The sequence below is a fragment of the Zobellia roscoffensis genome, assembly GCF_015330165.1.
Classification (GTDB): Bacteria; Bacteroidota; Bacteroidia; order Flavobacteriales; family Flavobacteriaceae; genus Zobellia; species Zobellia roscoffensis.
In genome coordinates this window covers 2,479,878-2,595,220 of sequence record NZ_JADDXT010000002.1, presented here as the reverse complement: position 1 = coordinate 2,595,220, position 115,343 = coordinate 2,479,878, and the positions used below count along the sequence as shown (strand labels likewise).

105 protein-coding genes, 1 tRNA gene and 1 riboswitch (2 of these 107 cut by a window edge) are annotated in these 115,343 nt (G+C 38.1%); of the genes, 48 read left to right on the top strand and 58 right to left on the bottom strand.

What is annotated here, in order from left to right:
• The 4 genes in view from IWC72_RS10900 to IWC72_RS10885 are tightly spaced (at most 2 nt apart) and all read right to left on the bottom strand, a layout consistent with a single transcriptional unit that may run on beyond the window.
• Window positions 1–38, bottom strand: partial view of an NADH:ubiquinone reductase (Na(+)-transporting) subunit D gene (locus tag IWC72_RS10900; RefSeq protein WP_194526230.1) — the 5' portion only. Its footprint begins 610 nt before the window's first position; 38 of the gene's 648 nt are visible here — the first part of the coding sequence; it begins with the start codon at window positions 36–38; its stop codon lies off the left edge, out of view.
• A 1-nt stretch (window position 39) separates the two neighbouring features.
• Complete coding sequence (locus IWC72_RS10895; RefSeq protein ID WP_194526229.1) at window positions 40–789, bottom strand: Na(+)-translocating NADH-quinone reductase subunit C; 750 nt, start codon at window positions 787–789, stop codon at window positions 40–42.
• Window positions 790–791: 2 nt separating this feature from the next.
• On the bottom strand, window positions 792–2,066 hold the full coding sequence (locus IWC72_RS10890) for an NADH:ubiquinone reductase (Na(+)-transporting) subunit B (protein ID WP_194526228.1): 1,275 nt from the start codon (window positions 2,064–2,066) through the stop codon (window positions 792–794).
• A gap of 2 nt (window positions 2,067–2,068) precedes the next feature.
• Complete coding sequence (locus IWC72_RS10885; RefSeq protein WP_194529789.1) at window positions 2,069–3,421, bottom strand: Na(+)-translocating NADH-quinone reductase subunit A; 1,353 nt, start codon at window positions 3,419–3,421, stop codon at window positions 2,069–2,071.
• Between the two features lie 152 nt (window positions 3,422–3,573).
• Between IWC72_RS10885 and IWC72_RS10880 the strand changes: the two genes are divergently transcribed.
• From IWC72_RS10880 to IWC72_RS10860, 5 genes are all read left to right on the top strand, one after another.
• Window positions 3,574–4,818, top strand: a complete 1,245-nt coding sequence (locus IWC72_RS10880) for a type IX secretion system plug protein (protein ID WP_194529788.1) — start codon at window positions 3,574–3,576, stop codon at window positions 4,816–4,818.
• 30 nt (window positions 4,819–4,848) lie between these two features.
• Complete coding sequence (locus IWC72_RS10875) at window positions 4,849–5,976, top strand: DUF3667 domain-containing protein (RefSeq protein ID WP_194529787.1); 1,128 nt, start codon at window positions 4,849–4,851, stop codon at window positions 5,974–5,976.
• An 11-nt stretch (window positions 5,977–5,987) separates the two neighbouring features.
• The gene (gene apaG, locus IWC72_RS10870; RefSeq protein WP_155597605.1) at window positions 5,988–6,374 is read left to right on the top strand and encodes a Co2+/Mg2+ efflux protein ApaG; all 387 of its coding nucleotides are present in this window, start codon (window positions 5,988–5,990) and stop codon (window positions 6,372–6,374) included.
• 211 nt (window positions 6,375–6,585) lie between these two features.
• Window positions 6,586–8,214, top strand: a complete 1,629-nt coding sequence (gene pruA, locus IWC72_RS10865) for an L-glutamate gamma-semialdehyde dehydrogenase (protein WP_194526224.1) — start codon at window positions 6,586–6,588, stop codon at window positions 8,212–8,214.
• A 116-nt stretch (window positions 8,215–8,330) separates the two neighbouring features.
• Window positions 8,331–8,843 (top strand): DinB family protein, encoded by a 513-nt coding sequence (locus IWC72_RS10860; RefSeq protein WP_194529786.1) that lies wholly within the window; start codon window positions 8,331–8,333, stop codon window positions 8,841–8,843.
• A gap of 540 nt (window positions 8,844–9,383) precedes the next feature.
• On the opposite strand, the gene rsmG is transcribed toward IWC72_RS10860, so the two are convergent.
• Entirely contained in the window at window positions 9,384–10,019 is a 636-nt protein-coding gene (gene rsmG, locus IWC72_RS10855; protein WP_194529785.1) for a 16S rRNA (guanine(527)-N(7))-methyltransferase RsmG, read from the bottom strand.
• A 106-nt stretch (window positions 10,020–10,125) separates the two neighbouring features.
• Here rsmG and IWC72_RS10850 point away from each other — a divergent pair, with 106 nt between their 5' ends.
• Together IWC72_RS10850 and IWC72_RS10845 are read left to right on the top strand one after the other, a co-directional pair.
• On the top strand, window positions 10,126–11,226 hold the full coding sequence (locus IWC72_RS10850; protein WP_194526221.1) for a fatty acid desaturase family protein: 1,101 nt from the start codon (window positions 10,126–10,128) through the stop codon (window positions 11,224–11,226).
• Window positions 11,227–11,297: 71 nt separating this feature from the next.
• Window positions 11,298–12,506 (top strand): pyridoxal phosphate-dependent aminotransferase, encoded by a 1,209-nt coding sequence (locus IWC72_RS10845; protein ID WP_194529784.1) that lies wholly within the window; start codon window positions 11,298–11,300, stop codon window positions 12,504–12,506.
• A gap of 169 nt (window positions 12,507–12,675) precedes the next feature.
• On the opposite strand, the gene IWC72_RS10840 is transcribed toward IWC72_RS10845, so the two are convergent.
• Both IWC72_RS10840 and trkA read right to left on the bottom strand, forming a co-directional pair.
• Entirely contained in the window at window positions 12,676–14,166 is a 1,491-nt protein-coding gene (locus tag IWC72_RS10840) for a TrkH family potassium uptake protein (protein WP_194526219.1), read from the bottom strand.
• On the bottom strand, window positions 14,166–15,515 hold the full coding sequence (trkA, locus tag IWC72_RS10835; protein WP_194526218.1) for a Trk system potassium transporter TrkA: 1,350 nt from the start codon (window positions 15,513–15,515) through the stop codon (window positions 14,166–14,168). The genes IWC72_RS10840 and trkA overlap by 1 nt, the downstream gene beginning before the upstream one ends.
• A gap of 213 nt (window positions 15,516–15,728) precedes the next feature.
• Here trkA and ubiE point away from each other — a divergent pair, with 213 nt between their 5' ends.
• Both ubiE and porT read left to right on the top strand, forming a co-directional pair.
• Window positions 15,729–16,457, top strand: coding sequence for a bifunctional demethylmenaquinone methyltransferase/2-methoxy-6-polyprenyl-1,4-benzoquinol methylase UbiE (ubiE, locus tag IWC72_RS10830; RefSeq protein WP_194526217.1), 729 nt, complete (start codon window positions 15,729–15,731; stop codon window positions 16,455–16,457).
• A gap of 78 nt (window positions 16,458–16,535) precedes the next feature.
• A complete protein-coding gene (gene porT, locus IWC72_RS10825) occupies window positions 16,536–17,255 on the top strand; it encodes a type IX secretion/gliding motility protein PorT/SprT (RefSeq protein WP_194529783.1) in 720 nt (239 codons plus the stop codon).
• Window positions 17,256–17,259: 4 nt separating this feature from the next.
• On the opposite strand, the gene IWC72_RS10820 is transcribed toward porT, so the two are convergent.
• Entirely contained in the window at window positions 17,260–17,982 is a 723-nt protein-coding gene (locus IWC72_RS10820; RefSeq protein WP_194529782.1) for a TrmH family RNA methyltransferase, read from the bottom strand.
• 185 nt (window positions 17,983–18,167) lie between these two features.
• Here IWC72_RS10820 and tamL point away from each other — a divergent pair, with 185 nt between their 5' ends.
• From tamL to IWC72_RS10800, 4 genes are all read left to right on the top strand, one after another.
• Window positions 18,168–20,780, top strand: coding sequence for a translocation and assembly module lipoprotein TamL (gene tamL / locus IWC72_RS10815; protein ID WP_317171405.1), 2,613 nt, complete (start codon window positions 18,168–18,170; stop codon window positions 20,778–20,780).
• A gap of 207 nt (window positions 20,781–20,987) precedes the next feature.
• On the top strand, window positions 20,988–22,055 hold the full coding sequence (gene fbaA / locus IWC72_RS10810) for a class II fructose-bisphosphate aldolase (protein WP_194526214.1): 1,068 nt from the start codon (window positions 20,988–20,990) through the stop codon (window positions 22,053–22,055).
• A gap of 33 nt (window positions 22,056–22,088) precedes the next feature.
• Window positions 22,089–22,964: an acetyl-CoA carboxylase, carboxyltransferase subunit beta gene (gene accD / locus IWC72_RS10805; protein ID WP_194528132.1), complete on the top strand. Its 876-nt coding sequence runs from the start codon at window positions 22,089–22,091 to the stop codon at window positions 22,962–22,964.
• A complete protein-coding gene (locus tag IWC72_RS10800; protein WP_194529781.1) occupies window positions 22,961–23,446 on the top strand; it encodes a hypothetical protein in 486 nt (161 codons plus the stop codon). The genes accD and IWC72_RS10800 overlap by 4 nt, the downstream gene beginning before the upstream one ends.
• 128 nt (window positions 23,447–23,574) lie before the next feature.
• On the opposite strand, the gene IWC72_RS10795 is transcribed toward IWC72_RS10800, so the two are convergent.
• Complete coding sequence (locus IWC72_RS10795; protein WP_194529780.1) at window positions 23,575–24,492, bottom strand: DUF302 domain-containing protein; 918 nt, start codon at window positions 24,490–24,492, stop codon at window positions 23,575–23,577.
• Window positions 24,493–24,742: 250 nt separating this feature from the next.
• Here IWC72_RS10795 and rpsO point away from each other — a divergent pair, with 250 nt between their 5' ends.
• The 11 genes from rpsO to IWC72_RS10740 all read left to right on the top strand — a co-directional run bounded on the left by rpsO (window position 24,743) and on the right by IWC72_RS10740 (window position 35,496).
• On the top strand, window positions 24,743–25,012 hold the full coding sequence (gene rpsO, locus IWC72_RS10790) for a 30S ribosomal protein S15 (RefSeq protein ID WP_194526211.1): 270 nt from the start codon (window positions 24,743–24,745) through the stop codon (window positions 25,010–25,012).
• 189 nt (window positions 25,013–25,201) lie between these two features.
• Window positions 25,202–27,430, top strand: a complete 2,229-nt coding sequence (locus tag IWC72_RS10785) for a polyribonucleotide nucleotidyltransferase (protein ID WP_194529779.1) — start codon at window positions 25,202–25,204, stop codon at window positions 27,428–27,430.
• A 164-nt stretch (window positions 27,431–27,594) separates the two neighbouring features.
• A complete protein-coding gene (locus IWC72_RS10780) occupies window positions 27,595–28,458 on the top strand; it encodes a sigma-70 family RNA polymerase sigma factor (RefSeq protein WP_194526209.1) in 864 nt (287 codons plus the stop codon).
• A 231-nt stretch (window positions 28,459–28,689) separates the two neighbouring features.
• Window positions 28,690–28,929: a VF530 family protein gene (locus tag IWC72_RS10775; RefSeq protein WP_194529778.1), complete on the top strand. Its 240-nt coding sequence runs from the start codon at window positions 28,690–28,692 to the stop codon at window positions 28,927–28,929.
• 8 nt (window positions 28,930–28,937) lie between these two features.
• Window positions 28,938–29,390, top strand: coding sequence for a tRNA (cytidine(34)-2'-O)-methyltransferase (locus tag IWC72_RS10770; RefSeq protein WP_194526207.1), 453 nt, complete (start codon window positions 28,938–28,940; stop codon window positions 29,388–29,390).
• Between the two features lie 129 nt (window positions 29,391–29,519).
• A complete protein-coding gene (locus IWC72_RS10765) occupies window positions 29,520–30,539 on the top strand; it encodes an adenosine deaminase (RefSeq protein WP_194529777.1) in 1,020 nt (339 codons plus the stop codon).
• Between the two features lie 91 nt (window positions 30,540–30,630).
• A complete protein-coding gene (gene rpe, locus IWC72_RS10760) occupies window positions 30,631–31,311 on the top strand; it encodes a ribulose-phosphate 3-epimerase (protein ID WP_194529776.1) in 681 nt (226 codons plus the stop codon).
• The gene (locus tag IWC72_RS10755; protein ID WP_194529775.1) at window positions 31,290–32,270 is read left to right on the top strand and encodes a YpdA family putative bacillithiol disulfide reductase; all 981 of its coding nucleotides are present in this window, start codon (window positions 31,290–31,292) and stop codon (window positions 32,268–32,270) included. The genes rpe and IWC72_RS10755 overlap by 22 nt, the downstream gene beginning before the upstream one ends.
• Before the next feature lie 98 nt (window positions 32,271–32,368).
• On the top strand, window positions 32,369–32,863 hold the full coding sequence (locus IWC72_RS10750; protein ID WP_194526203.1) for a hypothetical protein: 495 nt from the start codon (window positions 32,369–32,371) through the stop codon (window positions 32,861–32,863).
• An 82-nt stretch (window positions 32,864–32,945) separates the two neighbouring features.
• Complete coding sequence (locus tag IWC72_RS10745; RefSeq protein ID WP_194531136.1) at window positions 32,946–34,862, top strand: tetratricopeptide repeat-containing sensor histidine kinase; 1,917 nt, start codon at window positions 32,946–32,948, stop codon at window positions 34,860–34,862.
• The gene (locus tag IWC72_RS10740; RefSeq protein WP_194529774.1) at window positions 34,852–35,496 is read left to right on the top strand and encodes a response regulator; all 645 of its coding nucleotides are present in this window, start codon (window positions 34,852–34,854) and stop codon (window positions 35,494–35,496) included. The genes IWC72_RS10745 and IWC72_RS10740 overlap by 11 nt, the downstream gene beginning before the upstream one ends.
• Here the strand turns inward: IWC72_RS10740 and IWC72_RS10735 are convergent, their stop codons facing one another.
• The 6 genes from IWC72_RS10735 to IWC72_RS10710 all read right to left on the bottom strand — a co-directional run bounded on the left by IWC72_RS10735 (window position 35,497) and on the right by IWC72_RS10710 (window position 46,614).
• Window positions 35,497–36,006 carry a hypothetical protein gene (locus tag IWC72_RS10735; protein ID WP_194529773.1) on the bottom strand — a complete coding sequence of 170 codons (510 nt, stop codon included), beginning with the start codon at window positions 36,004–36,006 and terminating at the stop codon, window positions 35,497–35,499. It lies immediately after the preceding gene.
• Between the two features lie 21 nt (window positions 36,007–36,027).
• Window positions 36,028–38,406, bottom strand: coding sequence for an outer membrane beta-barrel family protein (locus IWC72_RS10730; RefSeq protein ID WP_226968008.1), 2,379 nt, complete (start codon window positions 38,404–38,406; stop codon window positions 36,028–36,030).
• 122 nt (window positions 38,407–38,528) lie between these two features.
• The gene (locus IWC72_RS10725; protein ID WP_226979696.1) at window positions 38,529–40,457 is read right to left on the bottom strand and encodes a heavy metal translocating P-type ATPase; all 1,929 of its coding nucleotides are present in this window, start codon (window positions 40,455–40,457) and stop codon (window positions 38,529–38,531) included.
• A 180-nt stretch (window positions 40,458–40,637) separates the two neighbouring features.
• Window positions 40,638–41,837 carry an efflux RND transporter periplasmic adaptor subunit gene (locus IWC72_RS10720; protein ID WP_194529771.1) on the bottom strand — a complete coding sequence of 400 codons (1,200 nt, stop codon included), beginning with the start codon at window positions 41,835–41,837 and terminating at the stop codon, window positions 40,638–40,640.
• 4 nt (window positions 41,838–41,841) lie between these two features.
• Complete coding sequence (locus IWC72_RS10715; protein WP_194529770.1) at window positions 41,842–46,179, bottom strand: CusA/CzcA family heavy metal efflux RND transporter; 4,338 nt, start codon at window positions 46,177–46,179, stop codon at window positions 41,842–41,844.
• A gap of 126 nt (window positions 46,180–46,305) precedes the next feature.
• Window positions 46,306–46,614: a DUF6660 family protein gene (locus tag IWC72_RS10710; RefSeq protein ID WP_194529769.1), complete on the bottom strand. Its 309-nt coding sequence runs from the start codon at window positions 46,612–46,614 to the stop codon at window positions 46,306–46,308.
• A 235-nt stretch (window positions 46,615–46,849) separates the two neighbouring features.
• Between IWC72_RS10710 and IWC72_RS10705 the strand changes: the two genes are divergently transcribed.
• The 13 genes from IWC72_RS10705 (at window position 46,850) to IWC72_RS10645 (ending at window position 58,980) form a co-directional block, all read left to right on the top strand.
• Window positions 46,850–47,647 (top strand): CPBP family intramembrane glutamic endopeptidase, encoded by a 798-nt coding sequence (locus tag IWC72_RS10705; RefSeq protein ID WP_194529768.1) that lies wholly within the window; start codon window positions 46,850–46,852, stop codon window positions 47,645–47,647.
• A gap of 194 nt (window positions 47,648–47,841) precedes the next feature.
• Entirely contained in the window at window positions 47,842–48,369 is a 528-nt protein-coding gene (locus tag IWC72_RS10700; protein ID WP_194529767.1) for a hypothetical protein, read from the top strand.
• Between the two features lie 650 nt (window positions 48,370–49,019).
• Window positions 49,020–49,583: a hypothetical protein gene (locus IWC72_RS10695; protein WP_194529766.1), complete on the top strand. Its 564-nt coding sequence runs from the start codon at window positions 49,020–49,022 to the stop codon at window positions 49,581–49,583.
• 301 nt (window positions 49,584–49,884) lie between these two features.
• On the top strand, window positions 49,885–50,295 hold the full coding sequence (locus IWC72_RS10690; RefSeq protein ID WP_226979542.1) for an SRPBCC family protein: 411 nt from the start codon (window positions 49,885–49,887) through the stop codon (window positions 50,293–50,295).
• A gap of 10 nt (window positions 50,296–50,305) precedes the next feature.
• Complete coding sequence (locus IWC72_RS10685; RefSeq protein WP_194529764.1) at window positions 50,306–50,677, top strand: iron chaperone; 372 nt, start codon at window positions 50,306–50,308, stop codon at window positions 50,675–50,677.
• Window positions 50,678–50,974: 297 nt separating this feature from the next.
• Entirely contained in the window at window positions 50,975–51,556 is a 582-nt protein-coding gene (locus IWC72_RS10680) for a DJ-1/PfpI family protein (protein ID WP_194529763.1), read from the top strand.
• Window positions 51,557–51,726: 170 nt separating this feature from the next.
• Window positions 51,727–53,058 carry a cytochrome ubiquinol oxidase subunit I gene (locus tag IWC72_RS10675; RefSeq protein WP_194529762.1) on the top strand — a complete coding sequence of 444 codons (1,332 nt, stop codon included), beginning with the start codon at window positions 51,727–51,729 and terminating at the stop codon, window positions 53,056–53,058.
• Window positions 53,059–53,061: 3 nt separating this feature from the next.
• Window positions 53,062–54,135 carry a cytochrome d ubiquinol oxidase subunit II gene (cydB, locus tag IWC72_RS10670; RefSeq protein WP_194529761.1) on the top strand — a complete coding sequence of 358 codons (1,074 nt, stop codon included), beginning with the start codon at window positions 53,062–53,064 and terminating at the stop codon, window positions 54,133–54,135.
• A gap of 11 nt (window positions 54,136–54,146) precedes the next feature.
• Window positions 54,147–54,446 carry a hypothetical protein gene (locus IWC72_RS10665; protein ID WP_194529760.1) on the top strand — a complete coding sequence of 100 codons (300 nt, stop codon included), beginning with the start codon at window positions 54,147–54,149 and terminating at the stop codon, window positions 54,444–54,446.
• 274 nt (window positions 54,447–54,720) lie between these two features.
• Window positions 54,721–55,695 carry an MBL fold metallo-hydrolase gene (locus IWC72_RS10660; protein ID WP_194529759.1) on the top strand — a complete coding sequence of 325 codons (975 nt, stop codon included), beginning with the start codon at window positions 54,721–54,723 and terminating at the stop codon, window positions 55,693–55,695.
• A gap of 52 nt (window positions 55,696–55,747) precedes the next feature.
• Window positions 55,748–57,202: a nuclear transport factor 2 family protein gene (locus tag IWC72_RS20285; RefSeq protein WP_226979541.1), complete on the top strand. Its 1,455-nt coding sequence runs from the start codon at window positions 55,748–55,750 to the stop codon at window positions 57,200–57,202.
• 74 nt (window positions 57,203–57,276) lie between these two features.
• Window positions 57,277–57,900, top strand: coding sequence for an O-methyltransferase (locus IWC72_RS10650; protein WP_194529758.1), 624 nt, complete (start codon window positions 57,277–57,279; stop codon window positions 57,898–57,900).
• Between the two features lie 117 nt (window positions 57,901–58,017).
• Window positions 58,018–58,980 carry a tRNA dihydrouridine synthase gene (locus tag IWC72_RS10645; RefSeq protein ID WP_194526186.1) on the top strand — a complete coding sequence of 321 codons (963 nt, stop codon included), beginning with the start codon at window positions 58,018–58,020 and terminating at the stop codon, window positions 58,978–58,980.
• A 112-nt stretch (window positions 58,981–59,092) separates the two neighbouring features.
• Here the strand turns inward: IWC72_RS10645 and IWC72_RS10640 are convergent.
• From IWC72_RS10640 to mraZ, 15 genes are all read right to left on the bottom strand, one after another.
• Window positions 59,093–59,166 (bottom strand) — tRNA-Arg (locus IWC72_RS10640).
• Between the two features lie 4 nt (window positions 59,167–59,170).
• Window positions 59,171–59,617 carry a GatB/YqeY domain-containing protein gene (locus IWC72_RS10635; RefSeq protein WP_194529757.1) on the bottom strand — a complete coding sequence of 149 codons (447 nt, stop codon included), beginning with the start codon at window positions 59,615–59,617 and terminating at the stop codon, window positions 59,171–59,173.
• Window positions 59,618–59,716: 99 nt separating this feature from the next.
• On the bottom strand, window positions 59,717–61,684 hold the full coding sequence (ftsZ, locus tag IWC72_RS10630; protein WP_194526184.1) for a cell division protein FtsZ: 1,968 nt from the start codon (window positions 61,682–61,684) through the stop codon (window positions 59,717–59,719).
• A gap of 35 nt (window positions 61,685–61,719) precedes the next feature.
• Window positions 61,720–63,060, bottom strand: coding sequence for a cell division protein FtsA (ftsA, locus tag IWC72_RS10625; protein ID WP_194529756.1), 1,341 nt, complete (start codon window positions 63,058–63,060; stop codon window positions 61,720–61,722).
• 3 nt (window positions 63,061–63,063) lie between these two features.
• Complete coding sequence (locus IWC72_RS10620) at window positions 63,064–63,783, bottom strand: cell division protein FtsQ/DivIB (RefSeq protein ID WP_194526182.1); 720 nt, start codon at window positions 63,781–63,783, stop codon at window positions 63,064–63,066.
• Window positions 63,773–65,125: a UDP-N-acetylmuramate--L-alanine ligase gene (gene murC, locus IWC72_RS10615; RefSeq protein ID WP_194529755.1), complete on the bottom strand. Its 1,353-nt coding sequence runs from the start codon at window positions 65,123–65,125 to the stop codon at window positions 63,773–63,775. Before murC ends, IWC72_RS10620 begins: the two co-directional genes overlap by 11 nt.
• Before the next feature lie 20 nt (window positions 65,126–65,145).
• On the bottom strand, window positions 65,146–66,249 hold the full coding sequence (gene murG / locus IWC72_RS10610) for an undecaprenyldiphospho-muramoylpentapeptide beta-N-acetylglucosaminyltransferase (RefSeq protein WP_194529754.1): 1,104 nt from the start codon (window positions 66,247–66,249) through the stop codon (window positions 65,146–65,148).
• On the bottom strand, window positions 66,236–67,435 hold the full coding sequence (locus IWC72_RS10605; RefSeq protein ID WP_194529753.1) for an FtsW/RodA/SpoVE family cell cycle protein: 1,200 nt from the start codon (window positions 67,433–67,435) through the stop codon (window positions 66,236–66,238). Before IWC72_RS10605 ends, murG begins: the two co-directional genes overlap by 14 nt.
• Window positions 67,436–67,447: 12 nt before the next feature.
• Complete coding sequence (gene murD, locus IWC72_RS10600; RefSeq protein WP_194529752.1) at window positions 67,448–68,782, bottom strand: UDP-N-acetylmuramoyl-L-alanine--D-glutamate ligase; 1,335 nt, start codon at window positions 68,780–68,782, stop codon at window positions 67,448–67,450.
• A 1-nt stretch (window position 68,783) separates the two neighbouring features.
• A complete protein-coding gene (gene mraY / locus IWC72_RS10595) occupies window positions 68,784–70,004 on the bottom strand; it encodes a phospho-N-acetylmuramoyl-pentapeptide-transferase (protein ID WP_194529751.1) in 1,221 nt (406 codons plus the stop codon).
• A 38-nt stretch (window positions 70,005–70,042) separates the two neighbouring features.
• Window positions 70,043–71,506, bottom strand: a complete 1,464-nt coding sequence (locus IWC72_RS10590; RefSeq protein WP_194526176.1) for a UDP-N-acetylmuramoyl-L-alanyl-D-glutamate--2,6-diaminopimelate ligase — start codon at window positions 71,504–71,506, stop codon at window positions 70,043–70,045.
• On the bottom strand, window positions 71,503–73,509 hold the full coding sequence (locus IWC72_RS10585; protein ID WP_194529750.1) for a penicillin-binding protein: 2,007 nt from the start codon (window positions 73,507–73,509) through the stop codon (window positions 71,503–71,505). Before IWC72_RS10585 ends, IWC72_RS10590 begins: the two co-directional genes overlap by 4 nt.
• Complete coding sequence (locus IWC72_RS10580) at window positions 73,509–73,835, bottom strand: FtsL-like putative cell division protein (protein ID WP_194526174.1); 327 nt, start codon at window positions 73,833–73,835, stop codon at window positions 73,509–73,511. The genes IWC72_RS10585 and IWC72_RS10580 overlap by 1 nt, the downstream gene beginning before the upstream one ends.
• A 36-nt stretch (window positions 73,836–73,871) precedes the next feature.
• Entirely contained in the window at window positions 73,872–74,765 is an 894-nt protein-coding gene (rsmH, locus tag IWC72_RS10575; protein ID WP_194529749.1) for a 16S rRNA (cytosine(1402)-N(4))-methyltransferase RsmH, read from the bottom strand.
• Window positions 74,755–75,228: a division/cell wall cluster transcriptional repressor MraZ gene (gene mraZ / locus IWC72_RS10570; protein ID WP_194526173.1), complete on the bottom strand. Its 474-nt coding sequence runs from the start codon at window positions 75,226–75,228 to the stop codon at window positions 74,755–74,757. Before mraZ ends, rsmH begins: the two co-directional genes overlap by 11 nt.
• Before the next feature lie 254 nt (window positions 75,229–75,482).
• Between mraZ and IWC72_RS10565 the strand changes: the two genes are divergently transcribed.
• Window positions 75,483–76,247, top strand: a complete 765-nt coding sequence (locus IWC72_RS10565) for an alpha/beta fold hydrolase (RefSeq protein WP_194526172.1) — start codon at window positions 75,483–75,485, stop codon at window positions 76,245–76,247.
• 35 nt (window positions 76,248–76,282) lie between these two features.
• A complete protein-coding gene (gene yihA, locus IWC72_RS10560) occupies window positions 76,283–76,900 on the top strand; it encodes a ribosome biogenesis GTP-binding protein YihA/YsxC (protein ID WP_194526171.1) in 618 nt (205 codons plus the stop codon).
• Here the strand turns inward: yihA and IWC72_RS10555 are convergent.
• A complete protein-coding gene (locus IWC72_RS10555; protein WP_194526170.1) occupies window positions 76,897–77,277 on the bottom strand; it encodes a GTPase in 381 nt (126 codons plus the stop codon). The genes yihA and IWC72_RS10555 overlap by 4 nt on opposite strands.
• Before the next feature lie 48 nt (window positions 77,278–77,325).
• Here IWC72_RS10555 and bla point away from each other — a divergent pair, with 48 nt between their 5' ends.
• Genes bla through IWC72_RS10540 form a run of 3 tightly spaced genes read left to right on the top strand, consistent with a single transcriptional unit; the run spans window position 77,326 to window position 80,432 of the window.
• Complete coding sequence (gene bla, locus IWC72_RS10550; RefSeq protein ID WP_194529748.1) at window positions 77,326–78,066, top strand: subclass B1 metallo-beta-lactamase; 741 nt, start codon at window positions 77,326–77,328, stop codon at window positions 78,064–78,066.
• A 26-nt stretch (window positions 78,067–78,092) separates the two neighbouring features.
• Complete coding sequence (locus IWC72_RS10545; RefSeq protein WP_194529747.1) at window positions 78,093–79,706, top strand: alkaline phosphatase D family protein; 1,614 nt, start codon at window positions 78,093–78,095, stop codon at window positions 79,704–79,706.
• A 12-nt stretch (window positions 79,707–79,718) separates the two neighbouring features.
• Window positions 79,719–80,432, top strand: a complete 714-nt coding sequence (locus tag IWC72_RS10540; protein ID WP_194529746.1) for a pirin family protein — start codon at window positions 79,719–79,721, stop codon at window positions 80,430–80,432.
• Between the two features lie 10 nt (window positions 80,433–80,442).
• Here IWC72_RS10540 and gldC read toward each other — a convergent pair whose 3' ends face one another.
• Together gldC and gldB are read right to left on the bottom strand one after the other, a co-directional pair.
• Window positions 80,443–80,775 carry a gliding motility protein GldC gene (gene gldC, locus IWC72_RS10535; RefSeq protein WP_194526166.1) on the bottom strand — a complete coding sequence of 111 codons (333 nt, stop codon included), beginning with the start codon at window positions 80,773–80,775 and terminating at the stop codon, window positions 80,443–80,445.
• Between the two features lies 1 nt (window position 80,776).
• Entirely contained in the window at window positions 80,777–81,760 is a 984-nt protein-coding gene (gene gldB, locus IWC72_RS10530) for a gliding motility lipoprotein GldB (RefSeq protein WP_455436026.1), read from the bottom strand.
• A 71-nt stretch (window positions 81,761–81,831) separates the two neighbouring features.
• Here gldB and nadE point away from each other — a divergent pair, with 71 nt between their 5' ends.
• Together nadE and IWC72_RS10520 are read left to right on the top strand one after the other, a co-directional pair.
• A complete protein-coding gene (gene nadE / locus IWC72_RS10525; RefSeq protein ID WP_194526165.1) occupies window positions 81,832–82,620 on the top strand; it encodes an NAD(+) synthase in 789 nt (262 codons plus the stop codon).
• A 169-nt stretch (window positions 82,621–82,789) separates the two neighbouring features.
• A complete protein-coding gene (locus tag IWC72_RS10520; RefSeq protein ID WP_194526164.1) occupies window positions 82,790–83,419 on the top strand; it encodes a response regulator in 630 nt (209 codons plus the stop codon).
• An 85-nt stretch (window positions 83,420–83,504) separates the two neighbouring features.
• Here IWC72_RS10520 and dnaG read toward each other — a convergent pair whose 3' ends face one another.
• Both dnaG and IWC72_RS10510 read right to left on the bottom strand, forming a co-directional pair.
• Entirely contained in the window at window positions 83,505–85,484 is a 1,980-nt protein-coding gene (gene dnaG / locus IWC72_RS10515) for a DNA primase (RefSeq protein WP_194529745.1), read from the bottom strand.
• Between the two features lie 68 nt (window positions 85,485–85,552).
• Window positions 85,553–86,824 (bottom strand): PQQ-dependent sugar dehydrogenase, encoded by a 1,272-nt coding sequence (locus IWC72_RS10510; protein WP_194526162.1) that lies wholly within the window; start codon window positions 86,822–86,824, stop codon window positions 85,553–85,555.
• A 232-nt stretch (window positions 86,825–87,056) separates the two neighbouring features.
• Between IWC72_RS10510 and IWC72_RS10505 the strand changes: the two genes are divergently transcribed.
• Together IWC72_RS10505 and IWC72_RS10500 are read left to right on the top strand one after the other, a co-directional pair.
• Entirely contained in the window at window positions 87,057–87,482 is a 426-nt protein-coding gene (locus tag IWC72_RS10505) for a hypothetical protein (protein WP_194529744.1), read from the top strand.
• 58 nt (window positions 87,483–87,540) lie between these two features.
• Complete coding sequence (locus tag IWC72_RS10500; protein ID WP_194529743.1) at window positions 87,541–88,149, top strand: SIMPL domain-containing protein; 609 nt, start codon at window positions 87,541–87,543, stop codon at window positions 88,147–88,149.
• Between the two features lie 85 nt (window positions 88,150–88,234).
• On the opposite strand, the gene IWC72_RS10495 is transcribed toward IWC72_RS10500, so the two are convergent.
• The 7 genes from IWC72_RS10495 to rsgA all read right to left on the bottom strand — a co-directional run bounded on the left by IWC72_RS10495 (window position 88,235) and on the right by rsgA (window position 94,836).
• On the bottom strand, window positions 88,235–89,212 hold the full coding sequence (locus IWC72_RS10495) for a polyprenyl synthetase family protein (RefSeq protein WP_194529742.1): 978 nt from the start codon (window positions 89,210–89,212) through the stop codon (window positions 88,235–88,237).
• Window positions 89,213–89,382: 170 nt separating this feature from the next.
• Window positions 89,383–90,423, bottom strand: a complete 1,041-nt coding sequence (rlmN, locus tag IWC72_RS10490) for a 23S rRNA (adenine(2503)-C(2))-methyltransferase RlmN (RefSeq protein WP_194526158.1) — start codon at window positions 90,421–90,423, stop codon at window positions 89,383–89,385.
• Window positions 90,424–90,509: 86 nt separating this feature from the next.
• The gene (gene queA / locus IWC72_RS10485; RefSeq protein ID WP_194526157.1) at window positions 90,510–91,559 is read right to left on the bottom strand and encodes a tRNA preQ1(34) S-adenosylmethionine ribosyltransferase-isomerase QueA; all 1,050 of its coding nucleotides are present in this window, start codon (window positions 91,557–91,559) and stop codon (window positions 90,510–90,512) included.
• 171 nt (window positions 91,560–91,730) lie between these two features.
• A complete protein-coding gene (locus IWC72_RS10480; RefSeq protein WP_194529741.1) occupies window positions 91,731–92,960 on the bottom strand; it encodes a 3-phosphoshikimate 1-carboxyvinyltransferase in 1,230 nt (409 codons plus the stop codon).
• Between the two features lie 101 nt (window positions 92,961–93,061).
• On the bottom strand, window positions 93,062–93,388 hold the full coding sequence (locus IWC72_RS10475) for a nucleotide pyrophosphohydrolase (protein ID WP_194529740.1): 327 nt from the start codon (window positions 93,386–93,388) through the stop codon (window positions 93,062–93,064).
• A complete protein-coding gene (gene dtd, locus IWC72_RS10470; RefSeq protein WP_194529739.1) occupies window positions 93,388–93,840 on the bottom strand; it encodes a D-aminoacyl-tRNA deacylase in 453 nt (150 codons plus the stop codon). Before dtd ends, IWC72_RS10475 begins: the two co-directional genes overlap by 1 nt.
• A gap of 42 nt (window positions 93,841–93,882) precedes the next feature.
• Window positions 93,883–94,836, bottom strand: coding sequence for a ribosome small subunit-dependent GTPase A (rsgA, locus tag IWC72_RS10465; protein ID WP_194526151.1), 954 nt, complete (start codon window positions 94,834–94,836; stop codon window positions 93,883–93,885).
• 175 nt (window positions 94,837–95,011) lie between these two features.
• Here rsgA and IWC72_RS10460 point away from each other — a divergent pair, with 175 nt between their 5' ends.
• Window positions 95,012–95,455, top strand: coding sequence for a hypothetical protein (locus IWC72_RS10460; protein ID WP_194528126.1), 444 nt, complete (start codon window positions 95,012–95,014; stop codon window positions 95,453–95,455).
• Between the two features lie 65 nt (window positions 95,456–95,520).
• On the opposite strand, the gene IWC72_RS10455 is transcribed toward IWC72_RS10460, so the two are convergent.
• From IWC72_RS10455 to IWC72_RS10440, 4 genes are read right to left on the bottom strand one after another with little or no spacing between them, the layout of a single operon-like run.
• Complete coding sequence (locus tag IWC72_RS10455) at window positions 95,521–96,603, bottom strand: bifunctional 3-deoxy-7-phosphoheptulonate synthase/chorismate mutase type II (protein WP_194529738.1); 1,083 nt, start codon at window positions 96,601–96,603, stop codon at window positions 95,521–95,523.
• Entirely contained in the window at window positions 96,603–97,463 is an 861-nt protein-coding gene (locus IWC72_RS10450; protein ID WP_194526149.1) for a prephenate dehydrogenase, read from the bottom strand. Before IWC72_RS10450 ends, IWC72_RS10455 begins: the two co-directional genes overlap by 1 nt.
• Before the next feature lie 22 nt (window positions 97,464–97,485).
• A complete protein-coding gene (locus tag IWC72_RS10445; RefSeq protein WP_194529737.1) occupies window positions 97,486–98,631 on the bottom strand; it encodes a pyridoxal phosphate-dependent aminotransferase in 1,146 nt (381 codons plus the stop codon).
• Window positions 98,628–99,455, bottom strand: coding sequence for a prephenate dehydratase (locus IWC72_RS10440; RefSeq protein ID WP_194529736.1), 828 nt, complete (start codon window positions 99,453–99,455; stop codon window positions 98,628–98,630). Before IWC72_RS10440 ends, IWC72_RS10445 begins: the two co-directional genes overlap by 4 nt.
• A 417-nt stretch (window positions 99,456–99,872) precedes the next feature.
• On the opposite strand from IWC72_RS10440, the gene gldA reads away from it, so the two are divergent.
• Window positions 99,873–100,769 carry a gliding motility-associated ABC transporter ATP-binding subunit GldA gene (gene gldA / locus IWC72_RS10435; RefSeq protein WP_194529735.1) on the top strand — a complete coding sequence of 299 codons (897 nt, stop codon included), beginning with the start codon at window positions 99,873–99,875 and terminating at the stop codon, window positions 100,767–100,769.
• 4 nt (window positions 100,770–100,773) lie between these two features.
• Here the strand turns inward: gldA and IWC72_RS10430 are convergent, their stop codons facing one another.
• The 12 genes from IWC72_RS10430 to cysD form a co-directional block, all read right to left on the bottom strand.
• Window positions 100,774–102,003 carry a serine hydrolase domain-containing protein gene (locus IWC72_RS10430; protein WP_194529734.1) on the bottom strand — a complete coding sequence of 410 codons (1,230 nt, stop codon included), beginning with the start codon at window positions 102,001–102,003 and terminating at the stop codon, window positions 100,774–100,776.
• A gap of 84 nt (window positions 102,004–102,087) precedes the next feature.
• Window positions 102,088–102,906 (bottom strand): head GIN domain-containing protein, encoded by an 819-nt coding sequence (locus IWC72_RS10425; protein ID WP_194526144.1) that lies wholly within the window; start codon window positions 102,904–102,906, stop codon window positions 102,088–102,090.
• Between the two features lie 13 nt (window positions 102,907–102,919).
• Window positions 102,920–103,984, bottom strand: a complete 1,065-nt coding sequence (locus IWC72_RS10420; protein ID WP_226968004.1) for an acyloxyacyl hydrolase — start codon at window positions 103,982–103,984, stop codon at window positions 102,920–102,922.
• A gap of 102 nt (window positions 103,985–104,086) precedes the next feature.
• The gene (gene metF, locus IWC72_RS10415; RefSeq protein WP_194526143.1) at window positions 104,087–105,040 is read right to left on the bottom strand and encodes a methylenetetrahydrofolate reductase [NAD(P)H]; all 954 of its coding nucleotides are present in this window, start codon (window positions 105,038–105,040) and stop codon (window positions 104,087–104,089) included.
• Window positions 105,041–105,183: 143 nt separating this feature from the next.
• Complete coding sequence (locus IWC72_RS10410) at window positions 105,184–105,426, bottom strand: hypothetical protein (RefSeq protein WP_194526142.1); 243 nt, start codon at window positions 105,424–105,426, stop codon at window positions 105,184–105,186.
• A gap of 1 nt (window position 105,427) precedes the next feature.
• Window positions 105,428–108,166 carry a methionine synthase gene (gene metH, locus IWC72_RS10405; protein WP_194529733.1) on the bottom strand — a complete coding sequence of 913 codons (2,739 nt, stop codon included), beginning with the start codon at window positions 108,164–108,166 and terminating at the stop codon, window positions 105,428–105,430.
• A gap of 64 nt (window positions 108,167–108,230) precedes the next feature.
• Window positions 108,231–109,232: a homocysteine S-methyltransferase family protein gene (locus IWC72_RS10400; protein WP_194529732.1), complete on the bottom strand. Its 1,002-nt coding sequence runs from the start codon at window positions 109,230–109,232 to the stop codon at window positions 108,231–108,233.
• Window positions 109,233–109,366: 134 nt separating this feature from the next.
• Window positions 109,367–109,473, bottom strand: a riboswitch (SAM riboswitch).
• A gap of 152 nt (window positions 109,474–109,625) precedes the next feature.
• Window positions 109,626–110,687, bottom strand: coding sequence for an NAD(P)/FAD-dependent oxidoreductase (locus tag IWC72_RS10395; protein ID WP_194529731.1), 1,062 nt, complete (start codon window positions 110,685–110,687; stop codon window positions 109,626–109,628).
• 2 nt (window positions 110,688–110,689) lie between these two features.
• Window positions 110,690–111,487: a uroporphyrinogen-III C-methyltransferase gene (cobA, locus tag IWC72_RS10390; protein WP_194529730.1), complete on the bottom strand. Its 798-nt coding sequence runs from the start codon at window positions 111,485–111,487 to the stop codon at window positions 110,690–110,692.
• A gap of 1 nt (window position 111,488) precedes the next feature.
• On the bottom strand, window positions 111,489–113,579 hold the full coding sequence (locus tag IWC72_RS10385) for a HEPN domain-containing protein (RefSeq protein WP_194529729.1): 2,091 nt from the start codon (window positions 113,577–113,579) through the stop codon (window positions 111,489–111,491).
• A gap of 120 nt (window positions 113,580–113,699) precedes the next feature.
• Window positions 113,700–114,947 (bottom strand): sulfate adenylyltransferase subunit 1, encoded by a 1,248-nt coding sequence (locus IWC72_RS10380; protein ID WP_194528124.1) that lies wholly within the window; start codon window positions 114,945–114,947, stop codon window positions 113,700–113,702.
• A gap of 55 nt (window positions 114,948–115,002) precedes the next feature.
• Window positions 115,003–115,343: the end of a sulfate adenylyltransferase subunit CysD gene (gene cysD, locus IWC72_RS10375; RefSeq protein WP_194526135.1), read on the bottom strand. It continues 562 nt past the right edge of the window; the window shows 341 of its 903 coding nt (coding positions 563–903); its start codon lies beyond the right edge, outside the window; the stop codon is at window positions 115,003–115,005.

Here is a 115,343-nt window from a genome sequence, read left to right as displayed (position 1 = left end):
GTTATTAAACTTGCATCTTTTTTTGTCAATAGTGCCATATTATTTTGCGCTAACGGTTTGTAAATAGTCTTTATAGAGATTCAAGCTCTCTTTAATCATAGCAGAAACACCGTTACCAGTAATAGTGGCCCCAGCTAAAGCATCTACTTCATTATCATCCTTAGTGTTGTTCAAAGGGTCATTGTTACCTTTGGCAACAGCGATACCAGCATATTCGGTACCTTTAAGAATGCTTTCTCCTGTAAAGTCATCCATAAAATAACGTTGCTTGATGTTTGCACCTAAACCTGGAGTTTCCCCCTTGTGATCAAAGTAAACACCTTGTACCACCATTTTGTCGTCTAGTGCAATAAAGCCCCAAATAGCATCCCAAAGTCCTTTTCCGTACATTGGAATGATGTAGTACTTCTTACCATCTTTCTCGCCTATCATTAACGGTAGCTTAGGCGTTTCACCTTTACCAGCGATAGCCATTTGCTTTTTCATATCTATCAAATAAGCTTCGTCATTTTCTGTGATTTTATCACCTTCAATAACCAATTGCTCTTTGATGTATGATTTAAACTCTCCTTCTACCTCATCGGTTGAAACAAAATTTACACTTCCCTCATCAACATTATCATTTACACCCATGGCGTAAAGAATGTTCTGTTGTTTTTCGAACCGTTCGTTTTCGGTTATTCTATCTTTTAAGCTCGAAGACATAAAAGCAAGAATAGACCCTACTATCACCACCATAACGGCAGCAAAAACAACGGTGTATGAATTTTTATCTGTATTGATTGCCATGATTATACGGTTTCTGCGTGAAGTTCATTTGCCTTGCCAGCTGAATCTTTTGGCAAGATGGTTGCATTTTTCAATCGTTTCATTCTACGTTTTACGTTTCCACGAACCACATAATGGTCAATTGTTGGTGCAAATACGTTCATTAAAAGAATCGCCAAGAAAACACCCTCTGGATACGCTGGGTTAAATACACGAATCATTACCGAAAGGAAACCGATAAAGAAACCATAGAACCACTTACCTCGGTTGGTCTGAGCGCCCGTAACAGGATCAGTTGCCATATAGACAATACCAAAAGCTAAACCACCAACAATAAGATGCTGCCAGAAATCAAAACTCATTAAACCGTAAAATTTACTGGTTTCTCCAATCCAACCTGCATCAACAACCCCGTTAAATATCAAGCCCATTACCAAAGAACCTATTACGGCACTTAGCATAATACGCCAGCTAGCTATTTTACTAAAGATTAAGAACAACCCTCCTAAAAGGATTAAGAATGTTGAAGTTTCACCTACTGAACCAGGAATAAAGCCAAAGAACATATCAGAAATAGAATAAGACATCTCCGCCCCTTTATTCTGCGCTAAATACCCTAAAATAGTCTCACCAGAAATAGCATCTGGACCACCAGCACGTTCAACAGCTTCGTACACCCATACTTTATCTCCACTCATCCAAGTAGGATAAGCAAAGAAAAGGAATGCCCTAATGGTCAAGGCCGGGTTAAGAATATTCATTCCCGTACCACCAAATACTTCTTTACCGATGACAACACCGAAAACAACTGCTACCGCCAACATCCAAAGTGGTGTATCTATTGGAACAATTAACGGAACCAACATACCGGTAACCAAGTAGCCTTCCTCCACTTCGTGCCCTTTGATAACCGCGAAGATGAACTCAACTACAAGCCCCACTCCGTATGATACCACTACCAACGGAAGCACCTTTATAATTCCGATCCAGAAATTATCCCAAGTAAGGAAATTCTCCATTAATGAAAAATTCTCCGGAAATCCGTTAATTGCGGAATAATGCTGATACCCTGCGTTGAACATTGAAAAAAGCAAAACCGGAACCAAGGCCATTATAACCGTGTTCATGGTACGCTTTAAATCATCTGCTGCCCTAACATGAGAACCCGAATGGGTAGTCTCATCTGGAGCAAACAAAAACGTATGCAGTGCATTAAATGCAGGTGCCATTTTTTTACCGCGATAATGGTGCTTTAAAATGTGCAGCCTTTTTTTGAAAGTCAGTCTTTTATCACTCATCTTTATCCTATTTCTTTATGCAATAGATCTAATCCTTCTCTAATAATCTGTTGATGCGGTTGTTTTGAAACACAAACAAACTCGGTCAACGAGAAATCCTCCGGCGCCACTTCATAAAGCCCCAGTTGCTCCATCTCATCTAAATCCTTTATCATACATGCTTTTAGCAACTGCATAGGAAATATATCTAATGGAAATACTTTTTCATACATACCTGTTACCACAAAAGCACGGTGCTCTCCGTTTGTATTTGTATCTAGATTGTATTTTTTATTGGGTTGCATCCAAGAGAATGTTAACGCTCTTGTAGCGGATATTTTATTAAAAACGGGCTTGTTCCAACCAAAGAGTTCATAATCATCTCCTTCCGGAATAGCAGTTACAGTATTATTGTAATACCCTAAATGACCATCAGGTGCGGACTTTGTACCCGTAAGCACATCGCCATTTATCACTCTAAAATTGTCTCCTTCAACACCACTACCATATAAGAAGGTAGAGATTTCGGTTCCTATTTTAGTTGTGTAATATTTTGGAGCTTTTACAGAAGAACCAGCTAAAGCAACAATACGTTCTGCATTGAATTTACCAGTTAACAACAACTCACCAATGATTACTAAATCTTGAGGCGTTACCGTCCAAACCGTTTCTCCTTTATTGATAGGGTCCACTTTATTGATCTGCGTACCAACTAAACCAGCCGGGTGCGGACCTGAAACCTTATGCAGTTCAACACCACTTAAACCAGCCAATGGTGAATTTTCAGATTTCCCTACGGAAACGTGAACTTTACCTGGTGTTAATTTACCCAAAGCGGTAATTGCAGCTTGTAATTCTTTTTCTTTTCCTTGCAGCACATAATTTAAATCTGCCGCCAATGGAGCCGTAACATAACCTGAAACAAATATCGATTTTGGATTTGCATCCGGATCTGCGATGATATCATACGGCCGCTGCTTAATAAAAGGCCAACAACCACCTTTTAAAAGATAGGCTTTCACCTCTTCTTTAGAAGCACTCTCCACGTTTAATAAATCATGCGCAATACCTGTCTGCTCTTTATCTGCCAAAATTTTAAGTGAGAGAATGCGTCTTCGCGCTCCTCTTACAATCTCAACAAGCTCACCACTTACCGGTGAAACGAAAAGCATGCTTTCCTTGTTCTTATTGAAAAAAAGTGGTTCTCCCGCTTTGACTTCAGCACCCTGTTTTACCAACATTTTGGGTGTGACTCCGTGAAAATCGTTTAAGCTTATAGCATAAACGTTACTTAAAACGGCTTTTGAGGTAGTTTGCTCTGCAGCTCCAACAAGTTTTATGTTCAAGCCCTTTTTAATCCTGATGTCTTTAGACATATTGTTCTAGACCTTAGGTTAACAAAATTTCGAGCAAAAATAATACTAAAAGGATTGTTTTCATAATAAATGCCTAGAAATTTGGGCAACACACCGATCTAAATTTTTTAGGTACGCTTTTTGTGTACCTTTACGGCAAAAAATAGCAGGTAATGCGCTTGAATCTTACACAGGTATTTTTCTTCATTTTAACATCTTCATTATGGGCCCAGGTTCAAGTAGAAGTAAATCCACCCGAGAACATTAAAACCGTAATTTTTGGCGGACCAACCGAAGATCAATTCCCTGTTGTTGAGCTTGGTGAAACTATAAAATTAGAATTTGACGACACCACTGCATCTGAAAGTGACTACTATTATAAGATCGTACATTGTGATTACGACTGGCAACCTTCTCAACTTTTAAAGTCGCAATATTTAAACGGTGTAGACAACCAACGTATTACCAATTATGAGAACAGCTACTCTACCCTACAATCTTATTCTAACTATAAATTAACCATACCCAACGAAAATGTAGGACTAAAAGTTAGCGGCAATTTTGTTTTGGAAATCTACAATGACAGTTATGAACTTCAATTTTCGCGACGTTTTGTAGTTTTCAAGGATGTTGTGACGGTAGGAGGCACCGTTAAACGTTCTCGAGATTTTAATTTCATAAACGAAAAACAAGTCGTTCAACTAAGCATCAATGCCGGAAACTTTCAACTTGTAAACCCAAAGAAAGAGGTCAAAATAGCCATTCTACAGAACTACCAATGGGAGACGGCTCTTTATGACATAGCGCCACAATACACTATAGGCACAGAACTCGTATACAAATACGATCAAGAGACCAGTTTTTTTGGAGGTAATGAATTTTTAAATTTTGACACTAGTGACCTGAGAGCCCCTACTTCCCAAATTTCAAGAATAGAGGTAAACGAACTTTACAATCATTACCTGTTTTCCAATACGTATAGAGCAAACAAACCGTATTCCTATTTTCCAGATATAAACGGTGATTTTGTTATCCGCACCTTACAAGGAGAGGATAATTCTAGAGAAGCCGAATATACTAAAGTCCATTTTTCCCTACCCTACGATGAGTTATTGGAATTAGACGAAGTATACGTCTTTGGCAAGTTCAATAACTACGCCCTATCCGAAGAAAACAAAATGACTTACAATGAAAATAACGGCATGATGGAAGCCGCAATAAAACTAAAGCAAGGTTTCTATAACTACAAATACGTTATAAAACGTGAAGATGGCACCATAGAAATCAATACTATTGATGGCAACTTTCACTTTACCGAGAACAGCTACCTAATTCTGGTATATTACAGAAACTTTGGAGACTTGTACGATAGCATTATTGGTGTGGGCTCCGCAAATTCTAGAAATATCAGTAATTAGATTATATTTATCCTTAATTCTATTGGATAAATGACCGACAAACCTGTTGTTCCTGAAAAAGGAAGATACAAACTAGACTACCGAGGCACAGAATGCCTTAACTGTGGGCACCCTTTAGACTTAAGCGACAAATACTGTCCAAATTGCTCACAAGAGAACAGTATTAAGAAAATTACGATCAAAGATTACTTGGATGAATTTTTTGGAACCTTAATTTCCTACGATTCAAGATTGTTCCGCACACTTTCTACCTTATTAATAAGACCCGGAAAAATCACAAAAAGTTACATAAAAGGAAAACGGGTCTCCTACACCAACCCTTTTCGTTTTTTACTGAGTCTTGCCATAATCTTTTTCTTGATCATTAATTTTAGCGGCAATTTCTCTAAGTACGACAAGTATGGAACTCAAGATTTTTCGGAAATAAGCAAATTGGCCTATGAATGGAGTATGGAGCAAAATGCCGATGATACCGCTGAACTCTCAGAACAACTAGACTCACTTAAAAACGTAGTAAATTACAATGGCTATATAAAACATGAACGGGAACGTGATTCGCTAATACTTTTTGACCCCATCGCATATTTTAAAAAAATTGATCAAGGCCCCTTTGGAGACCGTAATAATCAAAAACAGGCTTTCTTTAGTACTATTTTAGAGCATGACACCATATATAGCTATGAGGACATAGTAGACAAATACCAGATTCCAGAAACTTTTGAAAACAAACTCATATTTAATGGTGTAAATGGATTTTCAAAGTTCAGAAAGTCGCCCGGAAGCTTTTTAAGTACATTAATATCAAAATTACCGTTCGTCGTATTTTTCTTTTTACCGGTCTTTACAGTGTTCATTTGGTTGATATATATCAGGAAAAAATACAGTTATACCGATCATTTGATCTTTAGTTTTCACAACACAGCATTATTATTTATCTTGCTCATTATTAGCTATTTGATTGATTCAATTTTCAAGTTTGAGAGCAATTGGATCTTTTTCATGATTTTTTCGACATATCTCTTTGCGGCTATGCGAAATTTCTATGGTCAGAGTATATTTAAAACAATTGTTAAATATCTCTTTCTAAACGCTATTTTTTTTATATTGGCTTTATTATCAACGGTACTACTTTTTACCGGTAACCTTATTACCTTTTAGAAGGAATGCATATGATCACACAAGTAACCAAAGGCATTAAAATTTCCGTGAATACTAGTTTTGAAGGTACATTTTTCAAAAACTACAAGATGCACTTTGCTTTTGGCTATACGATTACCATAGAAAACCAAAGTAAAGATTCTGTTCAGCTTACCTCTCGCCATTGGAAAATCTATGATGCCCTTAACGAACTAGAGGTATTAGATGGTGAAGGTGTGATCGGCAAAAAACCGGTCATTAAACCAGGAGAATCCCACACCTATACTTCAGGCTGCCTTTTAACCTCTCCTATTGGCGCAATGAAAGGCCATTACAATATGGTAAACTTTAGCTCTACGGAAAAATTCAGGGTTTACATTCCTACTTTCAAATTTCATGCACCTTTTGCATTAAATTAGACCATTCAGTTATAATCTACAGTGCTTTAATTGCTTCTAGCTATCAATCTATTAGAATATAGCTTTGGACTCTAATTCATTTTGCTAAAATCTAATTTTCATTAAGATTTTTTTAGCACAATCCTTTTGTGCCATTACCACTTGGCGAGTTTTTTATTCGCACTAAGAAACCTACCTTTACGCTCTATTTTTTAAACTTAACAATAGTATTATGAGCAAAGGTTTTTTTCACGTACCGACAGCGATTAACGAGCCAATAAAAAGTTACGCACCAGGATCTCCTGAAAGAGAAGAAGTGCTAGAGCAATACCGTTCTTATTTTAACGGGAGTGTAGATGTACCTTTATATATAGGCAGCGAAGAAATTAAGACTGGCAACACTAAGCCAATGTCCCCTCCCCATGACCACAAACATATTGTTGGCCAATATCATGTTGCAGAAAAATCGCATGTAACAAAAGCCATTGAAAATTGCTTGGCTTCAAGGTCCGCTTGGGCAGATTTAACTTGGGAACAGCGCGCCGCTATTTTCCTGAAAGCTGCAGAATTGATTGCAGGACCATACCGTGCTAAGATTAATGCCGCAACTATGATTGCACAGTCAAAGAACATTCACCAAGCTGAAATTGATGCTGCGTGTGAATTGATTGATTTTCTTCGTTTCAATGTGGAATACATGTCTGAGATATATGAGGAACAACCAGATTCTGCAGAAGGAATCTGGAACCGTGTAGAATATAGACCGCTAGAAGGTTTTGTATATGCCATTACCCCTTTTAACTTTACCGCTATTGCCGGAAACCTTCCTGCAAGTGCAGCAATGATGGGTAACGTTGTGGTATGGAAACCAAGTGACAGTCAAGTTTTCTCTGCAAAGGTAATTGTTGACATTTTTAAAGAAGCCGGTCTTCCCGATGGCGTTATCAACGTAGTTTACGGAGATCCGGTGATGATTACCGAGACCGTTTTGGCAAGTCCGGATTTTGCCGGTATACACTTTACAGGTTCCACACATGTCTTCAAAGAATTATGGAAGCAGATTGGAAACAATATTCACACCTATAAAACCTACCCAAAGATAGTTGGGGAAACCGGAGGAAAAGACTTTATTATAGCGCATCCTTCCGCAAAACCTCAACAAGTAGCTACAGCAATTGTTCGTGGTGCCTTTGAATTCCAAGGTCAAAAATGTAGTGCGGCCTCAAGGGTTTACCTTCCAAAATCACTTTCGGAAGAAATTCTTGAATCGGTTAAAAAAGACATAGCCTCTTTTAACAAACCAGGGAGTCCGGAAGATATGTCTAACTTTATAACTGCGGTTATTCATGAAGGTTCATTTGACAAATTAGCGAAGTATATAGACCAAGCTAAGGAAGATGACAATGCTGAAATTATTGCAGGCGGAAACTATGACAAGTCCAAAGGCTACTTCATTGAGCCAACCGTTATTCTTACGACAGACCCAAAATACACTACAATGGAAACGGAATTATTCGGTCCTGTAGTTACCATATATGTTTATGAAGACAAGGATTGGTCAGAAACTTTAAAGTTGGTTGACAGTACTTCCGAATACGCTCTAACAGGAGCCGTTCTATCTACGGACAGGTATGCAATTGATGAAGCTACAAAAGCATTACAAAATTGCGCGGGTAACTTCTATATCAACGACAAACCTACTGGTGCCGTAGTGGGGCAACAGCCATTTGGAGGAGCTAGAGCTTCAGGAACGAATGACAAAGCCGGTTCTGCCCAGAATTTATTAAGATGGGTATCCCCTCGTCTTATTAAAGAGACTTTTGTAACTCCAACGAATTACAGATATCCATTTTTAGGATAAGAATAAATTAAATCACACTGATAATCAGTGTTTTATTATCAAATTTTATTAAATTCCCCAATCCTTTTTTTTATTAAACGGATTGGGGAATCTTTATAACCATTAAAACTAAGAAAATGAAAAACCTATTTGTAACCGCATTCTTCATGGTAGCCGCCATGACGTATGCGCAAGAAAAATTGACACAAAACACCATTCAAGGGGTTTTACAAGGAAATCAAGGACAAGTTGTTGCTTTGGCAGAAGCTTTTTCCGAGGAACAATATGATTGGCGCCCTATGGAAGGTGTTAATTCCGTAGCTGAAGCATTGTTACATGTTGCTGGAGGAAATTATTATTTAGCCTCTAAAATGGGCTTTGCACCACCGGAAGATGTAGACATGATGAACCTATCAAAAATTACTGGAAAAGAGAATATCATTGCAGCTCTTAAAAAATCCAATGAGTTTGTTCTTGAAAAAATAATTTTAGTAGAGGATGACCAATTTGGAGAAGAAGTAGATTTTGGTTTTGCTAAAATGAATAAGCTTGGTGGTCTATTAGCTATAATGGAACACAATGGAGAACATAAAGGACAGCTAATAGCCTACGCTCGTTCAAACGGTGTTACCCCTCCTTGGAGTAAATAAGTCCAGAACAACACTAAAAGCCCTTGTTTATGATTATAATCAGGGGCTTTTTTATGCCTTATTTTCAAATTTTACCGACAAACTGCACAATTTAGATTCTTGGTTAACGTTATATTTACATTAAACTAACAAATAAGCGACATTCGGCTTTTACAAAATTACCTCAACTAAGACCAAACACATCATAAGTAGTTGATTTTTAGATTTTTAGATTTTTAGATTTTTAGATTTTTAATATTTTACTTTTTTATTTAAAATCAAAATACAAAAATTGATTTACAAATCTGATTTTCAGTAAAATACTTAACTAAATATCAGTAAAACATAGTTTTAGTGTAAATTTAACGTTAAGTAATTGTAAATTAAACGTAATAATTACGTACTTTGTAGTAACTGTAAAAATGAAGATTATGGATATGCAGAAAACATACAGTAAATTTAGAATGCTAGCAGACTGCCTACATATACATATATGGGCTCATTTAAAAATTTTCGCAAGAAAATATAGAAAAGCGTATTACCACTTACTAAGCTTGTAGTTTAGCCTTTATATTTCATGGGTAAGTACACCACTTTTTTAGTTTCAAAAAAAGCTTCATCAAAATAATTGGTGAGGTCATAGATTTCTATGGCCTTATATCCATCAAGTTCCTCGGACAAATCACCACCTTTTAGATAAAGAATTCCATTGCGACGTTCGTGGAGTGAGTCTTTCTTTATTTTACCTTTTACCCAATGCACAAAAGTGGGCATTGCAGCAACTGCCCTACTTACAATAAAATCATGTTGGCCTTTAGTTTCTTCGACCCTAGAATTAACAGCAGTTACGTTATCCAAATCCAATCCTTGGATTACTTCCTGAACTACCTTTATTTTTTTACCAATTGAATCAACTAAAGTAAACTGCACCTCTGGAAACAGTATAGCCAGCGGAATACCTGGAAAACCTCCACCTGTACCCACATCTAGAACAGACGCTCCATCCTTAAATTGCTGAACCTTAGCTATTCCCGCAGAATGTAATACATGTCTTAAATAAAGCTCATCTATATCTTTCCTAGAAACAACATTGATCTTCTGATTCCAATCTTTATATAATTCTTCCAGTAATATGAACCGTTTTTGCTGAAGATCTGATAAATTGGGAAAATATTTAAAAACTAATTCGGCAGTCATGCGTATATTTGTATAGTTGCAAAACTACTATATTCGTTGATGAAATAACATTTTATCACCATATAAAGCTTAACATTTCTACGATATCTATCAATAATATTATTTTATGGACCAAAAAACAGTACGATTCTCCAGAAAAGATCCCGCACAGTTCTTCAGAACATTGAACAAACGTGTAAACGATTATTTTAAGGAGAACAAATTAAAGAAAACAGGCAACTGGCGCTTACACCTTAAAACGGTGATTATGTTCGCTATGTTCCTAACCCCCTACTTTTTAATTTTAACCTTAGGACTACCCATTTGGGCCAATCTTCTACTTACTATTGTCATGGGCGTGGGTATGGCCGGTGTAGGCATGAACGTTATGCATGATGGCAATCATGGTGCCTATTCCAATAAAAAGTGGGTCAACAAACTTATGGGGAGCAGTATCTATATTTTAGCAGGAAATGTATATAACTGGCAGGTTCAGCACAATGTACTGCACCATACCTACACCAACATTCATGAACATGATGAAGATATGGAAGCTGGCCGTATTCTGCGTTTTTCCAAGCATGCTGAATGGCAAAAACACCATAAATTTCAACATTTTTACTCTGTTTTCCTATATGGCCTTTTAACTTTCAACTGGGCTATTACAACAGATTTCCAACAGATGTACCGTTATATGAAACGCAAGCTTTCTTATGGCAAACTACCAAGTGCAGCCATGAACTGGAGTACACTTGTGATTACAAAAATTCTATACATCACCATATGGATTGTTCTACCCCTTATTTTCGTTGATATGGCTTGGTGGATGATATTAATTGGCTTCTTTATTATGCACTACGTAGCCGGTGTTATTCTAAGTGTAGTTTTTCAATTAGCACATATTGTTGACGAAGCGGACACGCCTCTTCCTGACGAAACGGGGACAATGAAAAACACATGGGCTATTCACCAGTTATTTACAACTGTAAATTTTGGCACTAAGAACAAGATTGTAAACTGGTTTACCGGGGGATTAAACCACCAAGTGGAACATCACATTTTCCCTAATATTAGCCATGTACATTACACAAAAATTGCAGAAATTGTGAAAGAAACGGCAAAAGAATTTAATTTGCCGTACCACGAGTACAAAACTACCCGAAAAGCTATAATTTCGCACTTTAGACATTTAAAGGAACTGGGCAAAAGACCTGCCTTGAACCTGTAATAGACACAATAAAAAAAACTTTATTAGCACTGGTAATTTAAGTTACACAGCGTACAAACCTTAGTTTTATTATGACATCATCAACTGCTACGAAAAATCAACTTTCTGACCGCATCAACAGTCTTACCCCTTCGGCTACACTAGAAATGGCTGCCAAGGCTAGAGAATTACGTGCTGCAGGTAAAGACATTATCGGTTTAAGTTTGGGTGAACCTGACTTTAACACACCAGATTACATTAAAGAAGCTGCTATAGAAGCGGTAAACCAAGATTACAATACATACACACCGGTAGATGGTTATGTTGATTTGAAAGAGGCTATTATTACCAAATTCAAGAGAGATAATGGCATTACGTATGAACCTTCTCAAATTGTTGTATCTACAGGTGCCAAACAAGCTTTGTACAACATTGCCCAAGTTGTTTTGAACGAAGGCGATGAAGTTATTTTACCTTGTCCTTACTGGGTAAGCTACAGTGATATTGTAAAATTAGCAGACGGTGTACCTGTAGAAGTTGCTACAAGCATTGAAAGTGATTTTAAAATGACACCTGAGCAATTGGCAGCTGCAATCACTCCCAAAACAAAAATGCTTTGGTACAGCTCTCCTTGTAACCCAAGTGGTTCTATCTATAGTAAGGCTGAATTACGGGCTTTAGCAGACGTTTTACAGAAACACCCACAGATTATAGTAGTTAGTGATGAGATTTACGAACACATCAACTATGGTGTTACCGAACATGCCTCCATGGCCGCGTTCGATGATATGTTTGACCGTACCGTTACCGTAAACGGAGTTGCCAAGGCATTTGCAATGACCGGATGGCGTATTGGATATATTGGAGGCCCAACTTACTTAGCTCGTGCTTGCAATAAATTGCAAGGTCAAGTTACAAGTGGAGCCAACTGTATAGCTCAGCGTGCAGTTATTACGGCCTTAACAGAATCGCCAGACCGTATAAACTATATGGTAGACGAGTTTAAAGAACGTAGAGCTATTATTCTTGAACTATTAAACGGCATCGACGGATTTAAATGTAATGAACCGGATGGTGCATTTTATGTATATCCTGATGTAACTGCTTATTTTGGAAAAACCTTAAATGGCGTTACAATAAATAATGCTTCTGATTTTGCCATGTACCTGTTAGAATACGCAAATGTAGCTACCGTTACAGGTGATGCTTTTGGTAACGGAAACTGCATCCGTATTTCTTACGCTGCAGCTGAAAAAGAAATTAGAGAAGCTATTTCTAGAATTGAGAAAGCCCTGAAATAGTAGGTTTAAACTTAATCGAAATCCCTCTAAAGGTTATTGACTTTTAGAGGGATTTTTTTATTGAGTAAGTTTCGAAAAATCAATCTTCCTGTATTCTTTGTCAATATTTTTAAAATAGAAAAGCAATCCTTTTTCACAGATCAACTCAATCGAATAGCTACTCACCACTTTAAGTCCGTTTCCAGAAATAAGGGGTAAGGAGTATTAGAACCGTAAAGAGCTCTAATCTACCTGCAAGCATAAGGAAACCACACCACCACTTACCAGCGTCTGGCAGACCATTAAAATTACTTAATGGATAGAGACCTCCAAATGCGGGCCCAACATTTCCTAAAGAAGAAGCAGAACCACCTATTGCGGTTACAAAATCGATACCCAAAGCACCAAGAACCAAAGCTCCAATTATAAATAGCAACATATAGAGCACAAAGAAGGCTATGATATTATATACAATTTGCTCTTTAACGGTCTTATTATTGTACCGTACCGGAATAATAGCATTAGGATGTAACGTACGCTTAAACTCTAGCAGCCCGTTTTTGATAATCAGAATATGACGCATTACTTTAATACCTCCTGATGTAGAGCCGGCAGACCCTCCCAAAAACATCAATCCGAAAAAGAAAACGGTAAGAAAAGGGGTCCAACTTGTAAAATCTGCAGAAACAAAACCTGTGGTAGTTATCACAGAAATTACTTGGAACAGCGTATGTCTAAAAGAGCTTTCCGCACTTCCTAATACCATAGGATGATATTCCGTAACAGGTACTTCTGCCTTAAGATAGACCACCAATGCAGCAATTATAGTAAACACTACCACAAAACCACCATAATACCTAAACTCCTCATCCATTAGTACCCGTTGCACCTTACCCTTAAAAGCAAAATAACTAAGTACAAAATTGCTCCCCGCAAGAAACATGAACAAAATTATGATGTATTGTATTAAAGGCTGATCGTTCCAATAAGCGACACTTAAATTTTTGGTTGAAAAACCACCGGTGGACAAGGTAGCCAAGGAATGATTGATAGCATCAAAAAAGCTCATTCCCGCCAATTTCAAAAGCACAGTTTCCGCTAAGGTATACCCCACATATATTAACCAAAGTCGCTTTGCGGTATCCGTAATACGAGGATGAAGTTTATCTGCACTAGGGCCAGGTGCCTCCGCAGCAAACAACTGCATACCTCCAATACCCAATAATGGCAAAATAGCTATGGCCAGAACAATAATACCCATACCGCCTATCCAATGGGTAAGGCTACGCCAAAAGAGTAATCCTTCCGGCAATACTTCTATATCATCTAAAATTGAAGCTCCAGTAGTAGTATAACCAGATACAGTCTCAAAAAAAGCATTGGTAACCGTAGGTATAGCCCCTGAAAACAGATAAGGTAACATTCCGGAAAAAGACATCACCAACCAGCCAAAAGTTACAATAATGTACCCTTCCCTTCGCTTTACTTCTTTTTTATGGCCCCTAGTATAGAACATGGCAAACGTACCCACAAACATGGTGGTTATTGCCGCTAGAGCAATACTCAACGTAGCTCCATCTTTATAGATACCACTAACCAAAGTTGCCAATAACATGAAGCCACCGTTGCATAGCAACAGTAGCCCCATGATATGAAATATTATTTTTGAGTTTAACTGCATTAAAGAAACAATCGTTCTATTTTTGGAATGGCTTCCGGAAGACAACAAACTACAACTCGGTCACCCGCCTGTATTTCAAATCCCCCTAAGGCAATGATTCCTTCCTCTCCACGAATAACACCGCCAATGGTAGCTGCTCTTGGAAATTTAAGTTCACGAATAACACTGCCTGTTACCCTTGAGTTTGGTTTAACCACAAACTCCAAGATCTCCGCATTAAGGTTGTTTAAGCGCATCAACGCCACTACTTCACCTTTACGTATATGTCTAAAGATATTGTTTGCTGCTAATAGCTTTTTATTTATCAACGTATCTATACCTATAGAATGGGATAGCTGAAAGTAATCCATATTCTCAACCATTGCTATGGTTTTCTTAATATGCTTGGATTTTGCTACCAAACAGGACATAATATTGGTTTCGGAATTTCCGGTAACCGCTATAAATGCGTCCATGGACTCCAGACTCTCCTCTTCTAACAATTCAACATTTCGTCCATCACCATTAATTACAAGAGCATTGGGTAGGTCGTCCGCAAGATCAAAGGCTTTTTCCTTATCTTTTTCAATCAGCTTTACGTTAAACTTACTTGCACAAAGGTCTCGAGCCGCTTTGAAGCCCACTTTACTACCGCCCAGAATCATTACATTTCTAATTGATTCTTTCTTCTTACCGGTAAGCTTATACAACTGCTCTACTCCTTCCTTAGTAGTAATAAAATAAACCTGATCACCGTGTTTGAAGACAGTATCACCACGGGGCACTACCGTATACTGGGTTCCCGTACGCTGTAAAGCGATAGGCATAAAGTTCAGCTCAGGAAATATTCTTGCTGCCTCTTTCACCATTTTACCCACAAAAGGTGCAGAAGCCGGCAAGGAAACCCCTATCATGATCAGCTTACCTTCTTCAAACTCGTAGGTATCATTAAATGCCGACTTGTTCAATAACAGTTGAATCTCTGTAGCGGCAAGCTCTTCAGGCGATATCAACTCATCTATACCCAAATTAGGAAAATTTATTTCTTCTTGGTTTTCGATAAATTCAGTATTGGATATTCTCGCAATAGTTCGCTTACACCCCAATTGTTTGGCCAACATACATAACGTAATGTTAGTGGTTTCAGAGGAAGTTACCCCAATAACCAGCCTAGAGTTCTGCACATCGGCATCTTTAAGCACGGATACAGAAGTAGCATCGCCTCTTAGTACACGAATATCCAAGTGAGTATCGGCATAGGCCAGACTCTCTTTTCTTGTATCGATGAGCGTAATATCCTGGGATTCGTAAGATAGCAGTTTAGCTAAGTGAAAACCTACTTCACCAGCACCTGCGATTATAATTTTCATTTATTAGCAACTTAATTCGGGCCTGCAGTTTATAAACCCTCTATGAATGAAAAACCACTTTGTAGTTTATATTTGCTGCGCAAAATTACACAATATTTTGGTTGGCTATTTAAAATGAGGTTAAAATGCACTTTATGCCCAAAATGCATTCCTTACTTTGCTTAAACGTTTACTTAAAACGATATTGTATCTTTGCCCAAAAAATTGCCCATTATGGCCAAAAAGGTTACGCCCTATAAAGATTCTGTGCTTGGCAAAAAAGACCAAGTCACCCAAATGTTCGATAATATATCGGAAAATTACGATGGCCTTAATCGGGTTATTTCTTTTGGTATTGATATTAAATGGCGTAAACGAGTCGTTGCTATTTTAAAGGCCAAACAACCAAAGACCGTATTGGATATTGCTACCGGAACGGGTGATTTAGCTATAAATTTAGTAGAAACCGGAGCTAATAAAATAGTAGGTCTAGACATCTCTCCTGGAATGCTGGAGGTTGGCAAAAACAAAGTAGCACAGAAAAAGCTAGACAAGACAATTGAGATGGTAGTTGGCGATAGTGAAAATCTACCTTTTGAAACCAATAGCTTTGATGCCATTACGGTTGCTTTTGGGGTACGTAATTTTGAAACTTTAGAAAAAGGTTTATCCGAAATATACCGGGTACTTGCCCCTAATGGCACTTTTGTAGTTCTTGAAACGTCCGTACCTACCAAAACACCTTTTAAACAAGGCTATAATCTCTACATTAAATATATGTTGCCTGCCATTGGGAAACTATTTTCTAAGGACAAATCTGCTTACACCTATTTGAGTGAGTCCGCTTCTGTTTTCCCTCATGGTAATGCGTTCAACAATATTTTACGGAAAATCGGGTTTATAGAGGTAGAGAACAAACCCCAAACATTTGGGGTTGCATCTATATACGTTGCTACAAAATAATTTCACAGCCGCAAAGGCCAGTAAAAATAGTGGTTCGTCATTTTTAAATTGAGAAGCGAACGGATAATATTTTTTTGAATGAAAAGATTTTTTTTGCTTTTGGGAGGTATTTTATTTCTGTCCCTACCGGCGAATGCCCAATTTAACTCTAACCCCGTTCTAAATATTGAGAACAAGGATAAAAAGTTCCTGAACTACGGATATTTTCTTGGGTTTAATAGATACGGATTTAAATTTGACTACAAACAAGACAGAGGGAATCAAGGCACCGACATTCAAGTTTTACAATCCACAGGTTTTAACGTAGGTCTTATTGGTGAAATGCGACTGAACGAATTTTTAGATGTACGTATAGAGCCAGGCTTATACTATAATGCCCGAACTTTAGGTTTCCCTGGCTTTACAGCTACAGAAGAAGGTGCTAGAGATGCGATAACCGAAGTAAAATCTACTTATATAAATTTTCCCGTTCTCTTAAAAATAGGAACAAGACGTTTTGGTAATTTCAAACCCTTTTTAGTTGCCGGACCATCTGCCTCTTTAAACTTAGGAAGTAACGAAGAAAGTATTGACGATAATAGTAGTGGTACTTTTAGAATGAAAAAATGGACCTACAACTACGAACTTGGTTTTGGAATTGATTTCTATTTGGAATATTTTAAGTTCACACCTTCTATTCGCGGTGTTTTTGGCCTAACGGATGAATTGGTTCGTGACAACGACCCTAATAGCCCATGGACAGGAAACATAGATAGTATGAAAACCAGAGGTCTTTTTGTCAATTTCACTTTTGAATAAAAACCTAATTCCTTCTAATTTCGTTTAGCAAAATAGCCGTAGCTGTTGCAACGTTTAGACTTTCTGTTGTACTTTTTCCAAACTGCGGAATACTAATTTTCTGCGTTACTAAAGCTTCTATTTCCTCAGAAACACCATTAGCCTCATTGCCCATTACCAATATTCCAGATTTGGGCATGTCCGTTCCATATACAACATCACCCTCCATAAAAGCACCGTACACATCTACTTTAGATTCTTTTAGGAAACCTCGTAAATCCGTATAACCAATATTCACCCTAGATATAGAACCCATTGTAGCTTGCAGAGTCTTAGGATTATAACAATCTACCGTATTGGAAGAGCAAACCAAATGCTCTACACCAAACCAATCGCACAACCTTATAATGGTTCCTAAATTCCCTGGATCCCGTATATCATCAAGTACAACTACCCATCCATCAAAATTTGGCTTTTGAGTTTGCGGTATTTCAAAAACCCCTATAATTTTATTTGGAGCTGTTAACGCACTCATTTTTTTTAATTCCCCCTCTGCAACAAGCTCTATAGCCTCTGTAGTTCCCAAACTAATTTCTGAATCCGAACTAAACAGGGAATTCACCTTAAAATCAGAGTTTACCAACTCCCTAACCACCTTTATTCCTTCGGCAACAAAAAGGTTATGAATATTTCGGTACTTTTTTTGATGTAGACTTTTTACAAGTTTGATTTGATTTTTTGAAACCATAACAATCTATACTTCTATCAATGTTTTTTATTCGTGCAAATAATGTTATTTTACCTATATCATTCAACCTATACCAGAAAAATAAGCTATCGGGATTACTCAAAATGACACATCCCTATAGAAAAACTTATATTTTCAGCTTCAAATAAAAAAGTTTAAATGAAATCAATGTATTTTTGATCTCTATGGGCAAAATGTTACGCTTTATTAAGACCGCTGCTAAAATAAGCCTATTATTTGTAGTTCTGGTTATCAACTCGTGTAACACGCTAAAACGGGTTAGCGAAGATGAGTTCTTGCTTAAAAAGAACACCATCTATGCAGACAGTGTAGAGGTTAAAGATGAGGATATTGAAAGTCTGATCCTCCAAGAACCTAACACCAACCTTCTAGGCTACCCATTACGGTTAAACCTATACAACTTAGCTAAGAAAAACCCTGATTCCTCGTATAACGCCTGGTTAGACCGAAACGAAAAGAGAGAACGCAGACTCATTAGCCTTCTTTCTAAAAAGCAAGTTGATCGTTTAGGCGAGTCATTTTTAGTAAGCGGATTGAGCGAATGGCTCAAAAAAGTTGGGGAAGCACCTTCTATTTTAGATACCGCAAGAACCAAGCGCACCTTAGAGAGGCTAAGTGCCTACTATGGCAGTAAGGGCTATTTTAACAACAATACAAGCTACCAAATAGACTCTCTTGTTGAAAAAAGACGGGCTTCCGTTTCATACCAAATAGACCTAGGCGAGCCTTTTATGATTGATTCCGTATCTAGAAAAATAGCATCAAAAGCTATAGATTCTATTTACCTGCTTCATAAGAATGAAGCGTTTGTTCAAGATGGGGACCAGTTTGACCTTTCTAAATTTGCTAGCGAAAGAGAGCGCTTAAGTGCTATTTTTAGAAATTCAGGTATTTATAACTTTCAAGAAAGCTCCGTTTCCTATAATATAGCTACCGATACTACCAAATTAGCCAATGATCAACAAATGAACATTGAGCTGAACATAGATAATTTTAAGAAACGAGGCGACAGCGCCGTAACAAGTTCAGAATACAAGGTGTATAAATTTGACAAAATCAATATTTACACAGATTTCCTTTACGATGAACATAATAGCGACCAGAAGTTTATTCGCTATGGAGATTACACTATATTCTACAGAAACAAGCTAAGGTTCAAACCTAAAACTTTAGCAAATGCCGTATTTTTTGAAAAAGACAGCATCTATAAAGATATAGACCGTACACGTACCTATAGACAGATCACCAACTTAGGCGTTTTTAAATACCCCACCATTACATCAACTCCTAATGACAGCTCTGCTACACTAGACGCTAACATATATTTGGCCGCTCGTCCAAAATATTCACTCGGAACCTCTTTTGAAGTCACCCGTTCCAACATTCAACAAATTGGTTTAGCCTTAAGCCCTTCTTTGCAGGCCAGAAACCTCTTTGGTGGGGCCGAGAATTTAAATTTAGCGGGTAGATTAAGTATTGGAGCATCTAATGACCCAAGTATTATTGATAGTCGATTTTTCAACATTCAAGAATTTGGTGCAGATTTAACCTTAGATATCCCTAGAATTTGGCTGCCATTTATAAGTACCAATACAATTATACCTAGCTATACCCTACCCAGAACACGTATTTCTATTGGTACCAGTTTCCAAAAGAATATAGGACTGGACAAACAAGCCTTCAACACTATTCTGGGCTATAATTGGGTTCCGTCAGATTTTATTAAGCATGATGTGGAATTATTGAATATCCAGTTTGTTAGAAACGTTAACCCTGATCGATTTTTTAACGTTTATGGAAACTCATACAACCAGCTTGATAATATTGCAGATAGTTTTGACAGCTACAACGATGCCATTGCCTATCCTGAGCTAACAAGAAATTTTGAAACTTCTGAAAGCTCGGATGACCCTAGTTTACGTATTCCTACAGGAACTACAGAGTTTACAAAAGCAATTCTTAACAATGATGTACCCAGTACAACTGAACAGTTCCAGACCGTAAGTAGAATTGAAGAAAGAAGGCAACGTCTTACCGAAAACAATCTTATTTTTGCCAGTAATTACACCTTTAATCTAAATAACCGTAAAGGCATTACAGATAACAATTTCTTTCAATTTAGATTTAAATTGGAAAGCGCTGGTAACGCTCTATCTTTACTTTCCAATATAATTCCGTTTAACGAAAATGATAATGAGGACCAATTGGTTTTTGGTGTTCCCTACAGTCAATATATAAAGACCGAATTTGATTATGTAAAATATTGGTCCATATCCCGAAGCAACGTTTTAGCCTTTAGGAGCTTTTTTGGCATTGCAATTCCATATGGTAATTCTGATAACATTCCGTTTGTGCGCAGTTATTTTGCCGGTGGCGCAAATGACATTAGAGCATGGTCTCCCTACTCTCTGGGACCGGGCCGTACGGATGCGATTAATGATTTTAACGAAGCCAACCTAAAAATAGGTCTCAATTTAGAATACCGTTTTCCAGTGATAGGTAATCTTAAAGGTGCGCTTTTTGCCGATGCAGGAAATATTTGGAATGTTTTTGATAATGTTGAAGACCCTGAAGCCACCTTCACAAGCTTAAAATCATTAGAAGATATTGCCTTAGGAACTGGTTTTGGCCTAAGATATGACTTCACTTATTTTGTACTACGTGCAGATTTGGGCTTTAAAACCTATAATCCAGCTGAAGAAACAGCAAAAAGATGGTTCAGAGATTATAATTTTGCCAATTCTGTGCTTCAGATTGGTATTAACTATCCGTTCTAAAGCATCCTCTGAATACTGCTGATTTTCATTGGATTTTGAGCACAAAACCCTTTCCGATCAATGAGTTGTAAGGCTAAAAAACATCTATTTTGTAACAATATTAAGCTTTAAACCTCATAAGTTTATAAACACCAATCTTTTTAGACCTATTTATTTTATTACATTTGTCCTATTCATTTTTCACATATAATATAGACCAGAAACATTATGGCTCACAGTATAAAACCAGGTGTCGCAACAGGTGACGAAGTACAAGCAATCTTTAACTATGCTAAAGAAAAAGGGTTTGCCCTTCCAGCAGTAAACGTTATTGGTTCTGACACAATTAATGGTGTCCTAGAAACAGCAGCAACTTTAAATGCTCCTGTAATTATTCAATTTTCTAATGGCGGTGCTCAGTTCAACGCTGGTAAAGGCTTGTCTAATGAGGGTCAAAAAGCAGCCGTTCTTGGTGCTGTAGCCGGAGCAAAACATGTACACCAATTAGCAGAAGCTTATGGTGCTACTGTTATTCTTCATACGGATCACTGTGCAAAGAAATTATTACCTTGGATAGACGGACTTTTAGATGCTAGTGAAAAGCATTTTGCTGAAACAGGAAAATCTCTTTTCAGTTCTCACATGATTGACCTTTCAGAAGAACCGCTTGAGGAGAATATTGAAATCTGTAAAGGGTACTTAGAGCGCATGAGCAAAATGAACATGACGTTAGAGATAGAACTTGGTATTACAGGTGGCGAAGAAGATGGTGTTGACAATTCTGATGTTGATGACTCTAAATTGTACACACAACCAGAAGAAGTAGCTTATGCATATGAAGAACTTTCTAAAGTAAGCCCAAGATTTACAATTGCAGCTGCTTTTGGTAACGTTCATGGTGTATACAAACCTGGTAACGTAAAATTGACTCCAAAAATTCTTAAAAATTCTCAAGAGTTCATCACTAAAAAATACGGCGTAGAAGAAAACCATATCGATTTTGTTTTCCATGGTGGGTCTGGCTCTACTGTTGAAGAAATTAGAGAAGGTATTAGCTACGGTGTTATTAAAATGAATATTGATACAGATTTACAGTATGCATTTTTAGCTGGTGTACGTGATTATGTTCAAGATAAGAAAGACTATCTTCAAGCTCAGATTGGAAATCCAAATGGATCTGATGAGCCTAACAAAAAGTTCTACGACCCAAGAGTTTGGTTACGCGAAGGAGAAAAGTCTTTCGTTGAGCGTTTGAAAAAGGCTTTTGAAGATTTAAATAATGTAAATACCTTATAGGTAAAATACATCCCTAAAACTAATATGGAAGATATGACGGCTTGGTTCAGAAGAAAGGAAAAGGGAATACAAACAGCTACCGAAGAGAAAAAAGACACCCCAAAAGGGTTGTGGTACAAGTCTCCAACAGGTAAAATTGTTGAATCAGAAGTACTTGCTAAAAACTTTTATGTAAGTCCTGAAGACGATTACCACGTTCGCATAGGTAGCAAAGAGTATTTTGAAATGCTTTTTGATGATAATAAATTCAGGGAACTGGATGCCAAACTGACCTCTAAAGACCCTTTAAAATTTGAGGATACCAAAAAATATTCTGAACGTTTAAAGGCTGCCCAGAAGAAAACAGGACTTAACGATGCCGTTAGAACCGGTTTTGGAAAGTCTTTGGGCAAAGACATAGTTATAGCATGTATGGACTTTAATTTTATTGGTGGATCTATGGGTAGCGTAGTTGGCGAAAAAATTGCGCGCGGTATAGATTATGCTATAAAGAGAAAAGTTCCTTTTGTAATGATTTCAAAATCTGGTGGTGCTCGTATGATGGAAGCCGCCCTGTCTCTAATGCAACTAGCCAAAACATCGGCCAAATTAGCACAATTGGCAGAAGCTAAACTTCCGTACATATCACTATGTACCGATCCTACTACTGGAGGTACTACCGCATCCTATGCAATGTTGGGAGATATAAACATATCTGAACCTGGGGCATTAATAGGTTTTGCAGGACCCAGAGTAGTAAAAGAAGCTACAGGAAAAGAACTTCCTGATGGTTTCCAAACTGCAGAATTCGTAAAAGAGCATGGGTTTCTTGATTTCATTTCTCATAGAAGAGACTTAAAAAAGAAAATCAACCTTTATATCGATTTAATTCAGAATAACCCTGTTAGAACTGAAAAGGCTTCAGCATGAAACCATTAGTTATTACACTAATTTCATTTTGGTTTTTATGTTGTTCAACTGATAAAGAAAAGATGCTTGCCGCTGAATCTGACGCGGCAGGCATTTTATCTGATATAACCAAAGTAATTAAAATTGAGGTTTCAGGAAATGAGAACGGGTATACCTTTAATGCCACCATTCAAAGCCCAGATACCGGTTGCGACCAATATGCAGACTGGTGGGAAATCATTGATTTAAAAGGAAACCTTATTTACCGAAGGATTCTAGCTCACAGCCATGTAGATGAGCAACCTTTCTCCCGTTCAGGTTCCAATATTCCATTAGCAGCAAATACTCAAGTATATATACGAGTACATATAAACTCGCTAGGATACGCCTCCAATGTTCAAAAAGGTTCGGTAGAAAATGGTTTTATGGCGGTACAATTAGATTCTGAATTTGCGAAGGAACTAGAAAAAGTAGAACCGTTACCTACAGGATGTGATTTTTAGATTTCAAAAACTGGCATAAAAGCCATGCTCTATATCACATAAAAAATCACCCTTCAACCTTTTTTTGAGAAACAAAAAAAAACTCCACTATTTCTAGTGAAGCTTAATTCATTTTTTTTTTAATTACTCTATTGGTTTATAGATGTAGCAATACCTTGTAATGCAGCTAAAATAGTTTCTAAAGTAGCGTCATTATCCGTAACACCATGTCTTGACATAAATAGCTCAGGACTGTTAAAAGCAATTTTTACCCCGCCCTCCGAATTTTGATACACCAATATCTTTTGCGGCAAATCTAGTGCTGAAGTTTGCTTGTCTTGCATTAACGGCGTTCCCAACTTTGGGTTACCAAAAATAATTACTTTAGTAGGTAACAATTCCAACTCAACATTGGCTGCGTTGGCTTGATGATCTAACTCCGCAACGATTTTAAGATTTGGATTCTCATCAATCACACTCATTATACCTTCGTAGGTAGCGTCAAATGTTTCTGGACTTGCAACTGTAAACACATTATAATCTGCAATTACTTCGCTGGGCTGTTCCGTTACTTCTTCAACGCCCGCATTTTCACTTAAATTCTTCAATGCACCCGCAATAGCCGATAATGTAGACACATCACCAAGCGTATGACGGTTAGCCAAATAAACTGTAGAATTATATCCTACATAAACTTCTTCACTATCATTTTGATAGACTAAAATACGTTGTGGCAAATCCAATCCGGCCTGTTGGTTTACCTGCATCAATGGCGTTCCTAAATTAGGATTGCCAAAGAAAATTATTTTTGTCGGGTTCAACTCCAATCCTACAGAAGCTGCGTTAGCTGCGTGATCAACCTCCGCTACGATTTTAATATTATCATTCGCCTCTAAACTAGCTTTGAGCACGGCATAGGTCTCATCAAAAGATTGCGTACTTTTTAAAAAGTTCATACCTATTACATTCGGAGCAGTATCCGTTGTTTCAGGTTCTTTTGTTTCATCTTCGTCGCAAGCAACAAAAGCTAATGCCAAGAAAATACCTGTAAAAAATTTCAAATTCATAATCATATCATTTTTTGGGGGGACTTAAGCCTATATGAGTGTTCTAATCAATAGGCCGCCATTATTACTATAATAATATACGCACGGTATTAGTAATCGGTTTTTCCTATATCACAAAGTTTTATTTTGTCTACCAAGGACACAATACATTTAATTGTACAAATCATTTGTTTTATGCACATAAATCGTATCTTTGCAGCTTGATTGAAAATCAGTCATATACATAAAAATCATTTAAAACAATATTGGAATGTATTTAACAAAAGAAGTAAAAGCCGAAATCTTTAAGAAACACGGCGGTAGTGAAACAAACACAGGTTCTACAGAAGGCCAAATCGCTTTGTTCACACACAGAATTAATCACCTAACCGGTCACTTAAAAAAGAACCACAAAGATTACAACACTGAGCGTTCATTGGTAAAACTGGTAGGTAAAAGAAGAAGCCTACTTGATTACATGATAAAGAACGATATTGTTAAGTATCGTGAGCTTATTAAAGAACTAGGTATTAGAAAATAAGTATTTTATAAAGGGCTGAAAATTTCAGCCCTTTTTTTTTATATATTAGTCATCCTAAATAATTAGGATTTTTTACAAAAAGCTGCACCCAGTTTTTCATTGGTCAACACAACACAACAACTTCGACCGTAATAAGTCGATAAGACCATTGTTTAACAATTCGCCCGTTGGCGTATTTAATTAAAATTTATGATTCCAAAAGTATTTAAAGAGGTCATAGACCTTGGTGACGGTAGGGAAATTTCTATCGAAACTGGAAAATTGGCAAAGCAGGCCCACGGTTCTGTTGTTGTTCAATCAGGAAAATGTATGCTATTGTGTACGGTTGTTTCCAACTACAAACAAAGTGATGTTGACTTTCTTCCATTAACGGTAGATTACCGCGAAAAATTTGCAGCCGCGGGGCGTTACCCAGGTGGTTTCTTCAAAAGAGAAGCAAGACCTAGTGATGGTGAAGTATTGACCATGCGTTTGGTAGACCGTGTACTTCGTCCACTTTTCCCAAAAGATTATCACTCTGAAACCCAAGTGATGATTCAATTAATGTCTCATGATGAGGATGTTATGCCAGATGCGATGGCCGGTTTGGCTGCATCTGCTGCAATTCAATTATCGGATTTTCCGTTTGAATGTGCTATATCAGAAGCTAGAGTTGCTCGCGTAGACGGTAAATTCGTTATCAACCCAACTAGAGCTCAATTGGCCGAATCCGACATTGATATGATGATCGGTGCTTCTGCTGATTCTGTAATGATGGTTGAAGGAGAGATGGATGAGATTTCTGAAGAAGAAATGACCGAAGCCATTAAATTCGCACATGAAGCTATCAAGGTACAATGTGCCGCTCAGGAAGCTTTAGCTAAGGCTTTCGGCAAAAAAGAAGTACGTGAGTACGAGCCAGAACGCGAAGATGCAGAACTAGCCAAGAAAATTCACGATATGGCATACGACAAAGTATATGCCGTAGCACAAGCAGGTTCGGCAAAACATGAGCGTAGCGCTGCATTTGGTGAAATAAAAGAAGAAATAAAAGCATCGTTCTCGGAAGAGGAGCAAGCCGATTACGGTAGCTTAATCTCTAAATACTACAGTAAAGCTGAAAAAGCAGCTGTTAGAGATTTGACATTGAACGAAGGTCTACGTTTGGATGGTCGTAAGACTACTGAAATCAGACCTATTTGGTGTGAGGTAGATTACTTACCATCTACGCATGGTTCGTCTATATTTACACGTGGAGAAACTCAGGCGTTGGCTACGGTAACTTTAGGAACATCTAGAGATGCCAACAAAATAGACATGCCATCTTATGAAGGTGAAGAGAATTTCTACTTGCATTATAACTTCCCTCCTTTCTCAACTGGTGAAGCAAGACCTATTCGTGGTACTTCCCGTAGAGAAGTAGGTCACGGTAACTTGGCCCAACGTGCATTAAAAGGAATGATTCCAGCAGATTGTCCTTATACGGTTCGTGTAGTTTCAGAAGTATTGGAATCTAACGGTTCTTCTTCTATGGCTACTGTTTGTGCCGGAACAATGGCAATGATGGACGCTGGAGTTCAATTAAAAAAACCAGTTTCCGGTATTGCAATGGGATTGATTTCTGATGCAGACTCTGGAAAGTATGCTGTTCTTTCTGATATCTTAGGTGATGAAGATCACTTAGGTGACATGGACTTTAAAGTAACCGGTACTGCAGATGGTATTACTGCTTGTCAGATGGATATTAAAGTAAAAGGTCTGTCTTACGAGATTCTCGTAAATGCATTGCAACAAGCTAGAGATGGTCGTTTACATATCTTAGGTAAATTGACGGATACTATTTCCGCTCCAGCTGCAGAAGTTAAGGATCATGCTCCTACTATGGTTACTAGACGTATTCCTAATGAATTTATTGGAGCGTTGATTGGACCAGGAGGAAAAGTGATTCAAGAGATGCAAAAAGAAACTGAGACTACTATCGTTATAAACGAAGATCCAGTTACCGAAGAAGGTATCGTAGAAATTTTAGGTGTAGGTAGCAAAGGTATTGATGCCGTTATGGCAAAAATAGACTCTCTTCTATTCAAACCTGAAGTAGGAAGTGCTTACGAAGTTAAAGTCATTAAAATGCTAGACTTTGGTGCTGTTGTAGAATACCAAGATGCCCCAGGCAACGAAGTATTGTTACACGTATCAGAATTAGCATGGGAAAGAACTGAAAATGTTACCGATGTTGTGAACATGGGTGACGTTTTTGATGTGAAGTACTTAGGTACCGACCCAAGAACCCGTAAAGAAAAGGTTTCTAGAAAAGCACTTTTACCTAAACCAGAAGGTTTTGTAGAAAGACCACCACGTAACGATAAAGATCGTGGTCGTGGTAGAGATGACAGACGAGGTGGTAGAGATAACCGTGATCGTAAACCTAGAAGAGACTAAACACTCTTTTATTTAACACATAATTTAAGCCCCAACTTAGTAAGTTGGGGCTTTTTTATGCGACTCATCTAAAAAGTAAAGTTTTTTTCACCCAATTGTAACATTTCTATGTTTTTTACGTATAAGTATATGCAGTCTATGCAAACTGAACCTAATTTATTTACATGAGACAGCTTAAAATTACAAAACAGGTCACCAATAGGGAGACCGCATCTTTGGACAAGTACTTGCAAGAAATAGGCAAAGTAGACTTGATTACAGCAGATGAAGAAGTAGAATTGGCACAACGCATCAAGGCAGGCGATCAGGTCGCTCTTGAAAAACTAACAAAGGCCAATCTTCGATTCGTTGTATCGGTAGCTAAGCAGTACCAAAACCAGGGACTTACTTTACCCGATTTAATTAACGAGGGTAACCTTGGCCTTATTAAGGCCGCACAACGTTTTGACGAAACGAGGGGATTTAAATTTATTTCCTATGCAGTATGGTGGATTCGTCAATCTATATTACAAGCTTTGGCTGAGCAATCTCGTATTGTACGTTTGCCATTGAACAAAATTGGATCCATAAATAAGATTAACAAGACTTTTGCTTTTCTTGAGCAGGCGCACGAACGTATGCCTTCACCTGAAGAGATTGCAAAAGAATTGGATATGACGGTTGCAGATGTTAAGCAGTCGCTTAAAAACTCTGGTCGTCATGTATCAATGGATGCGCCTCTTATTGACGGTGAAGATTCTAACCTTTACGATGTACTTCGTAGTGGTGAATCTCCAAATCCTGACAAAGAATTGTTGCACGAATCTTTGCGTACTGAAATTGAGCGCGCTTTAGAAACTTTAACTCCAAGAGAAGCAGACGTTATCCGTTTGTACTTTGGTCTTGCCGGGCAACATTCTATGACATTGGAAGAAATTGGTGAAACTTTTGACCTAACGAGGGAAAGAGTTCGTCAGATTAAAGAAAAAGCTATTAGAAGATTAAAACATACTTCTAGAAGCAAAATCCTTAAGACCTATTTAGGTTAAAAACACCATAAAATTGCACGTTAAATATTCCTTAAATTGGAAATTTGGCATATATATTGTAATTTTAAAAGCAACAACAGTTTATCATGACTGTTCGTTTTTTGATTGATGAATAAACTCCGGCTGATTACCGGAGTTTTTTCATTTATAATATATAGTACAATCACCCACAAGCCCTTATTTAATGGGCCTGATAGAAAATAACAAGAATCCCACATTCAAAGTACCACTATGGAATACGACAAAAAATCATCCAACACCCAACCTAACAATCCATTACACGGTGTAAAATTAGTGGACATATTGGAACAGTTGACAGAAAAATACTCTTGGGAAGAATTGGCAGAACGTATAAACATCAATTGTTTTAAAAGCAAGCCTACTATTAAGTCGTCTTTAAAATTTTTAAGGCGTACACCATGGGCTCGAACCAAGGTAGAACAGTTATATTTGAAATCTTTTCATAAATAGATTGTTATATGCCCTTCAACATTGTACTTGTAGAACCCGAAATACCCAACAACACCGGAAATATTGGCAGATTGGCACTTGGCTCAGGGTCTACCTTACATCTCGTTAAACCATTTGGATTTGAGTTAAATGACAAACGCTTAAAACGTGCAGGACTTGACTACTGGCCTCATTTAGATGTACACATTTACGAAAGTCTGGACGACTTTTTGTCGCAACACGGTAAGCAAAATCTAATATTGTTTTCTAGTCATGGCACTAAAAATCACTGGTCCATTCCATTTGAGGATGGTCAATTTCTTGTTTTTGGCAAAGAATCCGTAGGCTTACCTTCCTCCTTGGTATCTTCGTACAAAGACAGTTTGTATAAAATTCCTCTTTATAGTGAACACATTCGAAGTTTAAACCTTGCCAATGCCGTAGGTATCGCGGTCTATGAAGGGCTTAAGAACATCCAATAAAGAAGAAAGTAATCACCTTCCATTACGACTGTTAGTTGACCATACTAAATTTCAAATTAGTCGATATTTATAAAAAAACGATTAACTTGAAGTATCTCATTGGTATTCAAAATTTTAACACGTTTGTCTATGAAAGATCCTGAAATGCTTTCCTTTATTCAAGGATTGCCAAAAACCGAACTCCATTTACATATTGAAGGCTCTTTTGAACCTGAACTTATGTTTAAGATTGCAAAACGCAATAACATTGAAATTAAATATGCCAATGTTGACGAAATTAAACAAGCCTATAGTTTCAATAATCTTCAAGAGTTTCTAGACATCTATTATGCCGGTGCTTCCGTCCTACTTACGGAGCAAGATTTTTATGATCTTACTTGGGCGTATTTGACAAAAGTTCATGAGCAAAACGTAAAACACGTAGAGATTTTCTTTGACCCTCAAACCCATACGGACCGTAACGTTCCTTTTGAATTCGTGTTAAACGGAATTTACAATGCACTAGAAGACGGTCAAAAACAATTGGGCATAAGTTTCAGGCTAATTATGAGTTTCTTGAGGCATCTAGATGAAGCTTCGGCCTTTAAAACCTTAGAACAGGCTTTACCCCATAAAGATAAAATTGTAGCCGTAGGATTGGATTCTTCGGAGGTGGGCAATCCACCCTCCAAATTTCAACGTGTCTTTGAAAAGGCCCTTAACGAAGGTTTTTTAACGGTAGCCCATGCCGGTGAAGAAGGCCCTTCGGAATATATCTGGGAAGCATTAGATTTACTAAAAGTCACACGAATTGACCATGGAAATCGGTGTCTTGATGATGCTGATTTGGTAAAAAGGTTGGTTGATCAACAAACACCACTTACCCTATGCCCTTTATCCAATCTTGAGCTTAAAGTTATTCAGGATTTAAAAGAATATGCACTGCCCACCATGATGGAACATAATTTACTGGTCACTATCAACTCTGATGACCCTGCTTATTTTGGTGGCTATATGAACGAGAATTTTTGGGGCATCACCAAGGCATTGAACCTTTCAAAAGTACAAATTGCAGAATTGGCAAAAAATGGGTTCAAAGCGAGTTGGTTATCAGAACAAGAAAAACAGGAGTTTCTAGAACAGATTGACCTATATCTAAAAAACAACTAACACCATATAGCCTTACTCTTTAAGCAGTATAGGTTACTTCGTAAAAACACAATTCACTACTTTTGCATAAATTCTTTTTAACAGACACAAAATGAGCAAAACAAAAATTGCACCTTCTCTTCTAGCGGCCGACTTTGGCAACTTACAGCGCGATATAGAAATGGTAAACAACAGTGATGCTGATTGGCACCATATTGATGTCATGGACGGCGTTTTTGTTCCTAATATATCATACGGCATGCCAGTTGTGAAAACAATTGCTGAGCATGCCACTAAGCCATTAGACGTGCATTTAATGATTGTTGACCCAGACCGCTATATTAAAACTTTTGCTGAATTGGGCGCAACACACCTTACGGTTCATTATGAAGCTTGCACGCATTTACACCGAACCATACAAGCTATAAAGGCGGAAGGAATGAAAGCTGGGGTAGCATTGAACCCACATACCAATGTTAACTTGCTTAAAAATATAATTAAAGATTTGGACATTGCTCTCATTATGAGCGTTAACCCTGGTTTTGGCGGACAAAGTTTTATAGAGAATACGTACGAAAAAATACACAACCTAAAGGAATTGATTAAAGAATCCGATGCCTCTACTTTGATTGAGGTTGATGGTGGGGTGAATTCCAAAAATGCCAAAGCCCTTATAAAAGCAGGAGCGGATATTCTTGTGGCAGGCAGCTTTATTTTTAAGACCGAAGACCCAACGAAAACAATTCAAGAACTTAAAAAATCTACGGATAGATGGAGCATTTTCGAGTTGTAATTATAGGTGGCGGACCTATAGGAATAGCATGCGCACTTGAAGCCCAAAAAAATGGATTGAACTATGTTATTCTTGAGAAAGGACCTATTGTAAATTCATTGTTCAACTATCCGCAGAACATGCAGTTTTTCTCTTCTTCGGAAAAGTTAGAAATAGATAACATTCCATTTATAAGCACAGAGGCAAAGCCTAAACGCAATGAAGCGCTAGAATATTACAGAAGGATAGTTACCTCCAATGATTTAAATATAAGGCTTTTTGAAAAAGTAAAAAACGTAGAAAAGACTCAGAATGGATTTTCGATCGTTTCCTCAAAAAATTCGTACACCGCGGACAAAGTTATTGTGGCTACCGGATTTTATGACTTACCAAATACGCTGAACATACCGGGAGAAGAATTACCTAAGATATCTCACTATTACAAAGACCCGCATTTTTATGCCAGTCAAAAACTGGCTGTTGTAGGCGCCAGTAATTCGGCTATTGATGCTGCTTTAGAATGTTACCGCAAAGGTGCCGAGGTTACTTTAATTATTAGAGGTGACGAAGTTGGCCCTAGGGTAAAATACTGGGTTCGTCCTGATATAATCAACCGTATTGAGGAGGGCAGTATTAAAGCCTACTTTAATTCCAAATTAACGGAAGTGCGGCAAAGTGAAATTGTAATTGATACTCCAGAAGGAACGGTTACCCTTCAGAACGACTTTGTATTGGCTTTGACCGGTTACATGCCCAATTTTGATTTTATAACCCATATGGGTATTAAACTTTCAGAGGACGCCAAGAAGCTACCTCAATATGACCCAGAAACCATGGAAACGAATGTTGCCGGCATTTACTTGGCCGGTGTTATTTGCGGTGGTATGGAAACCCATAAATGGTTTATTGAAAACTCTAGAATACATGCTAAAATGATAATTTCCTCCATTCTAAAGGAAAAAGAGATTAGCACTATATAACTACTTACCCCCGTTTTCAGGGGGTAACATTTCACGGTTACAGGTATATTTTTCGGTGGTGCAAAACATGACATTTGTACCACTAAAGAACCTGAACTATGAAATACATCTACCCAAAACTCCTGTTCATCTGTCTGGCTTTCGCCATCTATTGCAATAACAAATCAGATGAAACTAAAGATCAATCCAATTTAGGACAAACCAACCGGTATTCTTTATTAGTTCAACGCGGTGCTTTTCATTTTGATTCATTTAAAATTGTTAAGAACAAAATCTCGCATATTCCCGGTATTTCATCCAATTTTGAAACGGCAACTTACAATGAAAATAGTCAGACTTTTTTAGACAGTTTACAAACCTTAGGCTTTTTCAAAAAGCTAGAAGCTCAAGGTTTTTGGAACCTGAAAACCCACTATGGTTCAGAAACCTCATGTAATAGTCAACTTATCGTGACCCTGACTACAAATGGAAAATCAAAAACCGTAATTTGCGATGATTACCAAACGGATTGTCCCGAACTCATAAAATATATAGAGAAAAAAGTTGTTGAATTGGAAGGAAACGATTTAAAACGAATCTATTTACCAGGATAAAACCATACCGCTGAAAACAAAATATACATTTTATAATATACGTACGTCTGCCTTTTTAAAACTCGCAGTATTAGTAGTTTTGATGGCTTTTTCTGGCGTATCTGCACAAGAAGCTACCAATGATTCTGTTACAACTACGCAACCGCAACGTATAACTTTTTCTACCATTCCAAATAATCGGGAGGAGCCTTTGCAATCATATTATGATGCTCTAAAAAATGCAGATTTTGGAAGTCAACGGTTTTCCATATTTGAGCAATTAGCTGACCAACATATCACGAGAGGAAATACAGATTCTATCTTACACTATGGCAATCTCTACATCAAAGAATTGGGCAACTGGCAACAGCCAGACTCGTCAAAAACGTACCATTATGCTAAAGCACATTACTTTTTAGGCATAGGAAATCATTTTAATGGTCTTTTAGACAAATCTATTGAATGGCATATAAAAGGTCTTCAAGATGCAGAATCTACGAACTCCACTGAATTTCAATACCGGAATAAAATAGGTCTATCACACAACTACATCCTTAAATCAGAAACGGATAAAGCACTAATGATGCTTACCAAAGCCGTATTGAATTATGGAACAGAATTTCCAAAACTGACGATACAAGCCCATCTTCTTATGGGGAACGCCCATCTTTTTAAAAAAGAATATGACCTTGCCCGTACGGATTATGAAGAGGCATTGCGCATGGCAATGGACTTTAAAGTTGCAGAAAAAGAATTATCGGCCAAATTAAATTTAGCCAAACTTGCCGAAGCACAACAAGACTATGAAAAGGCATTTCAAGGATATGAATTCGTTAGAAACCAAGCTCTTGCCCAAGACTTTACTGCTATCTATTTTGAAGGTTCACTACTCTTAGCAAAACTGTACTATAAAGAGGAAATGTACAAAACCGCAAATATTGCATTGAGTTTTGCCTATATCAACGCTATAGATCGCGAAAACCTACAGTTTCAGAAAGAAGCATTAATTATACAAGCTAGAAGTTTTGCTAAGTTAGAAGACTACCAAAATGCCTATGCCGTAATGACACAACTCTCCAGTGTCAACCATCAAATAAATACCAAACAACAACGGGAAATCATAAAAGAACTCGAAATTCAATATGAAACTCTAGAAAAAGAAAAGGCCATTTCCAGCCTTGAAGAAGACCAACTCATCAAGGCTGCAGAACTCAAAAGGCAGAAGACCGTTCAAAAAGCATTTCTCATTGGCTTCCTCGTTATTCTAATACCCATAATTGCCCTACTCTATGTCTACTATCAAAAGATACAGACGCAAAGCGAATTGAACAAAAAGCAAGAAATAATTAGTCAACAAAAGGTTACTACGCTAAAGCAGGAACAAGAACTTAACCTTATTAAAGCATCTATTGACGGGCAAGATGAAGAGCGAAAAAGAATTGCCCAAGAGCTGCATGATAGTATTGGCGGCAATCTTGCTGGTATAAAGTTACAAGTAGCTTCCATGACCAATGAATCCGATAGATGGAAAGATATTAACGGACAATTGGACGAGACATATCAATTGGTACGGGACATTTCACACACGCTGATTCCCAAAAAGTTTAGACAAAATGCTTTTTCCGATTTGATACGGGAATATATTGTCTCTATTTCGCGTAGCGGAAAACTAAAAATAGGTTTTCACCCACATCCTGAAGTGGATATTAATGCGATTGACGATACGGTCCAAATGGAACTTTTTAAGATGATACAGGAGTTGATGACCAATACGTTAAAACATGCGGAAGCTTCTAAAGTAGACCTTCACCTGAGTCTTTTAAACCATGAGTTATCCTTACTTTTTGAAGACAACGGCAAAGGTTTTGACATTACAGCAACGAACCACGGTATCGGTTTTGAGAATATACGAAGTAGAATCACCCAACTCAACGGCACACTTCACATAGACTCAACACCCAACAGAGGAACCGTAATAGCTATTGAAATACCTATAAAAAAAATATCACATGAAATATAACCTCATCATAGCAGATGACCATAAAATGTTTATAGATGGTTTACTGAGTATCTTAAACGATGCCCCTGAATTTTCAGTAGCTACTACGGCTAAAAATGGTGCGCAGGTGGTTAAATATCTAGACATTAACGGTGCCAATGAACTTCACTTGCTCATTACCGACCTCAGCATGCCGGAAATGGATGGCATTGAACTGAACCGAATAGTAAAGGAAAAATATCCTACCCTAAAAACATTGGTAGTAAGTATGCATATTGATGGAGGAATGATAGAGAAACTCATTCAAAACAATGTAGATGGTTACGTTCCTAAAAATGCTGAAAAAGACGAGCTTTTAACGGCTATGCGAACCGTTGTAAAAGGCGAAAAGTACTTTTCACAAGAAGTAAAACGTGCCTATACAGACGCCATGTTCGAAAACAAAAAGCAAGAAAAGGTTCATCTAACCGACCGTGAAAAAGAGGTACTTAAACTTATTGCGGATGAATATACCACACAAGAAATTGCAGATGAACTCTTTCTGAGCAAACACACCATAGAGAGCTATCGTAAGAACCTCATTTCAAAACTACAGGTAAAAAATTTAGCTGGTCTTACCAAACACGCTATTAAAATTGGCCTTTTAGATTCTTAGTTAAACAAAGATTAAAATCAAGGTTAGAACGAGTCCGCCTAAAGCAAAATAGAGCCCTTTTTTGAATATGGGAGCACTGGGTCTGAACATCCAAAAAGCAGATATCACAAAGAAGAGAAGTGATGCTCCAAAGAAAATATTCAAGAAAAACAAAGGTTGACTAGAAGTTGCTTTGTGTATTTTGGCCATTTTACCCAAAACAAAAGGTAAATTCTTCTGAGTATATGAGGCAACACCTGTTGTACTATTATAGGAACCGCCTTCAAAATGAACAATGCCTCCCTCCTCTTTCTCTATTTTAAAGTGTTTAATTTTTAGGACCTTGCCTACATCTTCTGCCTTTAGACCTGGCTTTATTGTTTTTTCTACCGCCACTTCTTTCTTAAGAAAATCAGTATCTCTAAAAATCAAAATAATGCCGCTCATAGCATACATAGCCATTATACCTGCCAAGAAAAAGCCCAAATACCTGTGATAGGTACGCATCTTCTCTTCTGTTTTTCTTCCCATAATTTTATTTGGTCTGTTAGTTTATCTTCTTCTACCTGAATATTCCATGGCTTCACCTTTACCGAAACCATAGCTAAAGCCAAAAGTAATAAACCTACCTCTCTGTCTACGACTATATGTTGAAAAAGTATCTTGTATTGTTTCAGTTTCATTTACCCTTGAGGCAAATACATCTCTTACACTAAAGTTTACGACACCTTTACCCTTTAATATTTTCTTGCGCGCACCAAGGTCTAAAAACAAATTATCACTGGTATTACCTTGTACGGTTTCATAGCTACTCTGGTAATTTCCTGTAGTTTCAAAATCAATATCCGCAGGTAATTTAATTTTCGCCATAAGTTTGCCTGACCATCTATCAGCATTAAAATCAAACACTTGAGAACCTAGGCTCCCATCTCTCACAAACCTATTATAATTTATATCCGTAGTTGCGGTAAACCATTTAACCGGACTATATTTTCCATTAAACTCAACACCTGTGGCTTTATTGGTTCCAATATTTTCTGGTTTGCTAATGTTCACATCTCCCTCTAACGTATTAATAGACTCAATTACTTCTGTAGTATAGCGGTGATAAACGCTAAAATTAAGCGATGCTTTTCCTATGATATAAATACTAGTAACCTCATAAGAGTCTGTAAATTCTGGTTGTAAATCTGGATTACCCTGGCGGATATTAAAATTGTTTCTAATATTGAAAAACGGATTCAAATCCCACAAATCCGGACGATACACTCTTCGTGAATACCCTGCCTGAATAGAAACTTTATCATTAAATTTATAGGAAGTATGTGCACTGGGGAAAAGATTTGTATACTTCTGTTCATTCTTTTCATTGGTATTTTTCAACAATGTATTAAGATTGGTCTGCTCCGCACGCACTCCGGCCTTAACTCCCCATTTACCACTTTCGTAAGCACCCGTTCCATAAATTGCCAAGACTTTTTGATCATACTCAAATACGTTGGTTAAATTAGGGTTGGATACATAAACCTCATTTTCTAAATCATCTACCTCATAGTCATTACTTACATCGTTCATTACATATTGACCTCCTGTCTCCATGGTCCACTCCTCATTAAAAGGCCTTGTGTAATCTAACTTAAAAGTATATTCAGCCTCCTTAAATTCGGTCCGTGTACGTTGCACAGCATCTTGGTCTTCTCCCGAAATGGTCAAATCTTCAAAATCAGAAGACTGGTCCTTTCCAAAGAAATTACCCAAAGCACTGAACAAAAGGTCATGGTCTTCGTGGTCTTTAAAATCGCTTTTATACTGAAGCTCGTATTGATATTTTGGGTTTGTTGCTTCAGTAGTTTCCGTACGTTCCCATTCCGAAACTAATTGGTTATCCGCATCCCTAGATTCATAATTGGTTTGTGAAGGTTGGTCCTCTATTTCATAGGCAAAATTCCCCGAAAGGGTTAATACATTATTTTCATTAATGTAATAATCCGTCCCTAGAATAATATTATAAAACTCTTCGTTCCTATACTCCTTACCTTTTGAGAAAATTGAAGTACCACTAACCAGATTCCTGTTAATATTCTCTCTATCGTCCGGTAATTCTCTATATCCAGCTCCCAACTGACTAAATAGATTGAAGCGTTCCGTACGGCGATTGAGACTTAAACCAAAACTATGATTGTCCGGAGACCCCGTATTTAAGCTAATAGATCCATTAAATCCTTCACGTTCTTCTTTCTTTATGACAATATTAATGATTCCCGAAGTACCCTCCGCATCATATTTCGCCGAGGGGTTGGTAATAACCTCCACCCGTTCAATCATATCTGAAGTAATCGTACCCAAGGCATTCCCACCTTCTCCCGTAAGAATGGACGGTTTCCCGTTGATTAGAACTTGTACCCCTTGGCTTCCGCGTAAGCTTATTTGCCCTTCAATATTGACGTTCACCGAAGGTACATTGTTCAGCACCTCTAATGCACTGGCTCCCGTGCTGCTAATATCCTTGCCTACGTTAAAAACACGTTTATCTAGTTTAAACTGTGTCCGGGATACCTCTCCGGCAACAACAACTTCAGACAGTTGTTGGGCATCTGCTGCCAGTGTTATTTTCTTTAAATCGATTTTACCGTTTGCGGGCACGAGGTTATCAAATCTTTTTTTCTCAAAGCCTATAAAACTAATTTCAACGAAGAAGTCCTGTGCATCCGTTTTTAAACTAAACGAACCATCATCTAAAGTGGTGGTTCCCGTAATTCCTTTTTGTGTGGCTTTATCGCCAATCAGTACCGTAGCAAATGCCACGGGCTGTCCGCCGGTTTCCACGACCGTACCTGTAATCTCGATCTCTCCATTTTGAGCCTGGCTCATATTCGCTAGAAAAAGCGTTAAAAGAAGTGGCAAAAAAGTAGTGGTAAATTTTAGATGCATGGTAAAAGTTGTTTGGAATATAAAAGTGCATAAAAAAAGTATCTGACCGAACTCAATAACATCAATTTAACAATTTTAACAATCGCTCTAACCGCTGAATTCTATGCCTTTACACGCTGTACTCAATCCCATTTCATATGCTGTAAACGCACTGCGTTAAGAATTGCCAACAATGCCACACCCACATCTGCAAAAACGGCCTCCCACATGGTAGCCATACCAGAAGCACCCAAAAGCAGAACAAAAGCTTTGACACCAAAAGCAAGAGCTATATTCTGCCAAACGATACGTCTTGTGGATTTTGCTATTTCTATGGCCTGTGCCACTTTGGTAGGCTGATCGGTCTGTATGATAACATCGGCCGTTTCTATGGCTACATCACTGCCCAGACCACCCATTGCGATACCCACATCACTAGCTGCCAACACTGGCGCATCATTAATTCCATCTCCTACAAACGCTACAGTAGCTCTAGGCTTCTTTTTTAGACGCTCTACTTCGTCCAGTTTGTCTTCGGGCAAGAGGCCGCCTTTGGCATTTTTTATATTTAGTTTTTTTGCTACCCCTTGGGTGATGGCATCCGTATCACCGGAAAGCATTATTATATTAGTGATGCCCGTCTTTTTCATTTCCAGAACGGCCTGTCCGGCATCGTCCTTCAACTCATCCGCAATGGTTACATACCCCACAAATACATCATCAATGGCTATCATAACTAAACTGTCCGCTATAGCCAATGCAGTATCGGGTACTCTTATGCCATGAGCAGTCAATAAAGTTTCATTACCTGCAAAGACCGTTTTACCGTTAACGGTACCTTTTAGCCCCATGCCGGCTACTTCGGTAACCTCCGTTGCGCTAAACCCTAAATCTTCCTTCAAATGAAAGTCCATTATGGCTTTGGCTATCGGGTGTGTAGATTGTGACTCCAGAGCTGCGAGGTAGTTCATTAGCTCATTTTGGGTGATTGTGCTTTCATTTTGTCCATTTCCATGTAATACAATATCCCTGATTTTAAACACCCCTTTGGTCACCGTTCCCGTTTTATCCATCGCTATGGTATTCAGCTTGGTCATGGTATCCAAAAACGAGGCCCCTTTAAACAGAATACCATTCCTAGATGCCGCACCCAATCCCCCAAAATATCCCAAGGGAATAGAGATGACCAGCGCACAAGGGCATGAAATCACTAAAAACACCAATGCCCGGTACAACCAATCCTGAAAAACATATATTTCTACGAAAAAATAGGGCAACAGGGTAAGTGCAATTGCCAAATACACTACGATAGGTGTATAAATCCTAGCAAATTTTCTTATGAAAAGCTCCGTCTTAGACTTCCTTGCCGTAGCATTCTGAACCATATCTAGAATACGGGCAATGGAACTATCTTTAAACTCCTTGGAACTTTCCACTTCCACCACACCATCCAAATTGATGCTGCCCTCAAATACTTTAGCTCCTTTAATAGCGGATGTGGGTTTGCTTTCCCCGGAAATGGCGGCGGTGTTCAAACTTGCCTTTTCGGATAACAAGATGCCGTCTATGGGTATCTTCTCCCCTACACGTACCTGAACTTTTTCCCCGATTTTGACTTCGTCCGGTACTACGGTTACATACTCCTCATTGCGAAAAACTCGCGCCTCGTTGGGCCGGACGTCCAATAAGGCCTGGATATTGCCTTTTGCCCTAGACACGGCCGCATCTTGAAACAGTTCACCAACAGCATAAAATAACATTACCGTGACGCCTTCTGGATACTCCCCCAGTACAAAAGCACCTACAGTAGCTACGGTCATTAGAAAAAATTCCGTAAAAAACTGTCCCTTTAAAATAGCGTTCCAGCCCATTTTCATAACGGGAAAACCCACAGGAATATAGGCCGCTACATACCAAATAAGGCGAACCCAACCCTGAAAGAATGGAACTTCAAAATAATCCATTGCCATACCGGCCAACAAAAGCGTAAAACTTAGGATAGCGGGCAGGTACGGGTTGTTACTCTTTTCCGTACTACAACTGTCACCAGAACCGCAACATCCCTCGTCCATTTCATGCGCATGTACGTCTGTTGTATCTGTCTTTCTATTCTCTCTCATCATTTAAAAATTTGAGCTACCAACCCGTTCCCAACTGGTTTCAATAGTTTAAAATAAACCTGATTTTAAGAATATAACCCATCTCAAAACCATTAATTATTAGCCTTATCGTTCTCTATGATTTTAATTTTCTCAGTGGCTATGTTCTGCCTCCCCTTTTTTCATTTCCGCCATTAAATAATAGGCATTATTAAAAGCAAATCTAGCGGAGTCATTAATTTCTTTGAAAAAATCTATAGCCACCCAACCATCATCTACGCTTCCTATAGTAACCTCATACGGAACAAAACTAAATGCATCGCCCTCTTCCTCTACGGTAAATACAAAACTCTTATTTCCGTCTTTGGCAATGGCACTTTCTGGAATTGCCTTCACATCATTATTAGCCACTTGAATCCTGCCTTTTATATACATTCCAGGAATTAAGTTTCCCTCTTTATTCTCAATCTCTGCATGCACATGTAGCGCTTTTGGACTTTTCTCAAAGGTTTTACCAATGGAATAAATCTCAGCGATCAACTCCTTTTCACCCAAAGATTGTACATAAAACTTAACCGTTTGCCCCTCTTTAATCTTATACACATCTTTCTCAAAAACCATAAGATCAGCATGCACGTGGTGTGTATCCACTACTTCAAAAAGATGGGCTTGGGGATCTACATATTGTCCCGTTTTCACATTTACCTTTTGTACGTGCCCTTCAATAGGACTGCGCAGTGCCACCCGCTGGTAAATAGTTCCCTTTTGTACACCTGCGGCGTTTATATTCAATTGCTTTAATTGTGCAGCCATACCCCTCACCTTTCCTCTGGATGCTTGGTACTCGGCCTCAGCTTTCTGAAAATTTAGTCCGCTACCTACGCCTGCATCATACAGTTTTTTCTGGCGCTCGTATTCTTTTTTCAAAAACTGGCTATTGCTAAAAGCGTTTAAATAATCCGTTTGTTTTTGAATGATGTTCGGGTGAGAAAGATAGGCTACCGTCTGGCCCTTTTCAATTTTATCACCTTCTATCACTTCTATAGCTACCACGTTTGCCCCTACTACAGAAGTTATTGCTGCTTCGTTCTGTGGCGGCACTTCTAATTGCCCGTTTGCCTCAACGTAACCGCTCATATTCCGCATATGCAAAGTATCCGTCTGCATTTGTAAAGCTTCATATTGCTGTTCATTGAGCATTACCTCTTCTTTTCCTTCTTCGTGTTTGCCAGTTTCTTCATGGCCATGATTTGATTCACTCCCATTTTCTTTCGTTTGGCTATCACCACAAGAGGTAAGACCTAACATCAAAACGAACAGTGTAACTGCAATGTATTTATATAGATTTTTCATGTTTTTATTGATTGAAATATTGTAGTTCGTATATAGATTCTAAGTAGTTGTCCAACGCATCAAAGCCATCCATTTCTGTTTGAATGGCATCCCGTATAATTTGGGTAAAGCCCACATAGTCTACCGCACCTTCTTTATAGGCCAATAATGCACCTTTGTGTTGTTCTGCGGAAAGGGGAAGCGCCTCATTTGTATAGAACAACCATGACGTTTTCCATTTTTGATAGGAAGTTAAAGCTTGTCTATATTCTGACATTAACTGGCGTTGTTCAAAATCTGCATTTGTTTTTACTATCTCTTTATTGATTTTAGCCGATTTTTTCCGACTGCGAACCGTACCCGAAAAAAACGGAACCGTAATACCTGCTTGATAACTATAAAAACCATCATCTCCATTTACTTGCTGAAGCCCACCTTGCAGATTGATTTTAGGCAACAATCCTGCCTGCGCTGCTTTAAAATCGGCCTGGGCTTCATCAATTTGTTTCTCTAAAAGTTGGTATTTAGGGTGATTTTTTAAATCTGGATGTATCTCAAACACCGTATCTATTTCATCTCCCAGAACATCTGAAACTGTATAATACGTTTCCGAAGCCAACCAAAGATTAAACTGCTGCAAGGCAATAGCATAATCACCTTGAGCCTGTTGAAATTTGTTTTTCATCTGCAAGGCCTGATTCATTGCAGAAGTATATTCCAACTTTGAAATTGCCTCTACCTCATAGTTAAGTTCAATCGCTTTTTCAAACTGATTATAGACCGAATCTAACTCCTGATACAAGAGGTATCCCTTTTTAGCTTTGTAAACTCTAGCCCAAGCTTTCTTCACTTCTTGCTCTACCTGAAGTTCTGAAAGTTCATACGCAGCCTCTGCCAGTGCAACACGCTGTTTATACAAACGTTTTTTAGCATGGATACCGAACACATCTATATTTTGTTGCCCCACACCAACCAAGGTATACACGCCACGGTCATCCGATATTTCTTCGCCACTGCTATACAGCCAAGTATTTCCGAAATCATATATTTCTGCTTTCTGCGAAGTCCGTCGTTCTATTTCTAACTGACCTGATTTTAACAATGGGTAGTTCTGTTTAGCTATCTCTACTGCTTTCTCTAGAGAAACAATAGGTAGTGAAGTTTCAGTTTCTTGGGAATATCCGTTGAATGTCACAGTCATAAAACCTACAATAAGTAGCGCCGTTTTAAGCTGTGGATTTAATTTTAGTTTTCGTTCTTCCCTGTTTTCTACCCACTGATAAAAAATAGGAAGTATAAAAAGCGTCAATAAAGTTGAGGTTAGCAGCCCCCCGATAACCACGGTAGCCAAAGGACGTTGTACCTCAGCTCCCGCAGAAGCAGAAATTGCCATAGGGAGAAAGCCCAAAATATCCGTAAAAGCGGTTAACATTATAGGGCGAATACGCCGTTTTGTACCCGCTATAATTCGGTCTTTTAGATTGGTAACACCTTCTTCTTTCAGCTCGTTCAATCCACTTACCATAACCAGTCCGTTCAGCACTGCGACTCCAAAAAGCACAATAAAACCTACTCCCGCGGAAATACTAAAAGGCATATCTAGCAGCCATAAAGCAAATACGCCCCCAATAGTTGCCATAGGAATAGCCAAATAAATCATAATCGTTTGAGGTAGGGATTTTAAAGCGAAATAAATAAGGATAAAGATAAGTAGCAGCGCTATGGGCACTACCATTTGTAATTTTGCAATTGCCCTTTCTAAATTCTCAAAAGCACCTCCGTAACGAATAAAATATCCGGCAGGTAATTTGAATTCCGCATCTAGCTTTTCCTGAATATCCAACACAACGGACTTTACATCTCGATCCCTTATATTAATACCTACATAAGTTCTGCGGTTAGTATTGTCCCTACTTATCTGCATTGGTCCGGGTTCATAACTTACGATCGCCAATTCCCGAAGTGGAATCTGAGACCCATCTTCAAGATTTACGAACAGGTTTTGCACATCTTCAATACTATTCCGGTTTTCTTCTTTTAAGCGCACCACTAAATCAAATCGTTTTTCGCCTTCAAAAATCACTCCTGCCTTTCCACCTGCAAAAGCAGCCTGCACCAAACTATTCAGTTGATTTACACCAATACCATACTGCGCCAACTTGCTTCGGTTGTAATGAATGGTAATTTGCGGAAGTCCATCCGTTGCCTCCACCTTCATATCTGCTACACCGGGAATGTTTGCTATAAGCTTCCCCATTTCTTCGGCCTTACTGGCCAAAACCTGCATATCTTCCCCAAAAATCTTAATGGCTACATCTTCTCTAACCCCAGTAATAAGCTCATTAAAACGCATTTCTATAGGTTGGGTGAATTCATAATTCACCCCAGGCAAAATACTAATGGCTTCTTTAATATCATTTATAAGATCTTCCTTGCTGCGCCCGGATTCCCATTCACTTTGTGGTCTTAAAATGGCAAAAACATCGGCAATATCCATAGGCATGGGATCCGTGGGAACATCTGCTACCCCGATCCTACTTATGACCCGTTTTACTTCGGGGAATTTTGCTTTGACTATTTGCTCAACCTTGGTTGTTGTTTTTATACTCTCACTTAATGAACTGCCCGGTTTTAGAATGGCATGAAAAGCAATATCGCCCTCATCCAATTGTGGAATAAACTCCCCTCCCATTCTGGTGAAAGCGAAAAGGGCCAACAAAAATAAAACTACTGCCGTACCAATAATCAGTTTTGATTTTGCCAATGACTTCAATAACAACGGTTGATAGCCTCTTTCTACCCAATGCACAAAACGGTCTCCATACGAGTTTTTATCCGACTTTGGAGGTCTTAAAAATAAAGCCGAAATCATGGGTACGTACGTAAGGCACAATAGCATGGCTCCAATCATCGCGAAAATAAAAGTAAGTGCCATAGGGCGGAACATCTTACCCTCTACTCCTTCTAAAGCCAAAATGGGCAGAAAAACAATAAGAATAATCAACTGCCCAAAAAAGGCAGCGTTCATCATTTTCTTTGAGGCCGTTGCGGAAATCTCATCGCGCTTTTCTGCTGTAATAGTGTTCTTTTTAGTTACATAAGAATACATGAGAAAGACCGTGCCTTCCACTATAATAACCGCACCATCTACGATAATACCAAAATCTATGGCACCAAGACTCATTAGATTCGCCCAGACATCAAAAACATTCATAAGAATAAAAGCGAAAAGTAATGACAACGGTATGGTAGACGCCACAATAAGTCCGCCACGCCAATTGCCCAACAAGAGCACCAGAACAAAAATTACGATGAGTCCACCTTCTAAAAGGTTGCCCGTAACCGTACCCGTAGTCTCCGCTATTAACTCACTACGATCAAGAAAAGGCTCTACTTTTACACCCTCTGGTAAGGAGTGCTGAATCTGGTCCATTCGTTCAATAACATTTTCAATTACTTCATTAGAATTGGCACCTTTTAGCATGAGAATCATACCACCAACAGCCTCGCCTTTTCCGTCTTTGGTAAGCGCGCCATATCGTACGGCGCTCCCCATACGTACCTCGCCAACATCTTTTATTTTAATAGGGACACCACCTACGGTTTTCACCACCATATTTTCAATATCCGAAACGGTTCTGGCCAAACCTTCGCCCCTAATAAAATTAGCCTGATGGTTGCGTTCTATATAGGCACCACCCGTATTTTGGTTGTTTTTCTCCAAAGCGGAAAACACCTCGGATATAGAAATATCAATAGCCCGCAACTCACTGGGGTCTACCGTTACCTCATATTGTTTTTGATTTCCACCAAAGGCATTTACCTCTACCACACCCGGCACCATAGCCATTTGCCTGCGGATAATCCAATCTTGAAAAGTCCGCAAATCGGTAATGGAATATTGGTCTTTATATGCTTCTTCTACTTCAAGAACATATTGATAAATTTCACCTAGACCTGTAGAAATAGGCCCCATAAAAGGCTTACCAAACCCTGCTGGAATCTGTTCTTGAACTTCCGGTAGTTTTTCGGCCACAAGTTGCCTGGGCAGATACGTACCCACCTCATCATTAAAAACTATGGTAACTACGGACAGCCCAAAACGGGAAACCGAGCGAATTTCTTCTACATTAGGCAAATTGCTCATGGCCACCTCCACCGGATACGTTACAAATTGCTCTATATCTTCAGTACCCAAATTGGGCGACTGTGTAATGACCTGCACCTGATTGTTGGTAATATCTGGTACCGCATCTATGGGTACTTGAGTCATGCTGTAAATACCCGCACCAATCAGTGCCAGCGTAAACAGACCTACAATGAATTTATTATTGATTGAAAAATCAATGATTCTATTGATCATATGTATTGCTATAATTCAGTTAAAAAAATGGATATTTCCTTCGTGACGTGTAAACGTACAGGAATTAGGTAACGACTTAAAAAAAGCACATTACAACAGGATATAGGTATCCTCTAAAAAACTGAATTATACCCGGGGAGGTTGTAGCAAGTTGTAAAGAATATCTTTGCCCATACTATCAAAATGGACAAGCTCTTGCTGAGAAATTAGGGGTTGAAAAGGCTCAAAACGAAAAATCTCAAAATTTACCGTATGTGTATGACAGCAATGACATTGACAAAAAGGCGAACACAAATCATTATCTGTATGCCCGTGGCTATCACCACCGTCTGAAATAACGGCGACCTCATCTCCAGAAACAGGTTCTGCATCGCTACATGGCATAACATTCAGTGCCAAAAAATAAAGGGACAGTATGAGGGTCAATAACTTCACTACTCAAAGATAATAAGATTATGAATGTTCCTACATTTTATTTCACACAAAAAACTTAGAAGGTTTCTTGTAAATCCAGAACCGTTTGCAAACATATATTATGCATATACTATACTTCTAGATCTTTTTATATCCCTTAAAAATAGGAGATTATGTATATCTTAGAGGTATAGATGAAATATAGTTACTAGTGACTATATATAGTTGTTAGCTGTAATTATAAAAAAACATTTTATTGAAAATAACCAAAGCCATTTTATTAACCTTATTGGTAACAGTAATCTATTATATTCCACAAGGAATTTTAGTATTACTTGTAAAATACACAAATTGGGATATCAACCTGTTTAACCCAATGTTCGATATTGTTTGGAGTTTATCTACTGTAATGGCTTATTTGTTAGTTTTTTATCTGTTTTGGAAACCTAAACCACATTATTCCAATATTTTGGACACAAATGGACTAAACTATAATCTAATTCCCTTCTTAATTCTAAGTGCAATTGGACTAGGGTTTGTCGGACAACCATTTTGGGATTATAATCGGTTAATTGAATATTTTCAAAATGCCAGTTTTGAACCAATCACTAGGAATTATGGAGAATTAAATTTCGAATATGGTTATACTATGCTTAGTACATTAATAATTGCTCCAATATTTGAGGAACTGTTTTATAGAAAGTTTTTATTTTCAAAGCTTCAAGAAAAGTATCAATTATATCTCGCAATAATTATATCGAGTGTTTGCTTCTCCGCAATACATTTTGAAACTCTTAGCAATCTTATACCGTCATTTTTATTTGGTATAGTCAGTTGCTTAATATATTTTAAAACAAAAAAAATTAGTTATTCTATTTTACTACACTTCATCAACAACCTTTTCGTAACCTTAATTAACACTCGTTATGGTGAACCATTTTTTAATTGGTTAGACAGTCTGAAATATGATGTTTTATACTGGGCTTTGTTTACTTTTGGTATTTTGATAACGATATTAGGGGTAAAAAAAATAACTACAGCTAACACAACCTAAACGTAATGCGGGCTTTAGGGCAAAAACGAAAGGTCTGTGTATATTTATAGAGTCGCCAAATCTTTGGGATTTAGCTTTGGACAAGAAAAAATAAAACTAAACCAAAAGCTTTAGCTTCGTGCGCAGACGGAAACGAAAAGTTTCCTTACTACCGCACTACGCTTAGCCCAGCCGTTGGCATTAATTTTGAAAAAATGGAAAACAAGACTGCAAAGTTCATTTTAAAAACCATTATACTTTTCCCAATCGGATTTGCATTTTGGACTCTTACAAACGGATTTGACCCTAATCATTGGGTTATTCCTGTAATTGCAGGATTCGTTGGCTCGTTCGGAATCGTATTTTGGCAACTATTCGATTATGAAAAGTATGACGAAATTCAGTACGTGGACTTTTTGGAATCAAAACATTCTCTGGTAGCAGATAAAAATAGCGAAAACTGGAATGAAATAAATGAAATGATCAAAAATCCATTTGTAAAACTAAAAGTTCTTGAGAAAACGGAAGATACTTTGAAAGTTCAAATCGAGCGGAAATTTATTGATTCCATACTTACGGTAAATAGCACTCAAAACAATATTATAATGGAAATCGAGAAAAAATTCCTGAGTTTTTTACCAGATAACGCAGAAAATTATCGGACACTTAGAAAACTTGAGAAGAGACTAAAAATAACTCGGGAACAACCAAGCAAAACGCTTTTGGACGGCACTCAGACGTAAACGATACTCAGATGGACTTCTCACTCGACAGGAAAAACAAAGAGAAACTCCAAAGAATCATCTTACTCGAAAGGAAAAAACTAACGCCAACACAACCTATAAAAAATACGGGCTTCGGGCTTAATCGCTGGGTTTGCGTAATTTTATAAAGTCCGCAAAATCTTTGGGATTTTGCTTTAAACAAGGAAAAGAAAAAACAAAACAAAAAGATTTCTCTATGTGCTTGGCGGAAAGCAAACGCTAGTTTGCTGCCGTACTGTTCATAGGTACTGTGTTGTAAAACATTTAACCAAAAAAAACAGATTTAGAGGATTAGTAAGATAGATTCCTAAAACTGAACTTAAACAGTGCTATAAATAAAATTTCTGCTCTTATTACAAAATCAACCGATGAACTCTTTAAATTGTTGTGCCTAGATTACTACTCAGCTTTAACATTTTGCCAAAATAAAAACTTTAATTCAAAGTTTTACGGCAATTTTCAAATAAGTAAGTCCGTTTGAAAAGACGAATCGATTTATGGTTGTGCTTACAATTCCGGCTTTTATTAAGAAATCTGAACTTTCTTACACTTAAGCGGCTTAGTTTCAGAATTTAGCCCTGCTGGCATAAATTGCGATTAAAAACTATAGTTCAACAAACTGTTATCTTATGAAAAACCAAACTTACAAAACGGGTTTGCTACTGCTTTTATTGATTTCCTTCATATCTTGTGATTCTGAAAGTAATTCGGATTCACCTGAGGAACCCGCAACTGAACTATCATTATCTGAAAACCTAGTTGGGGAGTGGATTTTGATCAATTACTATGACGATTCCTATTTTGTACAAGACCAATATGGCATTATTGAACAAATCGTAAACGAAGAAACAGACTATGGAATCCAATTTACCGACAATCCTAAAGAGATAAGGACAAATGGCTTTTTGAGATATACTCGGGAAAAGTATGAAATTATAGATGGAGAAAAAATTACGGAACCAGCAGGTATAAATTTCTGGGACGGTGATGAAGGAGAAGGTTTACATACCGGAGAATGGAAAATTGAAGACGGAATCCTAATCACCAATGACGTGAGCCCTCAGGAAGGAATCGAGTATTCTATCATTTCTTCGATAGAATTATCAGGTGATAACTTAAAACTGACATTAGACAACTCTCAATTTGGTTCACATCTAACTGGAGAAATAACAATCGAGTACCGAAAAAAATAAAACGTTGTACAATAACTAAGCATTCGTGCGGTCGGTACGACCGAGCATGAATGTGGTGTTGAACTACACCGGGTTCCTGGCCGCGTTGTTCCCTATGGCTACTTTAGGGCAAAACCGCAAGATCTATGTATATTTATGAAGTCGCTAAATCTTATAGATTTCGCTTTGACCAAAAAAGAAAAAGCAAAACAATAAGCTTTAGCTTCGTGCACAGAAGGAAACGAAAAGTTTCCTTAGTACCTCGCTACGCTTGAGCCTTGACCGTTGCCGTGCATTCAAGTAGAACAAAAAAACTATGGAAATGGAAAGAATAACTGTAAAAACTTCTGTTCAATCTGACATGGACAAAGTTTGGGAATATTGGACAAAACCAAAACACATCACAAATTGGAATTTTGCCACTGACGAATGGTGTTGCCCGAGTGCTGAAAACGACCCGAAACAAAACGGAAAATTCTCTTGGCGAATGGAGGCAAAAGACGGAAGTATGGGGTTTGACTTTACTGGAACCTATGACAATGTAATTGAAAAAGAACTGATTTCTTACAAAATGCCGGACGGCAGAAAGGTTGACATTGAATTTACCCATAAGGGAGAAGAAGTAATTGTAAGCGAAACTTTTGACGCAGAAGGAACAAATACGGACGAACAACAGAGAGCTGGCTGGCAAGCCATACTCGAGAATTTCAAAAAATATGCGGAATCAAAATAAAGAACTAAAAATGGGCGAAACAATTCTATATAAGTCAGTTTCGGAATACTTCAACGCTCAATCCGAACCTACCAAAGTAGCTCTATTAGGACTTGAAGAATGTATATTAAGCGTTGAGCCAAATGCAACCATACTTATAAACTACAACATTCCGGCTTATGCTTTGGTCAAAAACGGAAAAAGGGAACAACAAATAATGATTGCAGGATATGAAAAACACGTTGGACTTTACCCACATCCAACAACTATGGAAAATTTTGAACCTGAACTTACAAAATATAAAAGAGGAAAAGGTTCTGTTCAGTTTCCTTTAAACAAACCTTTACCGAAAGGCTTGATTATCCGAATGATAAAATACAGAAAAGAACTATTAACCAAATAAAAATGACACACCAAAGAGGTGTCCTATGAAAAGTTCTAGCCAATTCTCTACAATTAATTCCTATTTTCCTTTTAGTGCAACTTGCTCGTTCCCCTATTTAAGCCTATTGTTACGTATCTACGCTAATGCCTAAGTATCTGCAAAAAAAGTGTAAACCTGAACGATGATATCTCTATTTATTGTCTAGCCCAACCACTAAATCACCATTCCGTTTAAACTAATTCATTATTCTAAATACCTTATCTTCAACTTAAGAAACAAACATACAAGCCAGACAGTTGGCTACAATAAGAACAAATGAAAATCGCATATATACTCTTTGACCAAATAACTCTTTTGGACTTTATTGGTTTTTATGACCCCATAAAAAATATAAAGACCAAAGGATTTATGGAAAATTTAAACTGGGATTTGTGTGCCACTAAAAAATCGATAAAGGATAGCTTTGGAATGGAAATTATCGTCGATAAAATTAAACCTCATTTATCCGATTATGATATGATAGTTGTACCTGGCGGCTATGGGACAAGAAAACTACAATACAATACAGAGTTCATTGAATGGCTGAGAACTGGAGAAAATGCCCACTATATAATTTCAATTTGCACAGGTAGTTTATTAATTGGAGCTGCTGGATTTTTGGAAAACAAAACTGCAACGACTAACTTTAATGAATATAAATCATTGAAAAAGTACTGCGGCAAAGTTGCTCAAGTAAGAATTGTTGACGACAATAACACCATAACAGCCGGAGCAGTTGCATCCTCTTTAGATTTGGGATTATACGTCACTGAAAAACTTATTGGAAAAGAGAAAACAGAAGAAATACGAATTGGAATGGACTATCATCCAGAAAAATTTGAAATAATGACCGTATAGGTTTTAAGTCTTAAGACCTATACTTAAATTTTCAGCTGTAGCCTTATTTCTCCGGTTGTTACCAAATTCACAAAATAACTGTTAATGTTCTTTTTACGAAGATATTGTGTACCAAAAGTTACCCTGCTATTTAGCTAGATAGGTTATTTTTGCATACACAATCCTATCTTATGGAAGACATGATTTTTTATGATAGACTGCAGTTTGCTTTTACTATCACTTTCCACTATATATTTCCCCAATTAACGATGGGACTATCGTTAATGATAGTCTATTTTAAATACAGATACCTCAGAAACAAAATTGAAAAGTACAATGATGCCGCAAAATTTTTCATGAAAATTTTTGCCATTAATTTTACTATGGGCGTTGTTACGGGAATTCCTTTGGAGTTTCAATTTGGCACCAATTGGGCTAAATTTTCGGAGCTAACAGGGGGCATAATAGGCCAGACTTTGGCCATGGAGGGAATGTTCTCTTTCTTCTTGGAGTCTTCTTTTTTAGCCCTATTTATTTTTGGCGAAAAATTAATGGGACAAAAACTACATCTCTTAACCGGTTTCCTTGTATTCTTAGGCTCTTGGGCCAGCGGTTGGTTTATTTTGGCAACCAATGCCTGGATGCAGCATCCCGTAGGGTATGAAATACTGGATAACGGCAAATTTGTATTACAAAACTTCTCGGCTTTATTTAGTAACCCGTGGCTCCTTCCTGCTTTTTTACATAATCAGTTAGCCTCTGTTGTCACTTCTTCTTTTGTGGTAGCCAGCATAGGTGCTTTCTATGTTCTAAGAAATAAGCAAACGGAGTACGGTCAATTGTTTTTAAAAACCGGAGTGATTTTTGGTTTGGTTTCTAGCATTTTAGTGGCTTTTCCTACGGGAGATTGGAATGCAAAAAATGTGGCAAAATACCAACCTGCTGCCTTTGCCGCCATGGAAGGAATTTTTGAAACCGAAGAAGCCGGAGCGGAAATCGTTCTCGTTGGACAACCCAATATGGTCGAAAAAAAATTGGACAATAAAATTGCCGTCCCAAACATCCTTAGTTTTTTAACGCATCAAGAATGGGATAGGCAAATTCCCGGCATGGACCAATTTAAACAAGAGGAATTACCGGATAACATTCCCGCATTATATTATTCCTATCATATCATGGTTGGCCTTGGCACTATCTTTATTTGCTTGATGGCCTTAGCGGCGTTTCTATTATGGCGTAAAAAACTATACGTAGCAAAACCCTTACTTTGGGCCATTATGTTTATAGTTCCCTTTCCGTACATTGCCAATCTTACCGGTTGGTATACGGCAGAACTAGGTAGACAACCCTATTTGGTGTACGGCCTTTTAAGGACTACGGAAGGGGTTTCACCTTCTGTTTCATCAGGTAACACCTTATTTACTTTACTAGGTTTTGTGGCGCTATATATGCTTTTGGGCCTATTATTTTTAGTATTAGTGGGCAAAACCATAAACGAAGGTCCAAAACACCAAACACATTAAATTATGGAAACATTTTGGTTCATAGCAATTAGCATCGTACTGGTAATATTTTTTATCCTGGACGGATATGATTTTGGTGCAGGAATCATTCATCTATTTTTTGCAAAAACTGAAAAAGACAAAGAGGTTATCACCAAATCCGCAGGTTTATTTTGGGATTCCAATGAAGTATGGCTGGTTGCGGCCGGAGGAATGTTATTTATGGCTTTCCCCACATTCTACGCATCGGTCTTTAGCGGTTTTTACTTACCATTGATTATTGTGCTGTGGCTAATTATTTTTAGAGCTATCGGGCTAGAATTAAGAGGTCAGTTTAAATTTCAAATGTGGAAGGATATCTGGGACAAATCTTTTGGTCTTTCCAGCTTATTGCTCGCCCTATTTTTTGGGATTGCTCTAGGCAACATTGTTAGAGGCGTAAATTTAGGTGGTGTGGAAAATGGAGAATCTGCCTATGAGGGCCATTATTTCTTCTTGCCCTTATGGGACAGTAGTTTCAGCCCGTTGAGCAAAACACCGGGAATCATAGATTGGTTTACCATTATCATAGGTTTAATTGCGGTAGTCACCTTAGCCATTCATGGCGCTAATTGGATTATCCTAAAAACAAACTCCTCTATAAATTCCTATTTAAAGAACATTATTTTTAAGTTGAATATTAGCCTTGCCGTACTTACCATAATTTCCTTAGCGGTATGGAATATGGTCAACCCCAACTCATTCAACAACTTTGGCCACAAGCCCTATTTGCTAATATTCCCATGTATTTATTTGGCAGGATTAATCGGACTTTTCTTTATTAAGAAATTAAAAAAAGACATTCACGCTTTTACATTATCCACCCTTTTAATAGTTGGCGGTATTACATCATCATTAGCTTCTCTTTTTCCGGTAATTCTTCCTTCGGTGAACACTATCCATGAACCCTTAACTATATACAATACATCCGCATCAGAATATGGCCTGTCCGTAGCCATGAACTGGGCTCTTATTGGCTTTATACTTCTTATAATTTATGCCATTGTTCAAAAAAGATTGATGGCCGGAAAAATTGATCATATGGATTACGGCCATTAACATCCATTCATATGACAGATACCTTAATTTCTCTCCTAAGCATATTGATCGGTATAACTGGGGCATATAGTACGGCAAGGATTTTTAAAAAATATTCCTTTGGCATTATAGGAAATACCATTGCTGGGGTATTTGGCAGCATTCTGTTCATAAAATCTTTTGGCCGGTTAGGCTTTAACCCACAATCTATCATGGAATTTGGGGAATTCCATCTTACCCTGTTTATTATAAATCTTGTTGTTTCGTTTTTAGGCGGAAGCCTTACCGTTATTTTAATTTCAAAACTGAAACACAAAATGAACAGAAGCTAGTAAAATACACAAGCAACTGCGAAACAACACATTACTAATCCTTTTTTTTTAAAGTACAATACTTACTGAACCGTACTTTTCTGGCTTCTATTTAAAATAACAATGGGGAAAGACCGGTTATTTTTAAAGCGAAATAAAAAATCAATCTTCTCAGATTTTAGACAGTAAAATCACCTACTGGTTCCACATTTACCATTTTTACCATCATTTTGATCAAATTATAGCTTCGGACATACGTGACCTTTGCAGCAATAAATAATTTAAAACTAAAATGATGAAACACTTAAAATTAAACTTTTGGATTCTTGCGTTATTTACGGCGCTATTTATTTCGTGTAATGATGATGATGATGATGATGATGATGATGCCAGCGCTGAGCCAGATACTATAGAATTCGCTGCTGCACCTTCTAGTTCCTTAGTTACGACTGGAACAGTAGACGTAATTACAGAAAACACAGTGCGGTACCATATTATTAATTTTACAGATGCCCCGTATACCGTAACCGTAGTAGAAACAGAAAACAATATTGTTATTGTAGATTTAGGTCCCGCTCCCGATTTTGCAGTGGAACTGCAAGCGTATGTGGACGTAATTAACAAACCCGGTGCGGTAATCATTACCCATAATCATGGTGATCACTATGGCGGAGCAGGTAACTTTACGGACTTAGACTTTTTCGCCGAAAGCACTGTTGCCGATCAGTTAAATAATACGGATGACTTTACTGCCTTATATCCAAACGCCGTAACCGGTGTTAGCGGTAGCCAAACTATTGGTGATTTAGACTTCTCCTTTGACAAAGTTTCCAATGCCGAAACCGGAGAAAATGGATACATCTACAATGAAGAACACAAGGTTCTATTTTCAGGAGACCTCATATATAACCTAGCCCATATTTACCTAAGAGAGTATACTCCTAACGAAGGTGAAGACGAAGTAGACAACTGGATCGCAGGATTAAATGTGTTGAAAACCAACTTTTCAGACTACAATCATGTATTTGTTGGCCATAACGGTTCGCGCTCGGATATAGCTTCTGCAATTGATGAGAATATAGAGTACTTAGAGAATGCCCAAGCCATCATTAAAGGCACCCAAACAATAACCGGAGGAGAAACTGCTACCACACATCAGCAGGTTATTGATGAGCTTCAGGTCCTTTACCCTACCTATAAAGAAGGAGGTCTTCTTCTATCTCTTCCAGATGCATTCTTTCCTGGAGACCCAGGCGCAGATTGGTTTTAATTTTTTATTAAAGTTCCCCCATTTTAATAATGAATAACTAAACACAATAATTATGAAAATTAAGTTAGTAGTACTCGCATTTATAGGTTTGCTCTTTTCTAGTTTCAAAAGTGAACAAAAAAGAATGGACACCGTGTTAGAGGTCACCAGTTTTAACCTAAAAACTACGGCAAGCGAACAAGAATTCAACAAGTTAGATGCTGAAGTTCAAAACAATTTCACCAGTAAACAACCGGGATTTATTAGACGCCAAAGTGGTGTTGACGAGAATGGTAAATATGTAGTAATCGTATACTGGAAATCGCTTGCAGACGCCAAAGCTTCTATGGATAAATTTATGAAAGACCCCTCTGTTGCCACATATGCAGGAATGATAGAAGGTTCTACAATGAAAATGTCTCGTTTTACAATTTCGGATGAGTTTACGGCCCATAACAGCACGTTTACAGAAGTTATGACTTTTAACACAAAAAAAGAAACCGACATAACCGCTTTCAACAAAATAAACAAAAAAGTAGAAACAGGGTTTACCAATAAGCAAAAAGGTTTTTTACAACGTATTACGGGCTCTAACGAGGTCGGAGAGCAAGTAGTGGTAGTATATTGGGACACAAAGAAAAACTCTGATGCCGTACTAGCTGATTTCATGAATGCCCCTATTGCCAAAAGTTTTATGGGAATGATGGATCAATCCAGTATAGATATGATCCGATACCAGTCACTACAATCTTTAAAAAACGTAGAATTAACCAAGAAAGATAAAGTAGTTGCCTTGCTAAACAGCTTTAATACGGGAGACCAAACACCTATATCCTATATAAACCCAAATAAATACATTCAGCATAACTTAGGGGTTGCAGATGGTTTGCAAGGATTTGGAGCTCTAATGCAAAATGCACCTAAAGGTGGTTTTAAAGCGGATATTAAACGTGCTTTTCAAGATGGTAATTACGTTTTTACACAGACCAAGTATGACTTTTTCGGCCCAAAAGCAGGGTTCGATATTTTTCGTTTTGAAGATGACCTAATTGTAGAACATTGGGATAATTTATTACCAGTACAAAAACTCAATCCAAGCGGTAGAACTCAATTTGATGGAGCTACTGCACTCACGGATTTAGATAAAACGGAAGCCAACAAAGCTGTGGTAAGAGGGTTCATTCAGAACGTATTACTCGATCATCAGATGGATCAAGTAGCTACCTATATTAACCCTAAAGAATATATTCAGCATAATCCCGCTGTAGCAGATGGTTTGGATGGTTTTGGAGCTGCAATGAAATCATTTGCTGAAAATGGATGGGTTATGGAGTACGATACTTTACATATGGTATTGGGCCAAGGAAACTTTGTGCTAAGCGTTAGCGAAGGTAAATTTGGCAAAGGAGATCCTACAGCATATTATGATTTATTCAGACTAGAAAACGGACTTATAGTGGAACATTGGGATGTTATCGCCCCCATTCCACCAGCAGCTGAATGGAAAAATGATAATGGTAAATTTTAATAAAAGATACTATTGATTAACCCAAAAAGGAATAGCAATACTATTGCTGTTCCTTTTTTTAATACCTACGTAACATGATTACAGCACAACAGAAACAAATAAAAATCACTTTAGATGAACTTTATACAGACGCCAAGAACGACCAGAGGAGATTAATGAAAAGTTTTGCGAAGAACGTTTTCAGACCTATGCAGCCCGTAGATTTTAAAGATGTCTACCTCTCAATAACTAAACGACAAGGAGAAGAGTTAATTGAAATCATAAAAGAGAATAGGATAAAGAACGTAATAGAGTTTGGAACTTCTTTCGGTATATCTACATTGTTTTTGGCACATGGTGTCATAGAAAATGAGGGTAAAATAATTACCACTGAACTGATTGAATCGAAAGCACAAAGAGCAATTGAAAATTTCAAAAATGCAGGTGTAGATAACCTAATAGAAGTTAGAGTGGGCAATGCCCTAGAAACCTTAGAAAACTACAACCAAAAGATAGATTTACTATTTTTAGATGGCTGGAAAAATTTGTACCTCCCATTGTTCCAGATGCTAGAACCAAACTTCCACAGCAAAACCTTAATTTATGTGGATAATGCAGACATGGCGGAATCCCAGGATTTTTTAAAAGAGATCAGCAAAGACAGCTATCAGTTTCAAAATAAATACCAAGGTAAAGTAGTTTTAATTACTAGGAAGTAGTGGCCAGCCTTAGCTAAGCAATGCTTTTTAAAATTGATATTAAGTCATCATCGGGAGCCATTTAGACGACTAGACTAAGGTGATATTGCATTATCTTTATCGCTTTAAAACCTTTTCATGTCCTATACCCTATTATCCTCTCCTTTACAAGGCTTTACAGATGCCACTTTTCGTAATGCCCAACAAAAATTCTTTGGAGGGATAGACACCTATTATGCACCATACATCCGGTTTAATAGAAAGATGATCATAAAGGGCTCCTACCAACGTGATCTGAATCCTGAGGTGAATACCAACTTAGAGCTTATACCACAGGTAATGACAGCGGACGTTGAGCATTTTTTATTTGTCATTAAGTACATTCAGTCTTTAGGGTATAAAGAACTGAACTGGAACTTAGGCTGCCCCTACCCTATGGTCACCAATAGCGGAATGGGTTCTGGGCTTATATGCAACACCGAAAAAATAGACCACATTTTAGACCGCGCCCATAGCGAAACCAATGTTACCATTTCTATGAAAATGCGTTTGGGGTATGAGAATAGCTCGGAAATATTAGATGCTTTTGCCATACTTGACAAGTACCCGCTTAAAAATATTGCCATTCATGCACGTTTGGGAAAGCAATTATACAAAGGTGGTGTTGATCTAGAGGCTTTTCAGAAGTGTATAGATGTGGCCAAACATACCTTATACTATAACGGCGATATAACTACAGTAGCGCAGTTTAAAGCTATGCGCGAACGTTTTCCTTCCATTGAGCACTTTATGATTGGCCGTGGTCTTATAGCCGACCCATTTTTACCGAGTATGATAAAAGCCGATACCACAGAATACCCTGTGAAACGATGGGATATTTTTAGGGAGTTTCACGATACGATATATCAGCAGTATGATGCCGTACTCTCTGGCCCCACACCAATAAAAATGAAGATGCTTGGGTTTTGGGAGTTTTTCTCCCAGTCTACACATAACCCCCAGAAAGTATACAAAGCCATTAAGAAAGCAGGGAACCCAATGAAATACCGTCAAGCTGTTGGTGAAATTGTGGCGGCTCAGAAACGCAATGTTACTAGATAAAGTACATTCACGTATTTTATTTAAGTGCCAACTTCCCCTATTCTAAACCGGCACACTCCTTTTAAAAAAAAGCCCCTTAAACCTAATGTTTAAAGAGCTTTGGATAAAATTGTGACCCCGGCAGGATTCAAACCTGCAACCCTCAGAGCCGAAATCTGATGCGCTATTCAGTTGCGCCACGAGGCCAATTTTATGCTAACTTTTTCTTTACTATGGCAGAAATGGTTTTCCCATCTGCTTGTCCGGCCAATTCTTTGGATACCATACCCATAACCTTGCCCATATCTTTCACTCCCGATGCTCCAGTAGCATCTATAGTCTGTACGACTACTTTTTCTATTTCTTCTTCTGTAAGCTGTTCCGGTAAAAACTGTTCAAGAACTGCTATCTGAGCCAATTCTGGCTCCGCAAGATCTTCTCTACCTTGATCTTTAAATATGGTAGCACTGTCTTTACGTTGCTTTACAAGCTTCTGAACCAGTTGAATCTCATCATCTTCGGTCAATTCTTCATCCGTTCCACTAGTCTGTGCCATAAGCAGGGCAGATTTAATGGCGCGAAGCGATTCCAAAGCAACCGTATCCTTTGCTTTCATTGCCGCTTTCATCTGCTCCATTACCTTTTGTTGTAAGCCCATGCCTTTTTTATTTAGGACTGCGAAGATAAAAAATAAACCCGAAAAAAAATTAATTTTTTCGGGTTTAAGCTTGAGTTAGTTAAGTTTACTTTAAAATCTTTAATCTACATTATCGTGTAGAAAAGAATTGTTAGAACGCAATCTAATTTCATCGTTACTATCCTCTCCTAACGTGGTTCTTGAAACCTTGCTTTCTTCTCTTCTAGCATCACTTAAATCAATACCTTGGCGCTTGTAAGCTGGTTCTTTTTCAATTTCATCAATACTGCTTACGCTGTTCTGAAATTTATAGTTGAAATCTTTTAGTTTCCTTCTTCTTTCGTCTGCTCTCTCCCTTAACAATTCGTCTATCGGACTGTTCATAGGGTCTACCTCTACAGGCGCTTCACTTTGCGCTACTTCAACACGCTTCACCTCCATTGTAGGTTCCTCTCTAACAACTGGTTGTGGTTTCGGCTGTGGCTTTGGAGCTGGAGTTGGTTTTGGAGCTGGCTTAGCATTCGTAAGCTCATCTTCAACTTCCATATAATCATCTAGACTATAACGTTTCTCTCCTTCTTCATTATATTCCATAACGGGAATAACCTCTACCGGACTCGTAACATCAATATCCTTAACATCCTCATCAAGACTAAATGTGATTACGTTGTCTTGCTCTTCTTCAACTTCTTCTTTCTTAGCAAATGGCATATCAAAGCTCATCGTAATTTGCTCCTCTTTTAACGCATCATAAGACACGGTCATAGGATCAACAACCTCTATATCATTAATAGAATCTTGTGCATTTACGATTACAAAATCATCTTCTGAGGGGCTCACCTCTGCTACTTCTTCTAAAACTTCTTCGTAAAAAACATTAAAGTTTTTAATATAGCTGGTGGTTTCGATTAAATCCATACCCGGCTCCTCTTGCACATCTTCCTCAAGGGTATGCTTAATTACCGGTGGTTCTTCCTTTACTTTTTCAATTGGCAATTGATGAACTACATTCTTTCTTGCCATTAAATCATGCTGAGCGCGTTGCTCATCCTCCAACGTATGAATGATTTTTTTTGTTTCGGTATTTACGATCTCATCTTGTTGGTCAACATCAAAACCCGTAGCAATAATTGTTACGGCAATAGCTTCTCCTAAATCCTCATCTTCACCTACACCCATAATGATGTTGGCACCATGACCAGCTTCCACTTGAATGTAATCATTGATTTCACCTATCTCATCAATAGTAATTTCTTGAGAACCGGAAACGATAAGCAATAACACGTTTTTAGCACCACTAATCTTGTTATCGTTCAATAACGGTGAATCCAATGCCTTTGTAATAGCTTCATGTGCTCTTGCCGAACCTGTTGCCTGCGCAGAACCCATTATGGCCGTACCACTATTAGAAAGTACTGTTTTAGCATCTCTAAGGTCAATATTCTGAGTGTAATGGTGTGTAATTACTTCTGCAATACCTCTAGCCGCCGTAGATAATACTTCATCCGCTTTAGAGAAACCGGCTTTAAAACCTAAGTTTCCATATACTTCACGAAGCTTGTTGTTATTTATAACAATTAATGAATCTACATTAGCACGTAATTTTTCAATTCCTATACGTGCTTGTTCGCAACGCATTTTACCTTCAAACTCAAAAGGCATGGTAACGATGCCCACGGTAAGCACGTCCAATTCTTTTGCTTGTTTTGCGATAACAGGAGCAGCACCAGTACCGGTACCACCACCCATACCAGCGGTAATAAATATCATTTTGGTAGTAGTGGCCAACATCTGTTTGATCTCCTCCATACTTTCCAAAGCGGCCTGTTCACCTACCTCAGGGTTGGCACCAGCACCCAAACCTTCTGTTAATGAAACCCCTAATTGTATTTTTGTAGGCACAGAACTATTGTTCAATGCTTGTGAATCTGTATTACATATTACAAAATCCACTCCGTTGATTCCGGACTGAAACATGTGGTTGATTGCATTACTACCACCGCCTCCTACGCCAATTACTTTAATTACATTGCTTTGATTCTTTGGAAGATCGAAAGATATTCCATCAAATTCCGTGTTGTTGTTCATAGTGTATTTTATTACTGGTTAATGTGTGTCATACTTTACTCGGCATTATCCAAAAAGTCTTTCAACTTTTCAGACCATTTGTCAAACACCGTTTTGCGTTCTTTTTGAACTTTTGCCGCGGCTTGTTGTTGATGTTCTTCTTCTTCGTGCCCTGCCATGACAAGTTCTCCCTCGTCCACAGGTGCTTCTTCTACTTCAACGACTTTACCTTTTTTTTCATTCGCCACTGCATTCATCAACAGACCAACTGCGGTGGCATATAATGGACTGGCGATTTCAGCATCTGAATCACCTGCCAAATGTTCATTAGGGTAACCGATACGTGTATCCATGCCCGTAATGTACTCTACCAATTGCTTTAAATGCTTCAACTGGCTTCCACCACCTGTAAGCACAATTCCCGCAATCAGTTTCTTTTTTTGTTCGTCATGCCCATAATTCTTGATTTCGGTATAGACCTGCTCTACAATTTCAACAACACGTGCATGAATTATTTTTGATAGGTTTTTAAGGGTAATCTCTTTTGGCTCTCTACCACGCAAACCTGGTATTGAAACTATTTCATTATCCTTATTCTCTCCCGGCCAAGCGGAACCGAACCTTACCTTTAAAAGTTCTGCTTGCTTTTCGATAATGGAACACCCCTCTTTGATATCTTCGGTTATAACACCGCCTCCAAAAGGAATTACAGCTGTATGACGAATAATACCATCTTTAAAAATGGCTAAATCTGTCGTACCACCCCCTATATCTATCAATGCCACACCGGCCTCTTTTTCTTCTTTGCTTAAAACAGCATCAGAAGAAGCCAAAGGCTCTAATGTTATATTACCTAAATCTAGACCGGCGCTTTTAATGCACCTGCCTACATTTTTGATTGAGGAAACTTGCCCCACAACCACATGAAAATTAGCTTCCAAACGCCCACCGTACATACCGATAGGCTCTTTAATTTCAGCCTGACCGTCCACTTTATACTCTTGTGGAAGCACGTGAATGATTTCTTCACCTGGCAGCATCACCAATTTGTACACTTGATTACACAGCTTATCCAAATCGTCATCATTGATAACTTCTTCAGAATCCGCTCTGGTGATATAATCGCTATGGTGCAGACTTCTTATGTGCTGCCCAGCAATACCCACAACGACAGAACCGATTTTCAAACCTGAATTAAGTTCAGCTTCTTCTACCGCTTGTTGTATGGACTGTATGGTTTGCGTAATGTTATTTACAACACCACGGTGCACCCCTAAACTTTTAGATTTACCAATACCTAAAACCTCAATCTTACCATACTCGTTTTTCTTACCGATTATGGCTACGATTTTGGTTGTTCCAATGTCCAATCCTACCGAATAATTACCTACTTCCATAACTTAAATTTTGGTGCACACTACTTGATTGTCAAATTCTAAACTAACAACATCATAGTGTTGCAGAGTTTTGTCTTTATTTGCCTTGACGTAAAACGCCTTGAAATTGCTAAACTTTTCTTTCAATTGTTCTACATCTCCCAAATTGACAACGAACTCTTCGGTTCGAAAACGAAGTTGGTACTTCTCTTCATTTTCGATATGTAACCCAATGATGTTTTTCTTTAGAAACTCGTCTGTATTGATATAATTCAAAATCTTATAGACATCTGCTAAACCCTCGTCTGTTATTCTGCCGGTAATCATAGGTACACGTGCTGAATAGCTATTTGACAAAGGCATACGTTCTCCGTCCTCATCAAGATAAAATTTTGAATCCCCTTCTATACGTCCGATTGGAGTGCGCTGAATAACTTTCGACGCTAATTTACCGTTTACAGTAAGAAAAACTTGGGCACTTTTTACCATTTTGTTGGCCTCAATGACCTTCTCCATGTTATTCAAAGCTAATTTTTCTTTAGGCATGTTTTCAAGGCTACCGAATTTTTGTATTAACAATTTATTAACCGTGCCTTCTGTAATGAATAAATTTTGATTTTCTACAAATTCTATGATAATTCCCTTTACGTTTCTCCGCTCACTTCTTTGATTAGAAAATGCATAAAGCCCCGTTATTACAACGATTAGAGCTAATAGCTTTATGTAGTTATAATTAATACGCATCTTGCAATTCTTTTGTAATCTTAGCTACTTCTAAACCTATATCTCCTGCCCCCATAGTGATAAGCACTTGTGGGTTCTGTTCTTTTATCTCGTTTATTAATTTGGATTTCTGAATTGTTTTTACCAAGGTATCATTCATTTTATCCAACAACCATTCCGAAGTTACCCCTTCAATAGGCTTTTCTCTTGCCGGATAAATATCCAACAACAGTACACTGTCGAATCTTGAAAGACTTTTCGCAAATTCATCTACAAAATCTCGCGTTCTCGAAAATAGATGAGGCTGAAAAACCGCTAATGTCTTTTTATTCGGATGCATTTCGGTTACTGCGTCATAAACCGCATTTATTTCCGTAGGGTGATGCGCATAATCATCTATAAAAACAAAATCTTCCGTCTTTATTTTATATGAAAATCGTCTCTGCACGCCTTTAAAGGTGGCCAACGCATTTGCCAATTTCTCCGCAGAAACACCGGTATGTAATGCCATGGCAAAGGCCACAAGACCATTCAATAAGTTGTGCCTTCCTGGCTTATTGAATTTTACATCTACCAGCGTAGCATCTGGCATGACCAAATCAAAAATGTAACTCCCGTTTTCTATTTTAAGATTTGTAATACAGTAATCTGCATCATCATCTATACCGTATGTAATTCCTTCTAAAGGCAATCCTTTACGAACAAATAGCGTTCCTTTTGGTCCTAGCTTCTCTGCAAACTCAACAAACGACTTCTGCAACTCTTCTGGGTTACCATAAATATCAAGGTGATCGGCATCCATAGAGGTAATACAAGCCACATTTGGGAACAATCTTAAGAAAGACCGATCAAACTCATCTGCTTCTACAACCGAATAATCAGTGCCTTCAAAAACAAAATTGCTATTAAAATCTTCTGAAATTCCGCCTAAAAATCCGGTAAAGCTAACCGCTGTTTCTTTTAAAAGATGTGCCAAAATACTGGTCGTGGTAGTTTTACCGTGCGTACCCGCAACGGCCAAACAGAAACTACCTTTGGTAATCAACCCTAAAACCTCTGAGCGCTTCTTAATTTCAAACCCGTTCGCTAAGAAATATTGATATTCTTGGTGCTCTACCGAAACTGCTGGCGTATAAACTACAAGTGTATTTTCTTTATTCTTAAACTCATCAACAACCACATTAATATCATCTTCATAATGAATATCAATTCCCAAACCAGATAGTTCTTCCGTAAGTGGTGTTTGAGTTTTATCGTAACCGGCAACATGCTTACCAACAAACATAAAATAACGCGCCAAAGCAGACATACCAATGCCTCCGATGCCAATAAAATATACGTTATGTATGCGTTTTAAGTCCATTTATACCAAGTCTCATGCCTTTAATTACTGGTGGCATTCCCAATTAATTTTTCTATTTCGTCTACAATGTCTTTTGTAGCGTTTGGCAAAGCCAATTTCTTAATATTCTCAGCTAGACTCTTTTGTTGAGTCTGGTCTGAAAAAAGTTCTGAAAAAACATTTTCAAACTTTTCATCAAGCTCACTTTCTTTCAACAGTATAGCAGCATTCTCATTCGCTAGTGCTCGTGCGTTTTTTGTTTGATGGTCTTCTGCCACATTAGGCGAAGGCACAAATATTACTGGCTTCCCCACAATGCATAATTCAGAAACCGAACCTGCGCCTGCACGTGATATAATCATATCAGAAGCCGCATAGGCATAATCCATCCTATTCATAAAATCAAGTACTTTTACTGTATCCGAAGTGTATTTTTTATACTCATCTATATACAGTTTTCCACATTGCCATATCAACTGAACTCCCAATTTTTCAAAAAGCTCAAGATTACTCGCAATGAGTTGGTTTATTCTTCTTGCACCAAGGCTTCCACCTAAAATCAGAAGTGTAGGCACTCCGGCTTTCAATCCGAAGAAATCTAAAGCTTCATTTTTATCAGCGAACATTTCCACTAAATCACCGCGAACAGGATTACCCGTTTTTACAATTTTATCCTTTGGAAAAAACCGTTCCATTTCATCATAAGCAACACAAATTTTTGCCACTCTATCTTTCAGTAATTTGTTCGTAATACCAGCATACGAATTCTGTTCTTGCAGTACACAAGGCACCCCTTTACCCGAAGCAACCCGTAACATAGGCCCACTAGCAAAGCCCCCTGTACCTATTACGGCATCAGGCTTGAACTTTCTTACTATTTTACCAGCTTTAATCAAACTACTTATCACTTTAAAAGGAAACATTAGATTTTTAAGGGTCAGTTTCCGCTGTAAACCACTAATCCACAACCCCTGAATCTCATAACCTGCCTGAGGCACTTTTTCCATCTCCATTCTATCTTGAGCACCAACAAACAAAAAATGAGCATCAGGATGCCTTCTTTTCAGTTCGTTCGCAATAGCCACAGCTGGGTAAATATGCCCACCTGTTCCACCTCCAGATAATATGAATTTATAATTGCCCACTCAGTACTTCTAAAGGGTTTGTTTCGTCTATATCTGCGGATGATTTTTCCGCACTTGTATTTTTATTACTCACACTTAAAATAATACCGATGGCCAAACAGGTCATCCAACTACTTGTACCACCACTACTTATTAATGGTAAGGTTTGACCCGTTACCGGAAAAAGTTCTACCGCCACCGCCATATTTATCAAGGCTTGAAACACTATAGGAAGTCCAACACCAAGGGCAACCAACTTCCCAAAAATTGTACCACTGCCGTTTGCTACAACTACAATCCTAAACAGCAGAAACATATAAAAGAACATTAATGCAAAACCACCTACCAGACCATATTCCTCAACAATTATGGCATAAATAAAATCTGATGAACTCTGTGGCAAAAAGTTTTTCTGAATACTTTTTCCTGCTCCTTTACCCATAACACCACCTGTTGCAATGGCTATCTTGGCACGTTCTATTTGATAATCACCTTCTGTATCTTCTGAATCGGAAAAATTCTCCACTCTACTAATCCATGTATCTACACGGTTAGGAAACAAGCCCGGAATAGCCTTAGCTGTTAATATAAAAAAGGCCAGACTTAATATACTCGCACCTATAATTCCCATTAAATATTTTAAAGGATATCCCCCTAAAAAACAAAGCAAAAGCACCATTGAAAATATAATAGCCGCCGTTGAAAAGTTAGCTGGCAAAATAAGTGCTACGGTCAGAAAGACCGGAAGCCATAATGGCAAAACACTTTCTTTAAAAGTGATATCCTTATGGCGCACCTTACTTAAGTAACGTGCCACATAAATCATTAATACCACCGCAGCCAAGTTCGATGTCTGAAACGAAATACCCACCAGTGGGACACTGATCCATCTGCTGGCATTCGCACCATCTATCGTTGTTCCCTGCGCCAAGGTAAACACCAACAAAACCAAAACTATTGGCATTGCTATAAGCGACAAGCCTTTAAAGAAATGGGCGGGAATACGGTGAATACCGAAAATAATCCCAAAACCCAATGACAATAGCAACGCATGTTTTACCAAATACCCAAAGGTAGTTCCGTTACCAACTACATACACCAGATTACTACTGGCACTATATACCGGCAAGAACGAAAATAAGCCCAAGAGGGCCGCAATGGCCCAAATAGCTTTATCTCCTTTGATATTTTCAAAAAATCCGTTCACCTTCTACCTTTCTTATAATGTTTTTACTGCTGCTTTAAACTGATCGCCACGGTCTTCATAGTTTTGAAATAAATCGAAACTTGCGCATGCAGGCGATAATAAAACCGTATCACCACGCTCCGCTATTTTGTAAGCTACTTTTACAGCCTCTTCCATGGCGAAAGTTTCCACCATAAGATCCACTACATTGCCAAAAGCATCTTTTATTTTTTCGTTGTCCAAGCCTAAACAAACTATGGCCTTTACTTTCTCACGTACCAATGGCATCAATTCTTTATAATCGTTGCCTTTATCTTGCCCACCTACAATCCAAACAATAGGTGTCTTAACACTATCTAACGCGTAAAATACGGAGTTTACGTTAGTTGCCTTAGAATCGTTTATATACTGTACATGATGTATTTTTAGTACGTTTTCTAGTCTGTGCGGCGCTCCTTGAAAATTAGCAATACTATCACGTATTGAAGCTTTACGAATGCCTACTAATTTAGCCGCAGTCATTGCTGCCATGCTGTTTTTTAAATTGTGTTTTCCTTCTAGTGCTAATGTCTCTTTTGTCATTTTCAGTGTCTCGTTAGTCAAGTTCAGTATTATGTTGTTGTTCTGTAAATAAGCTCCTTCTTCCAGTTCTCGCTCTATGGAAAAAGGGAGCAATTTTGATTTAATGGGGTGCTTTTCAAGCCACGCGACAATCACCGGATCATCTGCGTCATATATAAAAAAGTCATCTTCGGTTTGGTTCTGTGCAATGCGGAATTTTGAAGCGACATAATTTTCAAATTTGTAATCGTACCGATCTAAATGATCTGGCGTAATATTCGTTAGAATAGCGATATGTGGTTTAAAATCTACAATACCGTCTAACTGAAAACTGCTGATTTCTAATACGTAAAAATCAAAATCATTCTCCGCTACCATCTTAGCGTAACTATCACCAATATTACCCGCCATACCTACATTTGCCTCACCTTCTTTTAAAAGATGATTTGTAATCATTGTGGTAGTGGTTTTTCCATTACTTCCTGTAATTCCGATTATCGTGGCATCAGTGTATTTTGAAGCGAATTCGATTTCAGAAATAACAGGAATTGCCTTTTCACGCAATGCTTTTACCAATGGAGCCGTATCAGGTATACCCGGACTCTTCATTACCAAATCGGCATTCAGAATCTTTGCTTCGGTGTGCTTTTCAGCTTCCCAATCAATATCAAAATGTTCAAGAACGTTTCTATACTTCTCTTTTATTTTTCCTCTGTCGGATACAAAAACTTCGTACCCCTCTTTTTTACCCAAGATAGCTGTACCTACTCCACTTTCGCCTCCACCTAAAATCACCAACCTCTTCATCTTATCTCACTTTGAGGGTAACAATAGTAATAACAGCTAAAAGGATAGCAACAATCCAAAACCGAGTTACAATCTTACTTTCGTGATAGCCTTTTACCTGGTAATGGTGATGGATTGGTGACATGAGAAAAACACGCCGACCTTCTCCGAATTTCTTTTTCGTATACTTGAAATAACCTACTTGTATCATTACAGACAACGACTCGGCAAAGAAGATTCCACACAAAACAGGAATCAATAATTCTTTTCTAATTATAATGGCGATTACCGCGATAATACCGCCGATAGTCAAACTACCGGTATCTCCCATAAAAACCTGTGCAGGAAAAGCGTTATACCAAAGAAAACCAACCAGTGCCCCCACAAATGCCGTTATAAAAACTACCAATTCACCCGAATTCGGTATGAACATAATATCTAGATAATCTGAAAAAATAACGTTACCAGACACCCATGCAAAAATACCGAGTGTAAACACAATGATTGCAGAAGTACCTGCCGCCAAACCATCAATACCATCAGTAAGATTAGCACCATTAGAAACAGCAGTTACAATTAGAATTACAATAGGTATGAATATCAACCAAGCGTAGTCTCTGGCACTTTCACCAGCCCAGCCAATAAAATCACTATAGTCTAACTCATTATTCTTAAAAAATGGAACGGTGGTTTTTACAGATTTAATTTCCAAACCTTGAACGTCTTGAACCTGCAGTTGCTCAGTAATGATACTACTGGAGTCTTCTCTCATAGTTACCCCAGGATGGAAGTACAAAGTAGCCCCAACACCAAGACCTAAGACCACCTGACCCAAAACTTTGAACCTACCTTTTAGCCCTTCTTTATCTTTTTTAAACACTTTAATGTAATCATCGGTAAAACCGATAAAACCCATCCAAAGCGTGGTAACAATCAACAAAATAATGTAGATATTATCCAACTTAGCCAGTAACAATACCGGAATCAACGTAGCCATAATAATGATAAGTCCACCCATAGTAGGCGTACCTGCTTTTTGCTTTTGCCCTTCTAAACCAAGATCACGAACACTCTCACCAATTTGCTTCTTCTGAAGAAAAAGAATAATACGCTTACCATATACTGTAGCTATCATTAACGAAAAAAGAATAGCCATTGCCGCTCTAAAGGTGGTGAACTGAAATAAGCTCGCCCCTGGCAACTGGTACTGTTTTTCTAAATATTCGAATAGGTAGTATAGCATCTTTTAGCTTCTAGTCTTTTATTTGTTGGTCTTTGTTGTTATTTACCCAAACTCTTTAAAACGTCTTGAACCATCTCAAAATCATCAAAATGGATACGCTTTCCGTTGGTCTCTTGATAGGTCTCATGACCTTTACCCGCAATGAGTATAATATCTTCGGCATTGGCCAATTGGCATGCTGTTTTTATAGCCTGTTCCCTATTTTCTATGGATAGGATTTTCTTTACGTTCTGTGGTTCCACACCTTCTTCCATCTCTGTAATTATGGCCGATGGCGATTCACTTCTTGGGTTATCCGAAGTAAAAATTGCCTTGTTGCTCATTTCTGAAGCAATATGACCCATTACCGGACGCTTAGATCTGTCTCTATCGCCACCACACCCCACAACGGTGATGACGTTTTCATTTCCAGTTCTCAATGTGCTGATTGTTTCCAGAACATTTTTTAGCGCATCCGGCGTATGGGCATAATCTACTATGGCAGTAATCTTTTTACTCGATATAAAATATTGAAAGCGACCGTCTACATTCTCCAGCTCACTTAACAATCGTAAGGTCTCCAACGTCTCCATTCCCAACAAATCTGCCGTAGCAAAAATGGCAAGCATGTTATAGGCATTGAAATGACCTATTAACCTTGACCACAACTCATGGTCGTTTATTTTCAAAAGCGTACCATCAAATTGACTTTCTAACACTTGGGCACGATAATCGGCATAGGTTCTAAGCGCGTATGTATACTTTTTCGCTTTTGTATTTTGAAGCATTATAGCTCCGTTTTTATCATCAATATTGGAGATTGCAAAAGCATTTTTTGGCAATTGATCAAAGAGTATTTTCTTGGTATCTCTATACTCCGCAAACGTTTTATGGTAATCTAAATGGTCATGGGAAAGATTCGTAAAAATAGCGCCTTCAAAGACCAAACCTTGGGTTCTCTTTTGATGAATACCGTGCGAACTGACTTCCATAAAGCAAAACTCAACCCCAGCCTCGTTCATAAGATACAGATGCTTGTTTATGGTCAAGGCATCTGGAGTAGTATGACTTGTGGCATACACTTCTTCATCTACCATTATTTTGATAGTTGACAAAAGACCTACCTTATACCCTGCCTTTTTAAGTAGTTGATACAACAGGCTAGAAATAGTGGTCTTACCGTTCGTACCCGTAACACCAACTAGTTTTAAATTTTTAGAAGGATTACCATAAAAGTTAGATGCCATCATAGCCAAAGCCGTATTGCCATCTTTTACTTCCACATACGTCACTCCATCAATGATTTGCTCCGGTAAAGTTTCGCAGACAATCGCTTTTGCCCCAAGGTCTATCGCTTTAGCAATATACAAATGACCATCCGTCAACGTGCCTTTTATAGCCACAAAGACATCGTCCATCTCAACTTTTCTAGAGTCAAAACAGATGTTATTGACCAGCACATTAGTTGAACCGATTACATCAGTCAGGCTTGCCCCAAACAATATGTCTTTTAATAATTTCACGATAATTCTAATGTAATTTTTTTAGCGTCCTTTAGGTTCGTTCCTTGTGAAACGGACTGTCTTTTAACTTTTCCATTGCCTCTCACTTCTACCTCTATACCAAGGTTTTCTAAAATTGAAATGGCATCCATACCGCTCATACCTTTTACATTTGGCACTTGCTTGTAATTCTTTTGAGCTTCGGCATAATATCTTTGATACGATTTATCCAATCGTTGATCTTTTACCTTTTCCATATCTATCTCATCCACCAAAGGTGAAGTAGCGTATACTTTTTGGGCTACCGATTTAAACACCGGCCCCGAAACATCAGCTCCGTAATAGCCCACACTTTTATCCGGTTCATGAATCACTACGATGCAAGAGTACTTAGGGTTTTCAGCTGGAAAATAACCTGCAAAAGAGGATATATACTTTAGCTTGTCCGGATCCTTGGACACGTAATTTTTTTGTGCCGTTCCCGTTTTTCCTGCCATTGAAAAATTAGGAGAATACAGACCGTGACCGGTTCCGTATTTTTTTTCCACAACGTTCTTCAATAACTGCTGAACTTTTGCTGCCGTTTCCTTTGAACAAACAGATTCATTAATCACCTCTTTCTCAAACTTTTCAATGGTACGATCCCACTCCTTCACCTCTTTGATCAACCTTGGCTTTACCATTTCACCGTCATTGGCAATAGCATTGTAAAAGGTCAAAACTTGTAACGGAGTCATAGCAACCTCATAGCCATGAGACATCCATGCCAATGATATGCCTGACCAACCTTTATCCCCAGGAAACCTGATAACCGGCTCTCCCTCACCCTTAATAGGAAGATCAAGCTTCTTATTCAGGTTCATGCTCATTAAACGGTTTACATACTTTTCTGGATCGTTCTTGTAATTGTTATGAATCATTTTTGCAAAAGCCGTGTTTGAGGAAACCTCAAAAGCATGCCCCGCAGAAATTTTACCGTAACCACCCCATTTGGAATCTTTTACTGTTCTATCATAAATTTTCCATCGGCCTTTCTCCGTATCAATTACCGTACTTGTGTCAATCACTTTATCCTCAAGAGCCGCAACCAGTGACATTAACTTAAAAGTAGATCCTGGTTCACTAGCTTCACCAACGGCATAATTCAAACGCTCATAATACTTTCCTGCTTCCGTTCTCCCCAAATTTGAAATAGCCTTTACCTCACCAGTTTCGGTTTCCATAACTATAACCGAACCATGATCAGCCTTGTAATGCTCTAATTGCCCCAGCAAAGCGTGGTGGGCGATATCTTGAATATTAATATCGATGGTAGACACCAAATCATACCCATCTTTAGGCTCTACGATATTCTCCCACCCGATTGGCTTCCACTGGCCTTTGGCAATTTTTTGTTTTAAACGCTTCCCTTGAACTCCTCTTAGGTACTCCCCATAAGCTCTTTCCAAACCTACTCCGGAATAATAACCGTTCTCGTCTACATTTTCATACCCTACACTACGCTCCGCAATTTTCCCCAACGGATGTTCTCTAACCGTTTTCTGCTCAATGATCAACCCTCCTTTATACGGACCTTTATTGAATAGCGGAAAATCCTTTACGGTGATATATTCTGAATAATCCAGGTTTCTTGCGATAAGTGCATATCTATTTTTGTTCACTTTCGCCTTTCTCAATAACTTCTGGTAATGTGAAGAAGGTTTACCCAACATTTTTGAAAGCGAATTAGATAACGGAACAATGTTTTTTCTAAAGTCTTCATCACTTACCGTAACTGCATCAAAACGGATCGTATAACGAGACACAGAAGTAGCTAAAAGACTTCCATCATCAGAATACAGATTACCTCGATTCGGCGCTATAGTAAACATTTTCTCAGTGCGCTCCATAGCTAAAGCCTTGTACTTATCACCTTGCACAAACTGTATGTTCACCAACTTGAACAACACCGCAACAGCGAACAAGAACATGAACGCCGTTACAACGTACAACCGGGTCAATATGCTTTTTTCGGTTACGGCCACTATTCTTCTTTCTTATTCGATTTTACTTTTATCTGCTTGGGAGGCACCTGAGAAGGAAACAACCCTTTTTCGGCAACAATTTGCATCACCGTAGACTCCAATTTTAACTGCTGTACATCTGAACGTGCGTCTACAAATTCATTACGAAGCTCTTTCACTTCTTCATTCAATGCCGCTATTTGATGCACCTTTTTATCGGCACTATGTGAGCTACCGATCATTACGGTAGCAAGAAAAGAAGTAAAAATGATGAACAGCCAGTTCTTTGGTGCATCATCGCTCACCAAAAACCTACCTTTAAGTATGTTCAACAATCCTTTTTTCATATTTTTCTTTTCCTTTTTCAATTTTAACGTTCAACTTTATATGCGCTCCGCAATTCTCAATTTTGCACTTCGTGCTCTATTATTCCTTGCTATTTCTTCTCTTCCAGGAACGATAAGCGGACCCACTTTTTTAAACGGAACGTCTATATTTCCGTAAAAATCCTTTGGCGCCTCACCTTGAAACTGCCCTTCCCTTATAAACCGTTTTACCAAACGATCTTCTAAAGAGTGATAACTTATAATACTCAACCTGCCGCCTACATCAAGCAATTCCGGTGTTTGCAACAAAAACTCTTCTATTACAGCTATCTCTTGATTAACCTCTATGCGAATAGCTTGATAAATCTGAGCCAATATTTTATGCTCTTTTGCATTCGGCAAAAACGACCGCAACACCTCTTTCAACCGTTCCGTGGTCTTAATCGGCTCTTCTTCACGTTTCGCAAGAATGGTCTTTGCCATTGCATTCGCATTCCGTAAATCGCCATACTGAAAAAGAACTTTTCTTAAATCGTCATAATCATAGGTATTGACCACATCGTATGCCGACAAAAGATTTCTTTTACTCATTCGCATATCCAAATCAGCTTCAAAACGAGTGGAAAACCCGCGTTCCGCTTTATCAAATTGATGCGAAGACACTCCGTAATCCGCCAAAATCCCATCTACCTTTCGAATCCCATGAAATTTTAAGAACTGCTTGATATACCTAAAATTCTCATTGATCAACGTAAACCGCGGATCACCCAAAGTATTTGCCAGCGCATCCTCATCTTGATCAAAAGCGAATAATCTTCCTTCGCTCCCTAATTGCTTCAATATGTGTTTTGAGTGTCCGCCGCCACCAAAAGTAACATCAACGTACACACCGTTTTCTTTTATATTGAGCCCATTTACCGACTCTTCCAATAAAACTGGATTATGATACATAGCTTTCGTCATCTCCGTCATCCCCCATCACCTCTTCTGCCAGTTCAGCAAAATCCTCTGCAGTTTCTTCCAATACTTTCTCGTAACTATCCTTGTCCCAAATTTCAATAATGTTGATTGCCGAACTCAAAACAACCTCTTTAGAGATACTTGCTATCTCAACTAGGTTCTTAGGAATCAGCATTCTACCTGTTGCATCAATTTCAATAACCTTAACCCCAGCAGAAAAACGACGGATAAAATCGTTGTTCTTTTTCTTGAAACGGTTTTTCTTGTTCATCTTCTCCATGAGTAGATTCCACTCCTCCATTGGATACAATTCTAAACAAGGCTGAAAAACAGATCTTTTAATAACAAAACTTTGATTCAAAATAGGAGACATCTGATTTTTTAGGGCAACTGGTATCATTACCCTACCTTTGGCATCGGCCTTACAATCGTATGTCCCAATGAAATTTATCACTTAAAAAAGCTGTTTTACAATACTATAACTCAAAACTACAAATTTTATTACCACATTTTACCACTAATTACCACTTTGTTAATAACTAGTGGCTTTTGGGCATAAATTATGGTCAATTTTTAGCTTGAAAAAAGGGTGTTTTTGAAGAGTGATTGAAAAATTATGGTCAATTCTCGCTTTATTGACCTATACTTGTATAATAGTCATTATAGGATAATGCCTATCTTTGACGAACAGACCAAGAAGTATCTTGAATGGAAGAAAATTTAATTAAGGAAGGAAAATTCCGGTATATAGAGATAGGCGAAGGTAGTCCTATCATTATTTTACACGGTCTTATGGGAGGGCTCAGCAATTTTCAAGGTGTTACCGAATACTTTCCCCCGAAAGGCTACAAAGTACTTATTCCAGAATTGCCAATTTACGATATGCCAATGCTTAAGACAAACGTTAAGCAATTTGCAAAATTCTTAGCCAAGTTTATTGAGTTTAAAGGACTTAAAGATGTCATATTGCTGGGTAATTCTTTAGGAGGACACATTGGCTTGCTACACACAAAACTCTACCCTAAACTGGTTAAAGCCCTAATCATAACAGGAAGCTCAGGATTATACGAAAGTGCCATGGGAGATGGCTATCCAAGACGTGGTGACTATGAGTTCATTAAGAAAAAGGCGGAAGATGTTTTTTACGACCCTGCTATCGCCACAAAAGAAATTGTAGACGAGGTTTTTGCAACCGTAAATGATAGGTCAAAAATAATTAAAACACTAGCCATTGCCAAAAGTGCCATTCGTCATAATATGGCAAATGACCTTCCTAAAATGAATACGCCTATCTGTATTATTTGGGGTGAGAACGATAGCGTAACCCCTCCAGATGTAGCGGACCTTTTTCATGAATTGCTTCCAGATTCGGACCTCTATTGGATTGAAAAATGTGGACACGCACCCATGATGGAACATCCCAACAAGTTCAACGAAATTCTAGATAACTGGCTTACAAAGCGTAAATTCTAGTAACTACCCTATTACCAATTAAATAGCTTCCTAAGGTGAATATTAAAACGGCAAATTTTATAATCAGTAATACTGATGTGGCAAAGTGCCCAAAAGAACCATTGCCGGAATACGCCTTTATTGGTCGTTCTAATGTGGGGAAATCTTCTTTAATAAACAGCCTAACCGAAAGAAGAAGTTTAGCAAAGACTTCTGGTCGTCCAGGAAAAACACAACTAATCAACCATTTCAAAATAAACGAAAATTGGTTTTTAGTAGATTTACCTGGTTATGGTTACGCTCGAGTTTCTAAAAAAAGTAAAAGCACTTTTCAGAAATACATAACCGACTATTTTGTAAAACGCGAACAACTCGTATGTGCATTTGTTCTAGTAGATATTAGGCACGAGCCTCAGAAAATTGACATGGAATTTATGGAATGGTTAGGCGAAAACGGCATTCCGTTCTGCATCATTTTCACAAAGGCAGACAAACTAAAACCTAAAGGAATAGAAGAGAACGTAAACAAGTATATTTCTGAATTATTAAACGGTGTTTGGGAAGAAGCTCCCCAGTATTTCATAACCTCATCATCTAAAGGCTATGGGCGTGATGATGTTCTTGACTTCATAGACAACATCAACGCTGATTTCTTTAAGGCGACCAAAAATTAAATCCCTACCCTTTTCTGAATAACTTCTACAAGTGATTCAGAATTTTTAATAGCATTCATTTCTTCCGTACCTACAAAAATCTGTAAATCATCATTGGTTTGCGCAAGTATAATAGGAAAGGTAAATTTATTACCAAATTTGGAAGCATACTGTTTCCTGTATTCGTCCTTGTGCAGAAATTCCATATCCAAGTTCGTTTTCTCCCTAAAATCCTTCCAAACTTTATTTTCGGTAAAAACTCCAAACGTAATATCGCACAAATTACAATCGTACGTACTAGGGCTTAAAATTTTATGCGCACTATCTAACAATGAATTTTTTAAACCGGAATCTGCATTATAGATAAAAACGAGTTTTTGAATATCTGAATCTTTCATTATTGCAAGGTAAAATTATATATTTATGAAACATAAAGAACACAACATATGAACTACAAATCGTCCTTTTTAATTTTGTTCTTTATTGCCATTCTTTTGGGTTGTAAGTCACAAAACCCAAATATAACTTACAGTAGCGAAACCCTAAAAATTATTCCCGTTTCCCAAAATAGCTTTATTCATATTTCATATTTACAAACGGAGGATTATGAAAAGGTAGCCTGCAATGGTCTTATCTACATGAATGAAGGCGAAGCCATAGTCTTTGACACCCCAATAGACATTGAAACCTCTAATGAGCTTATTGAATGGGTTACAAAAACCAAAGAACATAAAATCAAAGCGGTTGTTGTAAACCACTTTCATGATGACTGCCTTGGAGGCGTTGAGGCTTTTCACCAATTAAACATTCCCTCCTACGCTAATAATCAAACAATTGAACTTGCTAAAAAAGAAGGAAACGCTATTCCGAAAATCAGTTTTGAACACAAAAACGAGCTAATGCTAGGCAAGCAAAAAATAATAAACCGACATTTTGGGGAGGCCCACACCAAAGACAATATTGTTAGCTATATACCTAGTGAACATTTACTTTTTGGAGGATGCGCCGTTAAATCCTTCAATGCCACAAAAGGATATCTTGGCGATGCCAATATTGACGAATGGAGCATCACTATCAATAAAATAAAAACAGCTTACCCTGACCTGAAAATTGTGATTCCAGGACATGGCGATTACGGCGGTGATGAATTATTGGACTATACAATTTCATTATTTCACATTGAATAAGAACCAACCACAGAACACGTACTGACATGAAAAAAAGCTTACTAACCTTACTTTTTATTTGGTCTATTACGAATCCAACAGCCGCCCAAGACCAGATACCTCCGGTAATTGCACCTTTTGACAATGTAGATATATTAGCCATAAACGACTGGTGGAATCGCGACGATAATTCTATCATTAACCTTAAAGTAGACCGCGACAGTGTTGTTGCTTTTGGCATCTATACCGTTTCCAACCAAACCTTAAAACTTAGCGCTCAACTCTATCCACTCTATCCCAAAGAAACTCGGGAAGTTAGACTTGAAACCAAAGAAGATGGCGAATGGAAAGAGATTCAAAAACAAAAAGTTAATGATTTAGGATGGTCCGCCCTTTTCCGTGTAGACAACTGGAATGACTCAAAAGATATAAAGTACCGTATTCGTCATGGTAAAAAAGCTCTTTACGAAGGGCTGATACGCAAAGACCCAAAAAATAAGGATGAAATTGTTCTTGCGGCCTTATCCTGCAACTCGAACCAAGACCGAGGCATGCGAGAAAATTATGTTCGGAATATTAATCATCAAGACCCCGATTTGGTCTTTTTTGCTGGTGACCAATCTTATGACCACACAGAACACACTGCCGCTTGGCTCAAATTCGGTCTTCAGTTTAAAGAAACTTTCCGTAATCGTCCAGCCATTAGCATTCCAGATGACCACGATGTAGGTCAAGGAAATCTTTGGGGAGAAGACGGAAAAATATCTACTGTAAAAGGTTCTAACGATGGCGGCTACACCTACCATCATGAATATGTAAAAATGGTAGAACGCTGCCAAACTGCACACTTACCTGACCCATATGACCCAACACCTATTCAACAAGGAATTGGCGTTTACTACACCAACCTGCCTCTTGGCGGCATAGATTTTGCCATATTGGAAGACCGAAAATTCAAATCCGGTCCCAACGGAAAAATACCGCAACAAGGCCCTAGACCTGACCATATTCGCAACCCAGAATACGACCCTGCCTCTATAGATTTACCTGAACTCAAATTACTTGGAGACCGTCAACTCAAATTTTTGGAAGACTGGGGAACCACAAATACCAAAGCCCTTAAAGTAGTTTTGTCCCAAACCGGTTTCTGCGGCGGCGCACATATTCACGGCTCTTTAGACAATAGGCTTCATGCCGACCTAGATAGCAACGGATGGCCGCAAACAGGACGAAACAAAGCCTTACAACTTATAAAAAATGCCAATGCCGTACATATTGCAGGGGATCAACACTTGGCAACGGTAATTAAACAAGGTATAAATGAATATGGAGATGGACCTTGGTCATTTATAGTTCCTGCCATTGTTAATGACTACTACAGCCGCTGGTGGTGGCCAGAAGACGAAAAAGCGGGAGCTAACCCAAATCCTAACACCTCATTACCCTGGACAGGTGATTATTTAGACGGATTCAATAACAAAATAAGTATGATGGCCTACGTTAACCCTGAAAGTAGTTCCAAGGGAGGCGGTTATGGATTGATTCGTTTTAACAAAAAAGACAAAACCACAATATTTGAATGTTGGCCCAGGTACACTGATGTAACACAACCGAATGCACAACAATTTGAAGGATGGCCCTTTACAGTTTCTATGAAATAATTTAACTCAATTATGAAAACAACACTTCACAAAGCAGACACAAGAGGCCGTGCCAACCACGGTTGGCTAAACAGCTATCACACTTTTAGCTTCGGCAGTTATCATAATCCAGACCGCATGAGTTTTGGTGTCTTGAGGGTTTTAAATGATGATGAAGTAGGTGCAGGAATGGGTTTTGGAACCCACGGACACAGCAATATGGAAATTATCTCCATTCCACTAGAAGGCGATTTGGAACATAAGGACGACATGGGGAACACTACGGTCATTCGCCAAGGAGATATACAGGCCATGAGCGCTGGCTCAGGAATACAACACAGCGAAAAAAACAAAAGCCATGACAGGCAGGTAAAGTTCTTGCAGATTTGGATTCTTCCAAATAAAGCCAACGTTACACCTCGATATGATCAGATAACCCTAGCTTCCGATAGTTTGAAAAATAACTTACAACAAATTGTTTCTCCCAATGCTGATGATGAAGGCATTTGCATTCATCAAAACGCTTGGTTTCATCTTGGGGAGTTTAACATGGACAAGACAAACAATTACACCCTAAAAAACCCCAACAACGGGGTTTATATTTTTCTATTGGAAGGCAAATGTACCGCAAACGGCATTGCATTAGAAAAAAGAGACGGACTTGGTATTGAAGCCACTGATAAAATCGATTTCACTTTTAGAGAAAACTCAAAAATCTTATTGATGGAGGTTCCTATGGCCAACTAAGAAAAAAGTCTTATTTCAATTCCATTTTTTCTGCAAAATATTCGCAAAAATCTTTCATGGTAGCCGTCATTTTTTCATCCTGGGTAGCTTTCATAAAAGTATCTGTCAATGAAACCAAAGTCTGATGAAAGAACAATTTCATTTCGTCTACGGGCATATCTTTGGTCCAAAGGTCAATTTTAAGAGACTCCTGGTTCTTACTATCCCAAACAGATAAAAGCATTGCTTTTGCTTTTTCATTATCTATTCCGCCATCTTGTGCAGACCACGTAAGCTCTTCTGGCACCCGGTTTTCATCTAAACCTACCTTTAATGTTATTTCTGATGTATGAAGATTTGCCATATTATTTTTTCGGTTTGTAATTAGATTTTTTAAATATTTCATCCGCTGGTAAGCTCAGCATCTGCTGTAACGTTACCTCATTCCTATCCATAAAAGCACGTACAATCTGCCAACCTAAGTAACGACCAACGCGTCCTGGCGACTCATTATCCAACTCCAAGCCAAATTTTGAAAACGGAGCTGGATCTAAAAAGCGCCGCGCTAACGTATTATCTGTACTATACAAATATTCACTCTCAATAAAATTACGCCAAATTGGCTCCTCATTTGCCTCTGACCATGCGTACTGAACTTCTGAATAGTTTATTTTTTGGGCATCCGTGGCCAACGGAAGTAGTTTCTCCTTCAAATACAACTCCTTTCCATAATAAATAAGTTGAGCAAGAAATGTTCGTTCTCGAGGTCTGGGGACCACTTTTTTAGCAAAGGCACTAGCTACATCAACAGCAATATATTGCCTATCTAAATCTGCACTTATATACTTTTGAATGTCTCTGTAAAACCGATGTTCGGGCCCAAGGTAATTATCCACCCCGATAAGTAGTAACGTATCTGTAAAGATTACGCGATTGCTATAATCCACATCAGAAGTTACCGTAACCACTTTAGGCGCCTCAAATTTTGGAAAATAATATTTTATATGTTGAAAAAGCAATTCTAAAGACTGCTCCTCTTGTGAGAAATCAGAAAACGTATTTTGTACTTCAGCCAATAACTCTACCTGAATAGTATCTCTCATTTTAGCCACCCAGACACTATCAGCATATCTTGCAGGAAACAGATACGGATACTTGCTCTTTAGACTAGAAAGATTCTCTGGTGTTGCAGCAGCAAATTCTGAATCAAACCTATCAACCTTTAACTCAATCTTTATCTTCTGAACATCCTCAGAGACTTTAGGACTCTCTTTACAGGCAAAAAACAAGACTGAAATTATAAAAATGGTAAAAACAGGCATTTGTTTGCAAAGTAATTTCCGATACATTTTAATATTTAACTGCAAGGCGTTATTTTTAAGCTCACAAAGTTAGTCGATCTAGACATAATGAACATCCTATGCAGACAGAAAAGGTAGTAGATTACATAGTAAACTGGTTAAAAGAATACGCGGTAAACGCAAAAATGAAAGGTTTTGTCATAGGAATATCAGGAGGAATAGACTCTGCGGTAACCTCCACACTATGCGCCAAGACCGGTCTAGAGCTTATGTGTTTAGAAATGCCCATACACCAAGCAGAGAATCAAGCAACCCGAGCATCAAGACATATTGATTGGCTTCAGACTAATTTTGACAAGGTAAAAAGACAACCCGTTAACCTTACTCCAGTATTTGACAGCCTTGTATCTTCTCTTCCTAAAGTAGAAAACGAAGAAGAACGTTTTATGTCATTAGCAAACACCAGAGCCCGGTTAAGAATGACTACATTGTATTACTTTGCAGCTTTAGAAAGTTATCTTGTAGCGGGAACAGGAAATAAGGTAGAAGACTTTGGTGTAGGATTTTACACCAAATATGGTGATGGCGGTGTAGATTTAAGCCCCATTGCAGATTTATTAAAAACACAAGTTTATGAAATTGCCAAATATCTGAATGTCAACACCGATATTCAAAAAGCAGCACCTACAGATGGCCTTTGGGGAGACGACAGGACTGATGAAGATCAGATAGGAGCAAGTTATCCAGAACTAGAATGGGCTATGAAAATGCAGGATGAAGAAAAAGAATTGAGCGATTTTACTGGCAGAGAAAAGGAAGTATTCTTAATTTATACGAAATTAAACTCAGCTAATAAGCACAAGATGAATCCGATACCAGTTTGTGAAATCCCCCACAGTCTTTTTTAGCAATTTATCCGTAAATAAGGTAATCTAATCGAATAAATTCATAAAACAAGCTAGTTTTATGAAAAAAACACCAATTTTGTTTAAAGAATTAGATATTTAAACCTTACATTGCATGTCAGTATTTTAGACGAGCCTAGGAACGTTTATTATCTAGATTAAAACTATCAACATGATTAAAGTATTAATTGCAGACAACCATCCCATTATTAGAATGGGAGTGACTAATGTTCTTGAATCTGCTAATGGATTTGAAATAGTGGGAGCGGTATCCACTACTTCTGAGCTCTTCGACAAATTGGAGACCTCTAGTCCTGATGTAGTAATGCTGGAGATGGACATTCCGGAAATTAACGGAATTGCCACGCTGCGAAAAATCAAAAAAGAACACCCAAGTGTTAGAGTATTAATGTATAGCGGTCAATCTGAAGACGTATATGCATTAAGTACTATTCGTGCAGGTGCCTTTGGATATCTTTCAAAAGCCTCAGACATAGACTACATCATAACAGCAGTGAAAAAAGTAAGCGAAGGCAACATGTTCATTACAAATGAGCTAGCGCAACGTTTAGCTTTTGATGAAGGCACTCAAAAACCTAGAAGGTTCTTTAGAAAACTTTCTACTCGTGAAGTTGAGGTGCTTAAATTATTGGCTAGCGGAAAGCGCAACAAAGATGTAGCCATCGGTTTGAACTTAAACGAAAAAACAGTGAGTACCTACAAGGCTCGTTTAATGAAAAAATTAAACGTAGACAATATGGTAGATCTTTTGCAACAAGCAAAAGCACTAGAACTTTATTAAGAAGTTTACATTCGTAACACGTACAGACCCTGATGTTTTCGTTAGGGTTTTTTTATGCCTAAATTTTACGGTTTACCTCGTAAGATTAAGAAAAAACGCGGTTCAACTTTTTGTTAAGCAATTTATTGAGCTGCAAATAGTTCATGATTTCCTCTAGAGTTTCCCTGTGGTCTTGCTGACTTTCCTTTGTATTATCCTGTAAAGCAATCATCCTCTTTTTTATTAGGAAGCAGCGTAATGTTAAAATAGTCTCACTAACCAATTGCGCTACGCCTACTTTCTTTTCTTTTGGGTAGATATCTTTTCTTTCCCAACTGTGTAATACGTATTTTTCTTCCTCCATTAAAATGGAGGATATTTCAGATACCAATTGCTGATCTAGCCCACTTAAGAACGTACTAATAGTAAAACCTGTATCTTGATTTAATGCTTCAATAAGCTTGTAATAAATCTGCCTAAATTGCTCATTAGCTAATTCAATCTCATCATCTTGTAAATCTAAAAAAATCTTCTCGTAGACCTTGGCTTCTATAGATTCCGGTTCCAACACCAAATCACCAGCTTCACTTTCCTTGAGCACCAAATCTTCAAACTCTTCTTTTTCACTTCCGTACAACAGCAAAAGCTCAATAATTTTTCGCTCTAACAAATACTGTACATCTACCTTTTCTTCAGGCTCTTCATTTTTTACAACATCAAACGCTTTCTGCTCCGGTTTTTGTTTTTTTGAAGTATCAGAAGTCCCTTTTTTACCCATTTGGGCCAATGTTGTAAACAACACACCTTCCGACACCTTCATGATATTAGCACATTCCTGAATGTAGATTTCGCGCTTGATAGCATCCGGTATCTTGGATATACTCTGGACAATATCCCTAACCGTATCCGCTCTTTTTATAGGGTCATTTGCTGCTTCTTGTGCCAACAAACCAGCTTTGAACTGAATAAAATCCTGTGATTTCTCCTCTAAATATTGCTGTACATCTTCTAGTGCATTATTTTTTGAAAAACTGTCCGGGTCTTCTCCTTCAGGAAAAGTACAGACCTTAACGTTCATCCCCTGCTCCAAAATCAAATCGATTCCGCGAAGCGATGCTCTTAAACCTGCCGCATCACCATCAAAAAGAACGGTGATATTTTTAGTAAGCCTATTAATTAAGCGAATCTGCTCTGGTGTTAACGCCGTACCACTTGATGATACCACATTATGAATACCTCTTTGGTAAAACTGAATAACATCTGTATACCCTTCTACCAAATAACAATTATCTTCTTTAGCTATAGCTTGTTTGGCATGATAAATACCATAAAGCACCTTACTCTTATGATAAATATCGCTTTCTGGAGAATTTAGATACTTAGCAGCTTTTTTATCATTACCTAAAATACGTCCTCCAAAACCAAGTACCCTACCACTCATAGAATGTATTGGAAACATCACTCTTCCTTTAAACCGATCAAATGTTTTAGGGCTATTGGGGTTCTGAGCGTCTTGCTTAACAATAGTTAGCCCTGTTTGTTCTAAGTATTTTAGTTTGTACCCATTATCAAAAGCCGCTTTTGTAAAACCATCCCATTGGTCAAGGCAATATCCTAGATTGAATTGCTTTATGGTTTCTTCTGTAAAACCTCTCTCCTTAAAGTAACTAAGTCCTATGGCCTTCCCTAATTCAGTATCCCAAAGCATATGAGCAAAATGCTCTTGGGCAAACTCTGAAACCAAATACATGCTTTCACGTTCATTTGCTTCTTGTTTTTGCTCGTCCGTACGCTCCGTCTCTTCTATTTCAATATTATACTTCTTAGCCAAATACTTTATAGCCTCAGGATAGGTAAAATGTTCATGTTCCATTAAAAAGGCTACTACATTACCACCTTTCCCGCTACTAAAATCTTTCCAAATTTGTTTCACAGGAGATACCATAAAACTTGGCGACCTCTCATCTGAAAACGGACTAAGACCTTTAAAATTAGAACCTGATTTTTTGAGTTGCACAAAATCTCCGATAACCTCCTCTAAACGGGCAGTTTCGTAGACTTTATCAATTGTTGTTTTTGAAATCAAAATAGTAGAAAAATAAAAATAGTGTCTAAAGATAAGACACTATTTTTCATTTAAAAATTAGGATTTATTTATTTGGCTGCAATTCGCCATATAATCCCACCGTCATCATCATTAACCAGAAGCGCACCATCTGTTGCAACTGCCACACATACCGGTCTTCCATACACCTCACTCGCTTCTTCGTCCGCTATAAAACCATTCAAAAAATCTTCTGGTGGTTGTGGTTTACCATCTACAAATGGCACAAAAATTACTTTATAGCCAGAAAAAACCGCCCTATTCCATGAACCGTGCTGACCCACAAAAGCTCCGTTCTTATATTTTGAAGGGAATTGGTCCGCTCCGTAAAAAGTCAGCCCTAAAGACGCAGTATGGTTCCCGACCGGCACATCTGGAACAATAGCTTTATCTACCATATCTTGGTGCGGGTCATCTTCCCAACGTGGGTCTTTAACACTACCATAATAGCTATATGGCCAACCGTACCAACCGCCCTTTTCTACACTTGTAATATAATCGGGCACTAGATTATTCCCTATTTTATCACGTTCGTTTACGGCAGTCCACAACTCTCCCGTAACCGGGTTCCAGTCCATACCAACCGGGTTTCTTAAGCCAGCTGCATATATAATTTCTCCTGTTCCGTCTAAATTTACCTCCAGAATATTTGCGCGGCGTTCTTCCTTTTCCATTCCTTGTTCCCCCACATTACTTGCAGAGCCAACGGAGATATAAATTTTATTGCGGTCTTGGTTCGTGATAATATTTCGTGTCCAATGATTATTGTAACCACTTGCCGATAGCTCTACAATTTTTTCACCATCACCCTCTAATTTCTCCTGACCTGCTTTGTACGGGTAACGATATAATCCATTTGTATTGGCTACATAGAAAAAATCATCTATAACCAACATTCCAAAGTTCTGGTTTAATCCCTCCTTAAAAATATGGCGCTCGTCAACCGTACCATCTTGATCGGAGTCTCTAAGTAGTGTAATTTGATTCGCACTATTTTTCGTATCCGATTCCGCCACAAATATGTCTTTATTAGGCGCAATGTACGTCCATCTAGGATGCTTTAGTCCATCTGCAAACCGAGACACATTAAAGCCTTCTGGTGCTATTGGAGTCTTGCCCTTGGGCCAATCTATTATTTTGCTTTCCTTGGTAACCGATTTAGATGAAAAAGGCGCTACAAGTTCTAAAGGACCTATGGCCGTTTCAACGGTAGTAGAACCGCTATTGGACAATTCTTCTTTTTCTTCTTTTGAAACATTTTTTGTTTCCTTACATGCCATAAACGCAAGACCAACTAATATGAGTAGTACTGTTTTTTTCATATTCTTAAATTTTTCCTGAAAATAACATTTGCACTCTGCTATTTATAACTCTATCCGTAGTAATATACGCTCTATAAAGCGAATAATAATAACTTAACAATCCAAGAGATTTACCTTTACCCTGTTTTCAGGGATACTATTTTAGCTACTACAAGGGAATTCTAATATGGCACATTACCTCAACTTTGCCTCATAGATTTTTAACCCTTATACAAACCTAAAAAACAAAATTATGATCTGGGGAATTGCATTAGTATTATTAAGTATTGTAGCCGTGCCATCTTTATTATTATCCAAAAAGCCAAATGCCGAAGAACTCTTAGAAAAAATAGAACCTTACCAAGGTTGGATTGGTATTATATTCTGCTTTTGGGGCATATGGGGTATTATTACGGCCATCTTGAATCTAGGTTGGCTAACCTCCTCTCCTGTTTGGTGGGTCACCTTTCTTGCCGGCAACTTAGTTTCTGCGGGACTGGGCTTTATGTTGGGGTCAGGTTTAATAAACAAATTATTCCTATCCAATAATCAAGCCGCACGTATCAAAGCTGACGAATTACGGGCTAAAATTGCACCTAAACAAGGTAAACTAGGGATTTTGGGGATAGCTGTAGGTAGCTGGATGATTGCAGCTTCATTTTTATTCTCAGTCGCATAAGTTTTTATTATTAAAAGTCGTTATCCTTTCAAAACATAGACACCTTAAATATAACATCATGAAAAAATTAATAACAAGCATTACATTAATAGCATTTTCATTTATGACTTTCGCACAGAATAATTTTCAAAACAACATCAACGTAAACGGCTCACACGAATACAGTATTTCGCCTGAATACTCAAGTAAAATGATTGTAAGCCTAACGAACGTATACTATGATGCTCAGACCATGAGTCTTGAAGAAGTAAAATCTGGTTACCGTGGAAAGTTAGAAAAAGCCGGTATAAATTTAAATCAACTTAAAGAAAGACCATTATACTATGCCCTTTTAGGCTATGAGAAAGAAGGAACTGTGATTGAGTTTAAAACAAAATCTCTTGAAGAAATGCAAAAGTTCCTTAATGTAAAAGCTATTGGGGTTACGCGTTCAGATACTAATCTTAATGCTCAATTAAGTGATAAGCAGATGGCAGATTATGCAAAACTGGCTTTTGACGATGCTAAGGCCAAAGCAACTGCTATTGCTCAAAAAATTGGACGTAAAATAGGTAAGGCTATTTATATTAGCGATACCAACTTAGAGAAAATCACAGAATCTATGTACTACGGAAATACCGAACAGAAGCGAGCATATTTAATTTCTGCTTCCTTTGAATTATTGTAAGAGCATATAATTTTCTAAATTAAAACCTCCGTAAGGCCCCATTTTATGGCAATCTTACGGAGGTTTTATTTTTTTAGCAAAAAAACTACTTTTTGCGATCCACTACATAATTCACCATCAATTCCAGAGAGTCCCTATATTCGGACTCAGGGTAAGTAGCCAATATCTTTAATGCCTCTTCTTTAAAGTATAACATCTTTTTCACGGCATAATCTAATCCTCCGTTAGCCCTAACAAAAGTAATTACCTCTTTAACCCGTCTTTTATCTTTATTATGATTCTTAACGGAATTAATAAGCCACTTTTTATCTTTTTTTGAGCATGTATTAAGTGTATGAATCAGAGGCAAGGTCATTTTTTGCTCTTTAATATCAATTCCTGTAGGCTTCCCTATTTTATCTTCACCATAATCAAACAGGTCATCTTTTATCTGAAAGGCCATACCGCAGAGTTCGCCGAATTTACGAAAAGTCTCTACATCAGTAGATTCTGGCTGAACGGAACACGCCCCTAAACTACAACAAGCCGCAATTAGTGTTGCCGTTTTTTGACGGATAATATTATAGTATACCTCTTCGGTGATATCTAGCCTACGTGCTTTTTCAATCTGCAACAATTCACCTTCGCTCATTTCCCGTACAGCAACCGAAATAATTTTTAGGAGGTCAAAATCTTCATTATCAATAGAAAGTAAAAGACCTTTTGACAAAAGATAATCACCCACCAATACAGCAATCTTATTTTTCCAGAGTGCATTTATAGAAAAAAAACCTCTACGCTTGTTACTTTCATCAACAACATCATCATGCACTAATGTGGCGGTATGAATCAACTCAATAACCGATGCGCCACGATACGTGCGCTCATTGACCTCACCATTGTTAATCATTTTTGCAGTAAGAAAAACAAACATGGGTCGCATTTGCTTCCCTTTACGATTAACAATATAATACGTAATACGGTTCAATAACGCCACTTTTGAAGACATCGCCTCACGGAACTTTGTCTCGAAAAGTTCCATTTCATGGTTTACGGGTTCTTTTATTTGCGCTACTATTTTCAAAAAAACGAGTTTTTCTTGCTACTGGCTTTAGCGTATAAATTTAGCGAAAAAGAAATGAGTTATTTGTATGGTTTGCCCAGTAATCACGAAAAGTATAAAAGATACACGAATTATTGTGTTTCGCTGGCGGAGTGCTAATGATTCACAGAGCATACACCCATATAATATTATTATTGCTTATTAGCCAGCTGACCACAAGCTGCATCAATATCCTTACCTCTAGACCTCCTAACAGTTACTACAATACCATTTCTTTCCAACGTATTCACATACATATCAATGGCACTATTTGCGGCCTGCTGAAACTCCCCGTCATCTATGGGGTTATATTCAATTAGGTTCACTTTTGAAGGTGCAAACCTGCAGAAATTCACTAAAGCATCTACATCCTTTTGAGCATCATTGATACCTTGCCAAACAACATACTCATAAGTAATTCTACTTTTTGTCTTGGCATACCAATATTCTAACGCTTCTCGTAAATCAGTAAGCGTAAAAGTGGCATTAAACGGCATGATAGAAGTACGGATCTCATCAATTGCGGAATGTAAGGAAACTGCCAATTTGAACTTCACCTCATCATCTGCCATTTTACGTATCATCTTGGGCACACCAGAAGTTGAGACCGTAATACGCTTGGGAGACATACCCAAACCTTCCGGAGAGGTAATCTTATCAATAGCCTTTAATACATTGTTATAGTTCATGAGTGGCTCTCCCATACCCATAAACACAATATTGCTCAGCGGTTTTTCAAAATACAAACGACTCTCATTGTCAATTGCTACTACTTGATCATAAATTTCATCAGGATTCAAGTTCCGCATTCTTTTTAAACGAGATGTAGCACAAAACCGACAATCCAAGCTACAACCCACCTGACTTGAAACACAGGCTGTTGTCCTGGTTTTAGTTGGTATAAGCACTGATTCTACAACTAAATCATCATGCAGACGTACGGCATTTTTAATTGTACCGTCATTACTGCGTTGCATTTGATCTACCTTAATGTGATTGATCACAAAATTGGCTTCCAACATATCTCTCGTCTCCTTTGAGATATTGGTCATTCCTTCAAAAGAATGTGCCGCTTTCTGCCAAAGCCATTCATACACTTGATTGCCCCTAAAAGCTTTATCTCCATTGGAAACAAAAAACTCCCTCAATTGTTCTTTGGTAAGTGCCCGTATGTCTTTCTTTTGTGTCTTCACATTCAAAAAGCTAAAAACCCTTCTTTACGTATCATATAATAGAAAGAAGGGCTTAAAAGTTTATGTTTTTGCCAGCAAGGCAAAAGTTAGATTATTAACATCGCGTCACCATAAGAATAGAACTTGTATTGTTCTAAAATGGCTTCCTTGTACGATTTTTTCATTAAATCATGGCCAATAAACGCAGATACCATCATCAATAAAGTAGATTTTGGCAAATGAAAATTCGTCACCATACAATTAGCAATACTGAACTCATATGGAGGGAAAATAAATTTATTTGTCCACCCGTCAAACGTATTCAAAGTATGACCCGAAGAAACAGCACTCTCAAGTCCGCGCATTACCGTAGTACCTACAGCACATATACGTTTCTTTTTCAATTTAGCGCTGTTCACTATTTCTGTAGCTTTCTCGTCTATAACAAGCTCTTCACTATCCATTTTGTGTTTAGACAAATCTTCAACCTCCACAGGGTTAAAAGTACCTAAACCAACGTGAAGTGTTACTTCTGCAAAATCAACACCTTTGATCTCAAGACGCTTTAATAAATGTTTTGAGAAGTGAAGACCAGCAGTTGGTGCCGCTACAGCCCCTTCATGCTTGGCATAAATAGTTTGGTAGCGCTCTTCATCTTCTGGCTCTACATCTCTCTTTATATATTTTGGCAACGGCGTCTGACCTAAATCACGAAGTTTTCTTCTGAAATCGATATACGAACCATCATAAAGAAAACGCAATGTTCTACCTCTAGATGTAGTATTATCAATAACCTCAGCTACTAACGTCTCATCTTCTCCAAAATACAATTTGTTCCCGATACGTATTTTACGAGCCGGATCAACAAGAACATCCCATAGGCGTTGTTCTTCGTTTAATTCCCTTAATAAGAATACCTCGATTCTAGCACCTGTTTTTTCCTTATTACCATATAAACGCGCAGGAAAAACTTTGGTATTGTTCAAAACCATTACATCGCCTTCATCAAAATAGTTGATAAGGTCTTTGAACATTTTATGTTCTATTTTTCCGGTTTCACGGTGAATAACCATTAATTTGGACTCATCCCTATTTTCAGCAGGATACTCGGCCAATAAATTATCAGGTAATTCAAAATTGAAGTGCGATAGTTTCATCTATGAAATTTTGTTAAAAGTTTTGCGGTTGCAAATATACGATGTGCAGATAGGGGTTGTCAAGTAAAACGGTGATTATATTGATTCTTACCCTATTGTAATTATCAATAAATCAATCTAACAAACACAAAATATTAAAAATATCAGCTCAAACAACTAAAATACAGTGAGTTATACTGATTTAGAAATAAACCCCAATTTCTCAAGGTCTCTCCAAAAATCCGGGTAGGATTTTGAAACCACCTCGGCGTCGTTCACGAATAAAGGTGTTTTAAGAGCCAAAGGAGCAAAAGCCATAGCCATTCTATGGTCATTATATGTATCTATGGCCACATCAACATTCAAAGTGTTAGAGACGTTTAATGTCAAATCTTTATCAGTTACAGAAATACTAGCTCCAAGTTTTGATAGCTCCGTATGCAGCGCTTCCAAACGATCGGTTTCTTTTATTTTAAGGGTATGCAAGCCCGTTAAATGACACTCCATTCCTAGTCCAAAGCAAGTTACCGCTATAGTTTGGGCAATATCCGGTGCATTACTTAAATCAAACTCAACTTTTTGTTCTTTTGGCATTTCAACTTTACGAAGAACTACCGTATTTCCAACAAATTGAGTTTCAACCCCAAACTCCGTATACAATTCCTGGAGCACACTATCTCCCTGTAAGCTAGAACTCTTATATGCGGAAAGAGTAATTTCACTACCTACATCGCTCAATGCTACAATACTGTAATAATAGGATGCAGAACTCCAATCTGACTCTACCACTAAATTAATATTCGCTACGTTTGCTTTAGGTGATACTTTTATGGTATTTCCCTCAAAAGAATTCTCAACTCCTATTTGAGATAACAGGGCCAGCGTCATTTTTATGTATGGCACAGAAGTGATTTTCCCAACAAGCTCCAGTTCCAATCCGTTCTTAAGACTAGGCGCCGTTAATAAAAGTGATGAAATGTACTGACTACTGATATTGGCGGGAAGGCTTACTTTGCTTTCATTTAACTTTTTACCCTTGATACGAATGGGCGGATACCCTTCATTTTTTTCATAGGTTATTTCCGCACCTAACTCCTGAAGCGCTTCCACCAAAACTTTTACCGGCCTTTCAGTCATACGTTGAGAACCCGTAAGAGTTACTTCTTTTCCCTCTTGAGAAGCAAAATAACTTGTTAAAAAACGCATTGCAGTACCCGCATGATGAATATCCACTACTCCGTTTTCAATTTTAAGTCCTTTTTGCATCACCTCTGCATCATCAGAATTAGAGAGATTTTCAATACTTATATTTGAGTACAATGCCTGCAACAAAAGAGACCGATTAGACTCACTTTTAGAGCCGGTAATCTGTATGTTGTTCTGCAATAGCGTATTTGACGGGGCGGATAGATGTAGTTTCAAAAGCTGTTCTCTTTATAAGTTCTTAAATAGGACAGATTTGCTTTCAAATCCATCCGTTTACCCTACTTCGCAGGATATAATTTAAGTTGCCAAATATAACACTATTTCAGCTTTTCATTGTTGTGATGACGGTCATGATCTCGTTTTGTTTTCAAATCGAGTTTTTTGTCAAACGCTTCTTGTAGATCTACACCTGTTTGGTTCGCCAAGCAAAGGGTAACAAAAAGAACATCTGCTAATTCTTCTCCAAGGTCTTTATTTTTATCGGACTCCTTTTCACTTTGTTCGCCATACCTACGAGCTATAATACGAGCCACCTCACCTACTTCTTCCGTAAGTTGGGCCATATTAGTGAGTTCATTAAAATAACGCACACCGTGCTCATTTATCCATTTATCTACCTGTTCTTGAGATTTTTTTATACTCATTATTCCCTGTTTTTCGTATCTATAGCAATGGTTACTGGACCATCATTTAACAATTGCACCTTCATATCAGCACCAAAAACTCCAGTTCCTACATTTTTCCCTAAATCGAGTTCAATTTGTGTGATAAATTTTTCGTACAAAGGAATCGCTACATCTGGCTTTGAAGCCTTAATATATGAAGGTCGATTCCCTTTCTTTGTAGCAGCATGCAAGGTAAACTGACTAACGACAATAGCGTCTCCGTTTACAGCTTTGAGGGACTCGTTCATGACGCCTTCGGAATCATTAAAAATTCTAAGGTTTACGATTTTTCTTGATAACCATTCTATATCTTCCGGACCATCTGCATCTTCTATGCCCAATAAAATTAAAAGTCCGTTTTGTATTTCTGAAATTGTCTTGCTCTCTACCGTTACACTGGCACTAGAGACTCTTTGAATAATGGCTCGCATGGTTGCTGAATTGGCAATTAATTTTTTATTCTAGTAGGCAGGTTACTTTTTTGTGTCGTGAATATCTACTCTGTAATTCTCTTCTTCTCCAGTTACCATCTGCACATAGCTTCGGTAACGGCTCCATGCTACTTCTTCATTTTCCAATGCTTCTTTTACGGCACATTTAGGTTCATCTAAGTGAAGACAATTGTTGAATTTACACTCTCCTTTCAATTCAAAGAACTCAGGAAAATAGTCCCCAATTTCCTCTTTTTCCATGTCTACAATTCCAAAGCCTTTAATACCGGGAGTGTCAATAATACGAGCACCAAAGTCTAAATCGAACATTTCTGCGAACGTAGTGGTATGCTGCCCTTGAAGATGTTGTTCAGAGATTTCAGTGGTCTTTAATTCTAATTTGGGTTCTAGCGCATTGACCAACGTAGATTTACCAGCTCCGGAGTGCCCTGCAAACATGCTGGTCTTACCCACCATCATTTCTTTCACTTTGTCCACATTTTTACCGGACTTCGCAGAAATACCAACACAGGTATACCCAACGTTTCTGTACAACTCGGCCAGATATTTTATTTCCGCTAATTCTTCAATTGTATAGGCATCCACTTTATTGAACAATAAAATGGCAGGAATATCATACGCTTCGGCGGTAGCCAAAAATCGATCTATAAAAATGGTATAAGTAGTAGGGTTGTTTAAAGTAACCAGCAAAAAGACCTGATCCAAATTGGCCGCAATAATATGCGTTTGTTTAGAAAGGTTGACCGATTTTCTAATGATATAATTCTTACGGTCTTCAATACTGTGTATGGTACCCACTGTATCATCACCCAGTTGCTCTATTTTAAAAGACACTACGTCACCTACAGCAATGGGATTCGTACTCTTTATACCCTGAATTCTAAATTTACCTTTAATACGGCATTCGTAAAATTCGCCGTCTTGCGCTTTCACGGTATACCAACTTCCGGTAGATTTATATACAGTTCCTTTCATTCATTTTCAATTTCATTACAAAGAAACAACTTTAGTTTATACTATCACCTTAAAACAGACGGTCTTAAAGGTTCTTTTCAAAAATATAAATTCTGTTTCTTTCATTATTTTTAATCTATAAATGCAACCCTTTGAGGCACTTAGTTGTCTTTAACAAAAAACTAAAAGTAAAATGATGAAAAAAATTGTATTAATAACCGCTCTTTTAATAGCCACAACCTTTGATATTACGGCACAGGAAATAAAAATAATTACCAGTGTAGAATCTATTGTACCTAGCGGATTAGGAAGATCTAGAATTATTGATGCCCAAGAAGATAAAGATTTTGAGGAATTCACTTCTGAGCAGACCGAAGAAGACAATACCCGAAACAAATCAAAACGCGGTAACATTAGAGTAAAGAATTTTGAGGAAACCAAACTCCTGAACTTCTACAATATTGCAGGTATCCGTTTTCAAAATATAGCAGCCAACGATGCGGTCATCTCGTCTAAATTAACCAATATGCTCAAAGAAGGCTGGGAACTTATCTTTGTAACCAGCGGTGTTGAGGCAGATGCTGGTGATAGCGATTCTCAAGGTATTTTCATTACTCGTTACGTTTTCAGAAGAGACTAAAACAAAAAAACACGGCTTACCAAAAGGCAAGCCGTGTTCTTATTTATTATTGTACTAACGTACACCTATGCGTTTACAATCTTCTCTTGGTGATTGATAGACTCTTGGTGAATAGCCTTGAACATTTTAAGAACAAATTCTTCACTCAAACCTTTTGATTCTCCTTCAAGAATCATGGCTCCAAGGATTTGGTTCCAACGGTTGGACTGAAGAACGGCAACGTTCTTTTGTTTTTTCAACTCGCCAATACCATCAGAAACTTTCATACGCTTGCCCATAGTCTCGATCAACTGATTGTCTAGAATATCTATCTGCGCTCTTAAGTTGCTCAATTTAGCATTGTACTCCGCTTCGCTATCAGATTCTTTCCTGATTTTCAGATCTCTCATAATTTGAACCAATTTCTCTGGTGTAACCTGCTGAGCCGCATCACTCCATGCGTTGTCCGGATCAAAATGAGTCTCGATCATTAAACCATCAAAGTTTAAATCAAGTGCCGTTTGAGATACATCAAAAATCATATCGCGCTTACCTGTAATGTGAGATGGATCACTGATCAATGGCAAATCTGGAAACTTGTTTTGGAACTCAATAGCCAACTGCCATTCTGGAATGTTTCTGTACTTTGTTTTCTCATACGTGGAGAAACCTCTGTGGATAGCTCCTAATTTTTTGATTCCAGCCGTATGCAAACGCTCAATACCACCTAACCATAAAGCGAGATCCGGGTTTACCGGGTTTTTCACCAATACGATCTTATCAGTACCTTCTAAGGCATCTGCAAGTTCTTGCATGATAAACGGACTAACCGTTGAACGTGCGCCGATCCATAATAAGTCTACATCATGCTCCAATGCCAACTCAACGTGTGCACGGTTCGCTACCTCTGTAGCAGTTTTTAATCCGGTTTCTTCTTTAACCTTTTGTAACCACTTTAAACCAAGTGCGCCAACACCTTCAAAGTTTCCTGGTCGTGTTCTTGGTTTCCAGATACCTGCACGGTAGTAATTTACATCGGTATCTTTTAACTCGTGCGCAATACGCAACACTTGCTCTTCGGTTTCAGCACTACATGGCCCTGCTATTACTAGTGGATGGTCTAAACCCATATCATCCAACCATGTTCTCATTTCTTTTGAATTCTCCATTACTTCTTGTTTAGTGGTATTCCGTTTAAAATTTCCTTTATTTTATTAGTGTCGTTCATTTCGTTAAAAATTCCCGTGTAATCTCCTTTTTCCAACAGTTGCTTAAACTCCTGAAGGTTCTGTATATATTCGGTCAAAGTTTCGACCACATTCTCTTTATTCTGCTCAAAAATGGGTGTCCACATTGCCGGAGAACTCTTTGCTAGCCTAACTGTACTTTCAAAACCACTGCCCGCCATGTCAAAAATATCACGTTCATTTTTCTCTTTATCGATTACGGTCTTTCCCAACATAAAAGAGCTGATATGTGACAAATGCGACACGTATGCAATGTGCTTATCATGCGCATCCGGATTCATGTAGCGAATACGCATTCCTATCTCCTGAAACAACTCTAGAGCCCTTTCTTGAAGTTTGAATGCCGTCTTTTCAACTTCACAGATAATATTTGTTTTTCCGGCATATAAATTTTCAATAGCTGCAGACGGACCTGAATGCTCCGTACCCGCAATAGGGTGTGCCGCTAAATAATTTCTTCGCTTTGGATGTGCATCCAAAGTTTTACAAATTAAACTCTTGGTTGATCCACCATCAAAAACCACACAATTATCATTTATCGCGTCCAATATCTTCGGAAGCTCCTTAATCATTACATCTACAGGAATACTAACGATTACCATATCAGCAAGCGCTAAGTCAGCATAACTAGCTTCTTCATCAATAAAGCCTAAACTCAAGGCTTCGCTCAAATGCGCTGCATTTGTATCTACTCCGTAAATTTTACATTCTGGACGTAGACGTTTAATGTCCTTCGCAAAGGAACCTCCAATTAAGCCTACACCAACTATAAAAACATTCATTTTATAAAACTTGTTCGTCTGTCTAAAACCGACTAATTGCCTCTTTAATCTTATCTTCCGTAACGCATAATGAGAAACGAATATAGCCTTCGCCATTGCTTCCGAATATAGTTCCCGGGGTGATGAAAAGATTCTTTTCATACAACACCTCATCTATAAACTCCTCGGCAGATTTACTTCCTTCAGGTAATTTTGCCCAAACGAACATACCTACCGCTTTTGAATCATAAGTACAATTTAACTTATCTGCTAATTGATACATTAATGCTCTTCTAGAACTGTATACTTCATTCAATTTATCAAACCATTCTTGGCCACTTTTTAAGGCTTCAATCGCACCTTTTTGAATTCCGTAGAACATTCCGGAATCCATATTACTTTTCACCTTAAGAATTGCATTAATATGATCAGCACTACCTAAAACCATACCTACACGCCATCCCGCCATATTAAAGGTCTTACTCAACGAGTTCAATTCCAACGCCACGTCTTTTGCTCCATCCATGGCCAAAATACTAGCAGGCGCATCATTAAGCACAAAGCTATACGGATTATCGTTCACTAAAAGAATATCATTCTTTTTAGCAAAAGCAATCAATTTTTCAAACTGGGCTTTCGTAGCCGTTGCTCCTGTGGGCATGTGCGGATAACTCGTCCACATGATTTTGACTTTCGACAAATCATGCTCTTGCAATTCTTCCAAATCCGGGAACCATCCACTCTCTTCTGTCAGGTTATAATATTTTGGCTCTGCTCCTACCAACTTAGTAACCGAGGTGTATGTTGGATATCCGGGATTAGGAATCAAAGCCACATCACCTTCATTCAAAAAAGCCATGCTAATATGCATGATACCTTCTTTGGAACCCATTAATGGTAAAATCTCAGTTGATGCATCTACAGTAACCTCGAATTTCAACCTATAAAAATCTGCTACAGCCTCACGAAGCTCGGGCAAACCTTGGTAACTTTGATACTGATGTGCACCAGCGTCTAAAACAGCATCTTGAATGCTTTTTATTATTGCTTCAGATGGTGCTAAATCTGGACTACCAATACCCATATTGATAATAGGTCTTCCTTCAGCCATCAAACCGCGTACTTCCCTAAGCTTCTTTGAGAAGTAATATTCTTCTACTGTATGTAAACGATTCGCCGTCCGTATCATATTCTAGCATTTTTATATTCACCTAACACCTTAAAGTCTTCAGCCATGATGTTCAACAGTGATTTTGCCTTATCAAAATTGTTATAATCATTAAAAGTTACATCAACAAAAAATGCATATTTCCATGGTGTTTCAATTATGGGTAACGACTGTATTTTTGTCAAATTCAATCTACAATCACTCATAACATTAAGCACAGCCGCAAGACTACCACGTTTATGGTCGGTTACAAAACGAACCGAAGCCTTGTTAATTTCCTCTTTTGGAAGCTCTTTATTTTTTGTCTTTACAATAATAAAACGGGTAGCATTATTTTGAATGGTCTGTATGTTGTCCGCTACGATGTCCAAATCATATAAATCGGCAGCAACCTCAGGTGCTATTGCCGCAATGTGTTTCAATTGCTGGTCTTGAATACGCTTTGCCGTTTCGGCCGTATCTACATCCTCTACCATTTTTATATGCGGATAATCGCCAAAAAACTCTTTACACTGCAACAACGCCATTGGGTGTGAGCGAACTTCTTCAATATCAGAAATTTTTTGACCCTTCAGGACCATCAAATTGTGGTGAATATTCAGATAATGCTCTCCCACTACATGTAAATCTTTATGATAAACTAACGCATAATTAGGTATGATAGAACCTGCAATAGAATTCTCAATAGCCATTACACCAACATCTGCCTTTTTTGTCAAAAGTTGATCCACCAAAAAATCAAAAGACATACACTCAACCATGTCAACGTTCTCGTCAAAATATTCCCGAGCTACCTGATGGTGGTTCGAACCTTTAATTCCTTGAATGGCTACTTTTAGTTTCATAACTGACTTTCTTCCTTGTGATGACAAATTTTACACTTAAATTCTCAATAGGTATTGAACAAAAAAAGTCCCGTTTTTCACGGGACTTTAATTTGTTTATATCATGCAATATCTTACAACAGTCCCATACCTCTCTTAAAAAAGAAGTAAAAATAAAAACCGTTAAAAAAGAATTGCTTTGTCATAACACACTTAAACTTCGGCTAAAGTAATAATTATATTTAAAAATAAACCTGTAGACCACATTTTTTTCAATTTTATATGTATCTCGCAGTCAGACCTTGGTCATTTTTTGAATTCCACAACTCAGTCTCTTATTTAAAAAATTGAATAGCTTTTTATTGCTTATTTTTGATAAAATAATAAAAGAACCTCGTAAAAAATTCTTTGTAAAGAACTATATTCTAACAATACATCATGTCAATAACTGTAACTCATATCACTAAAAACTTCGGAACTCAAAAAGCCCTGAACAATGTTAGTTTTGAACTAAAAAAAGGAGAGATAGTGGGTTTTCTAGGGCCAAACGGAGCCGGAAAATCTACGATGATGAAGATATTGACTACCTATTACACTGCTGATGAAGGTGATGCGAAGGTCAATTCCTTTGATGTACAAGATGAAAAGAAAAGTGTTCAACAAAGTATTGGCTACTTACCGGAGCACAACCCGTTGTATTTAGATATGTATGTTAAGGAATATCTTTCTTTTAATGCCGATGTCTATAAAACTGATAAAGCTAGAATAGCTGAAGTTATAGCCCAGACCGGACTAACACCAGAGGCTTACAAAAAAATAGGGCAACTTTCAAAAGGATACCGTCAACGTGTGGGGCTAGCTGCCGCATTACTACACAATCCCGATGTATTGATTTTAGACGAACCTACTACGGGACTAGACCCGAACCAATTGTTAGAAATCAGAAAACTCATCAAAGAAATAGGAAAAGAAAAAACCATTCTGCTATCTACCCATATTATGAAAGAGGTAGAAGCCGTTTGCGACCGGGTTCTCGTAATTAATAAAGGAGTTCTTGTAGCCGATAAAAAATTGAGCGAGCTACGGGATGCCGATGAGCAGATTATTGAAGTGGAATTTGATTACCGCGTGGAAGAAGCTTTTTTAAACAAATTATCAAATGTTACCCATGTTAAAAATACAGGTGGTTTTGTTTATGAAATTACGTTCAATACATCCAAAGATATGCGTCCCGTAGTTTTTGACTTTGCTCATGATAATGAACTTAAGACATTACAATTAAGTCGAAAAAATAAAAACCTAGAGAGTTTGTTTACGGAACTAACTTCAAATTAAAATCTTAATTAGCAATCTCTGAAGAAATAAGTTTATCAATAACCATATCCAACTCGGGTTGAATTTTGGGGTTGGTACAATTGGCCAATATAGAAAATACCATTTGCTCTTCTGGATAAACAAAAAAGTTGGAATATCCACCTACGCCATTACCTACGTGACCATAACACCGTCTCCCTTTTGCATCTTTGCTTACTTGCCAGCCCAAACCGTAATAAACTGAGGCTCCATTGACCTTTTGAGCCGATAGAAACTCCTTTCTAAGTTCCTTGTCCAACACCTTACCATCTAGATAAGCTTGTCCGAATTTGACAATATCTTCTGATGTAGACAGAAAACCACCACCCGCTAGTTTATAAAAATTATCTACAGGTATTGCTTCTCTAAATCCTAATCGGTTTTTGGAATAGAACTTTACTACATCGCTTGTTCTCGACTGCGCTCGAACTGGCGCCACATTTTGCTCATGAGAGGCCGGTTCCTCTAGTTCATCAAAATTAAATTCTATTTGACCTGCAACATCAACTTGTTCCGGCACCGCATTTAATGGGGCAGACTGAGCGTAGCCCAAGGATGACCCAGCATAGTCGAAGTCAGGCCAAAACGTATTACTCATCCCCAAAGGCTCCAACACCTTCTGCGCTACATACTCTTCAAAAGAGGTTCCACTTACTTCTTGAATAGCAAGTGAAATCAGCACCCAATCAAAACTATTGTACAAATAGTCCGTTCCCGGTTCAAAAAGAAGTGCATCATCTTTAAAAATTTCAATACTTTCTTTTATGGAATACGGTTTATTAAGGCCATATTCAATACCTCTATATCCTCTTATCCCAGCTGTGTGGCTCGCCAATTGACGAATAGTAAAATCATATTTTTTCTTTGGATAATAGGGAACATAGGTATAGAAAGATACATCTAAATCAATTAGCCCTTCGGCCACCATGTGTGCCAAAGCTGTTGCGGAAATGGGTTTTGAAATACTTGCTATCCTAAAAACTGAAGATTGAGGGTATACAGAAATCTCCTTTTCCATATCCGCAAAGCCATAACCTTTTTCAAAGAAAGGTTCTCCATTTTTAAAAACGTTAATAGCCAAACCCGGCACTTTTTTATCATTAACCAAATCACGAAGAAGCCTATCTGCAGACACTAATCCATTCAATGATGCATCATCTCCCAGAACACGCTTTTTAGCAAATAGGTTTGTAATGTATTTTCGAATCGGATTCATATGAATTTTTGGTCAGGACAAAGTTACAGATTGCTTTTTTGCCCCTACCGCTTTTGGAGATAGAACTTTAAACTCAGAAAATAATTATTCAAAAATGAGGCGTCCTTTATACTGTTCTTCAATATTTACTTCTGCAGGTTCATTTGAACTATAGACGTTGCCCACCCCACGAATTATGCCTGAGATAGATTGCTGTGGATTAACAAACATATCATTAGACCCTCTATGGTTGAGATTGATATTTTCTGCAGCTAAATCGGACGCCTCAATTCGAGAATCACCAGCAGCAATTGTCAAGCTCAAATTATTGGTAGTTCCACTAAGTTTAAAATATGCAATTCCATTTACCACAACGCTTAGCGTTTCGGTATCCAATTCCAAATCAAACTCCCCATCCGTGGTTTGGGCTTCCGGGTCTGCAAAACTCTCAGACAACAGTGTTAATCTAGAATATGCCAAAACGCCGTCACTAGAAATAGGCCAACCTGTACTGCTTCGTATTTCGGTAATATTTGGTGCCGTAACATAGATTTTGGTTACGCCATAATCCCTAAAATAATTACAATCGTTGGTGTCTCGCAAAAGCAAACGTCCATCTACAACCTCAGCAGTAACCCCATTTCGCAATACACTTCCCGTTTCGATTTCTACTTTTTGAACATCACCCTGTTTCAAAATCATCGTTACGTTTTCATAGACGGTAATCTTGGTGAAATCAGCTACGGTTACTTCTTCTTTAACTATATCACCTGTATTTTGAAAACAATCAGAAGCATTTTCACCGTTACACGAAAGACATAATAGTACAGAACATAGGACTATAAAAAAACGAGACAAACGCAAAAGCTCATACACACTTAAAAGTGTGGTTTTGCTTTCTCTATTTTTTAAATATCTAAACATATTTCGTTCTTCTTTATAACCGAACTCCAATACCAAACTCTACTGCTTCCGCTGCAGCGGCATGTGACTTAAGGCTTACCACCGCAAATACTTTATCTCCAAAATACCGTTTCAAGCTAACACGATTGTACAGCTTTCCTTCAAAATCAAAGGGATAATATACATAGTATCCTAACTGCGTTCCTACAGATAATTTATTGATAAAAAGCTCATGACCTACAAAAACCCCCACACGTTTAAAATCGGTATCGGCATCTACATTATTCTCAGGAAATGCAATGGACTGGTATTCTATAAGCTCCTTTAAAAAATTGCTAAAAAACACATCAGTGCCCAGTTGAATAGCACTTTTACGACCTACACGCTTATCTGCATAACCAGAGAAAATATAAAACGGATACTGACCATGACCTATATTATCACTCTCGTTTATTCCTGTTCTAAAAATAAGATTGTACTTTATGGGTTCAGTAATTTTCACCTTTTCTCGGCGTATGTATTCCGTGTCTTTCCCCTCTAATGTATACGTTAACCCTGCAGTAAAGGCAAAAGTGTTGGTAGAAGTATTAGGAGCCTTTACATTCGCATTTGAGAAATGCATGATAGAAACACCCGCTTTAAAACCCAAGCCCTTATAAATATTCTCTTTATGATAATTTATCATGAGGTAGTTAGAACTTAATATTCTAGTTCCATACGCATTATTCCTAAAATTAGTCTCCCGGTCATACGGGTTAGTCATGTACGCAAGACCCTGCGCTACCCTGAATTGAAGGTTACGTTTTAAAAAATAGAAATTAAAATGGGCATACACGCCATAGGCTTCACCCAAAACCGAATTATTAGTGTTCTGATAAATAAAGGAAGCCCCTAAATCTGGATAGTTATACCATTGCTGCCATTCTTCAAGTCCGTAGGTCTTTCTGTTGTACGCAAGCACAACACCGGCCGGATGACCTTTGATTAAATGTGAAATATCAGGATTGTGCAGAATGATGGAACCATAAAATTGATTCGCATCAAACGTGTAACTATGTGTTCTTTCGGTTTCTTGCGAATAGCAAAGCCCTACACACATCAAAAAAAATAAAAACACCCTTGGGTTCATGGAGCGCAAAAATAATACTATTGGCTATTTAAAGCCCAAGGTTCGCGTTTATTTTCTTACAGAAGTTATTTTCTAAAAAATTTGCTCGGCTATTGCCTTAATATTATCAGACTTACCCATTGAATAATAATGCAATACGGGTACACCTGCAGCTTTTAACTCTTTAGATTGCTGAATGGCCCACTCTACACCAACCTTGCGCACATCTTTATTAGACTTACAATCATCTACAGCATCAATCAAATCTTGCGGCAAATCTATTCTAAAGACCTGTGGCAACAACTGTAAGTGTCTTTTAACTGCAATAGGCTTAATACCTGGAATAATAGGAATGGTAATACCCATTTTCTTGGCCTCTTCTACAAACTCAAAATATTTTTGGTTATCAAAGAACATTTGCGTCACCACGTAATCAGCACCAGCATCTACTTTTTCCTTCAGTCTCTTTAAGTCAGATTTTAAGGAAGGAGCTTCTAGGTGTTTTTCGGGATAACCAGCCACTCCAATACAGAAATCACCACAATTATCACTATCTACCGTTTCATGTAAATAGTTACCACAGTTCAATTCATGCACCTGCTTTACCAAATCTACCGCATACATATGCCCTCCTTTTGTTGGCTGAAAATACTTCTCATCTTTCATAGCATCACCACGTAACGCCATAATATTATCAATACCTAAATAATGACAATCTACCAACAGATATTCCGTCTCTTCGCGGGTAAAACCGCCACAAAGCACGTGCGGCACGGTATCTACATCATATTTATGTTTTATAGACGCACATATACCCACAGTACCCGGACGCATACGAGTTAGCTTTTTATCCAACAGACCATCGCGATCAATATATACATACTCTTCACGTGAAGTGGTCACATCAATAAACGGAGGATTGAACTCCATTAAGGGGTCAATATTATCGTAAAGTTGTTGAATCTGATGCCCTTTTACAGGCGGAATAATTTCAAAGGAAAATAAAGTTTTACCCTTTGCATTTGTAATGTGGTCCGTTATTTTCATGTATGCTACCCCGAAAAACGGGAATTTTAATGTTTCATCTATATTATGGCGTTCGGGCGGGCTATTCGCTTAATTTTTTAAAACCTATCGGCTTTAAAAAGATACCGCTGCTATCCCTAACGCATTCTTTCTTCTGTAAAAAATTACACTTCCGTAAGCATTTGCTTTACCTCATCATAACTTTCTAGGTACTCCCAATAAATCCATCTACCATCTAAATAATCCGTTAGAATATACCTTTCACTAACCGATTTAATACGATCTACGGCTACCAACTTTTTAGAAAAACCTTCTACAACCACCCTTTCCTCAATTTCCTTGTTATTTTGGTCATAGCCATGACTGATCATAAAACTACCCATACTGACTTCAATGTACTTTTTCATATCAATCATCGGCAATATTAGGTGCTAACCATTTGGTTGCTTTTTCCAAAGGAATTCCTTTTCGCTCCGCAAAGTCTTCTACTTGGTCTTCTTTTATTTTTCCAAGTCCAAAATACCTAGATTCTGAATTACCAAAATAATACCCAGAAACAGATGATGCCGGCCACATAGCCAAACTGTCCGTAAGCTTAACGCCTATGCGTTCTTCTACTTTCAACATATCCCAAAGGGTAAGTTTTTCCAAGTGATCCGGACAGGCAGGATAACCAGGTGCAGGGCGAATACCTTTGTATTTTTCATCGATCAGCTCATCATTTTCTAAATGCTCATCAGAAGCATAGCCCCAGTGTTTTGTTCGCACCTCTAAATGCAAGTATTCTGCAAAAGCTTCGGCAAGACGATCGCTCAAGGCCTTTACCAAAATTGAATTATAATCATCCAAATTATCCCGGTATGCATCTGCCAATTCATCCGTTCCAAAACCGGTGCTTACACAGAAGCAACCCACATAATCTTGTTTACCAGTTTCTTTTGGAGCAATAAAATCGGACAACGCATAATCGGGAACTCCTTCACGACGCTTTAATTGCTGACGTAAAGTCCTAAATGTATATTGTTTAGTTTCCTGATCATCTTCTACTTTGACTTCAATATCATCATGATTATCCAAAGTATTTGCTGGGAAGAGTCCAAAAACCCCTTTACCCGTTAACTTTTTATCCTCTAGAATATCTTTCAGCATTTTTTGTGCATCGGCAAAGAGCTCTGTTGCTTGTTCGCCAACAACCTCATCCGTTAAAATATCAGGATATTTCCCATGCAGTTCCCAACTTCTAAAAAAAGGTGTCCAATCTATAAAAGGAACCAACTTCTCTAAATCAATATCTTCAATGACCTGAATACCTAATTCTTTAGGCTTTACGATTTCCGAAGCATCCCAATCTATCTTAAATCGGTTTTCCCGGGCAGCTTCAATTGTTTTGTATTCCTTCTTTTTGGTACGGCTTAAAAACTTATCCCTGAAAACATCATAGTCTTCTTTGATAGCTTTTTTATAACTCGCCGATGTTTCTTTCTGCAACAAATCTCCCACCACGGTAACCGCTCTTGAGGCATCATTTACATGAACTACGGCCTCACTATATTGTGGATCTATTTTTACTGCCGTATGGGCTTTACTTGTAGTTGCACCACCAATGAGCAAAGGCAATTTAAAGTTTTTGCGCTCCATTTCTTTGGCCAAATGCACCATCTCATCTAGAGAAGGCGTAATGAGTCCACTAAGACCAATAACATCTACATTATGTTCGATTGCAGCAGCTATAATTTTCTCGGGCGGAACCATAACGCCAAGGTCAACAATTTCGTAATTGTTACAGGCCAGTACCACGCTCACGATATTTTTACCAATATCATGGACATCGCCTTTTACGGTAGCCATCAAAATTTTTCCATTACCCTTGTCGTCACCAACCTGAGGGTTTTTCAATTTCTCCTCTTCAATATAAGGTAGCAAATAAGCAACCGCTTTCTTCATAACACGTGCAGATTTCACTACCTGCGGCAAGAACATTTTTCCGCTTCCAAAAAGGTCACCGACTACATTCATCCCAGCCATAAGATTGCCTTCAATAACCTCAATGGGTTTATCGGCGGCAACACGTGCTTCTTCTACGTCTTCAACAATATACTGGTCTATACCCTTTACCAGGGCCCTTGTAATTCTGTTCTGCAAAGGTTCTTCTCGCCATGAAAGGTCTACTTTGCTTTCTTTTGCCTTACCAACGACAGATTCCGCAAAATCTAAAAGTCGCTCCGTAGCATCGTCCCTACGATTCAGAATTACATCCTCTACCCGCTCCAACAAATCTTTTGGAATATCATCGTAGATCTCCAACATGGTTGGGTTAACAATACCCATATTCATACCCGCTTTAATAGCGTGGTACAAAAATACGGAATGCATGGCCTCACGTACGGGATTATTACCCCGGAACGAAAACGACACATTACTGACCCCACCACTAATACTGGCATGAGGCAGATTTTCGCGAACCCATTTGGTAGCCTTTATAAAATCGATGGCATTTAGTTTATGCTCATCCATACCCGTAGCCACGGGAAATATATTCAGGTCGAAAATGATATCTTCTGGCGCAAAACCTACTTGGTCTACCAGAATATCATAAGACCTTTTTGAAATCTCTATTCGTCTATCAAAATTATCGGCCTGACCAACTTCGTCAAAAGCCATCACGATTACAGCAGCACCATACCGTTTTACGAGTTTGGCGTGATTAATAAATTCTTCCTCACCCTCTTTTAAGCTGATGGAATTTACCACACATTTGCCCTGCACCACCTGAAGACCTGCTTCAATAATATCCCATTTTGAACTATCAATCATAATAGGTACTCGGGCAATATCTGGCTCAGCAATAACAAGATTTAGGTATTTGACCATGGCCTCCTTACCATCTATCAAACCATCATCCATATTAATATCGATGATTTGTGCGCCACCTTCTACTTGATCTCTGGCTACATCCAATGCCTCTTCAAACTTACGTTCTTTAATAAGGCGTAAAAATCGTTTAGACCCTGCCACATTGGTACGCTCGCCCACATTTACGAAATTACTTTCGGGGGTAATAACCAATGGCTCTAGACCGGATAGTTTTAAATGTCTAGTTGCTGGTTGCTTGTCGTTGGTTGTCAGTATATTTGAGTTATCACTCATAGTATCTTCATCACTTTTGTGATAATTGATAATTGTTCTTTATTTGTTCACTGTATCTTTCCAATCAAGATGCCACGTTTATTCCTCTTGGATCATACTTTTTTACCAAGTCTGCAATTGCCTTAATATGTTCCGGTGTAGTACCACAACATCCACCAACGATATTAACTAGACCTTTTTCTACATATTCTTTTATCTGTGATGCCATTTGTTCAGGCGTTTCATCGTATTCACCAAAAGCATTAGGCAAACCAGCATTTGGATGCGCCGAAACAGCATGCTCGGTTTTAGAAGACAAAACCTCTAAATGTGGCACCAACTGATCTGCACCTAATGCACAATTAAAACCAACAGAAAAGATTGGAATATGCGAAACTGAAATTAAGAATGCTTCAGCCGTTTGACCTGATAAGGTTCTACCAGAAGCATCAGTTATGGTTCCACTAACCATAATCGGAATGTCTATATTACGTTCTTCTTTCACCTCTTCTATCGCAAAAAGTGCTGCTTTGGCATTCAACGTATCAAAAATGGTTTCTACCATTAGCATATCTACCCCTCCATCTATCAATGCTTCTATTTGCTGTTTATACGCAATACGTAGCTCATCAAAAGAAACTGCTCTATACCCCGGGTCATTTACATCCGGAGACATACTAGCCGTTTTATTTGTTGGACCTAAACTACCCACTACAAAGCGCGGCTTATTAGGCTCTTTGGCAGTAAACTCATCTGCAACCATTTTAGCAATTCGTGCGGATTCAAAATTTAAATCATACACCAACTCTTCCATGTCGTAATCTGCCATGGCAATTGTTGTACTGGAAAACGTATTGGTTTCTACAATATCCGCTCCTGCAGCAAAGTACTTTCTATGTACTTCTGCAATAGCTTCGGGCTGCGTTAAGGATAGTAAATCATTATTGCCCTGTACCGGAGATTTCCAATCTTTAAAACGCTCACCTCGAAAATCTTCTTCGGTAAACTTATAGCGTTGTAACATGGTACCCATAGCACCATCTAACACTAATATGCGTTCTTTTAATATTTCTTGAATATTTTTCATTTCCTTTTTCTCCTTCTAATTGAGCATCCAATTACAACATCATCCGATTTACAAAATCGAAAAAATAGCATTCAAAAACCAACTTACGAACAATTATCAAGCAAAGGAATAAGGACAATTAAACTTGCCTCTCTTTGTTATCTGTCCCACAAATACCAGGATAGAATGTAGCACCTTCTTTATAAGAAAAGGGTTGCCAAGGTTTCACAGGGTCTATTCCCTCCACCTTTCTTGATAACAGTCACGTATTTTAATGAACAATTTGCAAAGTAACACCACATCTGGTTTAAAACCAAAGAAACCTAAGTGTTTTTAGAACTTTGCATTAGATAAAAGCCTTCCATCAAATAAAATAACGGAAGGCTCTTATTGATTATATGCACTAATAGCTAATTATACAATACTTTTCACGACCTCTTTTTTGGCCACTTTTTTACTACCGTCAAATCCTTCTACCCCACCTACAGTGGTGTACTTCATAACGTATCTTTTACCAGGGTTAATTAATTGGTAAGCAAATTGACACATTACGGCAGCTTCATGAAAACCGGATAAAATCAGTTTTAATTTACCTTCGTAGGTATTCACATCTCCAATAGCGAAAACACCAGGTATGTTCGTTTGATAGTCTTTGGCATTATTTACCTTAATGGCATTTTTCTCAATCTCCAGACCCCAATCACCAATTGGACCCAATTTTGGAGAAAGACCGAACAATGGAATAAAGTTATCTACCTCAACATAGCTCTCCCCTTTTTCTGCATCGTTATGTTTTATAACAACTGCTTCCAAATGGTCATCACCATATAATTTCTTTACCTCTGCCTCGGTAAATAATTTAATCTTTCCGGCTTTTGCGAGTTCCGATGCTTTTTCAACAGAATCCAAAGCACCTCTAAATTCGTTTCTTCTGTGTACCAAAGATACCTCTGAAGCGACATCGGCCAAGAAAATAGCCCAGTCCAAAGCAGAATCACCACCACCAGCAATAACTACTTTTTTGTCTCTGTACACTTCGGGATCTTTAATGATGTAAGCAACACCTCTATCTTCAAAATCAGCAATGTTCTCAATAGGCGGTTTTCTAGGCTCAAAAGACCCGAGTCCACCAGCAATTACAACTACAGGGGCGTGGTGCTTCGTACCTTTATTCGTGGTTACGATAAAAGAACCATCTTCCTGCTTGTCCAATGTTTGCGCTCGCTCACCTAAAGTGTAACCAGCCTCAAAAGGTTTGATTTGCTCCATTAGATTAGTTACCAAATCACCTGCAAGAATTTCCGGGAAAGCCGGGATATCATAAATTGGTTTCTTTGGATATATTTCCGAACACTGTCCACCTGTTTGTGGTAAAGCATCTATCAAATGGCATTTTAACTTCAACAAACCTGCTTCAAATACTGTAAAAAGACCTGTTGGGCCTGCGCCAATGATTAGAATATCTGTTTTTATCATAACTATTTACTTAACTGTAATTCTTGATTCTGGGCAATGGATAAAATCCTAGCCCTGTGTTTTACTACTTCACCTATTATAATAATTGCAGGATTGGTCAACTGTTGCTTTGCCACTTCATCTTCTATGGAAGCAATTGTTCCTACTGCAATTCTTTCGTCTTTTCTGGTCCCGTTTTGCACTATGGCAATTGGTGTTTCAGCTTTACCTTCTGCCCTGAACAATTCAGCTATTTGCGACAATTTGCTCATGCCCATAAGAATAACCACTGTAGCATTACTTTTAGCGGCCAAAGCTACATCAGCAGAGAGTTTGTGTTCTTTTGTTGTACCCGTAATCACCCAAAAACTTTCGGAAGCACCTCTTTTGGTCACCGGAATATTTTGAGATGCAGGAACCGACAAACATGAGGATATACCCGGAACCATGGCTACTTGCAACCCGTGAGCTGCAGCGTATTCCATTTCTTCGGCGCCACGACCAAATACAAATGGATCTCCACCTTTTAACCGCACTACCTTCCCATGACTTTTTGCTCTACTAACAATCAATTCATTTATCTGACCTTGCTGGTACGTATAACACCCTTTTCTTTTGCCAACAAAAATCTGTTCGGCATTAGGTGCGTAATCCAACAACTCAACGGATACCAACGCATCGTACAACACCACATCGGCACTTTGCAATGCCTTGATGGCTTTGAGCGTAATTAGCTCAACATCACCAGGACCTGCACCAATCACCGTAAAGTGACCGCCCGCGTTGGATAAAGTGCTGTTATTTTCGTTGGAATATTTCATTTTAAGCTTCTGCTAATTCTTGTTTTCTGAACTTTTCAACTGCTTTTAAAAATGCTTTAGCATCTTCTAAATAGCTTTTTGCAAAAGCTTCAGTTGGTTCGTTCTTGTTCAATTGTAAAGCAAGTTCTTCAAAACCTTGACCTAAATCTATTCTACCAGAGGCAACGAATTTTTCATCAAAATCTTTAATGATACTGGCATGCGTATTCACTTTCGCTTTTTCGGAAGTCAACATTGCTTTTGCAGAGTTTACCATTGAAGAGTACGAATGGTAGATACTAGCCGCCCATTTGTTTTCGTCAAAAGACTCTTGTGCTGTCTGTATTTTCTCTTCGCTTTCAAAAAGTAAGGTTGCAATAAGGTCAATTACCACACCGGCACACTCACCAATACCAATCGCTTTTTCATAACGTTCCGTATTACCCCAGTCGATAAAATCTTCTGCAGTAAGATTATCAACGTCAGAAAGTGGCGTTAGAAAATCATAAAAATACATCTGACCTTTCTCTTCGTAATAATCAGCATACGACTTTCCGTTTCCGTTTTGGTCATAATCGTCCAATATCAATCGTAATGCTTGAGGACCTCTTTTAGAAGGTACTTTCACTACTTTATCGGCAAATCTTCCGTTTCCGTTTCCATCGGTACCACCACCCAACAATACTTGAAGTGCCGGTGCCACCAATTTATCCTTTGTCCTAACACTCATTCCCTGAAAACCAATATTGGCCATGTTATGCTGACCACAGGCATTCATACATCCGCTAATTTTAATTACAACATCAGGGTTGCTGATGTACTGCGGATACTCCACTTTCATAATTCTTTCTAATTCCTCGGCAATACCTGTACTACTGGCAATACCCAAGTTACAAGTATCCGTACCCGGGCAAGCTGTAATATCTATAGCTTTGTTATAACCAGCCTCAACAAAACCTAATTTCTTTAATTCATTATAGAAAAAAGGAACCAAATCGTTTGCTACATAAGGAATCAATATATTTTGACGCAAGCTCAATCTTAATTCGCCAGCAGCATATTGCTCTACCAAATCCGCCAACAATCTTGCTTTATCCGTATAAAAATCTCCTAAAAGCACTTTAATACCAATTGCAGAATAACCTTCTTGTTTCTGAGGAATAAGATTTGTTGACTTCCAGATTTCAAAAGCTTCCGTATCTTCTATTTCCACTTGAGGTGCATCAACTTTAGCAACCTCTACTTTTGGATATGCAGCTTCATCAATAGGATACGTTTGAACAGGAATCGCTTTTTGCTCTTCTTCCAATAAAGCTTTAAATCCATCAAGACCTAAGTCTTTCAACAAAAACTTCATTCTTGCTTTGGCCCTGCTCTTTCTTTCACCATAACGGTCAAAAACACGAACCACACCTTCCATTAAAGGAATAATTTTATCTGCTGCAAGAAATTCAAAAAGCAGCTCGGCGTGACGTGGTTGTGAACCTAACCCACCAGCCAACATTACTTTAAAACCTTTTACACCATCTTGTATTTTAGCGATAAAACCAAGATCGTGCATGTATGAAAGTCCAGTATCCGCATCACTCGCGGAAAAAGAAACTTTGAACTTACGGCCCATTTCTTGACTGATCGGGTTACGTAAGAAATACTGAAAAAGTGCATGGGCGTATGGCGAAACATCAAACGGTTCGTCTACATCTATACCGGCAGTTTCACTAGCCGTTACATTACGTACCGTATTACCACAAGCCTCACGAATGGTAACGTCATCTTTCTCTAGCTCCGACCAAAGTTCTGGTGTACGGTCAAGGTCAACATAATGTATCTGAATATCTTGACGTGTAGTAATGTGCAGTCTACCTCTAGAATATTCGTCAGAAACATCACTGATACGCTTTAATTGCTTAGAGGTAACCTTACCGTAGGGCAATTTAATACGAATCATCTGCACGCCAGGCTGGCGTTGACCGTAAACACCTCTGGCCAAACGCAAACTGCGGAACTTTTCTTCATCTAAATTACCTTCTTTGAATTGGCGTATTTTAGCCTCTAAGGCCAAAATATCCTTTTCAACTACGGGATTTTCTATTTCTGTTCTGAAACTTTGCATGCTGTTTATATTCTAGTTTCTTACCTTTTTATCGGCAGATTATTATTTATCTATTTTTCCTATGGATTTTATAGAGATAATTGAATGCGCCCTTTAATCCGTCGGATAACTTCTGGTTTCCTAACTTATGAAACCAGCCCCTACTGTACTATTGGTTTGTGTATCTATTAAGATAAACGAACCGTTGGTACGGTGATTCTCGAATTTGTCGTAAAAAATAGGCTTGTTCAATTTAAAGGTTACCTGAGCGATATCATTCATTCCCAACCCTTGTACTTCTGTATCTATACCAGAATAATCAGGATTGATTTTATGGTGAATATTATCAACCTTGGCCAACACTTTATTGACACCGTGTTGTACCACATATTTCTTACCTGCTGTCAATTGATTTGAATCCATCCAAGAAATAGTAGCTGTAAACTGCTTATCGATAGTAGGTAAATCTTCAGCTTTCACCAACATATCCCCTCTACTGATATTAATTTCATCTTCTAAAGTAATCGTTACCGAAGACCTTCTTGAAGCCGTCTGGAACTTCTTGTCGTAGAAATAAATATCCTTGATCTTAGACCTTGTTTGCGATGGAAGAGCCACAACCTCATCTCCAACACTCAACTCGCCACCATATACCTTACCGGCGAAACCTCTAAAGTCGTGATGCTCATCTGTCTTAGGACGGATAACATACTGAACCGGAAAACGCGGTGTACCTACATTAAAAATATCCTTACGATCCAAAGCCTCAAAATGCTCTAATAAAGTAGGACCTGTATACCAAGGCGTCTTATCCGTTTTGTTCACAACGTTATCACCTTTTAAAGCACTAACAGGAATGAAGGTAATCTTCTGATCTTGGTAATCTCTTTTTGCCATCAACTCCTCAAAATCGGCTTTGATTGCATTGTACGTTTCCTCTGAATAATCAACCAAGTCCATTTTATTAATAGCTACCACAACATCTTTGATGCGCAATAGGTTATTGATAAAAAAGTGACGGTTGGTCTGCTCTATAACTCCTTTTCTGGCATCGATCAAAATAATTGCTGCTTGAGAAGTGGAAGCACCTGTAACCATGTTACGAGTGTACTCTACGTGCCCGGGGGTATCGGCTATAATGTAACTTTTCTTTGCAGTGGAAAAATAGATATGTGCCACATCTATTGTAATACCTTGCTCGCGCTCGGCCACTAGACCATCTGTTGCCAATGAGAAATCTAGGTAATCATACCCTTTGCTCTTACTGGTCTTTTCTATGGCTTCTAGCTTATCGCTAGTCAATGATTTTGTATCGTACAGAATTCTACCGATCAAGGTACTTTTTCCGTCATCTACACTACCTGCTGTTGCTATCTTTAATACGTCCATCTTCTTTGGCTGTAATTTTAAATCAATTTTTTTAACTAATTCCCTATTGAGAATTCTAAAAGTATCCTTGTTGCTTTCTCTTCTCCATTGCCGCTTCTGACCTTTTATCGTCAATACGGGCTCCTCTTTCAGAGATACTAGAATCACGAATTTCTTCAACAACAGACTCAATATCGGTAGCATCAGAAAACACAGCTGCAGTACAACTCATATCACCTACAGTACGGAAACGCACCATACGCTCTAAAACCTCTTCGTCTTCTTCTTGGTATACATAATCAGAATGTGACCAGATCAAACCATCACGCAAGAATACTTTACGCTTGTGTGCGAAGTAAATAGAAGGTATTTCAATCTCTTCTTCTTTAATATAAGACCAAACATCTAACTCTGTCC

What these genes read in the sequence shown, in the direction of transcription:
- IWC72_RS10895 (WP_194526229.1), bottom strand. Translation starts at nt 789, where the DNA reads ATGGCAATCAATACAGATAAAAATTCATACACCGTTGTTTTTGCTGCC.
- IWC72_RS10890 (WP_194526228.1), bottom strand. Translation starts at nt 2,066, where the DNA reads ATGAGTGATAAAAGACTGACTTTCAAAAAAAGGCTGCACATTTTAAAG.
- IWC72_RS10885 (WP_194529789.1), bottom strand. Translation starts at nt 3,421, where the DNA reads ATGTCTAAAGACATCAGGATTAAAAAGGGCTTGAACATAAAACTTGTT.
- IWC72_RS10880 (WP_194529788.1), top strand. Translation starts at nt 3,574, where the DNA reads ATGCGCTTGAATCTTACACAGGTATTTTTCTTCATTTTAACATCTTCA.
- IWC72_RS10875 (WP_194529787.1), top strand. Translation starts at nt 4,849, where the DNA reads ATGACCGACAAACCTGTTGTTCCTGAAAAAGGAAGATACAAACTAGAC.
- apaG (WP_155597605.1), top strand. Translation starts at nt 5,988, where the DNA reads ATGATCACACAAGTAACCAAAGGCATTAAAATTTCCGTGAATACTAGT.
- pruA (WP_194526224.1), top strand. Translation starts at nt 6,586, where the DNA reads ATGAGCAAAGGTTTTTTTCACGTACCGACAGCGATTAACGAGCCAATA.
- IWC72_RS10860 (WP_194529786.1), top strand. Translation starts at nt 8,331, where the DNA reads ATGAAAAACCTATTTGTAACCGCATTCTTCATGGTAGCCGCCATGACG.
- rsmG (WP_194529785.1), bottom strand. Translation starts at nt 10,019, where the DNA reads ATGACTGCCGAATTAGTTTTTAAATATTTTCCCAATTTATCAGATCTT.
- IWC72_RS10850 (WP_194526221.1), top strand. Translation starts at nt 10,126, where the DNA reads ATGGACCAAAAAACAGTACGATTCTCCAGAAAAGATCCCGCACAGTTC.
- IWC72_RS10845 (WP_194529784.1), top strand. Translation starts at nt 11,298, where the DNA reads ATGACATCATCAACTGCTACGAAAAATCAACTTTCTGACCGCATCAAC.
- IWC72_RS10840 (WP_194526219.1), bottom strand. Translation starts at nt 14,166, where the DNA reads ATGCAGTTAAACTCAAAAATAATATTTCATATCATGGGGCTACTGTTG.
- trkA (WP_194526218.1), bottom strand. Translation starts at nt 15,515, where the DNA reads ATGAAAATTATAATCGCAGGTGCTGGTGAAGTAGGTTTTCACTTAGCT.
- ubiE (WP_194526217.1), top strand. Translation starts at nt 15,729, where the DNA reads ATGGCCAAAAAGGTTACGCCCTATAAAGATTCTGTGCTTGGCAAAAAA.
- porT (WP_194529783.1), top strand. Translation starts at nt 16,536, where the DNA reads ATGAAAAGATTTTTTTTGCTTTTGGGAGGTATTTTATTTCTGTCCCTA.
- IWC72_RS10820 (WP_194529782.1), bottom strand. Translation starts at nt 17,982, where the DNA reads ATGGTTTCAAAAAATCAAATCAAACTTGTAAAAAGTCTACATCAAAAA.
- tamL (WP_317171405.1), top strand. Translation starts at nt 18,168, where the DNA reads ATGGGCAAAATGTTACGCTTTATTAAGACCGCTGCTAAAATAAGCCTA.
- fbaA (WP_194526214.1), top strand. Translation starts at nt 20,988, where the DNA reads ATGGCTCACAGTATAAAACCAGGTGTCGCAACAGGTGACGAAGTACAA.
- accD (WP_194528132.1), top strand. Translation starts at nt 22,089, where the DNA reads ATGACGGCTTGGTTCAGAAGAAAGGAAAAGGGAATACAAACAGCTACC.
- IWC72_RS10800 (WP_194529781.1), top strand. Translation starts at nt 22,961, where the DNA reads ATGAAACCATTAGTTATTACACTAATTTCATTTTGGTTTTTATGTTGT.
- IWC72_RS10795 (WP_194529780.1), bottom strand. Translation starts at nt 24,492, where the DNA reads ATGAATTTGAAATTTTTTACAGGTATTTTCTTGGCATTAGCTTTTGTT.
- rpsO (WP_194526211.1), top strand. Translation starts at nt 24,743, where the DNA reads ATGTATTTAACAAAAGAAGTAAAAGCCGAAATCTTTAAGAAACACGGC.
- IWC72_RS10785 (WP_194529779.1), top strand. Translation starts at nt 25,202, where the DNA reads ATGATTCCAAAAGTATTTAAAGAGGTCATAGACCTTGGTGACGGTAGG.
- IWC72_RS10780 (WP_194526209.1), top strand. Translation starts at nt 27,595, where the DNA reads ATGAGACAGCTTAAAATTACAAAACAGGTCACCAATAGGGAGACCGCA.
- IWC72_RS10775 (WP_194529778.1), top strand. Translation starts at nt 28,690, where the DNA reads ATGGAATACGACAAAAAATCATCCAACACCCAACCTAACAATCCATTA.
- IWC72_RS10770 (WP_194526207.1), top strand. Translation starts at nt 28,938, where the DNA reads ATGCCCTTCAACATTGTACTTGTAGAACCCGAAATACCCAACAACACC.
- IWC72_RS10765 (WP_194529777.1), top strand. Translation starts at nt 29,520, where the DNA reads ATGAAAGATCCTGAAATGCTTTCCTTTATTCAAGGATTGCCAAAAACC.
- rpe (WP_194529776.1), top strand. Translation starts at nt 30,631, where the DNA reads ATGAGCAAAACAAAAATTGCACCTTCTCTTCTAGCGGCCGACTTTGGC.
- IWC72_RS10755 (WP_194529775.1), top strand. Translation starts at nt 31,290, where the DNA reads ATGGAGCATTTTCGAGTTGTAATTATAGGTGGCGGACCTATAGGAATA.
- IWC72_RS10750 (WP_194526203.1), top strand. Translation starts at nt 32,369, where the DNA reads ATGAAATACATCTACCCAAAACTCCTGTTCATCTGTCTGGCTTTCGCC.
- IWC72_RS10745 (WP_194531136.1), top strand. Translation starts at nt 32,946, where the DNA reads ATGGCTTTTTCTGGCGTATCTGCACAAGAAGCTACCAATGATTCTGTT.
- IWC72_RS10740 (WP_194529774.1), top strand. Translation starts at nt 34,852, where the DNA reads ATGAAATATAACCTCATCATAGCAGATGACCATAAAATGTTTATAGAT.
- IWC72_RS10735 (WP_194529773.1), bottom strand. Translation starts at nt 36,006, where the DNA reads ATGGGAAGAAAAACAGAAGAGAAGATGCGTACCTATCACAGGTATTTG.
- IWC72_RS10730 (WP_226968008.1), bottom strand. Translation starts at nt 38,406, where the DNA reads ATGCATCTAAAATTTACCACTACTTTTTTGCCACTTCTTTTAACGCTT.
- IWC72_RS10725 (WP_226979696.1), bottom strand. Translation starts at nt 40,457, where the DNA reads ATGGACGAGGGATGTTGCGGTTCTGGTGACAGTTGTAGTACGGAAAAG.
- IWC72_RS10720 (WP_194529771.1), bottom strand. Translation starts at nt 41,837, where the DNA reads ATGAAAAATCTATATAAATACATTGCAGTTACACTGTTCGTTTTGATG.
- IWC72_RS10715 (WP_194529770.1), bottom strand. Translation starts at nt 46,179, where the DNA reads ATGATCAATAGAATCATTGATTTTTCAATCAATAATAAATTCATTGTA.
- IWC72_RS10700 (WP_194529767.1), top strand. Translation starts at nt 47,842, where the DNA reads ATGGAAAACAAGACTGCAAAGTTCATTTTAAAAACCATTATACTTTTC.
- IWC72_RS10695 (WP_194529766.1), top strand. Translation starts at nt 49,020, where the DNA reads ATGAAAAACCAAACTTACAAAACGGGTTTGCTACTGCTTTTATTGATT.
- IWC72_RS10690 (WP_226979542.1), top strand. Translation starts at nt 49,885, where the DNA reads ATGGAAAGAATAACTGTAAAAACTTCTGTTCAATCTGACATGGACAAA.
- IWC72_RS10685 (WP_194529764.1), top strand. Translation starts at nt 50,306, where the DNA reads ATGGGCGAAACAATTCTATATAAGTCAGTTTCGGAATACTTCAACGCT.
- IWC72_RS10680 (WP_194529763.1), top strand. Translation starts at nt 50,975, where the DNA reads ATGAAAATCGCATATATACTCTTTGACCAAATAACTCTTTTGGACTTT.
- IWC72_RS10675 (WP_194529762.1), top strand. Translation starts at nt 51,727, where the DNA reads ATGGAAGACATGATTTTTTATGATAGACTGCAGTTTGCTTTTACTATC.
- cydB (WP_194529761.1), top strand. Translation starts at nt 53,062, where the DNA reads ATGGAAACATTTTGGTTCATAGCAATTAGCATCGTACTGGTAATATTT.
- IWC72_RS10665 (WP_194529760.1), top strand. Translation starts at nt 54,147, where the DNA reads ATGACAGATACCTTAATTTCTCTCCTAAGCATATTGATCGGTATAACT.
- IWC72_RS10660 (WP_194529759.1), top strand. Translation starts at nt 54,721, where the DNA reads ATGAAACACTTAAAATTAAACTTTTGGATTCTTGCGTTATTTACGGCG.
- IWC72_RS20285 (WP_226979541.1), top strand. Translation starts at nt 55,748, where the DNA reads ATGAAAATTAAGTTAGTAGTACTCGCATTTATAGGTTTGCTCTTTTCT.
- IWC72_RS10650 (WP_194529758.1), top strand. Translation starts at nt 57,277, where the DNA reads ATGATTACAGCACAACAGAAACAAATAAAAATCACTTTAGATGAACTT.
- IWC72_RS10645 (WP_194526186.1), top strand. Translation starts at nt 58,018, where the DNA reads ATGTCCTATACCCTATTATCCTCTCCTTTACAAGGCTTTACAGATGCC.
- IWC72_RS10635 (WP_194529757.1), bottom strand. Translation starts at nt 59,617, where the DNA reads ATGGGCTTACAACAAAAGGTAATGGAGCAGATGAAAGCGGCAATGAAA.
- ftsZ (WP_194526184.1), bottom strand. Translation starts at nt 61,684, where the DNA reads ATGAACAACAACACGGAATTTGATGGAATATCTTTCGATCTTCCAAAG.
- ftsA (WP_194529756.1), bottom strand. Translation starts at nt 63,060, where the DNA reads ATGGAAGTAGGTAATTATTCGGTAGGATTGGACATTGGAACAACCAAA.
- IWC72_RS10620 (WP_194526182.1), bottom strand. Translation starts at nt 63,783, where the DNA reads ATGCGTATTAATTATAACTACATAAAGCTATTAGCTCTAATCGTTGTA.
- murC (WP_194529755.1), bottom strand. Translation starts at nt 65,125, where the DNA reads ATGGACTTAAAACGCATACATAACGTATATTTTATTGGCATCGGAGGC.
- murD (WP_194529752.1), bottom strand. Translation starts at nt 68,782, where the DNA reads ATGAAGAGGTTGGTGATTTTAGGTGGAGGCGAAAGTGGAGTAGGTACA.
- mraY (WP_194529751.1), bottom strand. Translation starts at nt 70,004, where the DNA reads ATGCTATACTACCTATTCGAATATTTAGAAAAACAGTACCAGTTGCCA.
- IWC72_RS10580 (WP_194526174.1), bottom strand. Translation starts at nt 73,835, where the DNA reads ATGAAAAAAGGATTGTTGAACATACTTAAAGGTAGGTTTTTGGTGAGC.
- rsmH (WP_194529749.1), bottom strand. Translation starts at nt 74,765, where the DNA reads ATGTATCATAATCCAGTTTTATTGGAAGAGTCGGTAAATGGGCTCAAT.
- IWC72_RS10565 (WP_194526172.1), top strand. Translation starts at nt 75,483, where the DNA reads ATGGAAGAAAATTTAATTAAGGAAGGAAAATTCCGGTATATAGAGATA.
- IWC72_RS10555 (WP_194526170.1), bottom strand. Translation starts at nt 77,277, where the DNA reads ATGAAAGATTCAGATATTCAAAAACTCGTTTTTATCTATAATGCAGAT.
- bla (WP_194529748.1), top strand. Translation starts at nt 77,326, where the DNA reads ATGAACTACAAATCGTCCTTTTTAATTTTGTTCTTTATTGCCATTCTT.
- IWC72_RS10545 (WP_194529747.1), top strand. Translation starts at nt 78,093, where the DNA reads ATGAAAAAAAGCTTACTAACCTTACTTTTTATTTGGTCTATTACGAAT.
- IWC72_RS10540 (WP_194529746.1), top strand. Translation starts at nt 79,719, where the DNA reads ATGAAAACAACACTTCACAAAGCAGACACAAGAGGCCGTGCCAACCAC.
- gldC (WP_194526166.1), bottom strand. Translation starts at nt 80,775, where the DNA reads ATGGCAAATCTTCATACATCAGAAATAACATTAAAGGTAGGTTTAGAT.
- gldB (WP_455436026.1), bottom strand. Translation starts at nt 81,760, where the DNA reads ATGTATCGGAAATTACTTTGCAAACAAATGCCTGTTTTTACCATTTTT.
- nadE (WP_194526165.1), top strand. Translation starts at nt 81,832, where the DNA reads ATGCAGACAGAAAAGGTAGTAGATTACATAGTAAACTGGTTAAAAGAA.
- IWC72_RS10520 (WP_194526164.1), top strand. Translation starts at nt 82,790, where the DNA reads ATGATTAAAGTATTAATTGCAGACAACCATCCCATTATTAGAATGGGA.
- IWC72_RS10510 (WP_194526162.1), bottom strand. Translation starts at nt 86,824, where the DNA reads ATGAAAAAAACAGTACTACTCATATTAGTTGGTCTTGCGTTTATGGCA.
- IWC72_RS10505 (WP_194529744.1), top strand. Translation starts at nt 87,057, where the DNA reads ATGATCTGGGGAATTGCATTAGTATTATTAAGTATTGTAGCCGTGCCA.
- IWC72_RS10500 (WP_194529743.1), top strand. Translation starts at nt 87,541, where the DNA reads ATGAAAAAATTAATAACAAGCATTACATTAATAGCATTTTCATTTATG.
- queA (WP_194526157.1), bottom strand. Translation starts at nt 91,559, where the DNA reads ATGAAACTATCGCACTTCAATTTTGAATTACCTGATAATTTATTGGCC.
- IWC72_RS10475 (WP_194529740.1), bottom strand. Translation starts at nt 93,388, where the DNA reads ATGAGTATAAAAAAATCTCAAGAACAGGTAGATAAATGGATAAATGAG.
- dtd (WP_194529739.1), bottom strand. Translation starts at nt 93,840, where the DNA reads ATGCGAGCCATTATTCAAAGAGTCTCTAGTGCCAGTGTAACGGTAGAG.
- rsgA (WP_194526151.1), bottom strand. Translation starts at nt 94,836, where the DNA reads ATGAAAGGAACTGTATATAAATCTACCGGAAGTTGGTATACCGTGAAA.
- IWC72_RS10460 (WP_194528126.1), top strand. Translation starts at nt 95,012, where the DNA reads ATGAAAAAAATTGTATTAATAACCGCTCTTTTAATAGCCACAACCTTT.
- IWC72_RS10455 (WP_194529738.1), bottom strand. Translation starts at nt 96,603, where the DNA reads ATGGAGAATTCAAAAGAAATGAGAACATGGTTGGATGATATGGGTTTA.
- IWC72_RS10450 (WP_194526149.1), bottom strand. Translation starts at nt 97,463, where the DNA reads ATGAATGTTTTTATAGTTGGTGTAGGCTTAATTGGAGGTTCCTTTGCG.
- IWC72_RS10445 (WP_194529737.1), bottom strand. Translation starts at nt 98,631, where the DNA reads ATGATACGGACGGCGAATCGTTTACATACAGTAGAAGAATATTACTTC.
- IWC72_RS10440 (WP_194529736.1), bottom strand. Translation starts at nt 99,455, where the DNA reads ATGAAACTAAAAGTAGCCATTCAAGGAATTAAAGGTTCGAACCACCAT.
- gldA (WP_194529735.1), top strand. Translation starts at nt 99,873, where the DNA reads ATGTCAATAACTGTAACTCATATCACTAAAAACTTCGGAACTCAAAAA.
- IWC72_RS10430 (WP_194529734.1), bottom strand. Translation starts at nt 102,003, where the DNA reads ATGAATCCGATTCGAAAATACATTACAAACCTATTTGCTAAAAAGCGT.
- IWC72_RS10425 (WP_194526144.1), bottom strand. Translation starts at nt 102,906, where the DNA reads ATGTTTAGATATTTAAAAAATAGAGAAAGCAAAACCACACTTTTAAGT.
- IWC72_RS10420 (WP_226968004.1), bottom strand. Translation starts at nt 103,984, where the DNA reads ATGTGTGTAGGGCTTTGCTATTCGCAAGAAACCGAAAGAACACATAGT.
- metF (WP_194526143.1), bottom strand. Translation starts at nt 105,040, where the DNA reads ATGAAAATAACGGACCACATTACAAATGCAAAGGGTAAAACTTTATTT.
- IWC72_RS10410 (WP_194526142.1), bottom strand. Translation starts at nt 105,426, where the DNA reads ATGAAAAAGTACATTGAAGTCAGTATGGGTAGTTTTATGATCAGTCAT.
- metH (WP_194529733.1), bottom strand. Translation starts at nt 108,166, where the DNA reads ATGAGTGATAACTCAAATATACTGACAACCAACGACAAGCAACCAGCA.
- IWC72_RS10400 (WP_194529732.1), bottom strand. Translation starts at nt 109,232, where the DNA reads ATGAAAAATATTCAAGAAATATTAAAAGAACGCATATTAGTGTTAGAT.
- IWC72_RS10395 (WP_194529731.1), bottom strand. Translation starts at nt 110,687, where the DNA reads ATGATAAAAACAGATATTCTAATCATTGGCGCAGGCCCAACAGGTCTT.
- cobA (WP_194529730.1), bottom strand. Translation starts at nt 111,487, where the DNA reads ATGAAATATTCCAACGAAAATAACAGCACTTTATCCAACGCGGGCGGT.
- IWC72_RS10385 (WP_194529729.1), bottom strand. Translation starts at nt 113,579, where the DNA reads ATGCAAAGTTTCAGAACAGAAATAGAAAATCCCGTAGTTGAAAAGGAT.
- IWC72_RS10380 (WP_194528124.1), bottom strand. Translation starts at nt 114,947, where the DNA reads ATGGACGTATTAAAGATAGCAACAGCAGGTAGTGTAGATGACGGAAAA.